The organism is Providencia sp. PROV073, assembly GCF_033688125.1.
Lineage (GTDB): Bacteria > Pseudomonadota > Gammaproteobacteria > Enterobacterales > Enterobacteriaceae > Providencia > Providencia hangzhouensis.
Genome location: NZ_CP096353.1, coordinates 2,825,899 through 2,941,241 on the forward strand (window position 1 = coordinate 2,825,899; position 115,343 = coordinate 2,941,241).

110 protein-coding genes and 4 tRNA genes (1 of these 114 running past the window's edge) are annotated in these 115,343 nt (G+C 40.3%); 59 read left to right on the forward strand and 55 right to left on the reverse strand.

Going from position 1 to position 115,343, the window contains the following annotated elements:
• Positions 1–323: 323 nt before the first annotated feature.
• Entirely contained in the window at positions 324–671 is a 348-nt protein-coding gene (cutA, locus tag M1F17_RS12855; RefSeq protein WP_094961204.1) for a divalent-cation tolerance protein CutA, read from the forward strand.
• 337 nt (positions 672–1,008) lie between these two features.
• On the opposite strand, the gene betA is transcribed toward cutA, so the two are convergent.
• Genes betA through betI form a run of 3 tightly spaced genes read right to left on the reverse strand, consistent with a single transcriptional unit; the run spans position 1,009 to position 4,831 of the window.
• Entirely contained in the window at positions 1,009–2,688 is a 1,680-nt protein-coding gene (gene betA / locus M1F17_RS12860) for a choline dehydrogenase (RefSeq protein ID WP_096865099.1), read from the reverse strand.
• A gap of 39 nt (positions 2,689–2,727) precedes the next feature.
• On the reverse strand, positions 2,728–4,206 hold the full coding sequence (betB, locus tag M1F17_RS12865) for a betaine-aldehyde dehydrogenase (RefSeq protein ID WP_164565350.1): 1,479 nt from the start codon (positions 4,204–4,206) through the stop codon (positions 2,728–2,730).
• 22 nt (positions 4,207–4,228) lie between these two features.
• Positions 4,229–4,831, reverse strand: a complete 603-nt coding sequence (gene betI, locus M1F17_RS12870) for a transcriptional regulator BetI (RefSeq protein ID WP_112308222.1) — start codon at positions 4,829–4,831, stop codon at positions 4,229–4,231.
• Between the two features lie 209 nt (positions 4,832–5,040).
• Between betI and M1F17_RS12875 the strand changes: the two genes are divergently transcribed.
• Positions 5,041–7,083 carry a choline transporter gene (locus M1F17_RS12875; protein ID WP_196725444.1) on the forward strand — a complete coding sequence of 681 codons (2,043 nt, stop codon included), beginning with the start codon at positions 5,041–5,043 and terminating at the stop codon, positions 7,081–7,083.
• A 52-nt stretch (positions 7,084–7,135) separates the two neighbouring features.
• On the opposite strand, the gene M1F17_RS12880 is transcribed toward M1F17_RS12875, so the two are convergent.
• Both M1F17_RS12880 and kdgR read right to left on the reverse strand, forming a co-directional pair.
• Positions 7,136–7,495, reverse strand: a complete 360-nt coding sequence (locus M1F17_RS12880) for a hypothetical protein (protein WP_164455762.1) — start codon at positions 7,493–7,495, stop codon at positions 7,136–7,138.
• 176 nt (positions 7,496–7,671) lie between these two features.
• Entirely contained in the window at positions 7,672–8,454 is a 783-nt protein-coding gene (gene kdgR, locus M1F17_RS12885; protein ID WP_153673520.1) for a DNA-binding transcriptional regulator KdgR, read from the reverse strand.
• A 202-nt stretch (positions 8,455–8,656) separates the two neighbouring features.
• Here kdgR and M1F17_RS12890 point away from each other — a divergent pair, with 202 nt between their 5' ends.
• Together M1F17_RS12890 and M1F17_RS12895 are read left to right on the forward strand one after the other, a co-directional pair.
• On the forward strand, positions 8,657–9,616 hold the full coding sequence (locus tag M1F17_RS12890; RefSeq protein WP_140170689.1) for a sugar kinase: 960 nt from the start codon (positions 8,657–8,659) through the stop codon (positions 9,614–9,616).
• 12 nt (positions 9,617–9,628) lie between these two features.
• On the forward strand, positions 9,629–10,246 hold the full coding sequence (locus M1F17_RS12895) for a bifunctional 4-hydroxy-2-oxoglutarate aldolase/2-dehydro-3-deoxy-phosphogluconate aldolase (protein WP_096865095.1): 618 nt from the start codon (positions 9,629–9,631) through the stop codon (positions 10,244–10,246).
• Between the two features lie 67 nt (positions 10,247–10,313).
• Here M1F17_RS12895 and M1F17_RS12900 read toward each other — a convergent pair whose 3' ends face one another.
• The 3 genes from M1F17_RS12900 to cbpA form a co-directional block, all read right to left on the reverse strand.
• Entirely contained in the window at positions 10,314–10,907 is a 594-nt protein-coding gene (locus M1F17_RS12900; RefSeq protein WP_094961197.1) for a hypothetical protein, read from the reverse strand.
• 142 nt (positions 10,908–11,049) lie between these two features.
• On the reverse strand, positions 11,050–11,343 hold the full coding sequence (locus M1F17_RS12905; RefSeq protein ID WP_004255543.1) for a chaperone modulator CbpM: 294 nt from the start codon (positions 11,341–11,343) through the stop codon (positions 11,050–11,052).
• The gene (gene cbpA, locus M1F17_RS12910) at positions 11,343–12,281 is read right to left on the reverse strand and encodes a curved DNA-binding protein (protein ID WP_036957843.1); all 939 of its coding nucleotides are present in this window, start codon (positions 12,279–12,281) and stop codon (positions 11,343–11,345) included. The genes M1F17_RS12905 and cbpA overlap by 1 nt, the downstream gene beginning before the upstream one ends.
• Before the next feature lie 209 nt (positions 12,282–12,490).
• Here cbpA and M1F17_RS12915 point away from each other — a divergent pair, with 209 nt between their 5' ends.
• Entirely contained in the window at positions 12,491–12,940 is a 450-nt protein-coding gene (locus M1F17_RS12915) for a GNAT family N-acetyltransferase (protein ID WP_144141322.1), read from the forward strand.
• 204 nt (positions 12,941–13,144) lie between these two features.
• On the opposite strand, the gene M1F17_RS12920 is transcribed toward M1F17_RS12915, so the two are convergent.
• Entirely contained in the window at positions 13,145–13,858 is a 714-nt protein-coding gene (locus M1F17_RS12920) for an RNA polymerase sigma factor FliA (protein ID WP_144141324.1), read from the reverse strand.
• A 618-nt stretch (positions 13,859–14,476) separates the two neighbouring features.
• On the opposite strand from M1F17_RS12920, the gene M1F17_RS12925 reads away from it, so the two are divergent.
• Positions 14,477–15,655 (forward strand): MFS transporter, encoded by a 1,179-nt coding sequence (locus M1F17_RS12925; protein ID WP_166184924.1) that lies wholly within the window; start codon positions 14,477–14,479, stop codon positions 15,653–15,655.
• Positions 15,656–15,839: 184 nt separating this feature from the next.
• Here the strand turns inward: M1F17_RS12925 and M1F17_RS12930 are convergent, their stop codons facing one another.
• Entirely contained in the window at positions 15,840–17,150 is a 1,311-nt protein-coding gene (locus M1F17_RS12930) for a FliC/FljB family flagellin (RefSeq protein ID WP_110591531.1), read from the reverse strand.
• Between the two features lie 380 nt (positions 17,151–17,530).
• On the opposite strand from M1F17_RS12930, the gene fliD reads away from it, so the two are divergent.
• Genes fliD through fliT form a run of 3 tightly spaced genes read left to right on the forward strand, consistent with a single transcriptional unit; the run spans position 17,531 to position 19,769 of the window.
• Positions 17,531–18,973, forward strand: coding sequence for a flagellar filament capping protein FliD (fliD, locus tag M1F17_RS12935; RefSeq protein WP_094961191.1), 1,443 nt, complete (start codon positions 17,531–17,533; stop codon positions 18,971–18,973).
• 18 nt (positions 18,974–18,991) lie between these two features.
• Entirely contained in the window at positions 18,992–19,390 is a 399-nt protein-coding gene (gene fliS, locus M1F17_RS12940; protein WP_094961190.1) for a flagellar export chaperone FliS, read from the forward strand.
• A complete protein-coding gene (gene fliT / locus M1F17_RS12945) occupies positions 19,380–19,769 on the forward strand; it encodes a flagellar protein FliT (RefSeq protein ID WP_094961189.1) in 390 nt (129 codons plus the stop codon). The genes fliS and fliT overlap by 11 nt, the downstream gene beginning before the upstream one ends.
• 53 nt (positions 19,770–19,822) lie before the next feature.
• On the opposite strand, the gene def is transcribed toward fliT, so the two are convergent.
• On the reverse strand, positions 19,823–20,332 hold the full coding sequence (gene def / locus M1F17_RS12950; RefSeq protein ID WP_318837005.1) for a peptide deformylase: 510 nt from the start codon (positions 20,330–20,332) through the stop codon (positions 19,823–19,825).
• A 699-nt stretch (positions 20,333–21,031) separates the two neighbouring features.
• Between def and M1F17_RS12955 the strand changes: the two genes are divergently transcribed.
• Positions 21,032–21,955, forward strand: coding sequence for a YadA C-terminal domain-containing protein (locus tag M1F17_RS12955; RefSeq protein WP_318837006.1), 924 nt, complete (start codon positions 21,032–21,034; stop codon positions 21,953–21,955).
• Between the two features lie 135 nt (positions 21,956–22,090).
• On the opposite strand, the gene M1F17_RS12960 is transcribed toward M1F17_RS12955, so the two are convergent.
• Positions 22,091–22,591: a hypothetical protein gene (locus tag M1F17_RS12960; RefSeq protein ID WP_318837007.1), complete on the reverse strand. Its 501-nt coding sequence runs from the start codon at positions 22,589–22,591 to the stop codon at positions 22,091–22,093.
• A 466-nt stretch (positions 22,592–23,057) separates the two neighbouring features.
• Here M1F17_RS12960 and M1F17_RS12965 point away from each other — a divergent pair, with 466 nt between their 5' ends.
• The 3 genes from M1F17_RS12965 (at position 23,058) to aes (ending at position 25,393) form a co-directional block, all read left to right on the forward strand.
• Complete coding sequence (locus M1F17_RS12965) at positions 23,058–23,525, forward strand: DUF1097 domain-containing protein (RefSeq protein WP_318837008.1); 468 nt, start codon at positions 23,058–23,060, stop codon at positions 23,523–23,525.
• A gap of 551 nt (positions 23,526–24,076) precedes the next feature.
• Positions 24,077–24,208 carry an entericidin A/B family lipoprotein gene (locus tag M1F17_RS12970; protein ID WP_004255580.1) on the forward strand — a complete coding sequence of 44 codons (132 nt, stop codon included), beginning with the start codon at positions 24,077–24,079 and terminating at the stop codon, positions 24,206–24,208.
• 219 nt (positions 24,209–24,427) lie between these two features.
• Positions 24,428–25,393, forward strand: a complete 966-nt coding sequence (aes, locus tag M1F17_RS12975) for an acetyl esterase (protein WP_004255582.1) — start codon at positions 24,428–24,430, stop codon at positions 25,391–25,393.
• Between the two features lie 93 nt (positions 25,394–25,486).
• Here aes and cspA read toward each other — a convergent pair whose 3' ends face one another.
• The 3 genes from cspA to fliE form a co-directional block, all read right to left on the reverse strand.
• Positions 25,487–25,699: an RNA chaperone/antiterminator CspA gene (gene cspA / locus M1F17_RS12980; protein WP_036957846.1), complete on the reverse strand. Its 213-nt coding sequence runs from the start codon at positions 25,697–25,699 to the stop codon at positions 25,487–25,489.
• 283 nt (positions 25,700–25,982) lie between these two features.
• Positions 25,983–26,195, reverse strand: coding sequence for an AAA family ATPase (locus M1F17_RS12985; protein ID WP_071585855.1), 213 nt, complete (start codon positions 26,193–26,195; stop codon positions 25,983–25,985).
• Positions 26,196–26,650: 455 nt separating this feature from the next.
• The gene (fliE, locus tag M1F17_RS12990; protein WP_004255594.1) at positions 26,651–26,962 is read right to left on the reverse strand and encodes a flagellar hook-basal body complex protein FliE; all 312 of its coding nucleotides are present in this window, start codon (positions 26,960–26,962) and stop codon (positions 26,651–26,653) included.
• Positions 26,963–27,209: 247 nt separating this feature from the next.
• Here fliE and fliF point away from each other — a divergent pair, with 247 nt between their 5' ends.
• From fliF to M1F17_RS13065, 15 genes are all read left to right on the forward strand, one after another.
• Complete coding sequence (fliF, locus tag M1F17_RS12995; protein WP_198633440.1) at positions 27,210–28,895, forward strand: flagellar basal-body MS-ring/collar protein FliF; 1,686 nt, start codon at positions 27,210–27,212, stop codon at positions 28,893–28,895.
• Positions 28,892–29,884 carry a flagellar motor switch protein FliG gene (fliG, locus tag M1F17_RS13000; RefSeq protein ID WP_004255600.1) on the forward strand — a complete coding sequence of 331 codons (993 nt, stop codon included), beginning with the start codon at positions 28,892–28,894 and terminating at the stop codon, positions 29,882–29,884. Before fliF ends, fliG begins: the two co-directional genes overlap by 4 nt.
• Positions 29,877–30,605 carry a flagellar assembly protein FliH gene (gene fliH, locus M1F17_RS13005; protein WP_165879701.1) on the forward strand — a complete coding sequence of 243 codons (729 nt, stop codon included), beginning with the start codon at positions 29,877–29,879 and terminating at the stop codon, positions 30,603–30,605. Before fliG ends, fliH begins: the two co-directional genes overlap by 8 nt.
• Positions 30,602–31,966, forward strand: a complete 1,365-nt coding sequence (fliI, locus tag M1F17_RS13010) for a flagellar protein export ATPase FliI (RefSeq protein WP_094961183.1) — start codon at positions 30,602–30,604, stop codon at positions 31,964–31,966. Before fliH ends, fliI begins: the two co-directional genes overlap by 4 nt.
• A gap of 11 nt (positions 31,967–31,977) precedes the next feature.
• A complete protein-coding gene (gene fliJ, locus M1F17_RS13015) occupies positions 31,978–32,421 on the forward strand; it encodes a flagellar export protein FliJ (RefSeq protein ID WP_094961182.1) in 444 nt (147 codons plus the stop codon).
• The gene (locus tag M1F17_RS13020; protein WP_206277743.1) at positions 32,422–33,789 is read left to right on the forward strand and encodes a flagellar hook-length control protein FliK; all 1,368 of its coding nucleotides are present in this window, start codon (positions 32,422–32,424) and stop codon (positions 33,787–33,789) included. It begins immediately after the preceding gene.
• Between the two features lie 162 nt (positions 33,790–33,951).
• Positions 33,952–34,431, forward strand: a complete 480-nt coding sequence (gene fliL / locus M1F17_RS13025; protein ID WP_094961180.1) for a flagellar basal body-associated protein FliL — start codon at positions 33,952–33,954, stop codon at positions 34,429–34,431.
• A 5-nt stretch (positions 34,432–34,436) separates the two neighbouring features.
• The gene (gene fliM, locus M1F17_RS13030; RefSeq protein ID WP_094961179.1) at positions 34,437–35,444 is read left to right on the forward strand and encodes a flagellar motor switch protein FliM; all 1,008 of its coding nucleotides are present in this window, start codon (positions 34,437–34,439) and stop codon (positions 35,442–35,444) included.
• Positions 35,437–35,853 (forward strand): flagellar motor switch protein FliN, encoded by a 417-nt coding sequence (gene fliN / locus M1F17_RS13035; protein WP_004255621.1) that lies wholly within the window; start codon positions 35,437–35,439, stop codon positions 35,851–35,853. Before fliM ends, fliN begins: the two co-directional genes overlap by 8 nt.
• Before the next feature lie 22 nt (positions 35,854–35,875).
• The gene (gene fliO / locus M1F17_RS13040; protein WP_172412225.1) at positions 35,876–36,334 is read left to right on the forward strand and encodes a flagellar biosynthetic protein FliO; all 459 of its coding nucleotides are present in this window, start codon (positions 35,876–35,878) and stop codon (positions 36,332–36,334) included.
• Positions 36,335–36,346: 12 nt separating this feature from the next.
• The gene (gene fliP / locus M1F17_RS13045; protein WP_094961178.1) at positions 36,347–37,090 is read left to right on the forward strand and encodes a flagellar type III secretion system pore protein FliP; all 744 of its coding nucleotides are present in this window, start codon (positions 36,347–36,349) and stop codon (positions 37,088–37,090) included.
• Positions 37,091–37,112: 22 nt separating this feature from the next.
• Positions 37,113–37,382: a flagellar biosynthesis protein FliQ gene (gene fliQ / locus M1F17_RS13050; RefSeq protein WP_004255630.1), complete on the forward strand. Its 270-nt coding sequence runs from the start codon at positions 37,113–37,115 to the stop codon at positions 37,380–37,382.
• Positions 37,383–37,384: 2 nt separating this feature from the next.
• Positions 37,385–38,164 carry a flagellar biosynthetic protein FliR gene (gene fliR / locus M1F17_RS13055; protein WP_144141640.1) on the forward strand — a complete coding sequence of 260 codons (780 nt, stop codon included), beginning with the start codon at positions 37,385–37,387 and terminating at the stop codon, positions 38,162–38,164.
• A 423-nt stretch (positions 38,165–38,587) separates the two neighbouring features.
• Complete coding sequence (locus M1F17_RS13060) at positions 38,588–39,355, forward strand: hypothetical protein (RefSeq protein WP_318837009.1); 768 nt, start codon at positions 38,588–38,590, stop codon at positions 39,353–39,355.
• The gene (locus M1F17_RS13065) at positions 39,355–39,912 is read left to right on the forward strand and encodes a colicin-like pore-forming protein (protein WP_144141643.1); all 558 of its coding nucleotides are present in this window, start codon (positions 39,355–39,357) and stop codon (positions 39,910–39,912) included. Before M1F17_RS13060 ends, M1F17_RS13065 begins: the two co-directional genes overlap by 1 nt.
• Positions 39,913–39,938: 26 nt before the next feature.
• On the opposite strand, the gene cui is transcribed toward M1F17_RS13065, so the two are convergent.
• From cui to flgB, 12 genes are all read right to left on the reverse strand, one after another.
• Positions 39,939–40,472: a colicin immunity protein Cui gene (gene cui, locus M1F17_RS13070; RefSeq protein ID WP_004255638.1), complete on the reverse strand. Its 534-nt coding sequence runs from the start codon at positions 40,470–40,472 to the stop codon at positions 39,939–39,941.
• Positions 40,473–40,673: 201 nt separating this feature from the next.
• Positions 40,674–41,609 carry a flagellar hook-associated protein FlgL gene (gene flgL, locus M1F17_RS13075; RefSeq protein WP_144141276.1) on the reverse strand — a complete coding sequence of 312 codons (936 nt, stop codon included), beginning with the start codon at positions 41,607–41,609 and terminating at the stop codon, positions 40,674–40,676.
• A gap of 28 nt (positions 41,610–41,637) precedes the next feature.
• Positions 41,638–43,281, reverse strand: coding sequence for a flagellar hook-associated protein FlgK (gene flgK, locus M1F17_RS13080; RefSeq protein ID WP_318837010.1), 1,644 nt, complete (start codon positions 43,279–43,281; stop codon positions 41,638–41,640).
• Positions 43,282–43,422: 141 nt separating this feature from the next.
• The gene (gene flgJ / locus M1F17_RS13085) at positions 43,423–44,403 is read right to left on the reverse strand and encodes a flagellar assembly peptidoglycan hydrolase FlgJ (RefSeq protein WP_094961175.1); all 981 of its coding nucleotides are present in this window, start codon (positions 44,401–44,403) and stop codon (positions 43,423–43,425) included.
• A complete protein-coding gene (locus M1F17_RS13090) occupies positions 44,403–45,506 on the reverse strand; it encodes a flagellar basal body P-ring protein FlgI (protein WP_004255651.1) in 1,104 nt (367 codons plus the stop codon). Before M1F17_RS13090 ends, flgJ begins: the two co-directional genes overlap by 1 nt.
• 35 nt (positions 45,507–45,541) lie before the next feature.
• The gene (locus tag M1F17_RS13095) at positions 45,542–46,324 is read right to left on the reverse strand and encodes a flagellar basal body L-ring protein FlgH (protein WP_004255652.1); all 783 of its coding nucleotides are present in this window, start codon (positions 46,322–46,324) and stop codon (positions 45,542–45,544) included.
• Between the two features lie 70 nt (positions 46,325–46,394).
• A complete protein-coding gene (gene flgG, locus M1F17_RS13100; RefSeq protein WP_004255657.1) occupies positions 46,395–47,177 on the reverse strand; it encodes a flagellar basal-body rod protein FlgG in 783 nt (260 codons plus the stop codon).
• Positions 47,178–47,195: 18 nt separating this feature from the next.
• Positions 47,196–47,951 (reverse strand): flagellar basal body rod protein FlgF, encoded by a 756-nt coding sequence (locus M1F17_RS13105; RefSeq protein ID WP_004255659.1) that lies wholly within the window; start codon positions 47,949–47,951, stop codon positions 47,196–47,198.
• A gap of 15 nt (positions 47,952–47,966) precedes the next feature.
• Positions 47,967–49,187 carry a flagellar hook protein FlgE gene (gene flgE / locus M1F17_RS13110; RefSeq protein ID WP_094961173.1) on the reverse strand — a complete coding sequence of 407 codons (1,221 nt, stop codon included), beginning with the start codon at positions 49,185–49,187 and terminating at the stop codon, positions 47,967–47,969.
• Positions 49,188–49,214: 27 nt separating this feature from the next.
• On the reverse strand, positions 49,215–50,072 hold the full coding sequence (locus tag M1F17_RS13115) for a flagellar hook assembly protein FlgD (protein WP_318837011.1): 858 nt from the start codon (positions 50,070–50,072) through the stop codon (positions 49,215–49,217).
• 12 nt (positions 50,073–50,084) lie between these two features.
• Positions 50,085–50,489 carry a flagellar basal body rod protein FlgC gene (gene flgC / locus M1F17_RS13120; protein ID WP_004255666.1) on the reverse strand — a complete coding sequence of 135 codons (405 nt, stop codon included), beginning with the start codon at positions 50,487–50,489 and terminating at the stop codon, positions 50,085–50,087.
• A 5-nt stretch (positions 50,490–50,494) separates the two neighbouring features.
• Complete coding sequence (flgB, locus tag M1F17_RS13125; protein ID WP_004255669.1) at positions 50,495–50,908, reverse strand: flagellar basal body rod protein FlgB; 414 nt, start codon at positions 50,906–50,908, stop codon at positions 50,495–50,497.
• A 237-nt stretch (positions 50,909–51,145) separates the two neighbouring features.
• On the opposite strand from flgB, the gene flgA reads away from it, so the two are divergent.
• The 4 genes from flgA to M1F17_RS13145 all read left to right on the forward strand — a co-directional run bounded on the left by flgA (position 51,146) and on the right by M1F17_RS13145 (position 54,051).
• Entirely contained in the window at positions 51,146–51,784 is a 639-nt protein-coding gene (flgA, locus tag M1F17_RS13130) for a flagellar basal body P-ring formation chaperone FlgA (protein ID WP_094961274.1), read from the forward strand.
• A gap of 356 nt (positions 51,785–52,140) precedes the next feature.
• Positions 52,141–52,443 (forward strand): flagellar biosynthesis anti-sigma factor FlgM, encoded by a 303-nt coding sequence (gene flgM, locus M1F17_RS13135; protein ID WP_144141268.1) that lies wholly within the window; start codon positions 52,141–52,143, stop codon positions 52,441–52,443.
• Between the two features lie 9 nt (positions 52,444–52,452).
• Positions 52,453–52,893 carry a flagella synthesis protein FlgN gene (locus tag M1F17_RS13140; protein WP_004255682.1) on the forward strand — a complete coding sequence of 147 codons (441 nt, stop codon included), beginning with the start codon at positions 52,453–52,455 and terminating at the stop codon, positions 52,891–52,893.
• A gap of 186 nt (positions 52,894–53,079) precedes the next feature.
• Positions 53,080–54,051, forward strand: a complete 972-nt coding sequence (locus tag M1F17_RS13145; protein WP_206277532.1) for an Abi family protein — start codon at positions 53,080–53,082, stop codon at positions 54,049–54,051.
• A gap of 152 nt (positions 54,052–54,203) precedes the next feature.
• On the opposite strand, the gene flhA is transcribed toward M1F17_RS13145, so the two are convergent.
• Both flhA and flhB read right to left on the reverse strand, forming a co-directional pair.
• Positions 54,204–56,303 carry a flagellar biosynthesis protein FlhA gene (gene flhA, locus M1F17_RS13150; protein WP_206277533.1) on the reverse strand — a complete coding sequence of 700 codons (2,100 nt, stop codon included), beginning with the start codon at positions 56,301–56,303 and terminating at the stop codon, positions 54,204–54,206.
• Positions 56,296–57,447, reverse strand: coding sequence for a flagellar biosynthesis protein FlhB (gene flhB, locus M1F17_RS13155; RefSeq protein ID WP_318837012.1), 1,152 nt, complete (start codon positions 57,445–57,447; stop codon positions 56,296–56,298). Before flhB ends, flhA begins: the two co-directional genes overlap by 8 nt.
• A gap of 263 nt (positions 57,448–57,710) precedes the next feature.
• Here flhB and M1F17_RS13160 point away from each other — a divergent pair, with 263 nt between their 5' ends.
• Genes M1F17_RS13160 through M1F17_RS13170 form a run of 3 tightly spaced genes read left to right on the forward strand, consistent with a single transcriptional unit; the run spans position 57,711 to position 58,819 of the window.
• Positions 57,711–57,938 (forward strand): type II toxin-antitoxin system CcdA family antitoxin, encoded by a 228-nt coding sequence (locus M1F17_RS13160; RefSeq protein ID WP_004255691.1) that lies wholly within the window; start codon positions 57,711–57,713, stop codon positions 57,936–57,938.
• Complete coding sequence (locus M1F17_RS13165; RefSeq protein ID WP_144141264.1) at positions 57,938–58,246, forward strand: CcdB family protein; 309 nt, start codon at positions 57,938–57,940, stop codon at positions 58,244–58,246. The genes M1F17_RS13160 and M1F17_RS13165 overlap by 1 nt, the downstream gene beginning before the upstream one ends.
• A gap of 15 nt (positions 58,247–58,261) precedes the next feature.
• Positions 58,262–58,819, forward strand: coding sequence for a hypothetical protein (locus M1F17_RS13170; protein ID WP_144141262.1), 558 nt, complete (start codon positions 58,262–58,264; stop codon positions 58,817–58,819).
• A 42-nt stretch (positions 58,820–58,861) separates the two neighbouring features.
• Here M1F17_RS13170 and M1F17_RS13175 read toward each other — a convergent pair whose 3' ends face one another.
• The 13 genes from M1F17_RS13175 to flhD all read right to left on the reverse strand — a co-directional run bounded on the left by M1F17_RS13175 (position 58,862) and on the right by flhD (position 71,397).
• The gene (locus M1F17_RS13175; protein WP_004255698.1) at positions 58,862–59,179 is read right to left on the reverse strand and encodes a helix-turn-helix transcriptional regulator; all 318 of its coding nucleotides are present in this window, start codon (positions 59,177–59,179) and stop codon (positions 58,862–58,864) included.
• 86 nt (positions 59,180–59,265) lie between these two features.
• The gene (locus M1F17_RS13180) at positions 59,266–59,904 is read right to left on the reverse strand and encodes a protein phosphatase CheZ (protein WP_094961165.1); all 639 of its coding nucleotides are present in this window, start codon (positions 59,902–59,904) and stop codon (positions 59,266–59,268) included.
• A 24-nt stretch (positions 59,905–59,928) separates the two neighbouring features.
• On the reverse strand, positions 59,929–60,321 hold the full coding sequence (gene cheY, locus M1F17_RS13185; RefSeq protein ID WP_004255705.1) for a chemotaxis response regulator CheY: 393 nt from the start codon (positions 60,319–60,321) through the stop codon (positions 59,929–59,931).
• A gap of 41 nt (positions 60,322–60,362) precedes the next feature.
• Positions 60,363–61,430, reverse strand: coding sequence for a protein-glutamate methylesterase/protein-glutamine glutaminase (locus tag M1F17_RS13190; protein WP_094961164.1), 1,068 nt, complete (start codon positions 61,428–61,430; stop codon positions 60,363–60,365).
• Positions 61,430–62,266, reverse strand: coding sequence for a CheR family methyltransferase (locus tag M1F17_RS13195; protein ID WP_180312668.1), 837 nt, complete (start codon positions 62,264–62,266; stop codon positions 61,430–61,432). Before M1F17_RS13195 ends, M1F17_RS13190 begins: the two co-directional genes overlap by 1 nt.
• Before the next feature lie 133 nt (positions 62,267–62,399).
• Positions 62,400–63,968: a methyl-accepting chemotaxis protein gene (locus M1F17_RS13200; protein WP_094961162.1), complete on the reverse strand. Its 1,569-nt coding sequence runs from the start codon at positions 63,966–63,968 to the stop codon at positions 62,400–62,402.
• Positions 63,969–64,084: 116 nt separating this feature from the next.
• On the reverse strand, positions 64,085–65,770 hold the full coding sequence (locus tag M1F17_RS13205; protein ID WP_096864706.1) for a methyl-accepting chemotaxis protein: 1,686 nt from the start codon (positions 65,768–65,770) through the stop codon (positions 64,085–64,087).
• Positions 65,771–65,874: 104 nt separating this feature from the next.
• Positions 65,875–66,372 carry a chemotaxis protein CheW gene (gene cheW, locus M1F17_RS13210; RefSeq protein WP_004909833.1) on the reverse strand — a complete coding sequence of 166 codons (498 nt, stop codon included), beginning with the start codon at positions 66,370–66,372 and terminating at the stop codon, positions 65,875–65,877.
• A gap of 16 nt (positions 66,373–66,388) precedes the next feature.
• A complete protein-coding gene (cheA, locus tag M1F17_RS13215) occupies positions 66,389–68,446 on the reverse strand; it encodes a chemotaxis protein CheA (RefSeq protein WP_144141260.1) in 2,058 nt (685 codons plus the stop codon).
• Positions 68,447–68,549: 103 nt separating this feature from the next.
• Positions 68,550–69,467, reverse strand: coding sequence for a flagellar motor protein MotB (gene motB / locus M1F17_RS13220; protein WP_144141258.1), 918 nt, complete (start codon positions 69,465–69,467; stop codon positions 68,550–68,552).
• A gap of 7 nt (positions 69,468–69,474) precedes the next feature.
• Positions 69,475–70,362 (reverse strand): flagellar motor stator protein MotA, encoded by an 888-nt coding sequence (gene motA / locus M1F17_RS13225; protein WP_036957858.1) that lies wholly within the window; start codon positions 70,360–70,362, stop codon positions 69,475–69,477.
• A 97-nt stretch (positions 70,363–70,459) separates the two neighbouring features.
• The gene (gene flhC / locus M1F17_RS13230; protein WP_004255732.1) at positions 70,460–71,050 is read right to left on the reverse strand and encodes a flagellar transcriptional regulator FlhC; all 591 of its coding nucleotides are present in this window, start codon (positions 71,048–71,050) and stop codon (positions 70,460–70,462) included.
• Entirely contained in the window at positions 71,047–71,397 is a 351-nt protein-coding gene (gene flhD / locus M1F17_RS13235) for a flagellar transcriptional regulator FlhD (RefSeq protein WP_036957860.1), read from the reverse strand. The genes flhC and flhD overlap by 4 nt, the downstream gene beginning before the upstream one ends.
• Positions 71,398–73,044: 1,647 nt before the next feature.
• Between flhD and M1F17_RS13240 the strand changes: the two genes are divergently transcribed.
• Both M1F17_RS13240 and M1F17_RS13245 read left to right on the forward strand, forming a co-directional pair.
• A complete protein-coding gene (locus M1F17_RS13240; RefSeq protein ID WP_094961159.1) occupies positions 73,045–73,497 on the forward strand; it encodes a hypothetical protein in 453 nt (150 codons plus the stop codon).
• A gap of 538 nt (positions 73,498–74,035) precedes the next feature.
• Positions 74,036–75,031 (forward strand): acetyltransferase, encoded by a 996-nt coding sequence (locus tag M1F17_RS13245; protein ID WP_318837013.1) that lies wholly within the window; start codon positions 74,036–74,038, stop codon positions 75,029–75,031.
• A 198-nt stretch (positions 75,032–75,229) separates the two neighbouring features.
• Here M1F17_RS13245 and M1F17_RS13250 read toward each other — a convergent pair.
• Positions 75,230–75,305 (reverse strand) — tRNA-Lys (locus tag M1F17_RS13250).
• 255 nt (positions 75,306–75,560) lie between these two features.
• On the opposite strand from M1F17_RS13250, the gene cycA reads away from it, so the two are divergent.
• The gene (cycA, locus tag M1F17_RS13255) at positions 75,561–76,961 is read left to right on the forward strand and encodes a D-serine/D-alanine/glycine transporter (RefSeq protein WP_096864671.1); all 1,401 of its coding nucleotides are present in this window, start codon (positions 75,561–75,563) and stop codon (positions 76,959–76,961) included.
• A gap of 75 nt (positions 76,962–77,036) precedes the next feature.
• Here the strand turns inward: cycA and putP are convergent, their stop codons facing one another.
• Positions 77,037–78,521: a sodium/proline symporter PutP gene (putP, locus tag M1F17_RS13260; protein ID WP_004255751.1), complete on the reverse strand. Its 1,485-nt coding sequence runs from the start codon at positions 78,519–78,521 to the stop codon at positions 77,037–77,039.
• 499 nt (positions 78,522–79,020) lie between these two features.
• Here putP and putA point away from each other — a divergent pair, with 499 nt between their 5' ends.
• Positions 79,021–83,004, forward strand: a complete 3,984-nt coding sequence (gene putA, locus M1F17_RS13265; RefSeq protein ID WP_094961157.1) for a trifunctional transcriptional regulator/proline dehydrogenase/L-glutamate gamma-semialdehyde dehydrogenase — start codon at positions 79,021–79,023, stop codon at positions 83,002–83,004.
• Positions 83,005–83,224: 220 nt separating this feature from the next.
• Here putA and fliZ read toward each other — a convergent pair whose 3' ends face one another.
• Complete coding sequence (fliZ, locus tag M1F17_RS13270; protein ID WP_004255757.1) at positions 83,225–83,743, reverse strand: flagella biosynthesis regulatory protein FliZ; 519 nt, start codon at positions 83,741–83,743, stop codon at positions 83,225–83,227.
• A 1,047-nt stretch (positions 83,744–84,790) separates the two neighbouring features.
• Here fliZ and M1F17_RS13275 point away from each other — a divergent pair.
• Entirely contained in the window at positions 84,791–85,102 is a 312-nt protein-coding gene (locus M1F17_RS13275) for a DUF5339 domain-containing protein (RefSeq protein WP_004255760.1), read from the forward strand.
• Positions 85,103–85,261: 159 nt separating this feature from the next.
• Here the strand turns inward: M1F17_RS13275 and mgtA are convergent, their stop codons facing one another.
• The 4 genes from mgtA to cspE all read right to left on the reverse strand — a co-directional run bounded on the left by mgtA (position 85,262) and on the right by cspE (position 89,712).
• The gene (gene mgtA / locus M1F17_RS13280) at positions 85,262–87,964 is read right to left on the reverse strand and encodes a magnesium-translocating P-type ATPase (RefSeq protein WP_110591504.1); all 2,703 of its coding nucleotides are present in this window, start codon (positions 87,962–87,964) and stop codon (positions 85,262–85,264) included.
• 149 nt (positions 87,965–88,113) lie between these two features.
• Entirely contained in the window at positions 88,114–88,812 is a 699-nt protein-coding gene (locus M1F17_RS13285; RefSeq protein ID WP_004255789.1) for an MgtC family protein, read from the reverse strand.
• Positions 88,813–89,205: 393 nt separating this feature from the next.
• Positions 89,206–89,397, reverse strand: a complete 192-nt coding sequence (gene dsrB / locus M1F17_RS13290) for a protein DsrB (RefSeq protein WP_004255792.1) — start codon at positions 89,395–89,397, stop codon at positions 89,206–89,208.
• 102 nt (positions 89,398–89,499) lie between these two features.
• Positions 89,500–89,712, reverse strand: a complete 213-nt coding sequence (gene cspE, locus M1F17_RS13295) for a transcription antiterminator/RNA stability regulator CspE (protein ID WP_004909801.1) — start codon at positions 89,710–89,712, stop codon at positions 89,500–89,502.
• Between the two features lie 479 nt (positions 89,713–90,191).
• On the opposite strand from cspE, the gene M1F17_RS13300 reads away from it, so the two are divergent.
• The 3 genes from M1F17_RS13300 (at position 90,192) to M1F17_RS13310 (ending at position 91,237) form a co-directional block, all read left to right on the forward strand.
• Entirely contained in the window at positions 90,192–90,695 is a 504-nt protein-coding gene (locus tag M1F17_RS13300; RefSeq protein WP_004265669.1) for a YlaC family protein, read from the forward strand.
• A gap of 135 nt (positions 90,696–90,830) precedes the next feature.
• Positions 90,831–90,906 (forward strand) — tRNA-Asn (locus M1F17_RS13305).
• Positions 90,907–91,161: 255 nt separating this feature from the next.
• Positions 91,162–91,237, forward strand: a tRNA-Asn gene (locus M1F17_RS13310).
• A gap of 111 nt (positions 91,238–91,348) precedes the next feature.
• Here the strand turns inward: M1F17_RS13310 and M1F17_RS13315 are convergent.
• A complete protein-coding gene (locus tag M1F17_RS13315; RefSeq protein ID WP_226617105.1) occupies positions 91,349–91,834 on the reverse strand; it encodes a LysR substrate-binding domain-containing protein in 486 nt (161 codons plus the stop codon).
• Between the two features lie 294 nt (positions 91,835–92,128).
• Here M1F17_RS13315 and M1F17_RS13320 point away from each other — a divergent pair.
• The 4 genes from M1F17_RS13320 (at position 92,129) to M1F17_RS13335 (ending at position 94,744) form a co-directional block, all read left to right on the forward strand.
• A tRNA-Asn gene (locus tag M1F17_RS13320) sits at positions 92,129–92,204 on the forward strand.
• A 212-nt stretch (positions 92,205–92,416) separates the two neighbouring features.
• Positions 92,417–93,466, forward strand: coding sequence for a dihydroorotase (gene pyrC / locus M1F17_RS13325; RefSeq protein WP_272660580.1), 1,050 nt, complete (start codon positions 92,417–92,419; stop codon positions 93,464–93,466).
• A gap of 220 nt (positions 93,467–93,686) precedes the next feature.
• On the forward strand, positions 93,687–93,941 hold the full coding sequence (bssS, locus tag M1F17_RS13330; RefSeq protein ID WP_004255804.1) for a biofilm formation regulator BssS: 255 nt from the start codon (positions 93,687–93,689) through the stop codon (positions 93,939–93,941).
• Positions 93,942–94,150: 209 nt separating this feature from the next.
• Positions 94,151–94,744: a LuxR C-terminal-related transcriptional regulator gene (locus tag M1F17_RS13335; RefSeq protein ID WP_318837014.1), complete on the forward strand. Its 594-nt coding sequence runs from the start codon at positions 94,151–94,153 to the stop codon at positions 94,742–94,744.
• Positions 94,745–94,891: 147 nt separating this feature from the next.
• Here M1F17_RS13335 and M1F17_RS13340 read toward each other — a convergent pair whose 3' ends face one another.
• Together M1F17_RS13340 and M1F17_RS13345 are read right to left on the reverse strand one after the other, a co-directional pair.
• Positions 94,892–95,350 (reverse strand): Hsp20 family protein, encoded by a 459-nt coding sequence (locus M1F17_RS13340; protein WP_036957864.1) that lies wholly within the window; start codon positions 95,348–95,350, stop codon positions 94,892–94,894.
• 328 nt (positions 95,351–95,678) lie between these two features.
• The gene (locus M1F17_RS13345; RefSeq protein WP_004255839.1) at positions 95,679–96,725 is read right to left on the reverse strand and encodes a rhodanese-related sulfurtransferase; all 1,047 of its coding nucleotides are present in this window, start codon (positions 96,723–96,725) and stop codon (positions 95,679–95,681) included.
• Positions 96,726–96,978: 253 nt separating this feature from the next.
• Between M1F17_RS13345 and M1F17_RS13350 the strand changes: the two genes are divergently transcribed.
• Both M1F17_RS13350 and M1F17_RS13355 read left to right on the forward strand, forming a co-directional pair.
• The gene (locus tag M1F17_RS13350; protein ID WP_004255842.1) at positions 96,979–97,614 is read left to right on the forward strand and encodes a DUF1007 family protein; all 636 of its coding nucleotides are present in this window, start codon (positions 96,979–96,981) and stop codon (positions 97,612–97,614) included.
• Positions 97,605–98,612, forward strand: a complete 1,008-nt coding sequence (locus M1F17_RS13355) for a nickel/cobalt transporter (RefSeq protein WP_232368731.1) — start codon at positions 97,605–97,607, stop codon at positions 98,610–98,612. Before M1F17_RS13350 ends, M1F17_RS13355 begins: the two co-directional genes overlap by 10 nt.
• A gap of 168 nt (positions 98,613–98,780) precedes the next feature.
• Here the strand turns inward: M1F17_RS13355 and ttrA are convergent, their stop codons facing one another.
• From ttrA to ttrB, 3 genes are read right to left on the reverse strand one after another with little or no spacing between them, the layout of a single operon-like run.
• Complete coding sequence (gene ttrA / locus M1F17_RS13360; protein ID WP_004255849.1) at positions 98,781–101,855, reverse strand: tetrathionate reductase subunit TtrA; 3,075 nt, start codon at positions 101,853–101,855, stop codon at positions 98,781–98,783.
• Positions 101,848–102,894 (reverse strand): tetrathionate reductase subunit TtrC, encoded by a 1,047-nt coding sequence (gene ttrC / locus M1F17_RS13365; protein WP_112308180.1) that lies wholly within the window; start codon positions 102,892–102,894, stop codon positions 101,848–101,850. The genes ttrA and ttrC overlap by 8 nt, the downstream gene beginning before the upstream one ends.
• Positions 102,876–103,613 (reverse strand): tetrathionate reductase subunit TtrB, encoded by a 738-nt coding sequence (gene ttrB / locus M1F17_RS13370; RefSeq protein ID WP_036957869.1) that lies wholly within the window; start codon positions 103,611–103,613, stop codon positions 102,876–102,878. Before ttrB ends, ttrC begins: the two co-directional genes overlap by 19 nt.
• A gap of 254 nt (positions 103,614–103,867) precedes the next feature.
• Between ttrB and ttrS the strand changes: the two genes are divergently transcribed.
• The 10 genes from ttrS to M1F17_RS13420 form a co-directional block, all read left to right on the forward strand.
• Positions 103,868–105,625 carry a tetrathionate respiration histidine kinase TtrS gene (gene ttrS, locus M1F17_RS13375; protein WP_036957871.1) on the forward strand — a complete coding sequence of 586 codons (1,758 nt, stop codon included), beginning with the start codon at positions 103,868–103,870 and terminating at the stop codon, positions 105,623–105,625.
• A gap of 125 nt (positions 105,626–105,750) precedes the next feature.
• Positions 105,751–106,347: a tetrathionate respiration response regulator TtrR gene (gene ttrR, locus M1F17_RS13380; protein ID WP_004255863.1), complete on the forward strand. Its 597-nt coding sequence runs from the start codon at positions 105,751–105,753 to the stop codon at positions 106,345–106,347.
• Positions 106,348–106,406: 59 nt separating this feature from the next.
• On the forward strand, positions 106,407–107,351 hold the full coding sequence (locus tag M1F17_RS13385) for a Kdo(2)-lipid IV(A) acyltransferase (protein ID WP_004255866.1): 945 nt from the start codon (positions 106,407–106,409) through the stop codon (positions 107,349–107,351).
• Between the two features lie 193 nt (positions 107,352–107,544).
• A complete protein-coding gene (gene mdtG / locus M1F17_RS13390; RefSeq protein WP_004255869.1) occupies positions 107,545–108,771 on the forward strand; it encodes a multidrug efflux MFS transporter MdtG in 1,227 nt (408 codons plus the stop codon).
• Between the two features lie 383 nt (positions 108,772–109,154).
• A complete protein-coding gene (locus M1F17_RS13395; RefSeq protein ID WP_004255871.1) occupies positions 109,155–110,684 on the forward strand; it encodes a peptide MFS transporter in 1,530 nt (509 codons plus the stop codon).
• A 153-nt stretch (positions 110,685–110,837) separates the two neighbouring features.
• Positions 110,838–111,626, forward strand: coding sequence for a PhzF family phenazine biosynthesis protein (locus M1F17_RS13400; protein ID WP_036957873.1), 789 nt, complete (start codon positions 110,838–110,840; stop codon positions 111,624–111,626).
• 274 nt (positions 111,627–111,900) lie between these two features.
• A complete protein-coding gene (locus tag M1F17_RS13405; protein WP_004255876.1) occupies positions 111,901–113,319 on the forward strand; it encodes an NAD(P)/FAD-dependent oxidoreductase in 1,419 nt (472 codons plus the stop codon).
• Positions 113,320–113,429: 110 nt separating this feature from the next.
• Positions 113,430–113,786, forward strand: coding sequence for a hypothetical protein (locus M1F17_RS13410; RefSeq protein WP_004255879.1), 357 nt, complete (start codon positions 113,430–113,432; stop codon positions 113,784–113,786).
• 207 nt (positions 113,787–113,993) lie between these two features.
• Complete coding sequence (locus tag M1F17_RS13415; protein WP_004255881.1) at positions 113,994–114,401, forward strand: acyl-CoA thioesterase; 408 nt, start codon at positions 113,994–113,996, stop codon at positions 114,399–114,401.
• Between the two features lie 514 nt (positions 114,402–114,915).
• Positions 114,916–115,343: the 5' portion of a tetratricopeptide repeat protein gene (locus M1F17_RS13420; RefSeq protein ID WP_004255883.1), read on the forward strand. Its footprint extends 142 nt past the window's final position; the window shows 428 of its 570 coding nt (coding positions 1–428); it begins with the start codon at positions 114,916–114,918; the stop codon falls past the right edge of the window.

Consider the following 115,343-nt stretch of genomic DNA (forward strand, 5'->3'; position numbering starts at 1 on the left):
TGGTTAGTAATATACTAAAATTTCAATTTTTTTTATAGTTCATCCTCAATTTATGATTGCTGAATCGAATTAATAAAATAAAACCAAGAAATATTCAAAATTATATTGAATATATAAAAAATTATAACAATGACAACATTGATTAAAAAACACGCATATTACTATTAAATTAATACCTCTGCTTAATTAACATTAGTTATTATCTTATCTGATAATTTAAAAAAACACTTATAGTGATTATGCTCTGTTCTCAATACCATTTTTATCTCTAATCTAAATGTGAGTAATCAAACTTATCAAAATATGACTAATAAGGAAACGAAATGCCCACTGATAACATTTACATCACAAATTCTCAACAACCATGTATTGTATTATGTACAACCAATAGCCATGAAAGTGCAATTAAAATTACCCAACACTTACTCGCTAATCGCTTAGCAGCATGTGTTTCCCTACTGCCTGAAATAACATCTGTTTATCTATGGCATGGTAATATCACGCAAGATAAGGAGGTTTTACTCTTGATCAAAACGACCCAAGGAAACCAACTTAATCTATTTAATGCAATAAAAGAAATACACCCATATGAAACCCCAGAACTCATTCGCTTAGACCCAAGCCAAGTTGAAGACAATTATCTGCAATGGCTGATTAACTCTGTCAAATAATAGGTATTAATCTGAATTTAATAACTATAGCGTTATAAATTGTGAGCTAATATCATTTTTGTATAAATTAATTCAACTGGTCGGCTATGGTTTACCGTAAATTAGTGCTATATAAATAAGCTCGCTTTATATTTATTTTCCCTCCTTAATATTTGGAGGTTTTTTTTGTCTAAAATTGACTAGCGTATATTCCTTCAACCTGCTAAAAGTCCGATTTATTCGCCCCTTTGGCATTACATGGTTAGACAGCTATTATTATTATCGGCATTCTCCTTAAAGAAAAAAGCGACTGATATTAATATCAATCGCTTTGTGTATAAAAAATAGCCTGAATAAGCTAGTCTCGTAATGGCGGGTTTCTCACTTGCCTATCACCTGCTACATAATAATCTGCATTGCTTGTGGGTAACGAAGGACGGTTTCGAATTTTATCGGCAATTTTCTCTGCAATCATGATGGTCGTTGCATTTAAATTCCCTGTAATGATCAACGGCATAATCGATGCATCGATAACCCGTAGATTTTCAATACCGTGAACTCGCCCTGCACCATCCACGACTGCCATATCATCGTAACCCATTTTACAGGTTCCACACGGATGAAAAGCGGTTTCTGCTCTCTCGCGCACAAATGCATCTAGCTCTTCATCAGTGCTAATCTGTTTGCCAGGGCTTATTTCATCCCCACGATATGGGTCAAGTGCTGGCTGAGCCATAATTTCACGAGTAATACGAATGGCGGCACGAAACTCTTCCCAATCTTGCTCCGATGACATGTAATTAAACAAAATACTTGGATGTTGCTTTGGGTCTAGGGATTTCAAGCGAACACGCCCTCGACTAGGCGATCGCATTGAGCCTACATGGGCTTGAAAACCATGCTGATTGACTGCATTACTACCATTATAGTTAATCGCCACAGGCAAAAAGTGGAATTGAATATTTGGCCATGCGAATTTTTCGCTAGTGCGGATAAACCCACCTGCTTCAAATTGATTACTTGCGCCAACTCCAGTCCCTTTAAATAGCCACTCAGCGCCTATTTTAGGTTGGTTTATCCATTTTAAGGCTGGATATAATGAAACTGGTTGTTTGCATTCATATTGCAAATACATTTCAAGGTGATCTTGCAAGTTTTGCCCAACACCAGGTAAAACGTGCACAGCTGGAATATTGAACTCAGCCAAAACATCCTCAGGCCCAACTCCAGAACGCTGCAAAATTTGCGGTGAGGCGATCGCACCTGCACATAAAAGCACCTCTTTACTCGCCTTCACTACCGTAGGTGTAGTGCTATTACCTTGATAATATTTAACACCAACCGCTTTTTTCCCTTCAAACTCAATGGTATCTGTCGTGGCATGGGTAAGAATAGTCAGGTTATTACGCTTTTTCGCTTGGTCTAAATACCCTCTTGCTGTACTTGCTCGTCGCCCTTGCGGTGTAACTGTACGGTCCATTGGGCCAAAACCCTCTTGTTGAACCCCATTTAAATCATCTGTTTGCGGGTACCCTGCTTGTACGCCTGCTTCCACCATCGCATGAAATAGCACATTATTGCCATTTTTCGGTGTTGTCACACTGACGGGGCCATCTCCGCCGTGATAATCATTTGGGCCAATATCACGTGTTTCCGCTTTTCTAAAATAAGGTAAACAATCAAGGTAACGCCAGTCTTCTAACCCAGGCGCTTCCGCCCAACCATCAAAGTCTAGAGCATTCCCTCGGATGTAACACATCCCATTAATTAATGATGAGCCACCAAGCCCCTTTCCACGACCACACTCCATACGGCGGTGGTTCATATGCGGTTCAGGGTCAGTTTCATAAGCCCAATTATAACGTCGCCCTTGTAATGGGTACGCTAATGCCGCTGGCATTTGTGTGCGAAAGTCGAACCGGTAATCCGGTCCTCCTGCTTCAAGGAGCAGCACAGTAACATCAGGATCTTCTGTCAGGCGGGTAGCAAGAACGTTACCGGCTGAACCAGCACCGATAATAATATAGTCATAGACCATTGTTATCTCCTCTGTTTCAGTCAAATTAAAATGATGTGATTAAAAAACGGATGCAAATTCCCCCAGTTCCACTTGAATGGATTTCACTTGTGTATAATTTTGCAGTGTCATAACGCCATTTTCGCGGCCAACGCCGGAATGCTTATATCCGCCCACAGGCATTTGTGCTGGTGATTCACCCCATGTATTAATCCAACAAATCCCAGCCTCTAATTGATGAATAACACGGTGTGCACGTGTTAAATCTTGTGTCACCAATCCTGCTGCTAACCCGTACACACTATTGTTCGCACGAGCAATCACTTCGTCTTCCGATTGATAACTCAAAATACTCATAACAGGGCCAAAAATTTCTTCCTGTGTGATTTGCATTTCATCGTGGCAATCGGTGAATACGGTTGGTGCAACATAAGCTCCCTGTGCAAAATCGCCATCCATTAAGCGTTCACCACCGCACAATAACCTCGCGCCTTGTTGTTTGCCTAACTCAATATAACGCAACACGTTTTCCATATGAGCAAAACTGACTAATGGCCCAAAGTTGGTGTTTTCGTCAACGGGTGAACCTATTTTAATGCGAGCCACACGTTCAGTGATCTTGTCCTCAAACTGTGATTTAAGCGATTCAGGCACAAAAACCCGTGTTCCATTGGTACACACTTGGCCTGAACTATAAAAATTCGCCATCATGGCAATATCCGCGGCTTTATCTAAGTCTGCATCATCAAAAATAATTAGAGGCGATTTACCGCCTAGTTCCATCGTCACCTCTTTTAAAGAAGAAGCTGATGCATTCGCCATCACTTTTTTACCGGTTGCGATCCCCCCTGTGAATGAAACTTTGGCAATATCAGGGTGCTCTGTTAACCATTGCCCCACTTCACCGCCTTGGCCTGTCACTACGTTAAATACCCCTGCTGGCACACCCGCTTCAGTGTATATTTCAGCCAACTTTAACGCTGTTAACGAAGTAACTTCACTGGGTTTGAACACCATAGCATTACCTGCTGCTAGTGCAGGAGCTGATTTCCATAACGCAATTTGGATAGGATAATTCCATGCCCCAATGCCTGCCACGACTCCCAGAGGTTCACGACGAGTATAAGCAAACGAGCTATCACGCAAAGGGATTTGCTGCCCCTCCAGCATCGGAATTAAACCTGCATAGTATTCAAGAACATCCGCCCCTGTAACGATATCCACATAACGAGTTTCAGAAAGCGGTTTGCCCGTATCAAGGGTTTCGAGGTAAGCCAATTCGTCGTTACGTTCCCGTAAAATATCCACTGCACGGCGTAAAATACGTGAGCGTTCCATCGCAGTCATTGCCGCCCAGACTTTCTGGCCTTGTTTGGCGCTTTCTACCGCCCATTGGATATCTTCAAGGGTCGCAGATTGCAGATCCGCGATAGTTTCCCCATTGGCAGGGTTGATTGCAGGAAATCGCCCGCATTCAGGTTGTGAACTGTCGACATAACCACCATGAATATAAAGCTTATGTATCGGTGGATGTTGCATATTATCTCCTCTGAATTGGTTATTAGGTTCCTAAAACCTCAGCACGTTGTAGTTGCATATCGATGTATTCGTTAGTGATTTTGAGTGCATCCTTAACAGGAAATTGTTCATTACTCAAAGCACTACGTAGCCATAGGCCATCAATTAAAGCAGCCAGCCCCTTCGCTGCCATCCGCGCATCTGCCTTGTTTAATACCCGCCCAAACTCATAGCTTAAGTTTGAATACAAACGCCGGTCATTAACCTGTTGTAAGCGGTTTAAATTCGGTTGATGCATACTGCTAGCCCAAAAGGCTAGCCACGTTTTCATCGCGGCCTCACTGGTTTGCGTTGGATCGAAGTTGCCTTCAACAATCGCCTGAATTCGTAGTTTTGCCTCCGCCCCTGTTAACATGCGTAAACGTATTGCCACCGCAAAACCCAACTGGTATTGAATATGGCGCATAGTGGCTTCAAGCAAGCCATTTTTATCACGAAAATAATGGCTGATGATCCCTGTAGAAACCCCGGCTTTACGGGCAATTAACACAAAACTGGCTTCCTGCATTCCAACTTCATTAATCACAGCCAATGTGGCTTGAATTAACTGTTGTTTACGTATCGACTGCATTCCTATCTTCGGCATGGTATTTGAACCTAAAAAATACATTGATCCCTTTTATTAAACGTTTTTTTGATTGAATGTTCAATTAATATTAACTATTGTTTACAACAATTCATTCACAATTAACATAAGAGAGAAGATAACAAAAACCAAATCTTGGCTGATAAATCAATATATTAGCTTAGAAAGTAATTTTAACCTGTTAAATAAATAAAAATGTGGAATGTCCAATGACAACTCAAAATAGCCCAAAAAATAAGCAGAAGGATAAATTGAATTCTGTGGTTTTTTTTACTTCCGCCGGTCTTATCCTGGCGTTTTCTTTTTTCACCATCTTGATGACTGAAACAGCAAATCAGTGGATCGTTACCGCGCTTGGGTGGGTATCTAAAACCTTTGGTTGGTATTACCTGCTAGCAGCAACGCTTTATATTGTTTTTGTCATTTTCGTTGCTACCTCACGCTTTGGTAATATCAAACTCGGCCCTGAACAATCTAAACCTGAATTTAGCGTGCTCAGCTGGTCTGCGATGCTATTCGCGGCAGGAATTGGTATCGATTTAATGTTTTTCTCCGTCGCTGAGCCGGTCACCCAATATATGCTGCCGCCAACGGGCGAAGGCGAAACCTTAGAAGCAGCTCGTCAGGCGATGGTGTGGACACTGTTCCACTATGGCCTAACGGGCTGGTCTATGTATGCCTTAATGGGGATTGCACTGGGTTACTTCAGTTATCGTTATAACTTACCGCTAACCATTCGCTCCGCACTCTATCCTATTTTTGGTAAACGGATTGACGGCCCAATTGGCCATACAGTAGATATTGCGGCAGTACTTGGGACGATTTTCGGTATTGCAACAACTCTTGGGATCGGGGTTGTTCAGCTGAATTATGGCCTCAAAGTATTATTCGACTTACCTCAAGGGCTCCCCGTGCAAAGTGGGTTAATTCTGCTATCAGTGATTATGGCCGTGATTTCTGCCACATCTGGGGTAAATAAAGGTATTCGGGTGTTATCCGAGCTCAATGTGCTTTTGGCATTTGGCTTGATTTTATTTATCTTATTTGTCGGCGATACCGAGTTCTTACTCAATGCCTTAGTACTGAATGTGGGGGATTATATCAACCGCTTTATGGGTATGACCCTCAATAGCTTTGCCTTTGACCGCCCAACGGATTGGATGAATAGCTGGACGCTGTTTTTCTGGGCGTGGTGGGTAGCATGGTCGCCATTTGTTGGGTTATTCCTCGCTCGTATTTCTCGTGGTCGGACCATTAGACAGTTTGTGATCGGTACTTTAATTATTCCGTTTGTTTTCACACTATTGTGGTTATCTATTTTTGGTAATAGTGCATTGTATGAAATCATTCACGGCAATAGCGAACTTGCCAAAACCGTCCTCGACGCCCCCGAAAAAGGCTTCTATTCACTACTTGAGCTTTACCCTGGCTTTGGCCTAACCGCTTCTGTTGCAACCATTACTGGGCTGTTGTTCTATGTCACCTCTGCTGACTCCGGCTCATTAGTATTAGGTAATTTCACCTCAAAACTCAGTGATATTAACAACGATGCTCCTAATTGGTTGCGAATTTTTTGGTCTGTCGCAATTGGTTTACTCACCTTAGGGATGTTAATGACAGATGGCGTCGCTGCTTTACAAAATACAACGGTGATCATGGGCTTACCATTTAGTTTTGTGATCTTCTTTATTATGGCAGGGCTATATAAATCATTAAAAGTTGAGGACTTTAGACGCGTTAGTTCGCTAAATACCAATGCGCCTGCACCGCTGTATGGCAATGGAACACTCAATTGGAAACAGCGTTTGGGACGAGTGATGAATTTCCCGGGAACGACTTATACCCAGCGGATGCTTGATTTGGTGTGCATTCCTGCTATGCAAGAAGTGGCAAAAGAGCTCAGTTTAAGGGGAGCGAAAGTGGAATTTAACACCTTGCCACCCATTGCTGATGAGCGCTTAGACCATTTAGAGCTAACTGTTGACCTTGGTGAAGAACAAAGCTTTATTTACCAAGTGTGGCCACAGCGCTATTCCGTTCCCGGTTTTACCTATCGCGCACGTTCAGGGAAATCCCATTATTACCGCTTAGAAACCTTCTTATGGGAAGGCTCACAAGGGAATGATTTAATGGATTACACCAAAGAACAAGTGATTAGCGATATTCTAGACCAATATGAAAAACATATGAATTTCATTCATTTAAGCCGTGAAGCTCCCGGTGCAACCTTAACATTCCCTGAATCTGTATAATTTGACCTCTAAGGGAGCGATGCTCCCTTAGAGTCAACAAATGAACAACTTATCAATAAGGGCGGCCCGCTTGCTCTAACATTTTTTTCATTTGCTGGCGATCATTCATCCAAGCCATTGAATTAGGGCACCCTGCTCCCGTCGGGTTAACATCACACACATTAAAATGTTTTGAAAACGCATTTTCATCTGCATTTCGCTGCTCTAACAAAGCTTGATAACTTTGTTCTTCTTGTGGAAGTTTCTTTTTGGGATCAAAGACAAACTTTTGTTGTGTCTGTAATTTTTTAATTCCTTGGTAGTCTTGATTAAACTCGCGATCAGCGGGTGACTTTTCTTTAAATGTAAAGTCGCTGGCAAAGCCATAAGAAGTAAAACAAAGAAAAATAGCAATAATAACCTTTTTAAACATATCAATTTCCTGCTGTATCCATAAGTAAATATTATATGTCAGCAGAAACACATGGTGTTGAATAATAATAAGTGAAATTTATAAAATCCTTAATATTCAAATAAATAATTTACATATGTTATTAAATCAATTGATTGATACATCATTGAAATTGGCTTAGTCTTATTATATCAACCCTATGATGGATATTGGTGATAGCCCATTTTCTCTGAAATATTACGCCCCGCCGTTTTCAGTAATTGGACATAGTCATCAATACGCTGCTCATCAAAACGAATCGTTGGGAACGAAATCGATAGCCCTGCAACCACATGACCTAAGCGGTCATACACTGGTACAGCAATACAGCGCAGGCCTAACTCTTGCTCTTCTCTGTCTTGTGCATAATGGCATTCACGAACTGTGGCTAATTCCGTCAGCAGGTCTTCTATCGTTAAAATTGTTGTTGCCGTTTTTTGACTAAAAGTTTCATCTTTCAATGCCAAACGAATGGATTCTTCATCTTGCCAAGCGAGTAAAATCTTACCGATTGCGGTGCAATACAATGGGTTACGACGCCCAACCCGTGAATACATGCGTAAATTATAACTCGAGTCGATTTTATGGATATAAATAATGGCATCTTCATCTAATGCACCCAAATGCACCGCTTCATGGGTTAATTGGCCAATACGGCGCATTTCTTTATCTGCAATTTCTATCAGGTCAACATACTCGAGGGATTTTGCCCCTAATTCGAAGAGTTTTAAGGTTAGTGAGTACTTATCTGCTTCACCTTCTTGCTCCACATATCCTAACTGTTTCATCGTTTGCAGAAAACGAAATGTCGTGGCTTTTGACATCAATAAACGCTGTGAAAGCTCAGACACACCAATCTCTTTTTGCTCACCAAGGGCGCTAAGAATGCTAAATACCTTAACCACTGCTGAAACAGCATCCGTTTGAGTCGTTTTATCCATTATTTTTCCATCATCCTATAAATTGATATCGACATTACACCCTAACTAATAGCATAAGTGGCTATCATGATAAAAACAAGAACGTCGATTTGATATTTTTAAAACGGCGTTTCATTTTTATTGAAGTTCTATTTAAAATGGGTTTTAATAGCATCATTAAGTAGCAATAGTTTACTAAGTCGTAATCGCGCAGGTGGTGAAAATGAATACACATCCGCAAGTTGCCGTTATTGGCGAATGCATGGTTGAGTTGCAAAAATCGGGTGAACTTTATAGGCAAACATTTGGTGGGGATACACTCAATACCGCGCTATACCTGTCTCGTTTAACTAAAGATCACGGTGTGACAACCCGTTACATCACCGGTTTAGGTCAGGATCCATTCAGCCAGCAAATGCTAAGCAGTTGGCAACAAGAAGGCATCAATACTGAAGAGGTCTTTATTTCGGACAAACATTTGCCTGGGATGTATTTAATCGAAACTTCTGCTGATGGCGAACGCCGCTTTTTCTATTGGCGAGATAATGCCGCGGCAAAATTTTGGCTTGATGCCGTTTGTCTTGACCACAACAGCAAAGCCCACACACAGCAAATCCTAAATTCGCAACAATTTATCTATTTAAGTGGCATCAGCCTAGCCATTTTACCTAGCGCTTCACGCCAGTTGTTATTTGAAATGTTACAGCAAGCTAAACAGCATGGTGCCCAAATTGTGTTTGATAATAACTATCGCCCCGCACTTTGGTCTTCCAAACAAGCTGCACAACAGGCTTATCAGCAAATTTTAAGCCTAACCGATATCGCTTTTCTGACCTTTGATGACGAACAACTGCTCTACGGTGATATTGATGAAACTGATGCAATTACACGTACCCAACAATATGATGTGAACGAAATAGTGATCAAGCGCGGTGCTGGTGCCTGCTTTGTGATTATCGATAACGAACGTATTGAAGTCCCTGCGAATAAAATCAACCACGTGGTTGATACCACTGCAGCAGGGGATTCTTTCAGTGCCGGCTACCTTGCTTGCCGTATTTTAGGTGGCAACCCATGCGAAGCGGCAAAAACAGGTCATTTACTGGCTGGAACCGTCATCCAACACCGGGGAGCGATTATTCCATCCGAAGCTATGCCAACCACTGCTTTAGAAACATGTTAAGAGGCTTTAACCATGAATCAATTACTTGAAAGAATTAAGAAACTCAATGTTGTTCCTGTTATCACCATTAATAATGCAGAGCATGGTGCGCCATTAGCAAAAGCTTTAGTGGAAAATGGCCTGCCATGTGCAGAGGTCACCTTCCGCACCCCTGCCGCAGTACAAGCAATTAAAAATATGCGTGCTGCCTACCCTGAATTATTGATTGCTGCAGGTACGGTATTAACCACAGAGCAAGTTGACCAAGCCATTGAAGCGGGTGTAGATTTTATCGTCAGCCCGGGTTTTAACCCAAAAATTGTGGCTTATTGCCAACAAAAGAACGTGATTATTATTCCTGGGGTGAATAACCCAAGCTTAGTGGAGCAAGCCCTTGAATTTAATCTCACCACATTGAAATTCTTCCCAGCCGAAGCCTCTGGCGGGGTTGCCATGCTCAAAGCACTCAGCGCCGTTTACCCGGTTAAATTTATGCCAACTGGCGGTATTGGTGTGAAAAATATAAAAGAATACACCGCATTACCGTCTGTATTAGTGTGCGGCGGTTCATGGATGGTACCGAATGAATTAATTGACAGTGAAAACTGGCAAGAGCTTGGCAAACTCATTGCCGAAGCTGCAACTATTTAATTTATAATAAAAGTTTCGTTGTTGTTATTGCGCCCTTACTGGATGGTAAGGGCGTTTTACTAATGGCTTAGATAGAATACATTCGAGTAAAATATTCGCTGATTTTGTCATTATCTAATATTCTATCTTTAGTAAAATCTAAAGTATCAGAAACGACAATGTATTGCCTTAGAGGGATAGGTATATCTGATATTGTCGCATAAATCGTTGGCACTAAATGGCGAAAATAATCTCCCATTTTTGTTTCACCCTCATAGCCCACAGGAAAGTCTTCCCCTTGGTTATAGCCTTCAATGCCTTCAAATACAAATATTCCCTTTTGTGTTGCAAGATAAGCATCTGTCAGTTTATTACCTTCATCTAAGCGATTTTTATAACTGGTAAAAACAGTTTCTTGAGAATAATGCTTGTATCTCCAATAGGAAAATAGATCAACTGAAAAATCACCATTTTTCTGTATGCTATTTTCATATTTAGCCGATTCACAATATATAAACTCACTTAAATCAACATATAACTCACTAATATTAGGTATGTTGATATACACTTTGGGTAACCATCCCCAGCAATTATTCAGCATAAATGCTAAATAACCGTTTTTATCCATTGCAACCCATGAATAAATATTCCCCCATTCAGGTCGCCAATCAGTAGTTAACATAAAAGCCTCTCATATCGTTCACAATACAATTAAATTTTTATAGATATTGAATGAATTGGCCCTATACTTTAATTCAATGCATAAGGCCAAAATGAAACAGACTCTATATAAAAAGCTCAATAGTCATTAAATTATCAGAAACCTAACCAATAAAACGTTTTAACTGTAAACGCAACATCTCATTTTCGCGTCGGAGTATTTCATTTTGATCCATTAGGCTCATCGCCATTGCGATGCCCGGCCAGTCAATTTCTAATTCATGATAAAGACGCACGGCTCTTCTCACAATGACTACCGCTTGGTCGTCAAACAACCATTCATTAGTAGTTTCAATGGGTTGAATTATCCCAAGGCCGACAATTTCCTGTAATTCATCTTCAGCAATACCGGTATGAACGCAAAAATCAATAACGGTTAATGTGGTTAACTGTTCCATTATTTTCCTCCCCAATTTTTACGCGGGTCAAAGTGCGTATGGCTCTCAGCCAACTTCTGCCATAGCGCATCCGACTCTGCATTACTGCTATTCGGCATCACGATTTTTATAATCGCATACAGATCCCCAGCTGTGCCTTTATGTTTCAGCCCTTTGCCTTTAAGGCGTAATTTTTGGCCAGCTTGGCTATTAGCAGGAACGGTGATCACAATCGGGTCTTTTAATGTTGGAATGGTGACTTTAGTTCCGAGGGCTGCCTCCCATGGCGCAAGCGGCACGACCACTTCTAAATCATGGCCTTTGATATCAAATAATGGATGTGGTGCAATGCGGATGGTTATCCATAGATCGCCATTTTCACCGCCATTTTCCCCCGCTGTGCCTTGCCCTTTTAAGCGAATACGTTGCCCATCAATCACCCCTGCCGGGATAGTCACATTAAGTGTTTTGGGAACTTCATTTTCGATAAAACCAAAAGCGTTATAGACGGGTAAGTTATAGCTAATGGTACGTTTATGTGGTTCTTGGGTTTCTTCAAGGAAAACAGCCAGTTCAACTTCTAAGTCCTGCCCGCGGTGACTGCGTGTTTGCCTTGTGCCACCACGTGTACGTTGGGAAAACATCGATGAAAAAATGTCATCAAAACCACCCGCATCAAACCCTTGCTGAGAATATGTGTGGCTTTGTTGACCTTGGTTGGCTTGGTTAAAATAGGGATCATTTCTGTGCTCCCACATTTCATCGTATTCCGCGCGTTTTTCTTTGTCGCTGAGTACCGCCCACGCCTCTGCAATTTCTTTAAATCGCGCTTCTGCATTTGGCTCTTTACTGACATCGGGGTGATATTTTCGCGCTAAACGGCGATACGCGGTCTTAATGGTTTTTAAATCATCGGTGCGCTTAACACCCATGATGCTGTAATAATCCTTTAGTTCCATAGTCATATCTCGTTCACTTATCTGTTGAATAGAATTCTTATGGTATTTACCCAATTGGGTTAAACATCACAACGACCTTGAATTTAACTTAGGACATTTACGCAGTAATTGGAATAGCTAGGCCATGATAAAATTCCACAAAAAACAGGAAATTTACGCTATTTCAGGCTAAACCTATAAGAGTGCCGTTTGATTAATAGGGGAACTCTATGGATGCTCTTGCCAATCGCCTGAACTATAAAGTCAATTTTGCTATCTCTATTGAGGATTTTATTCGATTAATTCGCCAGTCACCATTTAAAGAAATGGTGCCAACCGATAATCTCACTCAATTAGATGCAATGTTGAATAACGCGGATTTATTGGTTAGTGCATGGGATGAGGAACAGGTGGTCGGTTTTGTCCGCACGGTGACGGATTTTAGTTCTTGCTGTTATATCTGCGAACTGGCCGTTGATATGCATTATCAAAAACACGGTATCGACCGCCAATTAATGCGCCTCGTCGCCGAGGAGCTTCCCGCTGATTGCCAGATTTTATTTTTCTCCACCGACAGCAACCTCACCGAATACTTAAAACTGGGGTTCACACAATCCCCAAGAGCATGGCACACCACGACAGAGAATTTTTTGGTTAGATCGGCAGAGCTGGATGAATAATAGAAAGTAACATCGTTAAAAGCGTAGAAATATAGTAGAAAAAACAAATTTGAATGAGCTTTAAAATACCCCTATGCGTATGCTCTAAATAATTCGTGCTACAGCTAGGCGGCAAGCTAGTTTAGCCCTAGGAGCATACATCAGTATGTGACTAGGGTGAACTAGTGAAGCCAACAACGCTGTGGTGCGAAGTATGACGAGCATCTATCTGAGGCGGCCGCGGAGGCGCTTAATAGCCTGACTATGCAGCTGACTCACCCTTGACTCCCCCACCTCCAACACCGCGCCAATCTCCTTCAAATTCAGCTCTTCTTGGTAATACAGCGTCAGCACCATTTTCTCGCGCTCAGGCAGCTGCTCAATCGCCGCCGCAATTTGGTCACGCAAGCTGGAGTCCAGCAACAAGCTCAACGGGTTACCGCCGTCATCTTCATCCATTTGTGGCTCACAGCTTTCCCCGTGAATTTCATGCCACTCATCATAGGAAAACAGTTGGCTATTATTGGTGTCTAGTAGCGCTTGGCGATACTCAGCAAGGTCAATATCCAGCGCTTTGGCGATTTCCGACTCAGTCGCACTTCGCCCTAAAGATTGTTCCAGCGCACCAATGGCTTTGGTCATTTCTCGTGCTTGGCGGCGCACACTACGCGGCACCCAGTCACGACTACGCAATTCATCTAGCATTGAGCCACGAATACGCTGCACCGCATAGGTAGCGAACGATGCCCCTTGGGTGACATCGAAACGTTCCAATGCATGCAGTAAGCCTATGCCCCCCGCTTGAATTAAGTCGTCAATGTCAACACTAGCGGGTAGTCTAACTTGCAGTTTTAGGGCTTCATGGCGTATTAGAGGGTAATAACGCTCCCATAGGCTATTTTTATTAATCACACCTTCGGCAGTATACAAATCACTCACAACCTGAATCACCCTTCAAGCTCTATAAAAGTTATTCATTATCTGTGTTGGTTTTGAATTCAATCCGTAGAGTAAGGCACTAAATATGGCTTTATTTGCCTTATCCTAAATAGGTAAAATTTGAATGATTGCAATGTTAACGATTGTTTTAACACAATTTTTAGGGAATTTTACTGGTAATACAAGAGGGAGTGGTTGTTTTATTGAGAAGTGATTTTGTCATTAAATTGCAGATTTGGACTTTAGACTTTGTTATTGACTAAATTAGCCTTCTTAAAGCAAGTGAAGTTATCGGTAAGCAGCAAGCTAGCTTAACACTAAGCATGAGAACCAAAGTAAACATAGCACTAGATATGGGAAATAATGACAAAGAAAATAATCAGATTAATGGATTATATATAAATAATATCATTGTTAAATACAATTAATATTAATTGAACATTAAGTTAATTCGGACTAACAAGGTAAACAACTTATTATTTGACAGATTTAACTTATATAATGTATTTTTACATTCACTAATGTAATAGCATATTAGTTTAATTAAAAAGTAAAATAACATATAGATATTTTTAATTTATTATCTTTTAATTTAAACTTAAATAATTAAGAAGAAAAATGATATACAAAATATATTTCTTTTATTTTTTCTATCTTTTCCCAATGTGGATATCCAAAACATTGCAGCCTATCTACTGGGAACAGCAGGCGCAATTAACGTTATTTTCAATTTCGTACGTAATGATGGCAATTGCGGGGGCCTGCTCACTACTTTATGCCAAAGGACTGTCCCAAATTGGCACTAAGCATGGGTTAATGGTGGGCTTTTTTCTATATGGAGGCGGCCTTGTTCTTAGAGCCTATCCCACAGGCATGGCTATCGCTGTCACGTCAGGTTTGATGGCAGGGATGGGTGCGAGTATTATCGCTATTGCACTTAAATCACTGATTTTTAATATTGATAAACAGGAACAAAATAAAGTCCTGCTACACACCGATAATTTAAGCACAATTGCACAAAGCCTTGGGGCTTTTATTGCAGGAGGGCTAGTGACGATTTTATCAATTATCGATCAAACTCCATATCGTTCCGCCTTATTGATTAGCGGGGTCATGGTATTAATCGCCATTGTAGCCATTCCTTCATTAAAAATACCAAAAACTGAGAAACCATTAGTAAAAAAAGGCTCCCAAAAAGGCACTTCATTTTTTCATTTTCTCAATAAAGCAGATTTAGTTTTATTTATTGCATTTATTCTCAGTGGCACCAGTTGGGCGTTGATCTTACCCATTATCCCAGTGTATTTAAAAAACATGCATTTTTCAGATGCGAATGTTGGCCTTGTGATGTCATTAGGCATTATTTCTGGGCTAGTACTCAAAAACCTTTTTATGTTTATTTTTTCTGACAAAGATAAACCTATCTCATTACTCGTTTTTTCTGGTTTATGCATGCTGATGCTCTATGGTATGTTTTGGTCAATAAAATTTAGCTCCCCGATTGTTTTCGCCATCTCGATTATTGCCATGTATATGTTTAGAACCGTTTGCTCACTGCTGATCAATTTGGTTGAGATGGAGATTGCACGCAAAGGGAATGCCGAACATATTTTTGGTTTAATACAAACCGCATTTTTGACAGGGGATATCTTTGGCGGAATTTCCCTACCCTATGTTTATGAGTCTGGTTTTCTGGTTAACACCCCTCTGGTTATTATTATTTTTATTCTGTTATCAAATATATTAATTTACAGCTGTGCCAAAACCAGCGCTAAAAGCCATACAGAACTTGTCTGAAAATGCTTAAGCGAGCCCTAAATAATTCGTGGTGCGGCTAGGCGACGAAGGAGATTATCCCGATGAGCGTACATAGGTACGTGATTCGGGTGAGCGACTGAAGTCAACAACGCTGCGGCGCGAAGTATGACGGGCAAAGAAAAGGCCAGCAATGCTGGCCTTTAATCAGGAATACAAGTCTAAATTAACGTAACAGACTTAAAACACCTTGTGGAACTTGGTTAGCTTGTGCCAACACAGCAGTACCTGCTTGTTGCAGAATCTGACCACGGCTCATGTTAGAAACTTCTGTCGCAAAGTCAGCATCTTGAATACGGCTACGTGCTGCACTCAGGTTGTTAACAGAGTTGTTCAGGTTATTGATAGTAGACTGCATACGGTTTTGGATAGCACCTAAAGAAGAACGGAATGAGTCAACTTGTTTTAAAGCATCATCAATAGCAGCTAGAGGCTCATCGGAAATTCCCATTTTAACGTCAGTAGCGGTTGATAAATCTACTTTAGCAGGATCTAACTTTCCTGTACTTGAATCAAAATCAGTTCGTTTAACTTCATAATATTTATCATCTTTTTTCAGATAAAACTCACCTTTAATAGCTTGTCCTGTTTTTTCATCCATTTTTTGAATGAGTTCTTCACCGGCTCCCAATTCGATAGCATTCATGTCTTTCTTTTCAGCTATAACTTCAGTTGCATTCGTTGCTGCCACTGGAGTTCCTACTGGAGAAGAATATTTAAGGTTTGTTGTCGTTGCTATATCTAATTGGCCATTATCTTTGAAATTATCTTCAGATAATTTTTTAAACTTACCAGTGCTTTCTTCATAATATAAATCACCATTATTATCTGCAAACACCTTACCAGTAGAACCCGTGTCGTCATATTTCACAGCTGCAGCTGGAGCACCATCAATTTTAACCTCTGTTGTAGCAAGGTCTTTAACTTGTTCACCAAGACGGCTTTTCACGCTTAAATCTAATTTATCAATATTTAATGTCGAGCTATCGATTTTTTGCAGGTTTATACCTATTGTTTCTCCATCATTAGCACCAACTTGAATATTTAATGTGCTTGTATCTTGCAATACTTTAACACCATTAAATTGAGTTTGTTCCGAAATACGGTTAATTTCATCCATACGCAACTTAACTTCATCTTTAATTGATTGAATGTCAGAGTCTGAGTTTGAACCCGTTCTTGCCTGTACAGTCAGCTCACGAATACGTTGTAAGTTATCGTTGATTTCGTTAACTGCACCTTCCGCAGTTTGTGCGATAGAAATACCGTCGTTAGCATTACGTGCTGCTTGGGTTAAACCTTTAACGTTAGCTGTGAAACGGTTAGCAATCGCTTGGCCAGCTGCATCGTCTTTTGCGCTGTTAATACGTGAACCAGATGATAAACGCTCAATCGCCGTACCTAATACGCCTTGTGAACGGTTTAAGTTGTTCTGAGTCGTCAGAGACAAAATGTTAGTGTTGATAACTTGTGCCATGATGTGATCCTTATTATTCAAATTAATGCGTTAAGCCAAAATGCTTAACTTGATGAATTTCGTCAGCAACTAGGTTATCGGCTACAAAAAAGTCCCCTTTAGGCTTTTTGATGAAAATTTTTATCTGTAAGGTTGAAAATGCCTTTGCAGCCCGCTTTTAATGCCATTATTTTTAACATTTTCATTTTTAACATATCCATTTATTTTTATTAATTTTCTTATTATTTAATTTCAATAGGGATAATTACCTACTTTTCCAGTATCAGCTCTCGCCATCACTCTTTTTCAGAATAGTCTAAAATTTTGCTCCGTTTTGCCGATAAGACTCTAAATAAATTTTATTTCAGAGTTTATGTCACAGACATAGAATAGGAGAAAACATGGCAGGAATATCCACACTCGGTATCGGGTCAAACTTAGATTTAAACGTGCAAATGGACCAATTAGAAGCGATGGAGCGCCGTCGTTTAGAGCCACTGACCACGCAAAAAGCCAGTTATGACGCGCAAATTAGCGCCTTTGGCAAAATGCAGTCGTCCTTAGAAAAACTAAAAAAAGCCGCCGAGGACTTAAAAAAATACGGCGATATCAGCACCACCAAAGTGAATGGCGAATACAAAGCCTTTGACGTGAAAACTGACGGCAAAGCGGTAGCGGGTGTACATGATGTGATAGTCACTCAGTTAGCAAAAGCACAAACTATCGCCACCAAAGGCACACCTAACAATAGCAATAAAGAATTGCTGGGCAATGGTGCACCTGAGCGAACCATTACCATCACACAGCCGTCACAAAAAGAAGATAAAGATAAAATCGTTATCAAACTGGATAACGAGCACACCTCACTGATTGAAATTGCGGATGCCATCAATAAAACTGATAAAGGCGTTTCCGCATCCGTCATCAAAGATAAAGACAATATCTATCACCTTGTCGTTACCTCTAAAAAAGAAGGTAGTGAAAACCGTATTAGTATCAATGTGGAAGGCGATGACAAACTGGCTGCTATTCTTAATGTTGAGTCTGAAATTGATGCGGATGGTAAGGTTACCTTAAAAAATGCCGACACCAGTGGTATGGTGCAAAAAGTGGCTCCACAAACTGCCTTATTGGAAATCGATGGTTTCAAATTAGAATCACAAACCAATGAAGCCAAAGACTTATTTCCTGGTTTAACCTTAACGCTGAAAAAAGAAAGTGAAGACGGTAAAGCTGACCATTTAATCGTTTCGGAAGATATTGAACCCGCCAAAGGTAAAATTAAAGCGTGGGTAGATGCCTATAATGAATTCCAAACGTTAGCCAAAGAGCTCACCAAATACACCCCAACGGAAAAAGGCACCGCACCAGATAAAACCAATGGCCCACTAATTGGTGATTCCACTTTACGCATGATCCAGAGCACCCTGCGCACGCAAGTTCGTATGCCACAAGCCAGTGGGGAAGTCGATACTCTGGCTAAAATGGGTATTAAACAAAAACTGGATGGCACCTTAGAAATCGATAATAAAGTGCTAGATAAAGTGCTCAAAGAAAACCCATCGAGTGCCAAAGTGTTTTTTGCCGGTGACGGTAAAGAAACTGGTTTTGGGACTGAAAACTTTAACTACTTGAAAGACACCTTGGACAGCAAAGAAGGCACCCTGCACAACGCCACCGATGGTATCCAGAAGAAAAAGAAAAGCTTAGACAAACGGATTGAGCAGACCAATAAACAAATCGAAAACACCATGGACATGTACCGTCGTCAATTCCAAAACCTCGATAAAATGATGACGTCACTGAACAGCACCAGTAATTCATTAGGCCGATTATTAGGCTAATACTTTTAGGTTAAAAACATGTATCAACGACACGCACAGCAAGCCTATCAGCAGGTCGATTTGGAGAGTGAAATCACCAATGCGACCCCATACCAACTGATCCAAATCCTGTTTAAAGGGGCGCTAAGTTCCCTAAAACGTGGGGAAATTTTTATGCATCAGGGTAAGGTGGCTGAAAAAGGTAAAGAAATCTCAAAAGCTATCGACATCATTGACACAGGGTTAAAGCAGTCGTTAAATTATGAAGCTGGCGGCGAACTTGCAGAAAATTTAGCAAGTTTGTATGAGTATATGACTATGCAGCTACTCCGTGCCAACCTCGAAAACAACGTGGCTTATGTCCAAGAAGTTTACCAATTACTCTCCGATATCGCCTCTGCGTGGCAACAAATCGGTGCAAATGTGGATGAAAGATAATCAGGTGGACAATAAAAATCCTATCGATTTACAAGAAATATACCGTAATGTCTTAGTATTAAGTGAAAATTTAGTTGCCTTAGCGCAATCCGGGGAATGGGAGACGTTGGTCTCCCGAGAGACAGAATATGTCCTTGCGGTGGAAAACCTCACCAAGTTAACGCAAGCGTTCGAAAAACAGCAGCCAATAACTGAAGAGTTTATTCAGTTATTGCATAAAATTATTGAAAATGAACGCGTTACTAAAGAATATTTACAACAGCATTTAAACTTTTTAAGCAAAGAAATTAAGCAATTAGACCAAAAACGGGTACTCAATAATAGCTATGGCCAATTTGATGAGCCAGACACCCCGTTAGTCGTTCGCCCCATGGAATGAATTTAAGTGTCAGGCCAACAAGCCTGACACCCTCTTCCCTTCGGGATTACAGCCTATTGTTGCTGCTTTAGACGTTGCTGCTTTTTCAGTTTTTTCAACAGCATATTGCGTTTTAACGGCGACAAGTGGTCAAGAAACACTTTACCGTGTAAGTGGTCAATTTCATGTTGCATGACAATTGCTAAAAACTCGTCACTATCCACTTCAAACGCTTTACCGTGCCTATCGAACGCTTTCACTTTAACGCGCAGGAAACGCTCTACATCCGCGTAGATCTCCGGCACTGACAAGCACCCTTCTTGGTAGCTGGTTTCCCCTTCACTTTCGACGATTTGAGGGTTAACAAATACCATGGGCTCATCACGGTTTTCTGAAATATCAATCACCATAATGGATTTAGTTTCAGCAATTTGCGTAGCAGCGAGGCCAATGCCGTTATCCGTGCTGTACATGGTATCTAACAAATCGTCGATTAAGGTTTGTACTGCAGCGAAATCTGTCACTGGGCTGCATTTAATGCGCAGTCGTTCATCTGGAATTTCAATAATTTCTCTTACTGCCATAATTTAAACCCTATAAATTCGATTACTTTTATTCAAATATCAATAATTCAAAATATTTTAGGCGACAGTAATGGCATTCGATAGCCGCTAACTGCCCCCACAACTCTGCCAGTGAAGTATGACGAACAGATAAAATATTATCGTCTTTCTATTTCATCAACAACATGCAAAAAATGGCATTGTTAATCAGAAATAAAATTTCACTTTAAACATCAATAAATTATCACTAAGCTGTTTAGCTTAAACCCTTATGCCACACAAGGTACATAAAATTTCACAGAAAAATAACACGTTATTTGGAAAAAAACATCTAAAATAGAAAAATGGTGCTCCTTTGTAGGTTTCCAACTGTTTTTATTTTTATCGGCTAGTCGCAGTTATTTGCCTATGGATATTTAATTTTATGTTTTTTCATCATAAAAATACAGTTGGGCCACATTCAAATTATTTTCAAATTAATATAAAATAAATAATAAGTGGCTTATCTTATAATTTAATCAATTTAAAAAAACCATATATATTTACAATATAAATATCACTGTCTTTATTCCAATCAAACACGAATATCCCGAATAAATATAATTTAAAAAATCGATTTTACCTGCCAGAAAAATGACCCTATTATAAATAAGTTGAGAAAAAAACCCCCACTTCATTCTTCTTTAGATAATATTTTTAATATAATACGGAAATTAACACATGGAAAAGAAAGCATTAGCTCGTTATTTAGCGGCCATATTACTCAGCGGATTGTCTTACACTGCAGTAGCCAACACTACATATCCAAAGACCGCACAAACATTAAGCGATATCAATGCACAAGGGATTAGTAATAATACTCTAGGTGTTAATAATAATACTAGAAGAATCATTTCTATCAATAAAAAAATCGGTGAGATTGATAGCGAAATTAACCAGATGAACTCAAATTTCGGTAGTGACATTGAAAAATTAAATATAAGGCATCTTAATATTAAATTAGAAACGAAAGATATACGAGATGATTTAAACAAATTGCAAGATGAAGTATTGTATTTTGAAGATAAAAATGCCGAAAAAATACAAAGTAACACTGATTTAATTAATGACCAAATCACATCAATACAAAAAGATAAAGAAATAGAGCACCATGCGTTTGACTCAAAATTAAAAGAAGTTGAATTATATGTACAAGGTGCATTAATTGGTGTAAATGCGGCGGACCAAGTCACCGAACAATTAAATACCAATATTCAGAATCTTGATAAAAAAGTTATTGGAAACACCTCGTCAATAAAAACCCTAAAAAGTGACGCGACCAAAACACAAAAAGCGAACGAAGTTAAATTCACAAAGTTAGAAAATAAATTTGACCATGGGGTCAACCAGCTTGATAGCAAAATAGATAAACGAGCCCAAGAAGCCAATTCTGGTATCGCATCCGTTGCTGCAATGAGCAATATCCCTTATGCAACAAATACCCGGTTTAGTGCCGGGGTTGGCGTAGGTAATTACAAAAATGGTTCTGCGATCGCTGCCGGGGCTCAATATCAACTAAAAGAAAATATCAACTTACGCAGTTCTGTTTCTTGGAACAATTCAGATGCTGCCGTTATCGGAGCGGGTGTCGCCTTCGGTTGGTAACTATCTAGCCCCTATTTTTCATAGGGCCTTAAAAATAATTTATATAACATTAACCAATAGTACCAATGATATATTGGTACTATTTTTAATCGCCCTAATCGGCCAATATCTAAATTAACTAGCTATGAGTTGTAATTAATCTTGGTGATAAGTCACAATCGCAATTGGTGTTGGGTTAATGGTAACCCAAAGGTTAGACATACCGACATGAGTTAGCAATGACTCACTTAGCTTATTACAACTGGTTTCAGATTGGCATTTCGAGAGAATTTCATTGGCGACTTGCGGGCTAAGCCCTTGCTTTGCCAAATAACTCATTTCATTTTCTAGCTTTTGTTGGAAGTCCGCAAAATCTGGTTTTGGCGAGGTATAATCTTCAACACCAACAAGTGTAGTGGCAACTTGAATGAGTGCACCATCATCAAAAGTGAGTTGATTTTCATAGCTCCAATCATTAAAAGGTTTTTGCTGCCCAAAAGTACAAACTGTTTTACTGCCATTTGCTTGGCATTTCCCCGCCTTAATAAAACTGATGCTATCAATACTTTGCCCCCAGTTTAAGCCAAATGGTGCGGTCGATGTGGTATCACACCCTACTAATAGCAGCGCAGCAACCCCAGCTATCATCCATTTCATACGCTCACCTCACAAGTCAATTTACCTCATGCTACAGGGTGAGGAGGCTAAATTGAAGTAAAAATGTCATCAGCTATTAACTCAAACAACATTAATATTTATATTTCAAGTTATTTATTTAACGATAATTTTACATATAATTAGTCATTATCAAAAAAATAGAGTTAACACAGATAAATCATCATATGTGCATTGCCAGATTTACTTTGGGTCTATACAATGCTCTGCTTTACACGATCCCAGTACCACTGCAATACAGATAACTATCATATTATTAGTCAGTTACCCCTCTAGCAACACTTGAAACTCCCTAGATGGTTCTTGAATAACAAGATAGCTGAATCGTTACAACTTAACTTTATAATTAATTGCTTTTGTAACGAGTGGATTTTGTAACTAACTGGTGGACTAACAAGCATTCACCAATCTCATTGTTAACAAATAACCATAACGTAAAGTACAAATTGTGAAATTATTATTCTCTCTTTCTTTAACAACCGCCATTCTCTCTGGTATATGGGCTTGGGTTGCAGATAGCTTAGGGTTAATCGGCTGGGCCGGATTTTTAGGCTGTACCGCATATTTTGCTTACCCCAAAGATGGGCTTAAAGGACTAGGTATTACTGCACTAACCGTCAGTAGCGGTGTAGTTTGGGGGTTGGTAATCCTGCATAGCGGTGACTACCTGCAACACTTACCTCATTTTGTTGGGTACTTTGTTACGGGTATTGTTGCCTTTTTGATGTGTATGCAAGCTAAAAAACAGTGGCTTTCTTATATACCAGGCACGTTTGTGGGTACCTGTGCTATTTTTGCGGCTGAAGGTGCTTGGTTGGTAACGATTCAATCACTATTAATCGGTGTGCTATTTGGCTTTGCAATGAAAAAAAGTGGGCTTTGGTTATTTGAAAAGTACTTATCGGATAAAAACTAAAAAAAACCGCCAATATGGCGGTTTAAATAAATCAATGAAACCAAGGGAATTTCAAACAGATTCGATATTACATTAAAATTGTCTAACAGCAATATATAACATTTTGATTTAACTAGTAATTAATCGAATATTAAACTAAGTACCCTTACTTATACCCACAAATATAATAATGATAAGTTTGTTAATAAAATGATAAAATTCGGACTTGAAATTCCAATTTAGATTAATAAAGCTTATACAACTTGTCAAACATCAGTCGAATTAATTCTTTTTAATATAATCATATAGTGAAATTCAGATTTTTCTGCATCCTTATATTATCAATAAAAAAGTAAAACCTTTTCTAAGCACCAATATGTTTTTCTTTCGTTAATTGATAACTTAGACTATTAAACCAATCAAAAGCGAAATAAAAGCGTAATAAACTAATTAAATTCACATGGCTAGAACGTAAAATCAGAATCGTTTGAAAAACACACTTTCATTCCTCTGCTATACTTGAATAAGAATATCTTAAGACCTATAACTGAATGTAACGAAAGGAAGAAGATATGATTAAAAAAATTTGCTTTTTAGCCTGTTCATTAGCTGTCGTATTCTCTTTAAGCGCATGCAACACCACCAAAGGTGTTGGTGAAGATATAGAAGCAGGTGGCGAAGCCATACAAAGAGCAGCTAAATGATGGCTAACAACCATCATCCTTAAATATTAGCTACCTCGACTAGAACTGACATATATACCAAACGGTGACAGTTTCGCCGTTTGGTATATAAATTAAAGAGCCTATAAATTCCTAAACCTTACTCTATTGAAATACAGAACATTTTAATATTGGCTAACAGGATCACAATTTAATTATGCCTCTCTTTTACAATGGAAGCCATCCAGCTAGGAGAGCATAATGAACCCGAAAAATAAAATTAATGTGTTAGACCACATTTCACCTGAAATGCAATCTGTAATGCAATTTTATGCAGAAAACCCATCCCCTTCCCCTATTGACACCAGCTATTACGGAATGCGACAAGCGTATATTGAAGATAGAAAATATTGGAATGCAGAAGCGCCAATGATGCACAATATTTACGATATTCAAATACCAACTCAATATGGCAATATTTTGACTCGTCTATTTCAACCCCTGAAGTCACCACCAGCAACTTTATTTTATATTCACGGAGGCGGGTTTATTTTAGGTAATTTACAAACTCATGACCGCATAATGCGGTTACTAGCCTGTTATTCAGGCTGTACCGTTATTGGAATAGATTATTCGTTATCCCCTGAAGCTCGTTACCCCCAAGCCATTGAAGAAATATCCACCGTTTACCAGTATTATCAACAAAATGCCGCAGAGCATAATATCAATATGCAACAAACTGGCTTTGCAGGTGACTCAGCTGGTGCAATGTTATCTCTTGCTTCTATACTTTGGTTGCGTGATAACACTATAGAAAGTGCCAATATTAAATCCGTTTTATTGTGGTATGGGCTTTATGGCTTACAGGATTCAATCAGTCGGCGGCTATATGGTGGGGAATGGGATGGGTTACAAAAAGAAGACTTAGAAAATTATGATAATGCCTATCTCGGGGAAAATGGTGATAGAGAAGCCCCTTATTACTGCTTATTCAATAATGACTTAACCAATGATATTCCACCTTGCTTTATTGCTAGTGCAGAATTTGACCCGCTATTAGATGATAGCTTGGCTTTATTCCGAACACTCGACGCTAACAATATATCTTGTGAATATAAAATGTACCCAGGAACTTTGCATGCTTTCTTACATTACTCTCGCATGATGCAAATATCAGATGAAGCAATTCGTGATGGTGCGAATTATTTTATCAAACAACTTTTATAATATTAACTCTATATTTATTGAAGATAACAGACGATAAAACGAAAAAACCTCGCATTTAGCGAGGTTTTTGAATGCTTAGCGATTCGTTTATCGTTATTTAGCGATAACGTTAGCTGCTGCTGGGCCTTTAGCACCATTTTCAATGGTGAATGAAACTTGTTGGCCTTCTGCTAATGATTTGAAGTTATCACTTTGAATTGCAGAAAAATGAACAAATACATCTTTGCTGCCGTCTGCAGGAGTGATAAAACCAAAACCTTTATCATCGTTAAACCATTTTACTGTACCAGTCATTGTATTAGACATAGAATTTCCTTTAATTTTTTAAAATTGCCATAAGGCATGTTGCGGTTTGTTCTTGTGGTACTTATGGGAATTAATTAGAAGGAATTCGCAATGAAGTGGTATCTGAGATAACGCTTAATGGTGAACATCTTAAAACTGACTAACATAAATAGGCCTGTACTTCCAAACCAGTGAGCACATTAAGCCACACTTATAACCAAATGGCAAATTTTATTTTCACATCAATTCAAGAAACAAATAGTTTGCTGTTTATCCGAACCTAAAAGAAAGCACATCTTCAGGTTTAATACCTATCAAAAACACCATAATCAGGCCTTTCGCCCCTCATCACCGCTCGCTGTTGCTCATGTACCGCTTCTCTATCGGCTCTTTTTTGTTCGGATGAACGGGCGTCTTTATGTGGCTTTGGCCATGTTGGTTTATCAGGCTCGAAAGAAGGCGTAAATGTACAACCCGTAATTAAAAATAGACAAAATAGCGAAGATATTACTTTCATAATGGCTTTTATTTTTCCAATACAGCGATTAGGTAAAAACACTTAATCATGATACCAATATTTATCATTTATCTAAATCATTATTTGGATACTACTTTGGTAAAATGACCATTGATAATTCACAATAACAATATATAAAGTAGGATTTAAGATAACAAAAAAGCCGCATCACGCAGCTTTTAAATCTTGTAATGCATTACAGTTATGATTGACTACTTTTTTCAGTTGGGTCAAACGGAAGCCCACCAGCAAAGACAAATGATAACCCAACAATAACGAACGAAACCATAACAAAACACTTATCAATAAATCGTTTCATACTGTTATTCCTATGCTTGATCATCGAATTAAAATATGCGAACCGATTATTATTGGCAATAAAAAATTACCCCATTACTTTCCCAACAGAGTACTAAAAGATCAATTAATTTATTACATTCAAATAAATAGTAAAATCATACTGGCATAGACATAATTTCTTGATACGCCGCCACTAGCTTATTACGTACTTGAATTCCCATTTGTAAACTTAAACTTGCTTTTTGCATATCAACCATCACGTCATTTAAGGAAATATCTTGCTTTCCTAACGTGAAGTTTTCAACTTGCTTAGCTGAATCATTACGTGTTTTATTAATTTGATTTACGGAAGCAACTAGGTGATCAGCAAATCCAACTGGCTCTATTACGGGTTTAATTGGGTTAGTGGCTTGGGTTGCCACGACATTTAATTGTGAAATAACCCCTTCAATCGCTTGAACTGTCATTCGATTCTCTTCTTATTAAATTAATGTGAATTTTTCACTAACCTATATTGGCTAGCTTACCCTATCACACCCTTTTTAACTTGAAGCCGATAAATAACACCAATTTTATAGGCTGATTCCGTCATTAGAACCCCTTAAAACAAGAAATAATAGCAAAGTGAAAAAGTGACGTTACGAAGAGGGAAATAACATTGTTTCACCAAAAGTATTTTCATCCGTCTAGTAGTCTGCCAAGCAGGGAATATTTATGAGTGCCGCATCTAAAGACACGGGGGAGGCCAAAAAGGGTTTTGCCTCTATAGTTGAAAGGATTAAAGCTGATCCTAAAATACCGTTAATGATTGCGGCGGCTGCGGCTGTTTCAATTATTGTCGCCCTTCTCCTCTGGCTACGCAGCCCTGACTACCGTGTACTTCTTAGCAATTTAAGTGCTAAAGATGGTGGCGATATTGTTGGCCAGCTAACTCAGATGAATGTGCCATATCAAATTGCTGATAATGGTAGCGCTATTTTAGTTCCTGCAGATAAAGTGCATGAATTACGTTTAAAGCTCGCTCAATCAGGTTTACCTAAAGGTGGCAATACTGGTTTTGAATTATTAGATAAAGAACAATTCGGTATCAGCCAATTTAGTGAGCAAATCAATTACCAACGTGCATTAGAGGGTGAACTCTCTCGTACTATTGAGTCCCTAAGCCCAGTACAAAGTGCTCGGGTGCATTTAGCAATTCCTAAACCCACCTTATTTGTGCGTGAGCAAAAGCTACCAACGGCTTCTGTGACGGTCGGTTTACTACCGGGAAGAATGCTTGATGAAGGGCAAATCAGCGCCATTGTCCATATGGTATCAAGTAGCGTAACAGGCCTAACCGCGAGTAATGTCATTATTGTTGACCAAGCGGGTCGCTTACTCACCAATAACGATAATAGCCAGCAATCGGCAAACAGCGCACAAATCAAAATGACTAAAGAGATGGAGTCCCATCTCAAACAGCGCATAGAAGATATTCTGTCGCCGTTAGTCGGTCGTGCCAATATTCATGCCCAAGTCACCGCGCAAATGGATTTCTCGAAAGTCGAACAAACTTCAGAGGAATATAAGCCCAACCAAACGCCAGATAGTGCGGCTATTCGTTCCCGCCAAAACAGCCAAAGTATGCAAAATAACAATGGCGGAACCGGTGGAGTGCCAGGTGCGCTTTCAAATCAACCCGTTAGTGCACCAAGTGCACCTATTGAAACCAATAAAGACAATAAAGATGGCGCTCAAACGGCGAATAACCGTAATAGTGTCTCGAACTCGCAAAGCGATGAAACCACAAATTACGAAGTAGATCGCAAAATTAGTCACACTCAACGGCAAATTGGTGTCGTCGATAGGCTCTCGGTCGCAGTTATTGTCAATTACCATTCACAAGATGGTGAAAATGGTCCAGAAATGAAGCCATTGCCACCAGAGATGCTGCAACAAATTGAGGCATTGACACGCGAAGCAATGGGCTTTTCCACTGCACGTGGGGATTCTCTCAACATTACTAATTCATTGTTTACCAATGAGGCTCCGGTTGAAGAAACACCTTCGTTACTTGAAAGCCCACAATTTATCGCTCAGCTACTGGATTATGGAAAAATACTGCTTATTGCCATTATTGCTTGGTTTATGTGGCGTTTCGGTATCAAACCTCAATGGGTTAAATACCGTAAAGCACAACAAGCCCAAGCTGAAGCCGAGGTTTTTGTTGCCACACAACTGAAAACCCCGCTCGTGGTTGATGAAGCGATTGATGAAGAAATGGATGAGCAAACACGCCGTCGCCTGACTCGTCAACGTGTTAGTGCTGAGATCCAAAGCCAACGTATCCGTGAAATGGCAGAAAAAGACCCACAAATCGTGGCAATGGTTATCCGTCAGTGGTTAGGAAAATCCCAATGAGTTTAAGTGGAACAGAAAAAAGTGCCGTGATGTTAATGACGCTCGGTGAAGACCAGGCTGCGGAAGTATTTAAGCACCTGAATCCTAAAGAAGTTCAGCAATTGAGTATGGCAGTGTCAAACATGCGCCAAATCTCAAATAATGAATTGGCAGAAGTATTAACTGAATTTGAAGAGTCAGCGATTCAATTCGCGGCTCTCAATATCAACACGAATGACTATCTGCGTTCTGTATTGGTGAAAGCACTTGGCGAAGAACGCGCCGCAAGCTTACTTGAGGACATCTTTGAAAAACAAGAAACCACGTCAGGGATCGAAAGCCTCAACTATATGGAACCCCAAACCGTTGCCGATATTATCCGTGATGAACATCCGCAAATTATCGCGACTATTTTGGTTCACTTAAAACGCAATCTTGCAGCGGATGTCCTCGAATTATTCGAAGAGCGCCAACGCAACGATATTATGCTACGTATCGCCACCTTTGGTGGTGTCCAACCTGCTGCATTGGCGGAATTGACCGAAGTATTGAACAACTTACTGGATGGCCAAAACCTCAAACGCAGCAAAATGGGTGGCGTGAGAACTGCGGCAGAAATCATCAACCTGATGAAAAGCCAGCAAGAAGAAAGCGTTATCGATGCAATGCGTGATTACGATGGTGAGCTTGCTCAACGTATTATTGACGAAATGTTCCTATTCGAAAACCTTATCGAGGTGGACAACCGCAGCATTCAACGTATTTTGCAGGATGTTTCGACAGACTCGCTGGTTATTGCCCTCAAAGGCAGCAACCAAGCACTACGCGACCACTTCCTCAACAATATGGCCGCTCGCGCTGCAGAAATCGTGCGCGACGATTTGGAATCACGTTCTCCTGTGCGTATGTCTCAAGTGGAAAACGAACAAAAAGCTATTTTGCTTATCGTTCGTCGTTTAGTCGAAAAAGGCGAAATCGCTATAGGTGGTGGAGACGACGTCTATGTCTAAGTCAACAATTCCAAATGACCAATGGCAGCCTTGGCAGCTTCGTGAGCTTAATCAATGGGATCTCAACTCAGGCATTCCTGCATTAAGTGATGTTCCTGAGCCTGACGCGCCAAAAGTCCCGTGCCTTGAACCAAAAGAAGTGTTAGAGCAAATTAATTTGCTCGATAACATCAAGGAAGATGCACAGCGGACGGGTTACCAACAAGGGCATGAAAAAGGCCAGCAAGAAGGTTACCAAGCTGGTTTTGAGCAAGGCTTACGAGCTGGAGAAGAACAAGGGCGTGAGCAGGCACTTGCTTTGCAACAACCTGTGATTGAAACATGGCAAAAACTGCTGTCTGAATTCAATTATTCTCTCGATACCTTTGATACGGTGGTGACCACTAAACTGTTGCAGATAGCGTTGACTGCGGCTAAGCAAGTTTTAGGACAATCCACCGTTTGTGATGGCACCGCATTGTTGGAGGAAATCAGCCAGTTACTCCAACAAAAACCGATTTTTACTGGGCAGCCTGAACTACACATCAACCCAAATCATTTTGAATTGATTGAACAGCACCTCGGTTCCCTACTCAACTTGAACGGCTGGCGCTTAGTCGCTGATCCTAAACTGCATATCGGTGGCTGCCGAGTCGTCGCTGAAGACGGTGAAATTGATATGACTGTGGCGACACGTTGGCAAGAATTGTGTCGTTTATATGCACCGGAGAGCTTTTCATGACGGCACGATTGGGACGCTGGATTGCTTCGTTGGACGATTTAGAATCGCGGATGAAAGGGATCCCGATGGTGCGTCGTTATGGCCGCCTCACAAAAATCACTGGCTTAGTGATGGAAGCCGAAGGCATTAAAATGCCTTTGGGGGCAACCTGCTTTATTGAACGCTCAATTAATGGTGGCTCAGATGAAGTGGTGTGTGAAGTCGTCGGCTTTAACGGCCCAAGAATGTTATTGATGCCATTAGCCGACCTCGAGGGGATCGCCCCGGGTGCCCGTGTTTATGCACAATCAACCGGTGATGACGGGCAAACTAGCCGCTTACTCCCTATTGGTAATGAATTATTAGGCAGAGTACTTGATGCCCAAGGTAATCCATTAGATGGAAAAGGCCCCTTAGAGGTAAAAACACGCGCGCCATTAATTACCCCACCAATTAACCCATTAGAACGAACGCCTATTAGTAATGTATTGGATGTCGGTGTTCGTGCAATCAATGCATTATTAACCGTCGGTCGCGGCCAACGTATGGGGCTATTTGCTGGCTCTGGTGTGGGTAAAAGCGTATTACTTGGCATGATGGCACGCTTTACACAAGCCGATATTATCGTAGTCGGGTTGATTGGTGAACGTGGTCGTGAAGTCAAAGATTTCATTGAAAATATCTTAGGGGCTGATGGCTTAAAACGTGCCGTTGTCGTTGCAGCGCCAGCCGATGTGTCTCCTCTATTGCGCATGCAAGGCGCCTCTTATGCCACTCGTATCGCTGAGTATTTTCGCGATAAAGGTTTAAGTGTGCTGTTGATTATGGATTCACTCACTCGCTACAGCATGGCACAACGGGAAATTGCGTTAGCCGTGGGTGAACCACCAGCAACGAAAGGCTATCCACCTTCTGTATTTGCCAAATTACCAGCATTAGTTGAGCGTGCAGGGAATGGGAAAAATGGTGGGTCAATTACCGCTTTCTATACCGTTTTAACGGAAGGGGATGACCAACAAGACCCAATTGCTGACTCGGCTCGCGCCATTTTGGATGGCCATATTGTACTTTCACGTTCACTGGCAGAGTCAGGGCACTACCCTGCAATAGATATCGAGGCATCTATCAGCCGTGCCATGACCGAGCTCATTCCTAAAGAACATTACCGAAAAATTCAACGTTTCAAGCAGTTAACGTCTAGTTACCAACGCAACCGAGATTTAATTAACGTCGGTGCTTATGCAATGGGCAGTGATCCTATGTTGGATACGGCTATCCAATATTACCCACGTATGTCGAAGTTTTTGCAGCAAGATATTGATGAGCGATGTGATTATCAAACCGCATGCGAACAGTTGACACAAGTGGTTCCCAACGAATAACGAGGGGATAAATGGCCAAAAATAATGCCTTAACAACATTACTCACCTTAGCTGTTGAAGCCTCGGAAGAAGCAGCAAAAGTGTTAGCTCAAGTGCGCCAAACCCACACCCAAATGGCGCAGCAACTAAATATGTTGGAAAACTACCAATCCGAATATCGTCAAAAACTCAACCAAACCTTGCATACGGGTATGGAATCGGATAAGTGGCAGAATTATCAGCAATTTTTGGTCACATTGGAACTGACCATTGAGCAACAGCAGCAACAACTGAATTTATGGGAGCAACGCGTTAACGAAGCTAACCGCCATTGGCAAGAAAAACAACAGCGTGTCAACGCGTTCGATACGTTAATTCAACGTGCTGAACATACTGAATACCAACGTCAAAACCGCTTAGAACAAAAGCAAATGGATGAATTTGCTCAACGAGCGACTTTACGGAGACCTCAATAAATGGACATCAACGCCCTGAATGTGCCAACCGCATCATCGACTAAAAATGGCAATATACAACAAAATGAATCGCGCGCTGATGAAAATCAAGCCCCTGTACTCCCCTTTCAAGCCATGCTTGATAACCAGCAACCGATTGAAAAACAAAATGTCACTAATCAACCGATCAATGAAGAAGCACTTAACAAAGGCATTGTTGATAACAAACTGGCAATAGCGAGTAAAGAAACGATTGAACAAACCAAGGTTGGGCAAAAAACGGCTGAAAATGCCATTGAGCAACTGAACTTTAGCCGTAACTTGCGTGCTGATAGCGTGCAAACTGCACTTAACACTGAGTTATTAACAGGCAAAGATGCTAACGAGCAAGTGTGGCTAGAGAGCTTAAAACAGTCATTAACTGGCCAAGTACAAGCAACGGCAAATACAACTATTAAAACAGAAGCACACTCGGTTTTAGGCGCATTTACCCAAAAAATGCAGCACCTAACGGATAATGCAGATGGCATCATTAATGAAGATGATGGCAAACATCTGGAAGGTTCACAGCAACAAATCGCAGGCGAAGAAGATGGCCCAGAACTTGGGGTATTTATTAAGAATGAAAAAGAAGAACGTCGTGACCAGCCTCTTTTTCCCCTTGATAACCCACGAGATATACGCAGTAAAAATTTAACTGCTGATTTCATGCCATTGAATAAAAAAGTGAGTGATAAAGACCCAGTATTAAACCTACAAAATGTTTCAAGTGAAGCCCTGAACCAAACCGCGAAAGGCGCATTTACACTACAAACTGAGACTGGTGCTTTTACCACCACATCCTCACAGCATACAACGACCGCGCCAGTTAGCATGATGCCAACGACATCAACAGCCCAAGCGGCAACCATAAATGCGCCAACGGCTGCTCCAACCATGCATTTAGCCAGCCAATTAGGTAGCGAAGCGTGGCAGCAGCAATTAAGCCAACATATGTTATTTTTCTCTCGCCAAGGAATATCTCAGGCACAAATTCGCTTGCACCCTGAAGAGTTAGGATCACTAAATGTGCATTTACGCATCGAAGATAACCAAGCAGTAATGCATTTTGTCTCTCCACATAGTCATGTACGTGCAGCCATGGAATCCATGATGCCAGTGCTACGCAGTGCGCTACAAGAAAGTGGTATTCATCTTGCTCAAGGCTCTGTTGGCCAAGATAACTTGAACCAGCAATCCGATAGCTCTCAGCAAAATGCGCACCAAAACGATGGCCAAATTCAAGCGACACATCCATCCGTTGGTGCTGTTGGTATCAGCGAAGCAAATGCCACTGTTTCACCTAAAAATGTAGCATCAAGACAAGGTGGCATTAACACTTTTGCATAAAAAACAAACGAATCGCGGTAATTTCCTAGCTAAAGCGCCGAGTTACCGCCTTTTTGTTTCGTTTTTCACTCCTTTAACTCTTGGCAACCAAGCCATAATGCTAGAGATCATAACGTAAAAACCCATTTGGGTTTAGCATCCAAGAAACAGGAATTCAGCTAAATGTCGTCGAGCAAAAAATCAAAAAGTTCCAACAAAGGGTTGCTTATTCTATTTGCCCTTCTTGCCCTTGCTGGCGCAGGGTTTGGGGGTTATACCTGGTGGACGACACAACAAGGCACGCAAACGGCGAGTGAGGAAGAAAAGCGCCCGAACATGCCACAACCCATTTTTATGGAGTTAGAGCCATTTACCGTCAATTTGGCTGGTGCAGCCGATGCACCTGATCGTGTGCTTTATATCCATGTGACTTTGCGACTTGCGAACGAAAAATCGCGCAAACAACTTCATGAATACCTCCCTGAAGTGCGTAGCCGTTTGTTACTGCTACTTTCAGAGCAAAAAGCAAAAAATATTGAGACGCATGAAGGTAAGTTGCAGTTAATGAAAGATATCAAGCAAACACTCACCCCTACCCTGATCCCAGGTGATACCGATCAGGATATTTCTGATGTGTTATTTACTACTTTTATTCTGCGGTAATACTCATGAGCGATAATATTTTATCTCAGGCCGAAATTGATGCGCTGCTTAATGATGATGCACCATCAAGCAGTACGCCTGTGCCAGAGACTCAAGGGAAAGATAATGTTCGCCCTTACGACCCGAATACTCAACGTCGAGTTATTCGGGAGCGAATGCAGTCTCTCGAAATCATTAATGAACGTTTTGCTCGCCAGTTCCGTATGGGTTTGTTCAATATGTTACGTCGCAGCCCAGATATTACGGTAGGCGGTATTAAAATTGAACCTTACCATGAGTTTGCGCGTAATTTACCCGTACCGACTAACTTAAACTTAATCCATATGCCGCCTTTACGAGGCACGGCACTGTTTACCTTTGAGCCCGCATTAGTTTACATCGCTGTCGACAATCTATTTGGTGGAGACGGCCGCTTTCCTGTACGGCAAGAAGGTAAAGAGTTTACCAATACTGAACAACGCATTATCAATCGCATGCTCAAGTTAGCTTTAGGGGCTTATCGCGATGCTTGGAAGCCAATCGCTGATATTGAAGTGGAATATGTACGTTCTGAAATCCAAGTCAAATTCACTAATATCACCACCTCCCCTAATGACATTGTCGTTACCACACCGTTTTTAGTGGAGATAGGCAATACCGTTGGTGAATTCAGTATTTGTATTCCGATCGCCATGATTGAGCCATTACGTGAACGTTTAATAAACCCACCAATGGAACAAGGCCACCAAGAAAATGAAACTTGGGTCACAAACCTTGTCACCCAAGTGAAACGTTCTGAACTTGAGTTGGTTGCCAACTTTGTTGACATTCCAATGCGAATTTCTCGCTTACTGCAACTGCAAAAAGGGGATGTGATCCCAATTGAGAAACCTGACCGCCTCATCGTTAATGTTGATGGCGTTCCCGTATTAACCAGTCAATACGGTACTCAAAATGGCCAGTATGCATTGCGTGTAGAACATTTGATTAATCCTGTATTAAACACTCTAGATGAGGAAAGTACCAATGAGTGAGGCGAAGAACTCTCCTGATGCATCAACCAATCACGACAGTGAAGACCTGTGGGCTGAAGCGCTGGAACAGCAAAAAAAAGCGGAATCCGCCTCAGCTGGTGCACAGGCTTTCGACAACTTTGATGGACAAAACCCGCTAAATCAACTGTCTGATATCGATATGATCATGGACATTCCTGTCCGTCTTTCAGTTGAATTGGGTCGCACTAAAATGACCATTAAAAAACTACTGAGCTTATCCCAAGGTTCTGTAGTTTCTCTGGATGGCTTAGCGGGTGAGCCACTGGATATTCTGATCAATGGCTATTTAATTGCGCAGGGAGAAGTGGTCGTGGTTTCAGATAATTACGGTATTCGTATTACTGACATCATTACGCCTTCCGAACGTATGCGCCGTTTAAGTCGTTAATTAACCACGTGAGTCGCTGATAATGGCAATACCCAATCAAACTGAGCAGGCACCGATATCTGTGCCTTTTTTATCAACAACCGTTTCCTCCGGTGAACCTAATACTCCTGCTATTGACCACAATGATAGCTTAACGCAGATATCGGGGGCTTTAGGGGGGATCATTTTATTGATACTAGCAGGTGCTTGGTTGGTGAAAAAATTAGGATTTGCTCCCCAAAAAATGGGCAAGGAGCAAATCGTAAAAGTCAAAAGCCGTTGCTCATTAGGTAATAAAGAACGCGTTGTGGTTATTGAGGTGAATAATGAGTGTTTGGTATTAGGTGTTACGACACAAAATATCAGCCTCTTACACCAATACCCGGCTGCACCTGAAGTCACTGAGACATTGCCAACTGAACCGCTCACCTTTCAGTCTTTATTAAAGAAAAAACAAGAGGCTGCAAAATGTGCGGCTTCAGTTACACTTATGCATAAGTAATCGGAAGGGCTCATGTTACCTCTAAAATCTTTACTCACGATTACTACCCTCTTGTTTTTATTGCCAAACTCCGCTTCTGCGGCACTACCAGCCATTATTAGCCATTCAATGGCTGATGGCGGACAAACTTGGTCTTTACCTGTTCAAACGCTTTTATTTTTGACCTTATTAGGCTTTATTCCCGCCTTATTATTAATGATGACCAGTTTTACCCGCATCATTATTGTTTTAGGTTTATTGCGTAACGCACTCGGAACGCCCTCCGCTCCACCGAACCAAGTCTTATTGGGTTTAGCACTGTTTTTGACCTTTTTTGTGATGTCACCCGTTGCCGACCAAGTGTATCGTGAAGCCTACCAGCCTTTTAGCGAAGACAAAATTAGCCTCGAAACCGCTTTAGAGAAAGGGACAGCACCGTTAAGAACCTTTATGTTAGGGCAAACACGCGAATCCGACTTAGCCCTATTCGCAAGAATAGCCAAGGTAGGTGAAATTCAAGAAGCGAAAGATGTTCCATTACGTATTTTAGTCCCAGCCTTTATTACCAGCGAACTAAAAACCGCATTCCAAATTGGTTTTACTATTTTTATTCCATTTTTAATCATCGACTTAGTCGTTGCCAGTGTCTTAATGGCATTAGGGATGATGATGGTTCCACCTGCAACAGTTTCCTTGCCATTTAAATTAATGTTGTTTGTATTAGTTGATGGTTGGCAACTATTGCTTGGCTCATTATCGCAAAGCTTTTTTAATTAGGATTATTTTACTCGGAGTAGTTATGACACCTGAATCAGTAATGGCGATGGGAACTGAAGCGATGAAAATTGCGCTGATGCTAGCTGCCCCTTTGTTATTAGCCGCTTTAGCGGCGGGTTTAATTATCAGCTTACTGCAAGCCGCCACGCAAGTGAATGAAATGACGCTATCTTTTATCCCTAAAATTTTGTCGGTTATTTCTGTGATTATTATTGCAGGGCCCTGGATGCTGAATCTGCTTACCGACTATATGCGGTCATTGCTTAGCAACTTACCGTTTATTATTGGCTAACAATGCTAACCATTACCAGTGAAACACTCACGCTGTGGCTAAGCCAAGGTTTTTACCCTTTCATACGCCTTTTGGCGCTGCTTGGTACAGCGCCCTTTTTTAATGAAAAACAGGCAATTACCAAAGTTCGTGTCGCTCTGGCCTTTTTTGTTGTGTTGATTGTTTCCCCACAACTTCCTGTCGTGAATATTCCTCTATTCTCTGCTATGGGATTATGGGTTATCGTGCAGCAAATGGTGATTGGTGTTGCGATGGGGCTCACAATGCAAATGGCATTTGCTGCCGTACGTCATGCAGGGGAAGTGATTGGTTTACAAATGGGGTTATCGTTCGCCACCTTTTTTGACCCAACAGGTGGACCCAATATGCCTATTTTAGGTCGTATATTTAACGTCATCACCCTTTTATTGTTTCTCGCTTTCGATGGGCACTTGTGGCTTATTTATATCGTGGTCAATTCATTTGAACTGCTCCCAATTCAAACCGCACCATTAAATCGCGATGGTTTTTGGGTATTTACTCAATTTGCTAACACTATATTTATTAATGGGTTAATGCTAGCACTGCCGTTCATTACACTATTTCTCATTCTTAACCTTGCTTTGGGTATTCTAAACCGCATGACCCCGCAGCTATCGGTGTTTGTGGTCGGTTTTCCTTTAACGCTTACCATTGGAATTAGTATGTTAGGGCTGATTATTTCTATCCTCCCGCGCTATACCGAGCGTTTGGTCCACCAAGCTTTCGAGCAGTTATCGTTGATGTTTAATTTGTTTGTTTGAGAATAGATAATTAATCAATTAATTAATGATTAATTTATTATCAAAGTAATTTTTCGAATTTAATAATTAAAGTAGCCCAAGAAAAACTGATTTAATTTCCTATTTGTAGTCTATATTAAAAGCAACTAGTATAGTTGTAAATATCACCTATTATTTGATACATTTCTAAACTATCTAATGACAGTCTCAGTAAATACCCAATACTAAACCTAACTAAAATTTAGGTATAAAATTAATTTATTTTCGCAAGTAAATTTATATGCCAGTGTCGCTCTGAACATGTCACAATAGCCATTCTCTCACATCATTGACTTCTCATTAATATTTTAATAAGTGTCATTATATTTTGTGTATTGTTTCATTTCTTTAATGAATGTATTTAAATATTGTAATTTATTTATATATTCATAAAGAGGAAATCAGATGAATGATGTAATGGTAGTTACCCCACATAGTAGTTTCCGTGATAATTTGATATACGATGGAATCGCTCCCACAGCACATGGTAATATTTCGTTAAGTGATGCTGCTAATGTATATTGCATGAAACCTGACATGATCTGCCCTGTATGTGGTGAGCCGAAATGTATTTATTTCAGAAAACTATGCGAGGAATTATTAAAAAGCCCCAATGAGCAAGATGTAAAGAAGGCAATGGTAAAAAGTATGAGTGTTGGTGTTCCATTCGTTAGAGTTTATGATGAATACCGTAATAAAGTAGAAAACCAACTCGCTAATACCCTTCATAAGAATGGTATTATTCCTACTAAAAAAATTAGAAATGAAATGTTCTCAAAGTATATGAACCTATTTGATCTATTACATAGAAGAGTGGCGAATGGGAGGGTTCAATACATTGACAAGGGTATTAAAAGTACAATATTTAGTAAAATAAACCCTAAAACGGCTACGGTTTTAACGTACTTAAATACTTTAGGTGGCACTAAAAACATTAAAAACTACCCAAAAATGATAGAGGCAATTAAAAAAGGCAACTTCAATGATGCTTCTAAAGAGTTTTACAAGAAGATGCCTCAAGATCTTGAAAGTTATTCAGCATTAGATACCCTTATTAATGAAGCTATAGCTAGAAGTCAAGCTGATAATGACTTAAAAAAATTCAGAGTAAAGTTAAAAATGAGATTGAAAAATTACAAAAAAATGAAGCAATTAAGTCTGCATCAGAAATAATGACAGATGTAGGTGAAAAAGCATCTAAGTTTTTTGGTGATAAATATAAGTCTACATCTAATAAAATCATTAATGAATTAAATACATTTAAAGGTAAAAAAATAAAAAACACAAATGATGCATTAAGAATTCTAGGAAAATCACTCAGCAATCCTTATCTTAACATCCATAAAAAAGATCTCCCCGCCATAACTCAAGCGATTAAGGCAGTTGACGGAAAAAAATTATCTGAAAATTTATATAAATTAGGAACTACCTTTAAAATTGCTGATAAATTTTTAAAATTTGATAAAATAAAAAACAAAGTTGAAGAAGGTTTTGAAACTGGTGACTGGAAACCTTTACTTTTAGAAGTTGAAGCTATGGCTTTAGCTGGAGTAGCAACACCAATTGTATTAGCATTTACCGCTGGAAGTTTAAGCTTATTATTACCATTTACCCTTTCAGCAACAGCCATTTCTGTAGCTACTATTGTACTAACAAGTGTGGTTACATCTTTTATTGATGCTAACTTTGCTGATGCGGTCAACAAAGAGCTTATTCCCTTGGCTAACTAAATTCTAGAAGAAAGAAAGGGGAAATTTTATCCCCATCTTTTTAATTTATATTTTACAGGTAAAAATATAAATGCATTTATGGCCAAACAAGTAACAATGAATATAGAAATAAAAATCGCATAATAATAAATGAAAGAAGTAAATTCGAATGCAGAGATTGAACTTAATTTTCTATTTCCAGATGATATATTATAATCTAAGAAATAATTTATATATGTCATTATACCGATAATAAAAATAGAACTTAAATAACCAAAAATTAGCGTGAGAATTCCATCATTGTATAACTTAAAGTGTTCTTTTTTTATTTCTATAGAGTTCCACATAAGTATGTAATATAACACAGAAATTAAAGGAGTTATTTTACAATATAATGCTGACATGTAGCTTTCATTTGGAAATTTATCTGAGTAAATTACAGGTAACTCACCCAACCAGTTATTAATATTAGTTACAGTAGAATTTGAGAACACATTTAGCCATATTGCAGCTAAAGGAATAGCTCCTAATAAAACAATGATAGTGAAAACCCATTTAGTATTTACCTTAAAAACTCGCATAAATCTCCTATATCACAAAACACTCAAATGAGAATAATACATATTATCATTTAATTATTAAAGTTTATTGCGTAATAAAACATTAATTCAAATTTTTTACATCAAATCTATAACATATTGTCTAACATAGCATTTTTAAAGCTCAAAAAAACCGCGCTTGGATCACTCCAAAGCGCGGTGAGTAAAAAGAATATTAAATAATTAACGGCTGCCGAAAAGTGACATGCTGTTTAAGTCTTTAAAAATACTTTGTGAGGCTTCAAACATCGCTTTTTCTTTATAATAATCTGTGGTGGTGCCAGTCCAGTTAGTTTCTAACAACTCACTTTTGCGAGCCGCATTTTGAATCGAGCGCGTATCCGCTAAAAAATCTAATTTATCAATTTCTTGTAATTGTAAACCTTGCTTAGCTTCAATATTAGAAATTTGATCTAATGCGGACTTGATGGCTCGGTTCGCTTCACCTAACTCAGCTTGCGCTTGGTCTAAATCTGCTTGTGGTGCGCCTTGCAATGGCTTTTTCAGTGATTCGATACCGATGTTCAGCGCTTTAAAAATATTGACCACATTATTGCTATCGGTTTCAAACACTTGTGCGCCAGTGAAATAAGTCGTCATCTCACGGTCACTCGCCACATTCTGCATAATCGCTTTATCGCCACCGTGATACAACACATCACCGTTAGCATCAATTTCAAAGGGTGGTTTATCTGATTTAAAACCTGCGAAAATATATCGACCATTCCCATCAGTCGAATTACCTAACGCCACTAATTGTTCTTTCAAACCCGTGAGTTGCTCAGCCAAAGTATTACGGTCTTTATCGCTTAAAGCACCTTGGTTTGATGCCTGAATAATGGTGGTATCAATTTGCGTCGTCACATCTGTCATCTGAGTCAAAATACTCATCTGCAGCGTCATTCCTGTTTTGGCAAACCCACGGCTGGCAACATACTGTTGATTTCGGTTCTCTGACTGGTTAATCCGCACCGCTTGCGAAGACGCTTGCGGGTCATCAGAAGGCTTGCTTACACGCTTACCAGAAGCTAATTGACTTCCTGCATCCATCCAACGCGCTTGAGCACTGTTCATGTCTTGTAAGCGTTGGTGATAAATCATGTTGGTACTTAAACGCATCGCTAAGTCCTTATCCTATCGCTAATATTTAGAATGCACGCATTAATGCGTTAAATAAATCATCCACCGTTTTTAATACTTGCGCATTGGCATTGAAAAACTGTTGGATTTTCTGCATCTGAATACTTTCTTCATTCATATTCACGCCCGAGATAGCTTGTTCTTGCTCATAGAAGCTCTCGGTCATTTTGTTCTGTGTTTCAGAATCAATTTGCGCTTGTTTAGTTTTACTGCCCACATCATTAACTAACGTTGCATAGAAATCAGAGAACGTAGAACTACCATCAATCAATTTTTCGTCTTGCAGTTTAACCAGTTGTTTAATGTTTTCATTATCACCTGGGCCACTGTCTTTACTTCCAGCCGCCGCAAAATCGGATGCATTGCTGACCAAGGTCTGCATACCGTTGATTACACCACTTACTGGTTTTACCAAGAATGAGTCACCTTTTGACATACCAGTACTGTTGCTGATTTTGATCTCTAAACCATCAAACTTCAGTGTACCTGCCGTATTTGAATCCACAGGAACATTAATACCTTCTGGCAAACGTGTGACATTCCATTCATTGCCGTCAAAGCGCATTTCGTAGTTATTACCTGTGACTTTAGACACATCGCTATAACTGAGATCAAAGTCTGCTTTACCACTATTATGAGTGCTGCTAACAACAGAGCCTTTACCAATTTCAAAGAAGTCTTTACCGGTGTTGCCGTTGGCATCGTACCCCTTGCTGTGCACTTCATTGAATTTGGTCGCAAAAACCAATGCTAATTTATTGAGTTTTTGATAAGCCGGGTCCATAACTTCTTGACGAGAACGCAAGATACCGCTGAGTTCCCCACCACGGAATGACTCATCAGGAATTTCCCGTGCTTGGCCATTCGCGCCCACAAAGCCAATGCTAAAACGGCTATCATCTTTAGAAGAAGGGACGGCTTCTAAGCGATTCGCTTTTTCACCCGTGACTAACGGTAAGCCATTAGCAAACGTCACGTTATAGTTACCGTTTTGTTCGATAACTTTGACACCAACTAATGAGTTAACTTCATTAACTAAACGGTCACGCACATCTAATAAATCGTTAGGTTCAGAACCACTCACAGAACGGATCCGCGAAATTTGCAGGTTTAAACCCGCAATTTTTTCAGCGTAAATATTGATATCTTTCACTTTATTTTCTATCTGGTGATTAATATCCCGTTCCATTTCCTGCAAACGACGATCCGCTTCTTTAAACTGGCCTAATAATGCATTTGAGTTTCCTAAGAAAACGTCAATCAAGGTTTTGTCACTTGCATCGCTGGAGGCAGCGTCTAACGCGGTGAAGAAGCTACCGATATTACTTGAAATATCTTCAATATCATTAGTAAGCAAATCATCAACTTTATTGCAGTTCTTAACGTATGCCTCATAGTCACCGCTACGTGCGCGGGATTGGCTGTACTGCGCATTGATAAATTCATCAAACTCACGGCGAACATGGCTGAAATAAGTGCCGTTACCAAAATAGCCATTAGGTGTCATCGTACCGGGATTCTCCCCGAAAACAGCACTTTGGCGATGATAGTAACCCACACCTGCGTTAGCTAAGTTGTTAGAAATAACACTTAACCCGCCTTGTGCAGCGTTCACACCACTGAGCGCATTATTCATTACATTGTTCAGCATAAGCTTTTCCTGTTCTGGATGCTTATCGCCATCATTGGCTGACACAATGAAAGCGATAGCAACGCAAATTATTTAGAGCATATTTGGTTATCGGAAATTCAGCGTAATTATTTAGTCCAAACTCACAATAATTCCGGATTTTTAGAAAATATCGTTTAAGTCTATGGTATATGCCTGAACAGCCCTTGATGCAGAGGTATTCGCCGCGGGTTGATGACCACGTATCTGGTTAATCAAGGTGATCAGTTTGTCCGAATAACCTGGGTCTGTGGCATACCCGGCTTGATGTAAACGGCGCGCAGCAATCTCTGGTGTCGGCGCTTTTTTGACGTCTTTGTAACGCGGGTTTTCCGTCAATAAATTGATATAATCGGCAATCGCCTCTTCATAAGAGCCATAAACGCGAAAATCATCCCGCATTTTGATGGTTTTTCCGTTGATCACTTCTGTTGTCATAATATTCGTGACGGGCCCTTGCCAGTTTTTTCCCGCTTTTATACCAAACAGGTTATGGCTGGTTTTTCCATCTGATTTCAGAATTTCTCGCTGGCCCCAACCACTTTCTAATGCCGCTTGTGCCAATAGCAGAAAATGTGAAATACCACTGTTTTGGCTTGCCGCTTTTGCAGGTTCAATTAAACGGCTAATAAAATTACTGCTATTAAGCGATAACGCTTTGATTTTTTGGAATGGTGCCGATAATGCATCGCCCATTGGTGTAAAATGGCGCATCATTTGTTCCATATTAAATGGCGGTAATGATTGCACTGTTTTTTCATCTAACGGCAACAGGCTATTGGATGTGGGCCCACTTGACGTGTGTTGGTCTCGTGTAAGCTGCTGATACATCATTTCCCCGAAACCTAAACCTTTTTGCGACAGGTCCTGGGCGATTTGTTGGTCATACATACTGGTGAGCATGCGTGTTTGGTCGCTGGAAAATAAGCCATCTTGTGGGAGTGCGTCACGCATACTTTTTAGCATCAATTGAACGAATGTTGCCTCAAGTTGCTGCGTGACATGGCGCAGCCCTTGCTCCGAATTCTTATTCAGTTCACCTTTTAACTGCCCCAGTGACTGTAAATCAAATGCGGCACCTTGCAATAGCTGCATGTCACTCATTAGATGATCTCCAGTTTTGCACGTAAACAACCCGCACTTTCCATCGCTTGCAGTATCGACATCAAGTCGTTTGGCGTTGCACCGAGTGTATTTAGGGCTTGAATAACTTGGTTTAATTGCACACTTGCGTTGACTTTTTGGAGTGCCCCACCCTGATCACGCACCCCAACATTCGTATTACGAGTGACTACGGTTTGCCCACCTGCAAATGGGGTGTCCGGTTGGCTCACTTGAGTTTGTCTTTCGACTGTGACAGCTAAACTACCATGCGCAACAGCACAGCTGTCTAGTGTTACACTGCGGTTAATCACCACAGAACCGGTGCGTGAATTGAGGATCACTTTCGCTTCAGCCACTGGCGCACGTACATTAAGCTCCTGTACCCGTGCTAAAAAGCGCACTTGGTCGCGATTATTGGCAGGAACCAGTAATTGCACTGTCCGAGAATCTAACGCAGACGCCGTCCCCATACCGCCCATACGGTTAATTGCATCCGCAATATCTTGTGCCAATGTGAAGCTATCTTCGTTTAATTGCAGGTTAATTGCCCCATTTTGCCCAAAACTGCTCGGTAATTCGCGTTCGATAGTTGCTCCACCGGTAATACGGCCGCCATTGAGTTGATTGACCTTAATACTACTGCCGCCACCACTGGCACCCGCACCACCCACTAAGATGTTACCTTGAGCCATCGCATAGATTTGCCCATCAACCCCTTTTAAGGGAGTCATCAACAACGTACCGCCACGTAAGCTTTTCGCGTTACCCATTGAGGAAACCACAATATCCACGGACTGCCCAGTACGCGCAAAAGGCGGCAATTTCGCGGTGACCATGACCGCCGCCACATTTTTTAATTGCATATTGGTACCCGGCGGCACCGTAATCCCCATTTGCGACAGCATGTTATTCAAACTTTGAGTGGTAAATGGAGTTTGCATGGTTTGGTCACCTGTCCCATCTAGGCCCACAACTAAACCATAGCCAATCAAGGCGTTATCTCGCACACCTTGAACGGTGGTTAAATCTTTAATACGCTCACTGTATGCTGAATAAGTGAAGCAAAAAAATAGTGATAGCAAAATTAATACTTTGTTTTTCATTGAATTATCTCGGCTGTTTTCTCGCTAATGTTTAATTAATAAGGCGAAACATTTAAGAAAAAGCGTTGTAGCCATCCCATGTTTTGCGATTCGTTAATATAGCCGTCACCCACATATTCAATGCGTGCATCAGCGACTTGTGTCGAACTCACATGATTGTCTGAACCGATAGTGCGCGGGTTAACCACCCCAGAGAAACGAATCGACTCAGTACCTTGGTTTATCGCGATGCGTTTCTCACCAACCACATGTAAATTACCGTTCGCCAATAATTGGTCGACTGTGACAGTGATGGTGCCTTTAAAGGTGTTGTTGGCATTGGCACCGCCTTTGCCGCTAAAGTCACTGTTACCTTTAATATCTAATTCTGTGTTTTTACCGCCAATCCACCCTTGCATGAAACCCGGTAATATCGCAGCTAAGAAACCTGTTTTCCCACTACGGTTGGCATTCGCTGAGGAGTTTTTGCTCGCACTCACGTTTTCTTGCAAGTTAATGGTTAAAATATCACCAACATTACGAGGGCGCCGGTCTTCAAATAATGGCTGATAGCCATAATAAGCAGGTTGAGCGCTTTGAAATATCGAGCCATTGGGTGCTGGTGCTGTCGGCGCTGTTGGGATTGCCGTGGTTTGTGTGTCCACTAATGGACGCGATTTGATTTGTGCACAACCGCTGGTAACTAAGACCAAAATGGCAAGTAACCCTGCCTGTTTAGGCGCTATGAAACGCGTTAGTAACGCTGCTTTTTGCTGTTGAGAAATCGTGCCGCTTTCAATCATCATGTTACTCTTTTGCTGCTGTGTACGTTTTATCATCACGAAGAGGTCCCTCTCATTGATAACTCATCACTATCGCAATGAGTTATTTTTACGTATTTTTTACCAATTACAATTGCGTTAAGCGCTGTAACATTTGGTCAGAAGCGGATACCGCCTTACTGTTGATTTCATAAGCACGCTGAGTTTGGATCATGTTGACCAACTCCTCTGCCACATTGACGTTAGAGGTTTCTAACATGTTTTGATAAAGTAAACCGGCGCCATTGGTCCCCGGTGCGCTCTCATTTGGTGCGCCGGAACTTGCGGTTTCCATATACAGGTTTTCACCCATACTTTCCAAACCAGCATCATTAATGAAGGTGGTTAATGTAATTTGGCCAATTTGCTGTGGTTGGTTATCGCCATAGACGGTAATCGTCACGGTGCCATCGCGCGCAATCGACAAGCTATTCGCGTTATCGGGGATCATAATCGCAGGAACGATTTGGTAACCACTTGAGGTCACTAACTGGCCATCTTGGTTTGGCTGCAATGCGCCATCACGGGTGTAAGCATCCGTACCATCAGGCATTTGCACATGTAAAAAACCTTGGCCTCGGATAGCAATATCGTTGGTATTTCCCGTTTTATTTAATGCGCCTTGCGCATGAATACGCATGGTGGCAACAGGGCGTGAACCCGTTCCCATTTGTAAGCCGGATGGTAATGAAGTTTGTTCTGAACTCATTGCGCCCGGCTGGCGAATATTTTGGTACATTAAATCTTCAAAAACAGCGCGTTGGCGCTTGAAACCATTGGTACTAACGTTGGCTAAGTTATTAGAAATAACATCAAGGTTAGTTTGTTGAGCATCAAGCCCTGTTTTAGCAATCCATAATGAGCGGATCATAATAATTCCTTACTGTATTTAGCTAACCGCGAGCAGTTGATTGGCGCGTTGTGCATTTTCATCAGCACTGCGGACAACTTTCATTTGCATTTCAAAGTGCCTTGCATTGGCAATCATCGAAACCATGGCTTCTGCGGCATTGACATTACTGCCCTCAATCACCCCAGCAGTGACAATGCCTCGTTCGCTTTGTGGCAAAGCATTGCCATTTGCCGCTTGCCCTTGTGGTGATAAATGAAACAAACCGTCTTCGCCACGGATCAAGTCTTGCGGCTGTGCTTCAACCACTTTCAAGCGCCCAATTTGCCCTAACATAGTCGGGGGGTCAGTCGCCAAAAGCGCAGTAACGGTACCGTCAGCGCCAATAGTTAACTCCGCATTTGGCGGAACGTTAATCGGCCCGCCATCACCTTGTAAGCGGCGCTCACCAATAACAAGCTCACCTTCACTAGACACTTGAATGTTACCGTTACGGGTATAAGCTTCTGTGCCATCCGCTAATTCAACAGCCAAAAAATGCTTATCATTTAACGCAACATCGGTTTGCTTACCCGTATAATTGAGTGGCCCTTGGCTCATATCAGCGCCGGGAGTAGATGCCACCACCAGCGTTCTGGTTTGCTCGCTGTCACCATGTATCGGCACGGCACGCATTGCGGACAATTGCGCTTTAAAACCTGCGGTTGACACATTGGCAATGTTATTTGAAACAATCGCTTGGTTTTCCAGCGCATGACGCGCTCCTCCCATCGCGGTATAAATGACGTGATCCATGGCCACCCTCTTGTTTTATCGTAAGTTAACCAGCGTCTGTAACATCTGATCTTGTGTCTTGATGGTTTGCGCGTTTGATTGGTAATTACGCTGCATCACAATCATGCTAATTAACTCTTGGCTCATATCCACGTTAGAAGATTCCAACGCACCACTGGTTAATTTTCCGAACTGACCGACACCCGGAACGCCGTCCATCGGGTTACCTGACGCATTAGAAGAGGCCCAAACGTTGCCACCTTGGGATACCAGACCATTTGGATTTGCGAAAGCAGATAATGCCACTTGACCAACCACACGTTTTTGTTGGTTAGAATAGTTAGCGGTAATTAAGCCGTTATCTTCAATTTTGAAGGTGGTGTATTCACCGGCTGGATAACCGTCAACATCAATTGCACTAACAGAAGACTCGCTGACCTTTTGTTGACGAGTCTTACTTAAATCAACGTTTAATATTCCATTATCAGCGCCATTTAACCCGTTATACGCGAAAGCAAATGTGGCTTTATCTGCGTCTTTTAACTTACCATTACCATCAAACTCTAGTTCACCCAGTTTTTTAGCTTCAGTTTCGTTAGCGTCTTTCGCATAAGCGGTCCATTTGTTATCTGACTCTTTAACAAAGTACACTGAAATTTCATGGGTATTACCTTGACTATCGAAAGCGGTCATTGTGGTGCTAAAGTTATACGTTGCTGAATCATCAGGCTTTGTGATGTCAAATTTCTTATCTTTAACTTTATCTTCAGAATTAAGGTTTATCGTCAGTTTCGCTAACTCAGATTTTTTCGCATCCATCATATCCGTTGGGATATTCAAGCCTTCAGGTACACCACCACTTTGGATGGTAACATTGCCTTTTTCATCAACACTCGCGGGGTAACCTGTGACTACCATCCCTTGGTTATTGACTAAATTACCGCTTTTATCGCGTAAGAATTGACCATCTCGGCTGTAATAAGTATCACCGTTTTGGTCTTGTACACGGAAAAAGCCATTTCCGGAGATGGCAACGTCTGTCGCTCTATCCGTACGCGTGATTGGACCATCTTTAAAATTTTGTGTCACCGCGGCCACATTAACGCCTAGGCCAACACCTGAACCTGCAAACATATCTGCAAATGAGGTCGTCGCCCCTTTAAAACCATTTGTTGCGGAGTTGGCAATATTATTACCAATTGAATCAAGCCCCGCTGAGGCTGCATTTAAGCCACTGACTGCTTGTGAAAAAGACATATTTTCTCCATGAGTATTGGGGGTAAATTAAGAAGATGGATAAACTTTGAAAATGCTGCTCAGCGGGACGCTTTGCCCAATGCCAACATCAAGTAATGGTGCGTCAGCTCCAGGAGTCACACCGTTAACACGGGTATACCCCAGTTTGGTCACTTCGATTTCAGCTCCTGAACTAACAGCTTTCACATCAAAGTAATATTTTCCTGTTGTATCGGTGACTAAGTTCCCGTTGTTATCACGGCCATCCCATGCCATATCATAGATATCGGGTTTAACTTCCGTATCATAGGTAATGGTTCGCACAACCATTCGGTTTTTATCGCGAATGGTAATTTCAACGTTGTCCGCCAATTTCGGCAAAAAGAAGCCAAACGGCGAGGAAATATATTCAGATTGCGGCTCTTCAGTGCCCTCTTCACCTTCAATGGCATCTTTGTTACTTAATCCAAACATTGAAGGGCTATTTGGGCTGATGCCTTCGTCTGGAAGCGGGTTTGATGGCTTAATCACATTGCTGTCTTCACCTGTGCTCGCTTTTTTGAGCGGCGCTAAGATGATTTCATTGCGCGGAATAAGCACACCTTTACCAACCAGCTGAGTGGCTTGCAATGACTGACCTGAACCAATTTGTTGGGAAATACCACTCACGCTGTCGCTGAGTTTATTCATACTTTCAAGTGTCGCTATTTGCGCCAATTGGCTGGTTACATCCGTATTTTCCATTGGTTTTGTTGGGTCTTGGTTTTGCATTTGTGTGACAATCATTTTTAAAAAAGTGTCACGCATATCGTCACTTTGACTTTTCTTTGGCACATTACTCGCAGCTGGCTGAGGGCCAGCTGTCGTATTATCCAAAGAGTCGTACATTGTGGCTGCAACTCCCATGAAAATGCTCCCTTACTGGCCTATAGTCAGTGTCTTTTGCAACAATGTTTTTGCTGTATTCATCACTTCTAAGTTGGCTTGATAGCTACGAGAGGCTGAAATGGTGTTGATCATTTCGCCAACCATGTCGACATTTGGCATTTGCACATAGCCTTTTTCATCCGCTGACGGGTGACCAGGTTTATATTCCATACGCGGTGGTGTTGGGTCTTCTATCAACTCGCTCACACGCACGCCACCCACTTCGTGACGCCCTTGTGGTGCCATTTGAAAAACAACTTGTTTTGCGCGATATGGTTGGCCATCTGGTCCCGCGATACTTTCCGCGTTGGCCATATTGCTCGCACTGACATTCAAACGTTGAGATTGCGCAGTCAATGCCGATGCGGAGATATCAAAAATACTTAGTAAAGCCATGGCAATTACCCTTGCTGTAAGACAGCCAACATACTTTTGACGCGGCTATTGATAAATGTAAGGTCGGCCTGATATTTCAGGGTGTTATCTGCGAATTGGCTACGTTCAATGTCCATATCTACCGTATTACCATCCATTGAGGTTTGGTAAGGAACACGATATTTCAGGTCAATATTTGGCGCTTTGCCCCCTCGGCCTTCAATATGCCCTTTCGAAGTGACAGCAAGAGTCACACCTTTTCCCCCTACCACACCTTTATCCATGGCTTGTTGAAGTTGACGATTAAAGTCAATATCACGTGCTTGGTAGCCGGGTGTGTCGGCATTAGCAATGTTTGAAGCTAATACAGTCTGCCTTGCTTCGCGTATTGACAAAGCCTGTTGCTGGAAAGCAAACGTGGCGTTTAATTTATCAATCATAGTGGTCCTCAATGGAGATAACGCGATCCCTGAATTTGAACGTTCGCGAGTAAAAATTAAAATTCGACCCGCATATCTTAGCGGCCTACTAAAAAATCTAATGGCGGGATAAAGGCAAAATAATTGACCTATTTGGCTCATTCATTATTACGCAGCTGCGTAAACTGCAATTGTGAAAAAGTTTGCTTACTGGGGGGATAAAACGGGATGTATTACACTAAAAAATTGCCTTTATATATGGTAATCAGTTTGTTAGGTCTTACTCCAGCGCTTTCTCAAGCGTCATTACCCCAAGATATTAACCATTATTTTCGCCAAATTCATGGCAAGAAAACCCACGTTTCAATCGAAATCAAAACACCAATTGAACGTTGGCCTATTTGCGAGAAGCCACAAATCAACCCACCTATTGGCGGGCGTAATATGGGGAATGTGTCCCTTCCTGTGCAATGTGGTAAAAAAAAGCAATTTATTCAGCTAACAGTGAATGTGACAGGCCAGTATTACGTGGCAACACGCAATATAAATAGAGGGGAACCCATACAATTTGTTGATATCGGAACCAAAAAAGGCTTATTGCATAAACTCCCCGCAGGTGCAAGTACAGACAAAATCGCACTTCGCGGAGCAATAGCTCTACGTAATATTCCAGCAGGTCAAACATTCACAAAATCAATGATAAGGCAGCCTTGGGCAATAAAAGCAGGGCAAACCGTATTTGTATTCGCCAGTGGTGATAATTTTTCAGTGAAATACGAAGGAAGAGCAATAAGTAATGCTACTGCCGGCCAAAATACCCGCGTACGATTGTTAAATGGGCAAGTTGTAAATGGGGAAGCGCTAGAAAATGGCAGCGTTCAAGTGGCATTAAAATAAAGCGCTCCCCGCTTGTACTCTAAATAATTCGAGTGGCAGCTAGGCGACAAGTGAAGAGAGGCCGATGAGCATACATGAGTATGTGATTCGGCGAGCTGAGCGCAGTCAACAACGCTGCAACTTGAAGCATCACGAGTATATACTCTAAATAATTCGAGTGGCAGCTAGGCGACAAGTGAAGAGAGGCCGATGAGCATACATAAGTATGTAATTCGGCGAGCTGAGCGCAGTCAACAACGCTGCAACTTGAAGTATGACGAGTAGTGCAATATTTTGTAACACTATATACACTAAAGATTCATAAACATAAGCCGATAACTGACATATGAAAAAAATCGGAAATAGGAAAATACATTATGGCTATTGAGCAAACATCTGCAATTTCTGCACTGACTCAGGTGACAAACCGCGACCCACAAGATGCGGCTGCCCCGATGCGGGACAAAAAAGTGTCCACTAATGAAGTCGTTAAAGAAAGTTCTTTTGCTCCTAGTGAGCTACAAAAAAAATTATTGCAACCTCAAGCAAGTGATATTAATAGTGCTAAAGTTGAACAAATTAAACAAGCAATCAAAGATGGCACCCTAACAATGGATGCTGAAAAAATTGCTGATGGCATTTTGCGCGATGCTCATGAATGCATGTTATCAATGAAATAAATAACCACTATGACTGACGAATTACTGATATTACTTGAGCAACAACTCGCTCATTTGCAATCATTACAAATAGTGATGAAAAATGAAGAGCTATTACTAGGTTATCACCGTGTGCCGCCTTCGCCTTTTCAAGAAACCACTGAGCAAAAACGGTTTTTAGTTGCTGCTATCGGCCATGGTGAAACAAACCGCTTAGCGTTAGAAGCACAAGCTGAAATCAGCGCACCTTATGAAGGAAATAATGCACTAACGGGTGTATGGGAAGCCATTAAAAGCTTAACAACTGAGCTAAAAGAGCTGAATTATCGTAATCACCAAATGCTGCAACTGCATATTGAGCTGAATGCTCAGCGCCTAAACTTTGTGAAAAAACATAATAACCAATCCACTTATGGTGCTGATGGTTTAGAGTCAAAGCGCCCTGCATTAGGTAAGAAAATTTCAATTTAAGGTGTGTTTTGCCTAATTCACAACCCTCTTCTTTCATACTGAGGCTCGTCAGGCAGCTCGCTCAATAGAATTACTAAAATACAGACAAAGTTGCTGCTGCAATCTCTTTTTTTCATATTCCTCTTGATGGTAGATTAGGTAAATTTCATCGCCTTAACTAAAATAAATTTATCAAAGGGATAGGATATGTTTAGGCCACCACCTATAAATATAAACTCACATATTTTGGACATTGGCATTGAACGTTTTTTTAACTACCGAACCATATTCAAAACTACAGATCTAAATGAATTGCATGGTATTTATTGTTGGAACGAAGAAATTTCCACTAAATTTATCTACTTAATCGGCATGATTGAAATTACACTAAGAAACAAAATTCATCGCTGTCTTAGTCATTTTTATTTTACAAACCAATTAACTCTCTGCAGTCAAAAATTATATGGTAATGTCCAGTCTTGTAATTGGTATGACCACCTAGGCCTGACACACAATAATAAACTGTTCAATGCGATTGACTCTGCCAAAAAGAAAAATGGTAAGTATATCCAACCAGTTCCAGCCCCACATAGAATAATATCAACACTAGAAAATGGGAGGTGGGCGCACATTTTAAAAATTAATAAAACAAGCAATGGTACAATTATTCCGTGGGAACAAATATTTCCTAATATATTTCAATATTATCCGTACTCTATTCAGCAAAAATTACATCCTAAAGATATAAAAAATCGGCATAGAATAATTCAACGATTACTCCAAACAAATAAATTACGCAATAGATGTGCTCATTTTGAGCCTATATGGAAGTTTGGTAATTTAATTAATGAATTTGATAGTTCAATAATTAAGAGTGCCCCTAATGATATAGCTTCAACATTAAGTCGACTAAAGTTAGAATATCGCCATTTAATTGACTTACTTGGCTGGCTATCTAGCGATATGCAATCCTATTACCTAAATAGCTTTACTCATAAAGATCTAGTTCAGCTTATCCATATAGATGGATTAACCGCATTTAAACTCGCATCAAGTACAAAAAAGATAGCTTTGAGTAAAATTGGACGAAAGCACAATTTGAAAAAAGTCCTGCGTGATGGGCAATCTGTCTTACTAACGGATAAAGGCAGAATTGTAGGGCGTTTTTTAGTCAATTAAATACAAAGAGGCCGCTCTTAAAAGAGCGGCCTCTTCATACTTTCTTTGCGCTTTGACGAGCATTCAAATACACACCTTAGGTATAAGAACAATTTAGCTTCAAAGCGACTACATATTTATCCTACACAACCATATAACTAAAAGCAAGATGATTAACTACCACTGATCATCGACGTCATTCGAATTTTACGGTGGTCCGTCATTTCTAAATTCGACATGACCACCAGCTGCGGCAGACTGCGCCGCAAGAAACGCGATAAAATCAAGCGTAATCCATGGTTAACTAACAGCACTGTAGGCGCGCCCATCGCTTCTTGGTGAGCTACAGCTTGCTCCGCTTGAGTTTGAATAAACTGCGCCAAGTTCGGCTCTAACCCACCGCCGTTCTTCGCGGCTTGCAGCAAAATCTGCTCAAGGCTAGCCTCTAAACCAATCACTTGAATTTCTTCTGCATTACCAAACCACTGCTGTGTGATTGCTCGCCCTAATGCAATGCGCACTTGGGATGTTAAGTAATCAGTATCTTTGTTTTCCCCATTTTCTCCTGCCATTTCAGCCAAGGTTTCAATGATGGTACGCATATCGCGGATCACCACATCTTCCATTAATAAATTTTGTAGTACGCGGTGCAAAATCGTTAATGAAATCGTATCTGGGATCAGGTCATCTGCCAATTTTGGCATCTCTTTTTTCACGCGGTCATACAACATTTGGGCTTCTTGGCGACCAAATAAGGTACTGGAGTTTTGCAGTAAAATTTGATTAAAGTGAGTAGCCACTGCGGTACTCGCGGATACCACGGTATACCCTTGGATTTGTGCTTGCTCACGCAAATCATCATCAATCCAAATGGCGGGTAAACCAAATGCAGGTTCTTTAGTGACATCCCCTTGTAACGACCCAGCGGCATTACCTGGGTCAATAGCCAAACTGCGGCCAGGCTGTGCTTCACCCCGTCCAACCTCCGCGCCTTTAATTAGAATTCGGTATTCACAAGGGGAAAGCGCTAAGTTATCGCAGATATGCACCACGGGTGGCAAATACCCCACTTCTTGCGCAAATTTCTTACGTAAACCACGTAGTCGCCCTAATAATTCACCTTGCTGGTCATTATCGACTAATGGGATCAACCGATACCCCACTTCCATCGCCAACAAGTCTTCTAGTTGAACGTCATCCCACGTGGCTTCAACCACTTTATTGGCTTCTTGAAAATGCTGAGATTGGCTATTATCCCCCGTACTACTTTCGGGTTGTTGGGATTTACGGACTAAATACCAACCAAGGGCAGCCAGTGCCGCGGTAAACAGTAAAAATACAAAGTTAGGCATACCCGGTATTAAACCGATTAAACCTAGAACCCCAGCGCTCAACCACATCACTCTTGGGTTATTGAATAGCTGAGTGACCATTTGTTCACCCACATCTTCATCTGTTGCCACACGAGTGACAATAACCCCAGCAGCGGTGGAAATAATCAAAGCTGGAATTTGCGCGACAAGCCCATCACCAATAGTCAGCAAGGTATAGGCACTGGTGGCATCTCCCAAAGACATATTGTGCTGGCCTACACCAACGATTAACCCGCCAACCACGTTGATCACCATAATCATGATCCCCGCGATAGCATCTCCTCGCACGAATTTACTCGCACCATCCATCGAACCATAGAAATCCGCTTCTTGCGTAACCTCCGCGCGGCGTTTTTTCGCTTCATCATCATTAATGATACCCGCGTTCAAGTCGGCATCGATGGCCATTTGCTTACCCGGCATGCCATCTAACACAAAGCGAGCGCCCACTTCCGCGATACGCCCTGCCCCCTTAGTGATAACCATAAAGTTAATCAGCACAAGAATAATGAATACCACAATACCGATGGCGAAGTTACCGCCCACCAAAAAGTGACCAAAGGCTTCGACAACTCGCCCAGCAGCATCCGGCCCTGTATGGCCATCTAACAGGATAATTCGCGTCGAGGCGATATTCAAAGAGAGGCGCAATAAAGTTGCAAATAGCAAAATGGTAGGAAATGCCGCAAAATCTAATGTGCGCTTTGTGAACATCGCCACTAATAACACCATAATGGAAAGTGCAATATTAAAGGTAAACAGTAAATCCAATAAAAAAGCCGGTAATGGCAATACCATCATCGACAGGATCATTAATATCAGAACCGGGCCGGCCAGTATTTGCCACTGAGTTCCTTGTAAATTTTTCGGCAATTTTAATAATGAAGCCAAATTAGCCATCTCGATTGTTATCTCCAGCAAAGTCCAGCGTCGGTGGCACTGGTAAATTTTTCGGTTTTTTGGGTCTGAGCCCACCTTCTCGGCGCCAGCGGCGCAATTGGTAAACCCATGCTAAAACTTCTGCAACCGCGGCATATAATGCAACAGGAATGCTTTGGCCTATCTCCGCATGGCGGTATAGCGCACGAGCAAGAGGCGGTGCTTCTAACTGTAATATTCGGTGCTCTTCACCAATTTCTTTGATGCGCTGAGCTAATACTCCAGCACCTTTCGCTAATACTTTGGGTGCCCTCATTTTTTTGTCATCATATTTAAGGGCGACCGCATAGTGTGTTGGGTTAGTGACGATAACATCTGCATTCGGAACATCCGCCATCATTCGGTTACGCGCAATCGCACGCTGCTGTTGGCGAATTTTGGCTTTAATCTGCGGGTCACCCTCTTGCTGCTTGAATTCATCTTTAATTTCCTGACGGCTCATGCGCAATTTTTTCAAATGGGAACGAAACTGATAGAAAACATCAAAAGCCACCATTGGGATAAGCAAAAATACGATTAAATATCCCGCAAAAATCACTTTCTGTAATGCATTACTTAGCGCCGTAACGGGTGATTCCATCACTAAATGCAGTAACGATGGCCAACTTTGCCAAAGAAAAATAAACGCCCCCAACCCCACAAATAACGATTTCAAAACCGCTTTAAATAACTCAGATAAGGCATTCATCGAAAAAATACGTTTTAGCCCTTTGATTGGATTTAACTTTTTCAAATCAAATTTAATCAACTTGCTATTAAAAACGAGCCCACCGACTAACGATGACGCAGAAATTCCAACCAATGCTAACCCGCCAATGACGGGTAATAAGGCAAATAACGCCTCACTGACCACACGCCCTAAGTAACTGATCATCAAGCCTGTATTTTGTAAATAGTGACCATCAAAAATAAAACCCTGACGAGTAATTTGCCGCAGTTGTGCTGCGAGGTGTCCACCACTTAGCCACAACAAGCTCACGCCTGCTAACATCATCATTAGCGAGCTAAGTTCTTTTGAACGAACGATTTGCCCATCATCTTTGGCTTTTTGCTTTTTATGGGGTGTGGGTTCTTCTGTTTTTTCTACATCACTCTCGTCGGACACCGCGGTTCCAAAATGTAATGAAAATACGAGTTATCGCTATAGCATGACAGAATGTAAAAAAATCAATGGTGGAAAATAGATGCAGTTCAAGGGGGTTATTTGGCTATTGAACAATAAGGCGGCAACTTTGCGAAGGGTTTCACAAATAATCGCAATAAATTAAAGATACTCTGATAATGGCAATATTTGTTGATAAAATCCCTATCGTGATCGATGAGCTGTGCTAAAGTACACGTGTCATAACACGTGTATAAGGGGCATCTATGAACAGAACAAAAAAAACCGTCAGTGTCACTGTCGCGCCTGAACTCTACGAACAAGCAAGGCGGGCTAAACTTAACTTATCAGCAATACTGGCTTGTGCCTTACAAGCTGAATTAAAACGCCTCGAAGCGCAAAAATGGAAAAATGACAATGTCGAAGGCTTTAATGAGTTAAACAGGATAAATGAAGAATATGGATTACTCTCAGATAAATACAAGGATTTTTAATGCAATATCGCCTCTATCAAAACCGAGATGATGCTATCAAATACCCATATTTACTGGATATTCAAAGTAATATTATTGATTTATTGAATACTCGCTTAGTCATCCCGTTATTCGATAGCAGGCTAGTTAAAAAGCCATTACCCGCTCGCTTAACCCCCCAATTAGTTATCAACGGGCAGGTTTTTATTTTAATGACTCACCAAATGGCTTGCGTCCCTCATTCATTATTAGGGAAAGAAATCGTTGACTTAAGTAGCCAACGAGACACCATTAAACACGCAATTGACTTACTGATTGATGGCTTTTAACAATGAAGGGTTATTATGGATATTTGTCACCTTGTTGCCCCTGATATCACTTTAGAAGATGCCCCAAAAGAAGCCTTACGTATGCTTAATTGGCTAAAACATCAAGGTATTATCGACCCTGACTTTCAAAGTATCGAGTATGGTGAAGTGATTTATCGTCCTACCCCCACTCACAAAGAACCCATTTTGTACGTAATTAATGATGAAATCGTCCCAACTCAACTTCCTGAAGATACGCTAAAAAACTACCTGTCTATCGTGACAGAACGAACAGTTTTTCATGCAGGGGGAAATGGTCTCGGTATTTACTGCCCACAATGTGCAAATGAACAAAGCGAACAGAGTCACGCATGGGGTGATGCGGTATCCGACTGGTATGAAGGAAAACCAGAAAATCTCGCTTGTTTTTATTGCGATTTTCATGGCTCACTTAATGAATGGCAGTTTGACCCTCAATGGGCATTCGGCAATTTAGGTTTTAGTTTTCATAATTGGGATATACGCGATAATTTTATCGAGGAATTTGAGCAAATACTTGGTAGTAAAATCATTGCTGTTTATCAACATGATTAGCAATTAAATTGTTCAGCTGAATACTTATAGGCTCTATATAATTCAAGGTTTAGAGGAAAAATCCAAGGTAATCCGCATCCCCACCGCTTCTGCATATTTTAATAATGTGCCTAATTTTGGGTCGAACTGTGCTTTTTCCAAACGGGACACGTTCTGCTTTTGAGTTTGCATTTTTTCCGCAATTTGAATTTGGGTTAAATTATTGGCTAAACGCGCTTTTTTGAGTTGATTAATTAACGCCTGTCTCATCTGTAATTCAGTAGAGCACTCATTAATATCTCCATCATTTTCTTGAACTATTTCTTTTGGTTCTTTTTTTTCTTTAATCACAAAAGTAGAAATTAAATCGTTATTTATCATTGCAATCCTCTCCTTGTAACGCAAATACAATAAAACTACCCTAACCCTATGTAATTAGAGTAGTTGAATTAAAAACTTGTCGGCGATTAGAAGCCCAGTTCATCAAGCAAATCATCAACTTGAGACTGTGATGCCATCACATTTACGCCTTCTTTATTGATTTGTGGGCCATTGAGCAAACTTTCGTTTTGCGTTTTCGCACGCATTTCAGGTGGTGTATTTTCCATTAACAGTGCGAGCAGTTGCTTTTCAGCTTCTTCAACCACTTCCATCATTTTTTTGATGACTTGCCCTGTTAAATCTTGGAAATCTTGCGCCATCATGATTTCTAACAGCTCTGCTTTGGTGGTTTCGCTGTCTTGGATCACTTGCCCTAAAAAAGCTTCTGTTGACTCACGCAATTGTGCAGGAACCCCATCTCCAGCGGTTTCTTGCCACTGCTGTTGCAATACCTGCGCATTTTTATTCATTTCCACTTGCAGTGGTTTGATGACATCAATACCATTTAAGGTTTTTTCTGCCGCTTGCGCCGTCATTTGGGCGATATAACGCAGCCTATCTTTTCCGTCTGGAATACTCGCCACTGCCTGTTGAACGCTTTTTTCTAGCCCCAATTCGCGCATACTTTCACGCAGCGTTCTCATTAGCGTACCAATGCGCGTAATGACTTGTTTTAAATCATCATTACCATTGCGAATACCTTCCATACCCACTTGCTCAGTCATGAAAATCTCCTTTGGCACGCACTGTTATTGCAGCCCCATTTTTTCAAATACTTTATTCAGTTTTTCTTCTAAGATAGCGGCAGTGAACGGCTTAACGACATAACCACTCGCACCCGCTTGTGCAGCGGCAATAATATTTTCTTTTTTCGCTTCTGCTGTCACCATTAATACGGGGATATGCTTCAAAGCATCATCACCACGAATGGTTTTAAGCAGCTCAAGGCCATCCATGTTTGGCATATTCCAGTCAGCAACAACAAAATCGATGCTACCTGTACGGATTTTTTCTAATGCATCAACACCGTCTTCTGCTTCTTCTATTTTGTTAAATCCAAGCTCTTTTAATAAGTTACGGACGATACGTCGCATTGTAGAAAAATCATCGACAACCAAAAAACTGAGATCTTTAGCGGCCATAACCACTCCTTCAAAATACAATTGTGAATTCCTGTCACGGTTTAAACCGTGACAGAAGAAAGTCTTGCTAAAACACTTGGGGCAATCTTGAGAATATCTTGCACCTCATCCGCAGCCCCCAATTCAATCGCCGCGCGAGGCATACCAAACACCACGCAACTACTTTCGTTTTGTGCGTAAGTGATAGCCCCTTGCTTACGTAAATTTAATAGCCCTTTCGCGCCATCCATCCCCATCCCTGTCAATAAAATGCCAATACATTTTCGCCCAACACATTGAGCGACTGAATCAAACAACACATCAACAGAAGGACGATGCCGGTTAACAGGTTCGCTTTGTTGCAAAATAACTTGAAATCCCTTGCCTTTATCCGCAATCAACATGTGCGAATCGCCTGGTGCAATATATGCATGGCCTTTTTGTAATAGTTCGTTGTGTTCAGCTTCTTTTACGGTCAATACACAGAGCTTATTTAAGCGATCAGCAAAAGAACGCGTAAAACCCGCTGGCATATGTTGAGTGATCACTACCGGAGGGCATTCATGAGGTAACATTTCCAAAAATTGCCGTATTGCCTCCGTTCCTCCGGTCGATGCGCCAACCGCAATCACACGGCTATTGCAAACATAGGGAGAGAGTGCTTTCGCTTGAGAAACTGGCTCATTAACCTTTTTGTCAGGGCGGGCAAAGCGGCTGCGCTGAGTAATTTTAGACATGGCTGCTGCGCGAATTTTCTCACCAATAATATCTCGATAACTCATCATGGTTTCACGAATACCAATTTGTGGTTTCGTGACAAAATCCACAGCACCTAATTCCAGCGCTTTTAACGTCACTTCCGAACCTTTCGACGTCAATGTTGAAACCATTACCACAGGCATTGGATGCAAGCGCATTAGTTTTTCTAAGAAATCAATACCATCCATTCGCGGCATTTCCACGTCTAACGTGATCACGTCCGGTTCATGTTGTTTGATTAAGTCACGTGCAACATAAGGGTCTGGTGCAGTATCAACCACAATCATGTCTTCGTGACTATTAATAATTTCGCGCATTAATTGGCGCATCAGTGCTGAGTCATCCACACATAGCACTTTAATCTTTTTCATTACCCCCTCCTCGCCGCTTGCAAGCTGTAGACGGTTTGCCCTTTAATAACGAAACTTTGTGATAACTGCGATAAATTTTCGGAATGCCCGATAAACAGTAATCCGTCAGGCTTAAGCAATGGAACAAAGCGCTCTAGCATTTTTATCTGCATCTCTTTATCAAAATAAATCATGACATTACGACAAAAAATCGCATCAAACCGATGTTGCATCCGCCAGTCATGGTCACTCAAGTTTAAGTAACGAAATTCAATCATTTGGCGCAATGCAGGTTTGACTCGTGCATAACCGTCAAATTCACCAACCCCTTTCATGAAATAACGTTGTCGCTGTAATGCCGTCAATGATTTCAGCTCTTCTACGCGATACACGCCTTGTTTCGCTTTTTCTAGCACTTCCGTGTCAATGTCACTGGCAATCACTTTGGCATTGATGGCATTCGGCCCAAGTACATCACTTAATGTCATTGCTATCGAATACGGCTCTTCTCCCGTTGAAGATGCGGCACACCAAATATTAATGGCGCTATTTTTACGCGTACGAACAAAGTCCGCTAACGTCACAAAATGGTGTGGTTCACGAAAAAATGCAGTTAAATTTGTCGTCAAAGCATTCACGAAAGCTTGCCATTCTGCATGGTGAGGCTCACGCTCTAACATCCGCAAATAATCGGAAAAATTGTCGATATTACAATCACGTAACCGCTTTAATAGCCGGTTATAGACCATATTTTTTTTATTCATGGTGAGGACAATGCCTGATTTTTTATGAATAAATCGACAAACCCGACCAAACTCATCATCAGTCAGTGGTTCTACCTGTGGTACAAAAAGCATCGTACTTGTCGTCCTATTCAATAAAAACCCAGAGGCAGCCAGTTATTTGGCTGCCTTTTAGGATGGATAACCTAAGGAAAAATAACCTGTTACGGTTATCCACCGAAAATTCAGAAACGAATTTTCACAACACTTAACGCCGATTACGATTTAAATGACTTTCGGGTAATTCAAAGAATGCAACCGTATCAACTAAGTTGTTTGCTTGGTCTTCTAACGCCGCCGTCGCACTGGTCGATTGTTCCACTAATGCCGCATTTTGTTGTGTCACTAAATCCATTTGGCTTACCGCTGTGGCGACTTGCTCAATACCACGGCTTTGTTCATTGGAAGCAGAAGCAATGTTACCCATTAATTCAGTAACTTGGTTAACAGCTGCAACTAACTCACTCATAGTTTCCCCCGCTTCATTAACAAGCTGAGAACCTTGGCTCACTCTACCGACAGACTCATCAATCAAGGTTTTAATTTCTTTTGCCGCTTCCGCACTGCGCTGAGCTAGCGCTCTAACTTCACCAGCAACCACAGAAAATCCGCGACCCTGCTCACCGGCTCGAGCGGCTTCAACGGCAGCATTCAATGCTAAGATATTGGTTTGGAAAGCAATCCCATCAATCACACTAATAATGGCACTGATTTTTTGTGAGCTATTAGAAATGGAAGTCATGGTGTCAATCACGTCTTCGGTGATCTCTCCACCTTTCGTTGCGGTTTTCGATGCACTAACAGCAAGTTCACTGGCTTGACGTGCGTTATCCGCATTTTGCTTAACGGTTGCTGTCAACTCTTCCATACTAGCCGCAGTTTCTTCGAGTGATGCCGCTTGCTGCTCAGTACGTGAAGATAAGTTATTATTACCTAAAGCAATTTCACGAATACCGGTATACATTTGGTCAGTATTTGAACGCAAGGCGGTCACTGAAGTCACTAAAGACTCCTGCATATCCTTTAGCTTGCCAAATACCTCACCGATTTCATCACGGGTCGTCACTTCAATTTTCTGATTGAGTTTGCCATCAGCCACTAATGCAAAGTGCTCTCCCATACTCTTCAGTGGGTTAATTACTTTACGTTTCATCCAATAATGAGCAAATGCAATAACCGCGATGATAATGACGATCACTGAGCAAAATGAACTCCAAGCGAAGGTGTTATACATTCTTGCTACCGCAAGAGATTCGTCGCTTTCAGCATTCAGTAATTCAAGGTATTCCTCAACAACTTGCTCCAACTGATCCTGGTTTTCTTGAGCAGGAAGTTCAATATAAGCTGCAATATCGTTATTATCTAAATGTGTTTTTAATGCTTTGAGTGTTAAGACAAATGCTTGATACCGAGCCTCTAAAGCCGCAAGATTTTCTTTCTCACTTAAAAGAGGCTGGTTTTTAAACATAGTGTAGTCTTTCTCAGCTTCTGCGAGTAATTTGTCAAAAGTCACTCTTGTTTCTTCAATCAATGGTTCATTACCACCGACTTTATGCAGCAATGCAATTTGCGTTAGGCTATTGCGTGCTTGCATTAGGTGTTTATTGGTTTCTTCAAGCATCGAACGCTTATCAGACCCCAAATCAATGCGCTCTAAGGATTTTAATTCGCTTACAACAATCCCAACAGAAACCCCGCTAGACACAATCTGCATCCCACAAAATAAAATGAGAAGAAGATATAAACTCACCGAAATCCGGATATTTTTACCAAACATAGAAATCCCCACTTGTGCCAGCTAAGAGAACTGAACCTCTGAAACATTGCCTTGTTTTCTAATGCGCAGGAACGCTGCAAAACCGTAGCTTTGCAGCGCGAAACTGAGCTTAACCTTTAGAAAGTTTCCCAATTGTCATCATCTTTATGTTCTTTCGATGATAGTTTTGTCAGATCCGGTGTTTTAACGATATTTGAAACCGTTCTTGCTGCCGGCTGAATATTGCGTATTTCACTTTGTTTTAATGGTGGTAAACGGAAGATAGAAATCAGTTGCGACAGTTTTGCCACTTGCTCTTCCAATACATTGGCTGCAACCGCGGATTGCTCAACCAGCGACGCATTTTGCTGCGTAACTTTGTCCATTTCAGCGACAGCAATACTGACTTGTGCAATTCCTTTGCTTTGCTCGTCTGATGCGGTCGCAATATGCGTCATAATGTCAGTAACACGTGTAACAGATTCAACAATCTTGGTCATTGTTTCGCCTGCATCTTCAGCTTGGCGAGCGCCTGTCCCAGTTCTTGACACCGAATCTTCAATTAACGTTTTAATCTCTTTAGCGGCATCAGCGCTGCGCTGTGCCAAATTACGCACTTCATCAGCAACAACGGCAAAACCGCGACCATGCTCACCTGCCCTTGCCGCTTCAACTGCCGCATTAAGCGCTAAGATGTTAGTTTGAAAAGCGATGCTATCGATAACTGCAGTAATATCAGAGATTTTCTGTGAGCTATCCGCAATATTCAGCATGGTGCTAACGACATTGGATACCACTTTGCCGCCTTCTTTTGCTATCACTGACGCTTGGTTTGCAAATTCACTCGCTTGGTGAGCGTATTCGGTATTTTGTTTAACAGTGGCAGTCAGTTCACTCATACTGGCTGAAGTTTCTTCTAAGCAAGCGACTTGTTGCTCAGTTCGTGCTGACAAGTCATTGTTACCTGCTGCAATTTCGGTTGTACCTTGGTAAATAGTTTCGCTACCATCTAGCACACCTCGAACCGTATTAATCAGCTCTTGTTGCATGTGTTGAACACCATTGGCCAATTCACCAATTTCATTCTTGGCAATTGTTGTCACATTCGGTGTTAAATCCCCTGAAGCAAAGACTTTAATACGTTCAATTAAGATACCGAGTGGCTCGATAATACCTTTACGAACATAGCGATAACTGAAGAAACCAATCAAAGCGAGTAAGATAGATAACGTCACCAACATGTATAATGATTGGCGATAGTTATTATCTGCATTGACGACTTCGGCCTGGAAATCAGCAGATATATCCGCAAAATAAGCGTTAAATTGCTCTTCAAATTTCACTTGGTGCCCTGAGGTTCTGTGTGCATAAAAACCTTCAAGGTCACCCTTTTCAGCGAATTCACTTAGCTTGATTAACGCATCACGATAGGTTTCATAGGTACTAAACAGCTTTTCAAATTTGGCTTTATCATAATCTGAACTTTGCATCAGCTTGTTATAACGTGCGTAAGCGTCATCCGCTGATTTAAAGTTACGTTTAGCGGCTTTAATCAAGTCTTCTGTCGTTGCATCGTCTTGAATTTTACGACCTTCGAGCAAATAGGCATTGATAGAGCGGTTTAAGTTCGCCCGGGCTTGTAACAAATTAACCCAACTTTCTGTTAATACTTGTCTTTGGCGTTGTAAGGAATTCAAATAACTAATGCTGTCGCTGTTATCGCCCAGTTTGGTAAACATCAACCCACTGGATACCAGTTGCAGCAAAATAAAGATAAAAATGACGGACAAAAGTCCCGATACGATTTTAATTCGACTGTACATGACATTTTACTAACATAATTTTGTTGTATTTTGGATATCGGTCATCCAACCAAAAACTTTAGTTAATGACTTATTATTATTTGAACAATCATTGGGGCTGAGAATTACTCAGCCATGCTGTCAATCAGCGCCATTTCATCGCTAGTTAATAATTTTTCGATATCGACTAAAATCAACATACGGTCATTTAATGTTCCGAGCCCTGTCAGATATTGGGTCGATAATGTCACCGCAAAATCAGGTGGTGGCGCAATTTGCTCTTCATTCAAGACCAGCACATCCGAAACCCCATCGACGACAATACCGACAACGCGATCTTTTAAATTCACCACAATAACGACCGTGTTATCGTTATACACTACGTTTTCATGGGAAAACTTCACCCGTAAATCAATAATTGGAATGATGACTCCACGTAAATTAGTCACACCTTTGATAAAATCAGGGGTATTCGCGATACGAGTCACTTGTTCATAGCCACGAATTTCCTGCACTTTTAAGATTTCAATGCCATACTCTTCTTCACCCAAGGTAAAAATGAGGTAGCCTTCGCCGTTTTTTTCTTCTTCGTGTTTATTTAAATCATCATCTAACATAGACATGGTATATGGCCTCTATTTAGTGCACGACAGGTTGAGAAACCTGCTGTTTCTTTTTAATCAAAATGCTGTTATTCATTTTTTGCAGCTCAGCCACATCTAAAATCAATGCAACAGAGCCATCGCCCATAATCGTTGCTGCGGAAATACCAGGGATTTTGCGATAATTACTTTCAATGTTTTTCACCACCACTTGCTGTTGCCCGACGAGCTTGTCAACTAACAACGCAAAACGGTGGCCTGCATTTTGAATAATCAGCACAATACTGTTATCTAAATTTCGCTCGGCTTCTTCGATGGAAAATACTTGGTGTAATTCAACAAGTGGCAAATATTCCCCTCGCACAAGCAGCATTTTTTCTTCTCCCGCTAAGCGATAAATATCCTCTTGCCGAGGCTGCAAGGTACTGATAATGGCACTCAATGGAACGATAAAAACATCTTCCGCTACTTTCACAGACATACCATCCAAAATGGCTAAAGTGAGCGGTAATAAAATGCGGATAATGGTACCTTTACCTTCGGTAAAACCGATTTGAATACGACCGCCCATGTCTTGGATATTTCGTTTAACCACATCCATTCCAACACCGCGTCCCGAAACGTCCGTCACCACCTCTGCTGTTGAAAAACCCGGTGCCATAATCAGCATCGCAACTTCATCATTGCTCATCCCATCATGCACATTCATGCCTTGTGACTTCGCTTTTGCCAAAATACGTTCACGATTTAGCCCTGCGCCGTCATCACGCACTTCAATACAAATGTTGCCACTTTGATGTGCTGCCGCTAAGGTCAGTGTTCCGGCTTCCGGCTTACCATTTGCCACACGAACTTCTGGCTTTTCAATCCCATGGTCGAGGCTATTACGAACAAGGTGATTTAGGGGATCAACAATGCGCTCAATCAAGCTTTTATCGAGTTCAGTCGAACTTCCTTCTACTTTCAGTTCGATTTTTTTACCTAATTTGGAAGCGATATCGCGTACCATGCGCGGGAAGCGGCTAAATACGTAGTCCATTGGCATCATGCGAATTGACATGACGGATTCTTGCAAAGCGCGGGAATTACGCTCCAACTGTACGATTGAGCTTAACAAATCACTGTATTCGTTCTGATCGACATGTTGACTATGTTGGGTCAACATTGATTGAATAATCACCAGCTCACCCACTAAGTTAATCAACTGGTCAACTTTCTCTACAGCCACACGAATGCTGCTCGAATCCCCTTTCGGTTTAGCGATTGCCGTTTTTTTAGCCGTGGTGGGTGCAGCAGGTTTTGCCGAGCTTTGCGGAGTATCTACTTGAGGCTCTGTGGATTCATTTACTGCAACTTTATCGTCATTTAATAACGTTTCTTCCTTTGAAAAAGCGAGGCAATCGGCAAAAGAAATTACTTCATGGCTAATTTGCGATTCATCCACCACAAAACATAGCACCCCACTAATATCATCAATATCCGTATTAGTTCCTACCCATGCTTGTAAACTATTTGCTGTTTTTTCAGTATGATATAAATGCCCAAATAAACTGAGCTCATCTGCCAATAAATCAACTTCATTTTCTTTAAGCTGATTTAACGAGATCATAAAGTAGTGTGAATATTCACCTTGCTCCGCGGGTGTGTCTTCAACAACCGCATCTTCAACTTTAGTTTCAGCTATCGCAGTAGCTGTCTCAGCGACCTCTTCTGCTCTATTTTCAACCCGGCTAAGTACCTCACAAATACGCTTAAAGGCATCTTCATCCGGTAAAGAGTCATTTTTATAGGCATCTAACTGTGATGCCATGACATCCTTAGCATCAAGAAAAACATCAATTATGTCAGGCGTGAGGGTTAACTCATCATGACGCGCCTTATCTAAAAGGTTTTCCAATGTATGAGTTGTATTCTGCAACTGAGTGAAACCAAAGGTTGCAGCCCCTCCTTTGATTGAGTGGGCACTGCGGAAGATGGCATTTAGCTGCTCGCTATCCGGGTCAAAAGGATCAAGCTCAAGTAAATGTTGTTCCATATCCCTGAGCAACTCATCGGCCTCATCGAAAAATGTTTGATAAAACTCGGTAATATCCATGGTTTTTATCCAATTTCGCTTAAGTTTCACTTAACGCTGACTGCCGGAACCCCCGGCTGACAACTAAACAAGTTATGTAATAAATTCAAATAACAGCAATTCATCACGGTATTTTCACCGCAGCGACAACACCCACAGCTGTTTCTGGCATGGGCTTTTGCGGTTTATTCAGCACATCATTGATCGGCTTCGCGCCATCGTATTCGCGGAGAATTTGTTTGGTTTCTTCATCATTTAACACAATGATACTTATCCGGCGGTTGATCGGGGCAAAACCATCTTCTTTGTCTAAATGAATGGCTGAAGCCATCCCAACCACGCGTAATACTTTATTTTCATCCATTCCACCGCGAATCAATTCACGTCGCGAAGCATTTGCGCGATCTGATGAAAGCTCCCAGTTGCTGTAATTGGCGCCGTTGGCATAAGCGAGATCATCAGTATGACCGGAGATACTAATTCGATTAGGAACATCATTAAGAAGTGGTGCTATTGCACGCAAAATATCGCGCATATACGGTTCAACCGTTGCCGAACCGACTTTAAACATTGGGCGATTTTCACTATCAACAATTTGAATGCGTAGCCCATCATTAATCATATCAATCAATAAATGTGGCTTTAATTCATTCAAACGGGGGTCTTTTAAAATAGCCTGCTCAAGGGACTCTTTTAATTTTTCAAAACGATAGTTTGCATTTCCATCAATAATATTATTGGGCTCTGGCATCACATCCCCATCACGGAAAATCGGGTCTTTACCTCCACCAGGAATAGGGTTTGTGGCATCTCCACTTTTACTTCCCGGGTTGATAGCTGTACTCAAGGGAGTACGGAAATACTCAGCAATTTGAGTTAATTCTTGAGGACTTGAAATTGAGATCAGCCACATCACTAAAAAAAACGCCATCATCGCCGTCATAAAATCGGCATAAGCAATTTTCCATGAACCGCCGTGTCCGTTTTGATGATGTGAACTGCGCTTTTTAACCCGAATAACATGAGGTGTATTGGCTGCCATTCGTTTGTTACTCCTCAGTTGTTTCTTGTGAGCGAGCACCTACTTTCACTTCTCGAACTTTATCTTCAAGTTCAACAAATGAAGGTCTATCTGCGCTGAATAACACCTTGCGGCCAAATTCAACCGCAATTTGAGGAGCATACCCTTGCAATGCAGAGAGGAAAGTCACTTTAATACACTCCATCATTTTCAATTGCTCACTACTGCGCAACCTAATCAGAGCAGCTAAAGGCAAAATAAAGCCATAAGCCACTAAAATACCTAGAAATGTACCAACCATTGCATGAGCAATTAAAGCACCAAGTTCACCTGCGGGACGGTCTGCTGAGCCCAAGGCATTCACGACACCCAAAACGGCCGCAACAATCCCAAATGCAGGCATAGAGTCACCGACCATGTTTAGCCCCGAAGCAGGTACTTCATTTTCTTGACGAAAAGTTTCTAATTCTTCATCCATTAATGCTTCAATTTCATGACTTTGTAAGTTACTACTCACCATCAGACGTAAATAGTCCACAATGAACATCATGGTGGACTCATCTTTTAAAATACGGGGATATTGGGAGAAAATTTCACTTTCACTTGGATTGTCAATATCTTTCTCAAGTGCAAGTAACCCTTGTTGGCGCGATTTATTAAGTAATTGAAATAACAATGCCATTAAATCCATTGACATTGTTTTATTGTAAGAGGAACGACGAAAGAGTTTTGGTAATACTTTGCACAAGGCGACGATGGATTTGCCACTGTTACCAACAACAAAAGCACCTAAACCTGCCCCTAAAATAATGACAAATTCAGCGGGTTGATAAAGCGCACCTAAATGGCCGCCGACCATTATATATCCGCCAATAACCGCAACTGTAACAATGATATACCCGATGAGTATTAACACAATATTCCCTTTCACTCCGTTGGTTAACAGATGGCAGTCAAAGGGAATATTAGGAGTGACAGGCAAAAAATTTTGCCTGCTAACCAAATCAATCCAATTACATTACCGCTTTAGTAATGCCATCCTGTCGATATACCGTAATATCGGCTAGATGTTCGGAAAGTTTACGTTTTTTTATTGCGCGTGATGGCGGTTGGCATAAACTACAAGTGAAGCTATTTTCAGGAATATGTGCGTAAGTAATAAAAGAGCCATGGCAACAACTACATTGTGAACTTTGTAACATGCCACTTTCCACAAAACGGACTAGCGTCCAAGCACGTGTTAAAGCCAACAAAGGTTCTTCGCCAGGTTCTGGAATACACTGTTCAAGGTATAACCTATAGGCTTTTAATATAGCGTCAACACCACGACATTGGCCGCTTTTCAGTAAAAATTGATAAGCATTATAGAACATGGATGAATGAATATTCTGTTCCCATGTCATAAACCAATCTGTAGAAAAAGGTAACATCCCTTTCGGTGGAGGGCTACCTCTTAGCTCTTTGTATAAACGAACTAAACGACCGCGACTGATTTGCGTTTCACTTTCTAACATTTGAAGGCGAGCGCCCAAAGAGATCAATTCCATGGCTAGTCGAATGTCATTCGCTTCTTGGACTATACTTTTTTCAGCTGCGGTACTCATCTTTTTCTCGCTATTTCAGTGTCGCCCTCATTATGCGTTTGCAATAATCGGGTCGAAAGTAAGATACCTGTATGAATTTGTTGTAATTCATCAACTCTTGAATCACGAGTTAGTTTTTCAATTGTTTCACTATTATCAAATCTAAACTGGCAGATTAGCTGGTTTGTCTCTGCTAATTTGACTAATTGAGGGAGTGTAAGGTCTGCTAAAGTAGTTGCCATTGCATCAGAGATACCTAGACGAAACATCGCAGAGGCTTTCTCTTGAGAGATGAGTTTTTGGGCTAATAGCAAATATGAGAGGTTAATATCGTATATATGCTTCAGAAAATCTGTCGTCGAGCTCATTTTTTTTCCTTTCCGAATATTATCAACATCTGTGCGATCTGTGTGCAAAAAGAACAAATATGAATTTAAAAGTATTGTGTATTCAAATTATTAAATTAAAAAATTAATTAAATTGGGTAAATGTAATTCCATTAATTTCCCCATGTTATCCATTAAAAATACCCAATTTGGAGTACAAATACACAAGCTTCCAAACTTAAATTAAATATATTTCCTGAATACCTACAACAATAAAGAATGACTAAAAAATTAGCGGTTTCCATAAAAATCAGAAATTGCTGATGTCATTATTAGTCGCCAATTATTATGCACCACTAAATTAACTATTCAAGGTACTTATGTTTCTTTTTGTATCAATAGGGTGATTACCCATTAATTCATTAAATAATCTTCATTATTTCTTTATCTTCTATTACCTTATCCTAAATATCCACAACATTTTGAGTCAACCTAAGCAAAATGCCAGGATTTTAATCAAACCAATCACTCTTTACATGTGATTATTAAGCCTAATAAACCAAGCATAACATCAAAAACAATATATTGATCCAAATCAATTTTTAGTATTAAGAAACTGAGTTATACATTACTGTATTAAGGCTTTATCGGCATTATTGGAATAAAATTTAATCATTAATTTTCAATAAGTTTGATATATATTACAGCCATCGTTCAAAATTATTCAATCGCAGTTATCATATAAACAACCATTATATTGTCATACATATTAAGTATTCACTTCCATTTTCATTAGAATCATTAAACTATAAAATAAGTATCATCACCCCGTAATATTAATAAAACTAATAAAATTTACGTCGATTACCAATAATGAAAGTTTATTCAGCTTAAATATTTTTGTAAGATATTTTTGCATATTTATTATTTCAAGTGATCATTTTGTTATTAATTCATTAAAGTAGTTTTTTGGGGTTAATTAATATTTATTTTTTATGTAAAATGGCAAAAAATTCATTTTTTTTAATAAAAAGATCAACCTACGCTAACCTATCACTTTTGTGTTAAGAGCAAAAAATGTAGGTTTCAATTAAGAACATTCTATTTTCCAAATATTTTTTATATCATTTTTAAAATATTCAGTTAGTGCTCAAAATAAAAAGCACTAAAGGTATTATTAATTGTCTTCGTACTTATCATTTTTAGCCATTTTCACGTAAACATAATAATTTTAATAACTCAATGTTATAATAACAAATGATTACTATATACTTTTATTTTAACAAAACCCCCTAACCATCAAGTTACCTTAAGTAAAATTGCTTAATCAGATAATGAAAGATTAAAAAATAAATAACTTTTAGTTAAAATAATTCAGTGAGACATTTGCTTATAAAAGAAGCTAATTTATTAGGATTTTTATGGAAAAAAATATTTCTCAATTTGCGACAAACTTCACACTTGTTTTCTTTGTTTCTCAATAATTTCCGAATAAAGCGATTCTCACATTGCTGAATTTATGTTAGGAAAATCACATTAATTGTACTAACAACCACCTCATAACAACATGTAGGATCAATAGATACAAAAATGAAGAAAGAAATGGCCACATAAGTTAATTGATAAACTTGTTTTCCTCATGCTCCAGTGCAACACTGAGCACTCTGAAATATAATTTGAAGGAAAAATATGTTCAATTATCAGGCAACAATAGAATTTATTGAGGAAGAAAACGTATATGAAATCAATTTTAGTGATTTTCCTGACCTTCAAGGAGTTAGCTATTGTAGAGAAGATGTTGAATTAGAAGCCCAAGAAATTTTGCTAGCCTCTTTTGCAGAACATATCGAACTCAGAAAACCAATTCCATTAGCAACACAACAAAAAAATGGTGAAGCATTTACGGTTTATTTACCCATAATCTGTTGCTTAAAAATTGCCTTGCATAACGCCATTCTCAACTCTGCAATGCAACGCGTCGATCTCGCTCGCAGATTGAATATCAATGCACAACAGATAGAACGCTTACTGGATATTCATTACACATCTAAAATTGACCTTTTAGAACAAGCCTTATACATATTGGGCGTCGAGCCTTCAATTACAGTGACTCAAAAAATATTTGATAACAATATAAGCTAATCATCATCCAAGGACTATATAATAAAGTTATCACTGAAATAGCCCTAGAATTCTTGATTTATTTTTTGCTGATACTAAAAAGTATCATTAGATTCTTATGTAATAGCAGAGACTTGAGTTAAATTTAGCTCCCTAGCTTCTCATCCTCTGCTATTCAATCGTTTTCCCTGTACATTTCACGTGCTAAAGAACAACTGCGTTCTATTTCAAACATCCCTCCCCTAACTGGTTAAATTTCAATCAAATCATACTTTACCCAATCAAAAATAACTCTGCTTTCAGTTATCTCTCATTTTTTAGTTCTTAGACCTAAAAGTTTGTGATTTTTATCTTGCCATTAAGTGATACAAAATTGTGCAATAAACTTATATTCAATTCCTAAATCATGTTCCCTCTTACAATAAGAATAAAATATTAACGGAAAAAGACTAATCAATATTAGACTTATTATCTCTCATTTCGTAATTACTAAAATAATTTCTTTTAAATTACAACCCCAATGAGGTACAATAAATTAATTTTTATATAGGGCATATATATGAAAAAAAATCACTTAATCTTGAATATAAAAAACGTTGGCCAACCATATTGGCCAACGCTAAAATTAATATTAAGTTCATTAATTGTTTTTAATTTTTATTTAAATTTAGTTGATAAAAGCAAATATTCGTTGCTTATTACTATTTTTGACTTAACATTAATTCCTATGTTTGTATTTATAGTCGCATTTATAACAAAAAATACAACATGGAAAGAGTTAAAATCTCACCTTCTTCCTGCCCTTATAATTTATTTTACGTTTCAAACAATCGACATGGTTCCACTTTACTTCACCGGTGAGTTAACTTTAAAAAAATACTTGTTTTCTCCTCAGTACGGGGTTTGGTTCTTTTTAGCAACACCTATATGGCAAGCTGCTTTTTTATTATTACCAAAGAGCTTTAAATCAAACAAATTTAACCTATCTGCAATCTTAATCACATCGCTAATAATATCATTTATAGCAAAGACTTACCTAATGCCGATTTCTAGCTTTTTTTCAATTATTTTATATTTCCCATTTTTTGTCATTGCTTATTTTATTCATAATCAAAATATATTTTCGTTAAGGAAAAAGCCTATTATCACTATTTTTTGTATAGCATTTTTAGCGATTACCTTTCTTAATTATCGAAACGATTTTTATGAGATAATTTTCGGTGCAATTAAGACTAATTTAATTCTCAACTCATTCATTATCTATATTTTCGATTTTGTAATAAGCCTAATGCTGGGTTCGATTATTATTTACTTTGCTTTATCAACTCAAAAATATGCAAAAATATCAAATAATGCTTTAGGTGTTTATTTAATCCATCCAATTATTTGTTTTGTAATATTACAAACATTAAGTTTTTTAGATATAGAACTAAATTTATTATTAATCATAGCATTTACTCTATCTACAATTACAATTGCACTTTTACTAGCATCAAACTCAATTATTCATTGGTTTATTGAACCAGTATTTAGATCTAATAAATTGAAAGAATAGCTTTATGATGGATATGATAGCATAGTCTCTAAATATCAAATATATTATTGATATAAACAATGAGAACGGATGTAATGTATCAAACTTAATAACCGAACACGCCAAACAAATTGATACTGTTGTCAATGGCTGCGTCCCAAATACGTCCCATACAGTCAGTATAGGTTCCGCAGCATGCCCATAACTCATTGAAAATTTTGGTGGGTTGTGTGGGGATCGAACCCACGACCGAGTGATTAAGAGTCACCTACTCTGCCAACTGAGCTAACAACCCGATACAAAATATTTAACGCCTAACAATTGCTACAGTCAATATGATTCTGCTATTTTTATTACCTAAGTTAATTTTAAGTTGCGAATGTAAAATTTAAGAAAACTAATGCTTGAATAAACATCACTTCGCTCCTAACAAGATAACTTTTCCTTACTCTAATTGAGATTTGTGTCACAATATTTCACGCAAACATAACCACAAAATTAAAAAAAAGACTGTGGCTAATTATCACAAACCACTACGGACATCTTTAGTATGGAAGAAAATGCAAATTCACTATCAACACAACCCAATGCTGATCGTAATCAGCTAAAACGCAGCCTTAGTAACCGGCATATACAACTTATTGCGATTGGTGGAGCAATTGGAACAGGCTTATTTATGGGGTCTGGCAAAACCATTTCACTCGCAGGCCCATCGATTATCTTTGTGTATATGATAATTGGTTTTGTGCTATTTTTTGTGATGCGCGCAATGGGTGAACTGCTACTTTCTAATCTGAACTACAAATCATTCAGTGATTTTTCTGCTGACCTTATCGGTCCATGGGCAGGTTTTTTTGTCGGTTGGACGTACTGGTTCTGCTGGGTTATCACCGGTATTGCCGATATCATTGCCATTACATCCTATGTGAGCTTTTGGGTACCTGATTTTCCTGAATGGGTAACCTCATTTATTTGCGTGGTCACCTTATTAACGCTTAACCTAGTTTCTGTCAGGCTTTTCGGTGAGCTCGAATTTTGGTTCGCCATGATAAAAATTGTTGCCATTGTGGCTCTCATTGCAGTAGGTGGCACATTAATTGCCATGAATTTCCAATCCCCTACGGGTCACACGGCATCTTTAAGTAACATTTGGAATGATGGCGGAATGTTCCCTATGGGGATCAGTGGTTTCTTTGCTGGCTTTCAAATTGCTATTTTTGCGTTTGTGGGAATTGAATTGGTGGGTACGGCAGCAGCAGAAACACGCGATCCAGAAAAATCTTTGCCAAAAGCTATCAACGCGATCCCTATCCGGATTATTGCATTTTATGTCCTATCTTTAATTGTCATTATGGCTGTTACACCTTGGCGAACCATATTGGCCGATAAAAGCCCATTTGTAGAGATGTTTGTCTTGATAAGCCTACCCGCAGCGGCAAGCATTGTTAACTTTGTGGTGCTAACTTCCGCAGCCTCTTCCGCAAATAGTGGTGTATTTTCCACCAGTCGAATGCTTTTTGGGCTTTCAAAAGAAGGGGATGCGCCAAAGCAGTTCAGCCAATTATCGAAAAAAGCCGTGCCGGCTACTGGGCTAATTTTTACTTGTATCTGCCTCAGCTTTGGTATTGTTCTGATCTATTTTATTCCTGATATTATGCATGCATTTACGCTAGTCACCACCGTATCTGCTATTCTCTTTATGTTTATTTGGAGCATGATTTTATATAGCTATTTAAATTTCCGTAAAAAACGCCCTGAAATGCACAAAGCATCTCATTACAAAATGCCTGCTGGAATTGTGATGTCATGGTTAAGCCTCGCTTTTTTCGCTTTTATGGTCGTGCTATTGGCATTCCAGCACGATACAAGACAAGCCTTAATTGCCACACCAGTTTGGTTTATTTTACTATTCATTGGTTACCAGTTCGCTAAGCGCAGAAAGAACCAATAATGATGAATAATAAATAGCAAAAAGGCCGAATAACAGTATCGTTACTCGGCCTTTTTCGTTTATAAACTTGCTCGATTAGCTTGCTTTATATTCTGCCTCAGCCTCATCAAAACGAGCTTGAGCTGCTGCACTTGGTGCTTTAGTCATTAAACTCACAACAACAATAGCGATTGTTGCTAATAAGAAACCTGGGATGATTTCATACAAATCAAACCATTTGTATTTTATCCAAACTAATACTGTCACAGCACCGACTATCATTCCTGCAAGTGCACCTGTACGCGTCATTCGTTTCCACATTACAGAAATTAAAACAACAGGACCAAATGCAGCGCCAAAGCCCGCCCATGCATTACTCACTAAAGCCAAAACTTTATTATTTGGGTCACGAGCAATGTAAATGGCAATTGCAGCGACCAATAACACCATAAAACGCCCTACCCAAACTAACTCTTTTTGGCTGGCACTTTTACGGATAAAAGGCTTATATAAATCTTCCGTTAGCGCACTCGCACAAACTAGTAATTGGCAACTTAGCGTACTCATTACCGCTGCTAATATAGCTGACAATAAAATACCGGCGATCCATGGATTAAACAAAATTCCCGTTAGTTCCATGAATATACGCTCATTATTTTGCATTACCGAACCCGCTAAAGCCGGGTTATTTTCAAAATAAGCGATACCAAAGAAACCGACCGCAATCGTTCCGCCTAAACATAACACCATCCATGTCATACTAATACGTCGAGCAGAACGAATAGTACGAGCAGAGTCCGCCGCCATAAAACGCGCTAAGATATGGGGTTGACCAAAATAGCCTAATCCCCAACCTAATAATGACAGAATTGCGATGATATTCATGTCTTTAAACATATCAAGATATTCAGGATTCTTAGCCTTGATCACTTCAATAGAGGTATCTATTCCCCCTAAAGAAAGGATTACAACAATAGGTGTAAGAATCAATGCGAAGATCATTAATGAAGCTTGAACAGTATCGGTCCAACTTACGGCTAAAAAGCCACCTAAAAAGGTGTAAGCAATAGTCGCTAATGCCCCTAACCACATCGCTTTCTCATAACTCATATTAAATGTGCTTTCAAATAACAAACCACCAGCGACCACACCTGATGCACAATAAATCGTAAAGAAAACTAAAATCACAACAGCAGAAATTATACGTAAAATCTTACTGTTATCTTCAAAACGGCTAGTAAAGTAGTCTGGCAATGTTAACGCATTATTATTTTTTTCTGTTTGGACACGTAAACGCCCAGCAACAAATAACCAGTTAAGATATGCACCGAGACTCAAACCGATAGCAATCCAACTTTCAGAAATCCCGGCCAAGAAAATCGCACCTGGCAACCCCATGAGTAACCAACCGCTCATATCTGAAGCACCAGCAGACAATGCAGTTACAACACTGCCTAAACTTCTTCCACCCAGAATATAATCGTCAAAGTTTTTCGTTGAGCGATAGGCCATATAGCCAATTAATAACATGCCAGTAATGTATACGACGAACATAATGATCATCGGAGTGCTTACAGTCATCCTGTTTTCTCCATTGAGTAGCTTTAAAATTGTTAGTTATCTTTATAAGTTTCCGTTGATAACTTGTAACTTCATAGTGTTGCACTTTATTGCACATATTTAATTTATCTGTGCGAACACCAAATAGGTTGTGATTGTTTGTGTTGCACTAACTTAATATCTTAGCTGCCCCATCCTAGACAGAGTCGTATTAAATTAACAAGAAATTAACTATTTTTTATTGCATAAATAGAATCCATATCACAAATGTTAAAATTTAAACTTAAATTCACAATCGAATGTTTAACTATTCCACCTAAAACAAAATAAATATAACTACATGTAAAATATAATAAATAAATCAAAAATGATTTACTTGAAAATATTAAAACTTAAAAAACCCGATATGTTTCACATTTTCTTCAGAAATCACGCTTAACAATGTTGCACAAAGTTGCAACATTAAGATAATGTGGTGTAACTTTTTGATTAAAATGACTCGTGACCTAGAGGAATTAAGATGAGTAGCACAACAACTATGGGTGTGAGACTTGATGAAGCAACTCGTGAACGCATTAAAAATGCCGCTCAGCGTCTTGACCGCACATCACACTGGCTTATCAAACAAGCTATTTATAATTACCTAGAACAACTCGATAATGGCCAAGCCTTTCCAGAGCTCGCACCGGGTATCGATGTAAAAGAAAATCAAACTTCTGATGAAGACACCACCGTTGAATCTAACTATCAACCATTCTTAGATTTCGCAGAGCACATTTTACCACAATCTGTAAAACGCTCTGCAATTACTTCTGCTTACCGAATTCCTGAAACACAAGCCGTACCAATGTTGTTACAACAAGCACAGCTCCCTACAGAACAAGCTGAAGCTGCTCATAAATTAGCTTATTCAATCGCTGAAAAACTGCGTAATCAAAAAAATGGCATCGGCCGGTCGGGTTTAGTTCAAGGCCTACTTCAAGAGTTTTCACTTTCATCTCAGGAAGGTGTCGCATTAATGTGTCTCGCAGAGGCCTTATTACGTATTCCTGATAAAGCAACTCGTGATGCTCTTATTCGTGACAAGATCAGCAATGGAAATTGGCAATCACACCTCGGCCAAAGTAGCTCAATGTTTGTTAATGCTGCAACTTGGGGTCTGCTATTTACGGGGAAATTAGTTTCTACGCATAATGAAGCTAAACTCTCAACCTCACTTAATCGCATCATTAGTAAAAGTGGTGAACCACTGGTGCGTAAAGGTGTTGATATGGCGATGCGCCTTATGGGAGAGCAATTTGTTACTGGCGAAACTATCTCCCAAGCACTCGCTAACGCGCGAAAGCTCGAAGATAAAGGCTTCCGCTATTCCTACGACATGCTGGGCGAAGCCGCATTAACGGAAAAAGATGCACAAGATTACATGGTGTCTTACCAACAAGCTATCCACGCGATTGGTAAAGCATCAAATGGCCGCGGCATTTATGAAGGCCCTGGTATTTCAATTAAGCTATCTGCATTACATCCACGTTATAGTCGCGCACAATACTCTCGCGTGATGGAAGAACTTTATCCACGCCTATTATCCCTCGTATTACAAGCGCACCAATACGATGTAGGGATTAATATTGACGCAGAAGAAGCCGACCGCTTAGAAATCTCTTTAGATTTGCTAGAAAAACTCTGTTTTGAGCCACAACTCGCGGGTTGGAATGGGATTGGCTTTGTAATTCAGGCCTATCAAAAACGCTGCCCATTTGTGATTGACTCAATCATAAATTTAGCTGAACGCAGCCAACGTCGCTTAATGATCCGCCTAGTAAAAGGTGCTTATTGGGACAGTGAAATCAAGCGCGCACAAATGGATGGGCTAGAAGGTTATCCTGTTTATACGCGTAAGGTGTATACTGACGTTTCTTATATTGCCTGTGCACGAAAACTGTTGTCGGTTCCCAATTTAATTTACCCACAATTTGCAACACATAATGCACATACTCTCTCTGCTATCTACCAAATTGCAGGTAAAAACTACTACCCTGGTCAATACGAATTCCAATGCCTACATGGAATGGGTGAGCCGCTTTATGAACAAGTGGTTGGTAAGGTTGCTGATGGCAAGCTAAACCGCCCTTGCCGTATTTATGCACCAGTCGGTACTCACGAGACGCTACTTGCCTACTTGGTGCGTCGATTGTTAGAAAATGGCGCAAATACTTCATTTGTAAACCGTATCGCTGATGCCACTATTCCTCTAGATGAATTAGTTGCCGACCCAGTTAAAGATGTTTTAGAACTGTCTAAAACTGAAGGACAAATTGGCTTACCGCATCCAAAAATTCCGTTACCACGTGATTTATATGGCCAAGAGCGTGTGAATTCGATGGGGCTTGACCTATCAAACGAGCATCGACTGGCTTCGCTATCAAGTGCCCTACTGAGTGCGGCTATGCAGCAAAAAATGGCAGAACCACTGTTAGGGGGCGACTTCCAAGCTTCGCAAGCATTGCCCGATGCGACACCAATTATTAACCCTGCCTGCCACAAAGATATTGTCGGCCACGTTCGTGAAACAACAGAACAAGAAGCTGAACATGCATTAAATACCGCTAACGATGCGGGTACTATCTGGTTCGCAACGCCTCCTTCTGAACGAGCGGCCATCTTATTACGAGCCGCTGACCTCATGGAGCAACAGTTACAGCCACTGTTAGATATTTTAGTGCGTGAAGCAGGTAAAACTTACAACAATGCGATTGCGGAAGTTAGGGAAGCGGTAGATTTTCTTAATTACTATGCAACCCAAGTCAAGAATGATTTTGATAACAACACACACCGTCCTTTAGGGCCTGTGGTCTGTATTAGTCCGTGGAACTTCCCGTTAGCAATATTTTCAGGCCAAATTGCTGCGGCTCTCGCAGCAGGTAACACCGTACTCGCGAAACCAGCTGAACAAACACCATTAATCGGCGCTATCGCGGTGTCTATTTTACATCAAGCGGGTATTCCACGCGATGTACTGCAATTTTTACCGGGTAAAGGTGAAACCATCGGCGCTCAACTCGTTGGTGATACTCGTGTTCGCGGGGTCATGTTTACAGGGTCAACAGAAGTCGCAGGGTTACTTCAACGTAATATTGCAGGGCGCTTAGATGCACAAGGCCGGCCTACCCCGCTGATTGCAGAAACTGGCGGATTAAATGCAATGATAGTTGATTCTTCTGCACTCACAGAACAGGTTGTCACTGATGTCGTCGCATCTGCTTTTGATAGCGCGGGCCAACGTTGTTCGGCACTGCGCATTTTATGTATCCAAGAGGATGTCGCAGATAGAACGATTCGTATGTTAAAAGGCGCAATGGAAGAGTGCCGTATGGGGAACCCTGAGCATTTATCAACCGATATAGGCCCTGTGATTGACCATGAAGCAAAAGAGAATATCGATCAACATATTCAAAAAATGCGCAGCAAAGGGAAATCGGTCTTCCAAGCAGCATTTGAGAACCATGATGATCAGCAAGAGCAACAGGAAGGAACCTATGTTAAGCCAACATTAATAGAACTTGATGATGTTAGTGAGCTGAAAAAAGAGATCTTTGGTCCTGTTCTGCACGTTGTACGTTTTAAACGAGATGAGTTAGAAGCACTTGTTGAACAAATTAATGCAGCCGGTTATGGACTGACACTTGGTGTTCACACTCGTATCGATGAAACTATCAACCAAGTTGTTTCAAAAGCTAAAGTTGGCAATCTGTACGTAAACCGCAATATGGTTGGTGCCGTTGTTGGGGTGCAACCTTTTGGTGGTGAAGGTTTATCTGGAACTGGGCCTAAAGCAGGTGGGCCATTATACCTTTACCGTTTATTAAGCGAACGTCCAGATAACGCAGTTTCAAATACCTTAGAGCGACAAGATAGCCATTTACCCATGGATGCCAGTGCTAAAACTGTTTTACTTGAACCATTTGAAGCACTTACACAATGGTCTGAAAAACAAAACTCGGTTATTTCGCCTTCCGTGATTGAGCTATTTACACGCCATAGTCAAACAGGAACCACCCGTGTATTACCGGGCCCAACAGGAGAAAGAAATACCTATACCTTGCGCCCGCGTGGTTTGATTTTATGCCTTAGCGATAATGAACAAGATTGCTTAACCCAGCTAACAGCTGTACTTTCTGCGGGTTGTCAGGTGTTATGGCCAGATAGTGAGCTCCATCAGAAGCTGTTTAAGTCACTACCTGAAAAAGTGAGAAAAACCATATCGATAACCAAAAACTGGATAGAATCGAAAGAGCCAATCGAAGGGGTTATTTATCATGGTGACAGCGATCAGTTAAAAGAAGTTTGCGCGGTGGTTGCACAACGTAAAGGGCCAATTATTTCAGTTCAAGGCTTTGAACGTGGTGAAACTAACTTGCTGACTGAACGCCTACTTCATGAACGCTCATTGAGTGTCAATACCGCTGCAGCAGGTGGTAATGCTAGCTTAATGACGATTGGGTAATAAGTAAAAGGCCTGGCTTCGTTATCTACGAAGGCCAGGCCATACATGATTACATATTTATTTAAAAATACACTTATCTCATAAGAATAACTGTCGTGCTTCCTATCAGATAAGTGCTATCCCAAAGAGCTGTCAGCTAAAAACATAAAAGGTGTCCACGAGGACACCATTACTTAAAAACAACAAAGAAAATAGCAATGCTTATTTTCAATATGTCATTCTAATTATTGCACTTTTCTGATTCCCAGAATAAATATTGTTCATATTTACGTAATGCAATATTGTAATTACTAAATGCAGAATCTGTCATTTTTTCACTCAACTCTTCTTGAACTTTACTCGCAGTAAATTCTTTCATAGAAAAATTAGAGGAAGATAACAATTCATCTAAACGGCGTAAGCGAACAACATATTCACGAACCGTACTGTGGCTCATCTCAGTCTGTAAGAATAAATACTGTTTAAATGACATAATATCAAAATAATCAGTATTACTATTGCAATAAATTTCACTACAAAAACGACAAAGTGCAGTAAATTTATCTTGCAGCTCCCCCCAAGTGCCTTCATCAACCAATTCAGTCATGTCAGCGATAGCTTCTTTATTTAAGATGTCATCGTTGAAAACTAAAGAGATGCGATCAAGGGTTTTGTGACAGTGTGCACAATGAGTTTGGCTGTGTTTAAAATCTTTGATGTAACGACTCAGAGGCCGTTTCTTTACAATAGAAGCAGACATAATGGTAAAGCCCTGTGTGTAAGTCTAAATATAAAATTGTAACCAGATAAGTCAGGCTACATACATTGTATGCCCATAGCATTAATATAATATCTGCTATGTTGCATTGCGATATGGTGAACCCATATCATATATCCTTACTTTACCTTTAGAGAACTCATCATTCTAAAAATGTACAGTAAGAAAAGTTATCGCCCTTTGTTAAAAACATTCTAACCCGTCTCTCGCTCTTTGGCGAATTTCTACGGTGAGTCAATTTTGGTATGAATTTGAGTTAGCGTCAACAAAATTAACTTAATTGTCGTTAACCCTGTACACTTATCATTAACCATAAGTTAAGCGATATTTCTTCATTAGTTCGCTTAAAAACAAAGACTCTACCTGATAATTTCATCTTCGTACAAAGAAAATTTAATTTAAAAATCAAACTGGTACCTATACAAAGGTTTTATTCTTAAATTTGTGAACTAGCTCACCTTTCACATCTATAATTGCATCTTAAATGAACAGCCATTAATTCTATAAATATTTCATAGTGAAAACTTATCATTCGCCCGTAAACATTTTGTTACAAATAAACGATTTTTTAATATATTTAATCGCATATAAAAAAACGTTATAACGATATTAAAAAGGCTTATATAGGCATTTTTATAGGTGAATACACGTATGACGTATTATTCTATCTTGGTAGCTAAAACATAATTTTCGTCAAAAAATATATTTATTAAATTAACTAACCATTATCCCCTTACCCTAATAGCCCTCATACTTCTTTTATCTGCTTTCCATTTTTCTTCCACTTACCAATTACTCTAGACAAACATAGAATAGTTAAAGGAAATCTATAACATAATGATAAAAAACAACTTATTTATCTCCGTGAATTTATGTAACGGAAATGAGCTAAAACAAAATACGATAGCCCAATTAAATTGAAATTTAATTAATTAACCGATGTATTATTTTAGGATTTGTCACGTTTGATATTAAAAACATCTCTTATATACTCAATTCGCTATATAAATAATTTTAATAAGGTTGATTATGAAAAAGTTGATTTTAGCTTGTGGTATGGGTTTATTGGCACTGACAATCACTGCTTGTTCAGAAGAAGAGAAAAAAGGTGAAGTTGCTGGCGCAACTGAAACTTGTAACGCTTACTTCGCTGAAGTTGATAGCTTAATTGCTAAAGCTTCAGAAAACCCGCAAGCAAAAGCTCAGTTAGACGCAATGAAAGGTCAGCTGGAAGAGGGTAAAAAACAGGTTGCTGCACTACCTAAAGACCAGCAAGATAAAGCTTGCCAACAGGGTATTGATGCAATGAAACAGATGAAAACTGCTTTAGGCCTGCAATAAGCCCTATTCTTTTTATTCTGTAATCAAAAAGAGCCATTATTATTATGGCTCTTTTTATTTTATGAATATTAATGAGTTACAATAAATATCAAATAACCCATACGATACAGCTACCCAAAGGTGCAAGCCCCCCTTGGCCTCACACCTTTTAACATTATTTTATAACCACGTTCCAAAACGTTTAATATAAAATTGCTTCATTAGTTGAGCTACAACACAATAACTGACTAATGTGAGAGCGAGCCATGGGAAATATTCTATTGGCAACGGTTGTAACCCTATCATTTCACCAAATGAAGAAAATGGAATATATAAACCAAGAGCCATAATTAACCCTGTTGTTAACATAACAGGTAATGCGGCAGTGCTTTGTATAAACGGTATTTTTTGTGTTCTTAACATATGAACAACCAACGTCTGTGAAAGTAAACCTTCAACAAACCAACCTGATTGGAACAGCGCTTCATGAGCGACACTATTCGCTTGGAATACATACCACATTAACGCAAAAGTTGTGATATCAAAGATAGATGAGGTTGGCCCAATCCAAATCATAAAGCGGCCAATATTTTTCGCATCCCATTTGCGAGGACGTTTTAAAAACTCTTTATCCATTTTATCCCAGGGTAATGCAAGCTGGGAAATATCATACAGTAAATTTTGAACGAGCAAATGAATGGCTAGCATCGGTAGGAAGGGAATAAATGCACTGGCAATTAATACAGAAAATACGTTACCAAAGTTAGAGCTCGCGGTCATATTTAAGTATTTAATAATATTACCAAAAGTTTCACGCCCTTTAATTACCCCCTGCTCTAATACCATTAAGTCTTTTTCAAGTAGGATAATATCCGCAGATTCCTTAGCAATATCCGTCCCTGTGTCAACTGAAATTCCTACATCAGCATCACGTAATGCGGGCGCATCGTTGATCCCATCACCGAGAAAACCAACGGTATGTCCATTTGCTTGTAACCGCTTTAAAATACGGGATTTTTGCAATGGTGTTAATTTACAAAAAACTGAAACTTGCTCAACTTTCTGGCTTAACTCTTCGTCTGTCAGTTCTTCAACTTCTAAACCCGTCATGATTTCGCTGATGTTTAAGCCAACATCATGACAGATTTTTTCGGTAATAATGGCATTATCACCCGTCAACACCTTAACCGTAACGCCATTTTCACGTAATGCGGCAATGGCTGAAATTGCGCTTTCTTTTGCTGGGTCAAGAAAAGTTAAAATGCCTTGTAGCTCTAACTGATACTCGGCTTGAGCAGAAAGCGGTAAGCTGGCTTCTGCATCATTCAAACGACGAGTTGCAAGTAACAATACACGAAATCCTTGTCTGTTGTAATCACTCACTAGCTCAGTAATTTTTACCCTTGCTTGGTCGTCAAGTAAATGCAGCTCACCATCTTGTTGGTAACTTTGGCAGACAGCTAACATTTCCTCCGCGGCACCTTTACAAATAAGTAGGGCTTCGCCTTTCGGTGTTCGTACTGTCACTGACAATTTGCGTCGAATAAAATCAAAGGGTAACTCATCAATTTTTTGGAATGCTTTTAGCTGCTCAACTTCACTGTTCCCTCTACCACGACGAATAATTGCCTGATCCATCATATTTTTAGCCCCACTTTGGTGGAAGCTGTTTAGCCAAGCTAGTTGCAAAATTTTACTATTTTTTTGCCCATTGCTGTCCAAATAATGTTCTAAAATAATACGATCTTGCGTCAATGTTCCCGTTTTATCCGTACACAGCACATCCATTGCGCCAAAGTTTTGGATAGCATTTAACCTTTTAACAATCACCTTGTGCTTTGACATGGCAATTGCACCTTTGGCTAAATTCGAGCTAACAATCATCGGTAACATTTCCGGTGTTAAACCCACGGCAACCGCCAGTGAAAATAGTGTAGCTTCGAACCAATCTCCTTTTGTAAACCCATTGATAAGTAAGACGATTGGTACCATGACTAACATAAAGCGAATCAATAACCAGCTTACGCTATTCACACCACGATCAAACGAAGTTTGCGCACGACTCCCCACAATAGATTTGGCCAACGAGCCTAGATAGGTTTTCCCGCCTGTTGCCACCACAATTCCACGCGCCGTCCCGCTGGTAACATTGGTTCCCATTAAACAAATATTTGAAATTTCTAACAGTTCATTTTCAGTTGGCGATACCGGATCTAAATTTTTGGCTGAAACATCACCTAATGTGTCGTATTTTTCTACGGGTATTGATTCCCCTGTTAGAATGGCTTGGCTGATAAACAAGTCTCTTGATTCGACTAGCTTTAAATCAGCAGGAACCATATCTCCAGCGGATAACAACACAATATCCCCAGGTACTAAGCATTTGATCGGTACCTCTTTTCTAACAGAACGCCCTGTTTTATTATCACGACGAAATACAGTAGCCGTCGTACGAACTAAGGATTTCAATGCTTCCGCAGCCTTGTTGGTACGATACTCTTGCCAAAAACGTAAAAAACCACTCAATAAAACCATTGTGACAATAATAATCACGCCGGTTAAATCTGTTTCTTCGCCTTGGCGTTCAGGAATAACATAATCCGTAAAAAAGCTAACAACAGCTAATACAATCAGTACGAATATAAATGGATTTTTAAAAGAAGTGAGTAGTTGCTTCCATGCTGGAGGGGCTTTTTCATGAGCAACTTCATTTTCACCTTCAGTCACAAGACGGTCCATCGCCTCATTCTCTGATAAGCCTAATAGATTTGTTTGATATTCATTGAGCACTTGCTCAATATTTTTACTCGCTTGTTCGCCAACAATAAATTTTTGGCGTGCAGCGGCTTTGACGCTTTTGCGCGGTTGTCTTATTTCAGTCATAACGTTGTCTCGAATACAACACTCGTAATTTTAACGCTATCCAACTGAAATAAAATTATCTTATTATCAGTTAGATAGCTGCGATTTACTACTCCATGACGGAGGGTGGTCGTCCATTTCAGCTCCTATAGTGAGTTAATTTAAAGTCATCAAGCCGGTAGCTCTGATGCCACTTTCCAATTGATAGCACTAACACTTTGCTCAAGACTTATTCTGCATACCAATGCTTCAATTTCTTTTTGCTCGGCAGGTGTCGCAAGAAATTCAGCGCACACTTCTAGCTGCTCAGGCTTTAGTGTGTCTGCACTACTTAACGATTGCAGCCGAATATGCAGTCCATTAATTGCTTGTAAAATAAGAGTTCTTACTAAAATTTCATCCGTTTGATGGCACATCACGCGAATTTTATAACGTTGCTCTACATCGAGTGCTTGCTGTTGTGGTTGTTTATTAATTCGTGAAGCGGCTTCTCTTAATAAAATATTGGCGCATAAAATTAATAACGTTGCCATCAAGGCCAAAGAATACTGGCCTAATCCACATAAAACACCGATCCCCGCGGAACACCAAAGCGTTGCCGCAGTATTTAGGCCTCGGATGTTCATGCCTTCACGCATAATCACTCCCGCACCGAGAAAACCAATTCCTGACACCACTTGGGCAGCAATACGACCAGGACTATCAGGTGATGTTGTTACAGAACTTAAAATAAATACCGCCGCTCCGGTTGCAACCAGTGCATTAGTTCTCAAGCCCGCCATTCGTTGACGCCACTGGCGCTCAGCACCAATTAATGCACCAAAACACATAGCAGACAGCAAATTTAAAATATCAGGGGAAAAAAGCATGATAATCCCTCCAAAAATAACTTGGATAATGATTTATATGCTTAATAAAAAGCATATAGCCATATTTTGAGTAAAATAATTACTCAAAAACTATTAGCTATTGCCTGGAGGAAATAAAGAATAAATATAGACCAACATAATACACACTCAATACAGCTATAATACGCTATCTAATGAAATACAATTATAAGGGAGTAGTATGATGAGGAAACATCAGACACCGCCCGCCGTTGTGGCAAGCAGTGAAAAGAAAAGACGATTACTGGCTTGCCATTAAATTAAGTTTTTATTCCAACTCTGACTGTCCAAGTAATAATCTCCTAAGTAAAAGATGGAAGGAGTATAAGTGGGGAAAATTATTAAGTAAAGGACAAAGTGCCCATTAAATTGAACTTATCTTTCAATTGGCGTAACAAAAATCCCTTCATCGCCTTCTTTTTCATTAAAGAACCAAATACCTTCAGGGTAATCAGGTAATGCAATTAAATACATTACCCCTTCATTGAAGGGTTCAATAAGTAAAATAGTTCCTTCTCGACGCTCTTCTCCGTCTGTTTTTACATAAACACGGTCATTAATATTCATAACATTCTTTTCCAGCAAAATATATTAACCATAAATGTAGCGCATACGAAAAAGCCCGTCATTAAAAATGACGGGCTTTAGAAAATCAGTTAAGCAATTAGCTTAGATAGCAGTTACGTTAGCAGCTGCTGGGCCTTTTGCACCGTTTTCAATGGTGAATTCAACTTGCTGACCTTCAGCCAGAGTTTTGAAACCATTGCCCTGAATGGCAGAGAAGTGGACGAAAACGTCTTTGCTACCATCAGCTGGAGTGATGAAACCGAAGCCTTTAGACTCGTTGAACCACTTAACTTGACCTTTCATTTTGTCGGACATTTGACTTTTCCTATATAACATCAAAAAAACTTGCCTTTTGGCATATACGGGCCAGAGTCAACTATTTAATCAGGGAAACACCAAGATGAAGCGTCACGGTCAAAGGCTATCTGTGATAACTTTCTTCTTTAGAACACACTAACTCAGTAATCATACATCAAATAGGACTGCTAAACAGGCCGACACTCATTAACTCATGACTTAAAGATAATAGCAACTATTTTATACGAGCAAACCTCAAAAATATGCTGTTTTTTCGATTGCGTCACTTTTATCGGCTATAACGTTAACAAAAACGCTGCATTTAGTTGATAGTTTAAAGAAAACTTTAATTTAAAAAGCCAACAACCTAATAAATGTCAGTAAGAATTATCCGATACAATGACAATCTGTGTAAATATTTTTTTTAACTGATATATAACAATCTCGACGGCTCGTGATACCCTCCTAGTATAGATATCTGACAGAGAGTTATACACATGGATATTATCAAACAAATACTCGTCGAAGATTTGGATGCCATCAATAAACGTGAAAACCGTGATGGGAAACCTTATTTTAATAGCCAATTTCTCGCCAACCACCCTTATTTATGTATTGGTATGGTTGCGGCTTATGTCCCCCTAGCCATTATTCTTTGGTACGCCCCTTATTTTGGTCCTTATTGGGCTCTGGGTATCACCATTCTTTTTATTGTATTAGCAAGTGTACTACTTTTTGACATCAAACCTGTTTATCACTTTGAAGATATTGGCGTCTTAGATTTACGTGTCTGTTATAACGGGGAATGGTTTGTTACTGAACCAGTTTCTGATAATGCGATAAGCAAAATCATTGATTCACAAGATGTTAGCTCTGCTATAAAACAAGAAATATCGCGTTTAATTGCATTAAAAGGAATGATTTCCTTTTATGATATCTATCATGTCGCTTATCCTGAAGTTTCTACGCAATTACCTGGTACACTTGCAACTCAAAATTAATTCAATATCAATTAACTAGAGTAAAACTTCGTCATAATGTGCATTGAATGAGCAGTTGGATATTTTTTCTGTTTTTATGATTGACAGCCTGAGATGATATCGTTAATATGCGCCTCGTTCTCAGGAACAAGCAATTCCTCCATAGTTCAGTCGGTAGAACGGCGGACTGTTAATCCGTATGTCGCTGGTTCAAGTCCAGCTGGAGGAGCCAAATTTAAAAAGCCCGCTTAATGCGGGCTTTTTGCTATCTGCTAAATATATATCACCATTATATCATTCATCTCTACTATCAATGATCTCCTAGCACCTCTCATAATCCATCTGGTATGCATTACGCATCATATATTAGGATAGATAACCACCAAATCGATTACTTAACGCCCACTTGGCTATTTTTTTCATTTTTATACTTTACAACAGTGAACAGGATGGGTAATATGCGCCTCGTTCTCAGGAACAAAACAATTCCTCCATAGTTCAGTCGGTAGAACGGCGGACTGTTAATCCGTATGTCGCTGGTTCAAGTCCAGCTGGAGGAGCCAAATTTAAAAAGCCCGCTTAATGCGGGCTTTTTGCTATCTACCTAAAAATCACTCTTCTTAGCATTACTTTACTTACGGCAAATACAAGAGTTCCCACCATAAAATAAATACTTATTCTTTCTCTAGAAAAAATTGTTTAATCGTCTGGCGTAACCATTGATGCGCAGGGTCCCTATCTAACCTTGGGTGCCATGCTTGCACGATAAATATAGGCACCAATCCCAAAGGAAGTTCAATTTCAACCAATGGCAAATTAACACTCTTTACCCCTTGCAGCACATGACGAGGGAGCGGCAAAATATAGTCAGAGTTCATAGTTAACATCATGGCTGAATGAAAACTAGGTAAAGTCAATGCAACATTACGCTGTAATTGAAGGTCGCGTAATGCGTCATCAATTGGCCCCAATGTACGCCCTCGGCGCGATACGCTAATATGTGGGTAATGCGTTAAGCTTTCAGGCGTCACCTGCCCGATAATTGGATGCTCTGGGCGAACTAATGCCTGAAAAGTACTATTAAATAAGCTCTGAGCCTTAATTTCAGGGTGCCAGTCTCGAGAGGAACCGATAACCAAATCCACCTTGCCACTGCGCAAGGAATCATCTTCAGTATCACTTTCCGCGATAAAAATTAAACTACTTTATATCCATCCATGACTTAGTAGTGATTAACTACGATTAACCTCTAAACTTGAAATAATATACCGCTCATCAACTCAGATTTGTCTCAGTCTTTTCGTTAGTGTATGGCCTTGATTAATCACCACTACTCTATTTTCGATCAAACTTCCGACAGTTCGCACAGATAACAGGCAAACAAACAATTTTTTCGATATTCTCCTTTGACAATGCGGTGAGAGAAAGCTAATATCCTCTGCGTACCAAGGAGTTCCTCCATAGTTCAGTCGGTAGAACGGCGGACTGTTAATCCGTATGTCGCTGGTTCGAGTCCAGCTGGAGGAGCCAAAATTTAGAAAAACCTGCTTAAGGAAACTTAAGCAGGTTTTTTGCTATTGAACAAACTAAATAAGCCACCTATTTACGTTATTTGCGCGATCTGCCCCTGAAATAAGCTATAATCGTGATTTCTCATAGCTATTTTTTTACTTTACCTTTATCATTCTATTCCGGCTTGAGCACTCGCTCATCATTCACTCTTCCCCTATGGAGCCGGTTTAATGACAACTGTAACTACCCTAACGATCCGCCGCCCTGATGATTGGCATGTTCATTTTCGCGATGATGATATGTTAAAAACGGTCGTTCCCTATACCAGTGAATTTTTTGGCCGTGCAATTGTCATGCCGAATTTAGTGCCACCAGTCACAACGATTGAAGCCGCAAAAGCTTATCGTGAACGCATCCTAAAAGCGGTTCCAGAAGGGCATCAATTTACCCCTTTAATGACCTGCTACCTTACTGATAGCACAGATCCTGTTGAAGTGGTTCGTGGCTTTAACGAAGGGGTATTTACTGCCTGTAAACTCTACCCGGCTAATGCAACAACAAACTCTAGTCATGGCGTATCTGATATTAAAAAAATTTATCCCGTATTAGCTGCGATGGAACAAGCAGGAATGCCATTGCTGGTCCATGGTGAAGTCACCGCAAGCCATATCGATATTTTTGACCGCGAAGCGTTGTTTATTGAGCAAGTTATGTTGCCATTACGGGCACAGTTTCCAAAACTCAAAGTCGTTTTTGAACATATAACCACCAAAGAAGCGGCGCAATATGTCCAAGAAGCAAATGAATTTACAGCTGCAACTTTAACACCTCAACATTTGATGTTTAACCGTAACCATATGTTAGTTGGTGGTATAAGGCCGCACTTATTTTGCTTGCCTATTTTGAAACGTAATGTACACCAAGAAGCATTACGTGCAGCCGTTGCTTCAGGTTGTGACCGTTTCTTCCTTGGTACCGACACCGCACCACATATACAATCACGTAAAGAGTCTACCTGTGGTTGTGCTGGGGTCTTTAATGCTCCCACCGCATTAGCGGCTTACGCGACTGTTTTTGAAGAGCTGGGTGCTTTGGCACATTTCGAAGCTTTTTGTTCACTAAATGGTCCTAAATTCTATAACTTACCTGTAAACGAAGGAACTATTACGCTAACTAAAGAACAAAATATTACTTGCGAATCGATTGATTGCTGTAATGATAAATTAGTTCCTTTCTTAGCAGGAGAAGATGCGCGCTGGACAGTCGCTCTGGGTCAGTAGTTTATACACTAATGGGAAGTTCAAAGTGCTTCCCATTCTGTTTTTACAATCCTTATTGTCTGTTTTATGCATTTTCTGCTATATAAACAAAAAAAATGTTTTATTTGCTTTCTTATTAGCGAAATCTCCTTATACTAAAAGTGGACTCATCACGAGGTCATTGCTCTTAGTCAGTTATAGATATTTATTATTTATCACGATGTTTGATTAGGAGGTTTATATGAATAAAAAAAATGATGTCATTCAAACCCACCCAGTAGTTGGCTGGGACATCAGCACAGTCGATGATTACGACGCTATGATGTTGCGTTTGCACTACCTCCCCGAGCAAGATAAACACACAGGTGATGCTATTGTGGATAAAACCATGTGGCTAACGACTGATGTGGCTAAACAACTTATTCATATTCTCCAAGCAGGTGTAGACAAGATAGAATCAGGGGAATATGTTGAGTTTGATTTTAAAACACACTAGGAAAATAAATGGATATTAGTGCCACTAATATCCATTTAATTTATTCATCTATATAGATAACTATATGTCTTTATATAATTACCTTATTAATTAATTACTAATTAGCAATTTCAAATAAGAACACTATTTATTGTTTTTATTAATCCTTGGTTGACTTCTCTATCAATTCCAATTTATTGTAAGCCATCTTCTTGAACAAGGATGTTCCAATGCGAATATTAGTTATTGATGAATGTGATTATACACGTCTTGGCATTACAGAATATTTATCTAAAAATAAAAAACTCGAATTTATTAGTACAGGATGTATAAAAGAAGCCATTGGTTTTATGAACACAAACCTACCAAGCATTATACTGGTGAATCTAACCTACTATTGTAATTACTCTGATTACTGCCCTACTCTACAGCAGTTATTAAGTAATACTAATAATGCACGCTTTTATATTTATATTAATGCTCCTTATCCGCAAACAAACAACCCATTATTATTAAAGGATAATTACTTTATTCTATCAAAAAGCATTATTATTCAAACGCTTGATAAAGTTATTCGTGACCATGAACAAATAGAAAAAATCACCAAACTTGCTAATAATATTGAGTCATCTATTTTCACGATTAAAGAACAAAATATTATTAATAACTGGATGAATGAGACACCCAATCATATTATTTCTCGAAAACTAGGAATTAGCAATAGTACTGTCTATTCACAGAAAATACATATCGCATCTAAAGTTTTCGTCAAAAATAGAATTGAGTTATTTTTTATATATAATGTATTTAAATATTTATATTAAAAATGTTTTAATTTAAATCGACTAAAACAAAACTAAAAGGCCTGACTCCGTTTGAATAACGAAATCAGGCCTTACAAACCGGTCAGCAAAAGTGTCCAATATTATAAAGTCACTCTAACTGCTGCTGACGAGTCATAAATTTTAGTTCTATGATTTTATATCTTTATTTTCAATAGCGATAACTCGAGGTTTTTCTTCATCCGGGATTTCATATTCAATATCCAGAGTTAGTAAACCACTAGATAACTCAGCACTTTCTATCTTCACATTTTTACCGAGATTAAATTCAAGGGAAAACTTATTTTGCGTTATTCCTTGATGGATCCATTTCTCAGAATCATTAACTAATTCTGCTGATTGCTCACCTTGAACATACAATTTCCCGCCTTTTAGGGATACGCTTAAGTCCTCTTCCTTATAACCTGGAACACTAACCGTTAATTGATAGCTTGTTTCATTTATTTGTTTTAAATTATACGGATGCTCTGAAGTTAAAGGCCTATTACCTGTTAGCTGGCTAAACAAACGATCCATTTGGTCAAATCTGTTAGAAAGTAGACTATCGGATAATGTTGGGAATAATGAAAAAGATCTAATGTTAGACATAATTTCTCCTTCAATATTTTTATATCAAACTAAACACATACGACTATGCACCATTACCTGTGTACCTAGTATGGGATAATGCTCTTTCTTGGTGCAATTCTTATATAGTGCCAGTTACGCGTATTTCAAGTCTTAAATTACACTTCTTTACAAAATGGCGTTACCTGCTGTAAACCATAAACAAATACCCCATGAATTTCATACGAAATGCATGGGGTATAAGCAACGTAATGACATCGAATGAAATAAATTTTTTATTTCAATTAATTTTATCTTGCTCTAATCAGCCCTAATTACAGGGCTTTCTTATTATAGAGAACATCAATAATTAGTTATCTTTATTTAATAACCCATCGGATAAACGGTGACGTGACTTATTAAAGATTTTATTACTGACTTCGCGACCTGCACGGCGTGCGCGTTGTTCTTGCTCTGGAAGTTTCATTTCTTCAGTGCAAGACGAACTGCAGCAACCTTCGTACTTTTCTGCACAGCTAGGGCATTGGATAAACAGCAAGTGACAGCCATCGTTACGGCAATTGGTGTGTGTATCACAAGGTGCACCACATTGGTGGCATTGTGCTAATGTGTCTTCTGTAATACGCTCTCCCATTCGGTTGTCAAAAACAAAGTTTTTCCCTTTAAACCTCAAAGGCAACCCTTGTTCCTTCGCCTTACGCGCGTATTCAATAATCCCACCTTCAACATGGTAAACATTTTTAAAGCCATTATGCAGCATATAAGCACTGGCTTTTTCACAACGGATCCCACCAGTACAATACATTACGACATTTTTGTCTTTTTGCTCTTGCAGCATTTCCACCGCCATTGGCAGTTGCTCTCTAAATGTATCTGAAGGTATTTCAATCGCGTTATCAAAACGCCCTACTTCGTACTCATAATGATTTCGCATATCGACGAAAACAGTATTTGGGTCATCAATCATTTCATTCACTTCGTGAGCTTTTAGATATTGACCTGTATTTGCAGGGTTAAATGTTTCGTCCTCAATACCATCAGCCACCACGCGCTCACGGACTTTCATACGCAGCACCCAGAACGATTTACCGTCATCATCAATCGCAATATTTAAACGTAAGTTATCTAATGCGGGGTCTGTTGCATAAATAAGTTCGCGCAATGCGCCCACATTAGATTCCGGCACACTGATTTGCGCGTTAATACCTTCTTTTGCAATATAAACACGTCCAAAAACGCTTAATGCTTTAAATTGTTGGTACCATTGATTACGAAATTCGTTTGGGTCTTGGATATTAAAATATTTATAAAAAGAAATAGTGGTGCGCGGCTCAACTTCTGCCAACATACGTTCTTTTAATATTTTATTTGAAATTTGGTTATGTAACACTGGCATGGTGTTCTTAATCCTATTTAACTCATTGATAATATTTTAATTTAAATAAATTCAGGCGAGCTGCCACCCTATTTAAATCTTGGTGAGTATTATCCCTCTTATTATGTTAATAAAAAACCCTTTATTTGTAGGGTTATCGTGATAAAAGTATTAACCAATCGTTTTAGGTTGAATTTTAAATCACTACGAGATATTTTAGTTTGCTTTTCGTTATGTTATAACATTTTTTTGATAAACCAATTTAGCTGACTGAATGATGCGATTTTTTCCTTTCTATTTTCTATTTCTGTTTATGGTTGCTCCACAAGTAGCGGCACACCCTCATAGTTTTATTGAAATGCAAATTTCCCTTGAAAGTAAACAAGATAAATACTCAGGGATTAGCTATGTTTGGAAAATGGATCCAATGACATCAGCGGATATCGCGTATGAATTAAAAGGCATTAAACCGGATGACCCGCGTTGGAAACAGCAAGAAGCTATTATTATGGCGAATATATTAATGCAAGATTATTTCACTGATTTTTATTATCAGGGGAAGAAAGTCAGTTTTAAACGTATTCCTGATAGCTACCATTTAGAAAAAGATGGCTTTTCTTTAGTTTTCTTCTTTACCGCTTCATTTATGCAACCCCTGCCTATAGCAGGTTCCCATGTGGAAATTCAAACTTACGACCCAACATTCTACGTCAGCATGACTTACCAAAATAAACAGCAAGTTAACCTACCTTTAGATATTGCAGCAAATTGCCAGATGGAACTACAAGAAGCAAATGTGACCGATTCAATGCGCGCCTACGCTTTCTCTTTAGACAAAAGTGATAGCCCAGAAGAAGATTTGGCACTTGGCAAACAATTTGCACAACGGGTTGATATTCAATGTCCATAATGCCTTTACGTACGCAAAGACTAATAATTACTGCGCTGTTTATGGGGCTTATAACCTATGCCGCTTGGCAGCTATACACCCACTGGGGATCATGGTTACAACTTAGCCTAGCTTGGCAAAAACAGTTAAACCAAGGGCTATCTTACCTATTGCAAGAAACCACCTCTCGCCCATGGTATGCAGGTGGGTTACTGGTAGTTGCCAGTTTTGCGTATGGTTTTTTGCATGCCCTTGGGCCGGGGCATGGCAAATTAATTATTACCACTTATATTGCCACCCAAGCGACTCATTTAAAACAGAGTGTTATCATTAGTTTACTTGCCTCTCTCTTACAAGGGCTTGTTGCGATTACTTTAGTTTCCTTAGTCTTGATCCTATTCCAACTCTCTACTAAGCATCTCAACCAAACCAGTTTATATGCAGAGCAAACGAGTTATCTATTTGTCATTTTGCTGGGTAGCTATTTATGCATCAGCGCATTGCGTCGTGGCTGGTCAATCCGCAAATCAAGACACTTGGCACCACTCAAGATAAAAAGCATTCAACCACTGAATTCATCAACGAGAGCAATAAGTAAAACAAAAGCCCATAGCCACTCAGACAACTGTGGTTGTGGACACCAACACGTTATCCAGTCCCATCAATTGCAATCCAGTTTTAAAAGTAAGCTATTGATTATCCTATCTATGGGTATCCGCCCTTGCTCCGGTGCAATTCTTGTATTGCTGTTTTCTTATGTCATTGAGGTATATGTGTGGGGGGTTATCGCTGCCTTAGCAATGGCAATGGGGACTGCATTAACTATTTGTTTAATAGCTATTTTTGTTCATTTAATGCGTGATAATGCGGTTCGCGTATCACGCTTAAAAGGAAAGTCATTTTCCCCATATTGGGCAATCACACTGAAAATTTTGGCAGGTATTTTATTTATTTTGATGGGGATTTTGATGCTACAAAGCATCGGCTTAGAACAGTCGGTTTCGCCACTCTTGCGATAAACCATTAAAAAAGGGAGGGCTCCCCCTCCCAGGCATTTGCCGAAGTCACGGTGTGGTAGCACACCGTTTTATGCGCAATGTCAACTGCTTACTACTTATTGCCAACTACCAGATGGCTAATGGTGAAGCTATGCAGGTCCCCACCACTAGCCATCCTTACTACTTCATTTAACCAATTAACTCAATGCGAGCAGGTAAGCCTTGGCGTACCGATGCCCCCGAAACCCAATCTAACCACGTGTTAGCGACTTCACGTGTTGGGTCAGCAAACCCAAGGTCATTTAAGTTAATTCCTGAACCATTTGCCGCATTCATTGGCATAGGTTGGCCATCCAGATAATGCTGTTTCGCTCCCATCTCGGTATGCCCATAGCCATGCTCAATCGCAAGCACTCCAGGCATTACGCCATCAAGTACGCTTACTTGGGCTTCAGCATGCCCCCCCGGTGTGGTGATCCTAATCCAATCTCCATGTTTTACCCCCATTTTCGCTGCATCATCGGGGTGGATAGCAACAAGATTCGTCGGTTTCACATGGCGGAGCCGTTCAATAACGGTGGTTGAGCTGCTCATCACATGGGATTTAAATGACATCAGCTTCAGCGGCCACTCTTTTTCTGGGAATACTGCATTCACATCATCCCCATTCGCCATACGAGGCGGGTAATACGTCGGGCAACCGCTATAACGTTCACCCGTTATGGCATGGCGATTAACGGCCACCGTTGGGTTCCAAATTTGTAAGCCTTTTTTCCATTGAGGACCTGTTGCATCGCCATCCCACGCTTTTTCATAAGGCGCAAAACGGCCACCTCGTGTGAAAATATAGGCAACACGGCGAACTTCCTCTGGTTTTAAAGTCCGTGTAATAGCCGGTAAAATACGCTCCACGCCACTGATTTGGATATCTTCTGTTGCGGCTTCAGGGACTGGTTTTTCCCCTAACCACGCCATATTTGCAGCAACTCTTAAGTAATAGTCTTCCGCTGTATTGAGTGAATGCATGTTGCCATCCATATCCTCAATCACGTTATCGCCAAAGCCGGGTAAATTAAGTTCTTTCGCTACAGCAATACAGAAACTCTCCATCGAAACTGGCTGGCCGTCCGCTGTTTTCGCAGTACGTGACTCAACAATCGGCCAACGTGCTGTGCTGGCTTTGACCTGCACGCCAGACCATGGTGCACTAAACCCCCAACTTTCGAAGTTATGGGTATCTGGCACAATGTAATCTGCCAATGCCGTGGTTTCATTCATAAAGGCATCAATACCAATAATCAGCGGCAGGTGTTTAGGGTCTTTCAGTTTTTCTTCCATCACCTGACGAATACCTGCAATACCATATACAGGGTTAGTCATATTGGTGATCCACGCTTTCAGTGCGTAGGGGTATCCCATCAAGGCAGATGCTAACTGCTCTGTTAATTGACCTTTAGCAAACGGGTACCAAGGGGCTTTTGCTGGGTATGGGTTTTCACCCGCTGCCTGACGTGCTTTGAACTCATCTGATTTTTCATACACTTCATTACTGCGCGACAGCACCACACCTTTAGGTTTCACTTTGCCTTTATAGCTAGCAATTTTATAACGCGGCCCATCGTTTTCCCCATTGAATTTACCACCACCAACAGAGACTCCGCCTTTCAAGTTCAAGTTACCGATCAATGCGTTAAGCATGATAACTGACCATGCAGTGTAGAAACCATTACCGCCCATCATACCGCCATGAGAGATGACAGCGGCTTTTCTATCATAAGAAGTTAATGCTTTACCCAGCGATTCAATCGTTTTCACTGGAACATGGCAACGCTGACTGTATTCTTCCAAAGTCATACGATTTGCCGCTTCTTTTAAACACTGGAAGCTAGATTTAACGGTCACTTCACTGCCATCGTGCAAGGTGACTTGGCGTGTCACAAAGAGCTCGGCTGTAGGCGTTTCATCAGCCAGTTTTAATTCACCCGCAGCATCTTGCACTAAATAAGCTTTCTCATTGTCACCTTCTCCTGTGATATAAGAAGAAATTAACAATTTACCTGCTAATGGGTGATTATCATCCGTGATCACTAAATGTGTTGAGTTAGTCCAGCTTTTCTCCCCCACGGCTTCCATGGATTTCTCACTTGGCACACTGAGGTATTTTGCGTTGTAACGGTTATTTTCAATGATCCAGCGGATCATCCCCATCACCAATGCCGCATCCGTACCCGGTTGCACAGGAACCCAATGACCGTGGTCATTCGCTAAAGTGGTTGTTAATGGTAATGCAGGTGATACCACCACATAGTTAAATGAATCACGTAAACGCGCTGTGGCTAACTGGCGGCCTTGGCGCTTAAATGGGTTACCTGATTGTGCAGGTGATGTCCCTAGGAATAGCGCGAAACGGACATTATCCCAATCGGGTTTAACGTGGGCATTTTTGTCCAAATCATCCATTAATGCACCGGAACCCGCACGGTAAGCCAGTCCACAATAAGAACCGTGAGCACCGAAGTTTTTACTGCCAAAGGCATTTTGTGCAAAGCGACGGATAAAGCCATCACGGCCGTCATCACCTGCGTTGGTCACTAATAATTGGTTAGCTTTTGGCCCCAATTTAGGTTGAGATGGGTCTAAAGGCGTTTCTAAGTCACGGATCGCCCGTAAGCCATCCACATGCCCCTCACCAAATAAGTCGCCCCCTTCAACCACTTCTTTAATCAGTTGTTCAAAACTGATGCGCTCCCATTTACCTTCGCCGCGTTTACCCACACGTTTCATCGGTTCAAGGATACGCAATGGGCTCGTTAAACCTTCCATTAACGTCGCACCACGAGCACAGGCTGTCGAACGGTGTTCAAGGCCTGATTCTCCACTCATTTTATTAAATGCCGTTTTCAGTGGCATTCCATAAGGAAAGTGCTCTTCATGGGAAAGTGGATGATAAGGGTTCCCCGCGATACGCAATACTTCATTTTTTGCTGTATCGACGCGAGCACGGATACCACACTGGGTCCAACAACCAAAACACTGGGTCATCGCAACTACTTGTTCTGGGTTTTCTTGCCAGCCTTTAAGTGCCTGTCCTTCAGGGCGTAAAGAGTTACCATTAAGCCTATCAAGAGTGACTTTACCTGACGTACCATTAACCAGACCATCGACTGCACGTTTGGCAACATCACGGTAGCTTGCACCAAATAATGCGATACCACCGACAACCAAACCACCTTTAAGCCATTGACGTCTTGAGAATTTAGCCATGTTGCACTCTCCTCGCAAACCAGCGAACACCTTCACGAACAATAATTGTTAACGCAATCCATAAACCGAATGTACCGACGATAGCCAATAATCCATCTGTTCCCAGTGGGAAATGGTATGGGTTCGCGATAATGTTATATTTTGGAACCGCTTGAACTTCCATCAGGAAAATCCAACGTAATGACCAAGCAAAAGCCATTGAAATTAAAGCTAGAACAGTAATGTATGGAACGGAACGAGTCGCTTTTAAATTACTGACGGACATTGCGAAAGTGATTAACCACAGTGCACAAACCCCCATTAGCATCCACCAGCCTGCGCTTGCCGTATCTAACTGTTGGCGTACTGCGATACCTGAAGTGGTGTCACCTGATAACCACAACGCAAAGCACACCGCAAACAATAATAATGTCACAACTTGAAAACGCGCTAAGCGATTTTGATATTGAGGTTCACGGCGAGCCCCTAAACTAATCAATGCAGGTAATGCTTGCAGAGCACTAAGGAACATCAATACCGGTATCCACCAGCTAAACCAAATTGGACGCGCGTTTAACACAGAGGCTTCACGGCCGGTATATAACAATAAACCGATGGCTGAAAATGCAGCCAACAAGGCAACCCAACGCGTTGCTTTGAATTCTTTTTTCCAAATCAGTTTCACCACTAATGCAACAAAATATAAACCAATAAATGTGGTGAATAATGGTAGTAATACAGAGCCCCACCACATCCAAGACCATATTGTTGGATGAGCGTAAAAATGCCATACCCTTGCGGTTTGGTGTAAATCTGCGGTTAGTGCTAACGGCGCGGTGATCCCCATCGTGATAGCAATAAATACAGCGATCATTTCTAAGCGGCTGTTTTCAGGTTTGTTTCTCCAATGAAGATAGCACGCGTACAGAACCGCACAAGACGCAATCCCAATGAAGAAGAAATATTGTACCGCCCAAGGAAGCCAAAAGAATTCTTGTGGCTGAGCCATTATTTCTGAAATATAAGTCACTTGGCCATTCATCAGAACACCTCCTGCCATAATGCGGGCTGCCCTTTGCCTTGCAGCGGTTGCACGAATGCGTCATCTAAACCTATATAGAAAACTTGTGGTAATGTGCCACTTTCCGGTTTGAGTACTTTTATTTCAGCCTCGTGCTCTGTCAGCATTTTACGAATAGTACTGTTCGGGTCTTTTAAATCCCCAATAATGCGCGCACCACCGACACAGGATTCAACACAAGCAGGTAATAAACCCACTTCTAAGCGATGAGCACAGAATGTGCATTTATCTGCAGTTTGCGTAGAGTGGTTGATAAAGCGAGCATCATATGGGCAGGCTTGCACACAATAAGCACACCCAACACAGCGTTCGTTATCAACGACAACAATGCCGTCTTCACGTTGGAAAGTCGCTTGAACTGGACATACAGGTACACAAGGAGGGTTATCACAGTGGTTACATAAACGGGGTAACAGTACGTTGGTGAACCCTTCTTCACCTTTCACTGCGACTTGATATTGATTCACTGTCGTTCTAAATTGACCTTGTGGGGTTTGGTTTTCAACCGAGCAGCTTACCGTGCAAGATTGGCAACCGATACAACGGCGCAAATCAATCAACATTCCATAGCGTTTTTCTGGGTTGCCTTCTCGACGTGTCGGGGAAAAATTGAGCCCTGCTTCTGCAATGGGAATCAACGATGCCCCCGCAGTTACGGCTCCAATTTGTTGTAGAAATTTTCGTTTACTCAGATCCATAATTGGCTCCAGTATTGACATTGCTAATGCGAAAATAAAAGTTATTAATCAATATGTTATTTGTATTACATGCGTTATTGACAATGGGTACAGTCTCGTTAAGATAACCACTGAAATTGTTATTTCTCTTTAAACCCGATGGGTTATCTTGATAAAGCTTGTAGCGCCATTGTAAGAAGAGTGGAGCCACTGCCCTATTGTGGTTTACCACATACCCGTAGCTAAATTGATCTAACGCAACGAATAACTCAAATATGTTAAAAAAATCGTCTAGACCGTTGTATCACATACTGTTAATCATGCTACTGACGTGGTCTTTGCCAGCAATTTCGGCCCAGTGGACTATCGGGGTATTGGCCTTACGTGGCCCCAGTTCAACCCAATCTCATTGGCAGCCTTTGATTGATACACTCAATGAGTCGATTCCTGGGGAGCGTTTTACGTTACAACCTCTCAATTTAGATGAGATGAAAGAGGCGATTTCCAATCGCAAGATTGATTTTTTGTTGACGAATCCTGCCCAATTTATTCAGTTAGATAACCGCTATCATTTACGTTGGTTGCTCTCCCTTCGCTCAGACGTGGAGCCCAACAGCACAACGCGTAATGTTATTGGCAGCTTGATATTAGTTCGAAAAGACAGTGATATTTCAGAAGTTAAAAACCTAATAGGCAAGAAAGTCGGAGCAATTTCACCAGATGCTTTTGGTGGCTATTTGTTAGGTTACAAAGTGTTGAGGGATATGGGCTACGACGCTGCCAAAGACTTTAAGATGCAATTTTTAGGCTTCCCTGCAGATGCATTATTATACGCATTGCGTGATGATTCATTATCCGCAGCTATAGTTCCTGTCTGTTTATTAGAAAACATGCATAGCGAAGGGTTGATTGATAAAACACAATTTCGCCCATTGATTCAACATCCAAGCTCTCTCTCTTGTTTAACTAGCACAGAACTGTATCCAAATTGGTCTTTTGCCGCCTTAAGTGAAGTGCCGGACAATTTAGTCGACAAAGTCACCAAGACATTATTATCAACAGATAAAGCCGCTATGCGTTGGGGAGCTCCCGCGTCGGTGACTCAAGTCGAAACCTTACTCAGAGACGTTAACCAACATCCGCAACAGCGTCAAATCTGGCAGGATATCGTCAGTTGGACCATTCAAAACCAAATCACTATCAGCCTTGTCGCTTTATTTTTTGTGTTACTTGGAATAAATCATGTTTGGATTGCCTTTTTGGTGAGACGTCGCAGCCGCCAATTAGAAGAAGCGCATAATCGCTTGCGAGAGCAAGAAGCCAATTTACAAAAGGCACAACGGTTAAATATTTTGGGGGAAATGGCATCTGGGTTTGCCCATGAATTGAACCAACCGCTGTCTGCAATCCGCCATTATGCCCAAGGGTGTATTCTACGCCTGACTAAAGAGTCTGAAAGCCACCCATTAATTAGCGCATTAACTAAAATCGACGACCAAGCTCAACGTGGAGCCGATATCATTCGCAATTTGCGTCTCTGGGCGGGTAAACCAAGCCATGACCCCGCAATCACATTGAGCCAGCAATCGGTTAAACAGGCTATTAATCATATTTGGCAATTATTGCGTGCAGACCAGCACTATCCCAATTCGAGGTTAATTTTACCTGAAACCCCTGACGTCTCCCTGATGTTGCCAGACACGTTACTAGAACAATTACTTTCTAATTTAATCAGTAACAGTTTGCAAGCAGGGGCAACCCTACTGCGTTTCGAGTTTCATTTTTCGCAGCAACATTTTTTACTTGTTTTACAGGACAATGCTGGAGGGATGCCTGCGGGTCAATTAGAGCAAGGTATCACGCCATTTGCGACAACTAAAAAAGAAGGTTTAGGGTTAGGTTTAGTGATCTGCCAGCGTTTGATACAAAGCCAAGGCGGAGACATTCGTATCGAAAATAACCTAAGTGATGATGGGTTACATGGCTTAATGGTCACTCTTATTTTCAATTATCACAATAAAATCGTAGATTAAGCATGTTTTGCCACGTAATTGATAACATTCACATTAACTATATGTGACAATGGCTTTATTGCGATAATCAATGCTCATTATATAAAGCACCTTATTTGTCACCCTCTACACGACGAGGTATATGTATGCCAGTAATCCATCTCGTGGATGATGACCCCGATGTGACGGATGCCTGCCAATTCTTACTAGAAACATTGGGCTATAGCGTTACCGTTTGGAATGACAGTGAAACATTTATCCAAAATGCGGCATTACACCAAGAAGGTGTGGTGTTATTGGATATGCGCATGCCTAAATTAGATGGACGACAAGTTCACCAATACCTTAGGGAACAACACAGTACATTGGCTGTGATATTTTTGTCTGGCCATGGCGATATCCCGATGGCGGTGGAACAAGTGAAACTTGGCGCTGTTGATTTTCTACAAAAACCCATTGATAGCCAACAACTTGCTAAGACCTTAGAACAAGCTCAATCACAAACCACCAAAGCCACTGAAGGGCATTTAATTAAGCAGCGCTATGAAACGCTCACCCCTCGTGAAAAAGATATCTGTGGTTATGTGTTGCAAGGCTTAATTAACCGTGAGATTGCTGAGGCAACCTGTGTTTCTGTACGCACCGTTGAGGTTCATCGCTCTCGCGTCATGGAAAAAATGGCGGTTCGTAACTTAGCTGAGTTAATGAGCACCATGCAGGCAATTAACGCTTTAAACGAATAATTTGATATAGTTTATATCATGCCTTTTTATTAATTTGTGACTAATATATTCGGATAACAATGATACTAGCTCCAAAATTTCAAAAACGGTTTCTCCACCCTCGTTACTGGCTAACTTGGCTAGGCATTGGCGTGTTATATCTTCTTGTATTATTGCCTTATCCTCTCATTTATTGGATGGGAACGCGTTTAGGGTTATTTTCTAAACGCTTTTTGAAAAAGCGGGTGAAAGTCGCAGAGCGAAATTTGCAATTATGTTTTCCAGACATGAGTGAGCAAGAACGGCAACGCTGTGTTGACAAAAACTTTGAATCTGTCGGCATGGGCTTATTTGAAACGGGCATGGCTTGGTTTTGGCCTGATTGGCGCGTTCGTCGCTGGGTCAAAGTCATTGGGGAAGAAAATGCTGTTGCTGCCCGCCAAACAGGTAGAGGCATTATCGCGCTTGGTGTTCATTTTTTAACCTTGGAAATGGGTGCGCGTGCCTTTGGCATGTTAAATCCGGGCATTGGTGTATATCGCGCCAATGATAATGACCTCCTCGATTGGCTACAAACCCGTGGGCGCTTACGTTCCAACAAATATATGTTGGATCGCAAAGATATGAAAGGCATGGTTCGTGACTTAAAAAATGGTGAAATTTTATGGTATGCCCCCGACCATGATTACGGCCCTCGCAATAGTACATTTGCGCCTTTGTTCGCCGTAAAAGATGCAGCGACAACCAATGGCTCGCAAATTATTTTACGTCTGGCTTCCCCTTTAGTGGTGCCTTTTACACCAAGACGTTTACCTGCGGGTAAAGGTTATGAATTAATCATTCAACCTGCCATTGATGATTTCCCAATTGAAGATAATGTGGCTACCGCAACCATGATGAACCAAGTTATTGAAAAAGAAATCCTCAGAGCACCAGAACAATATATGTGGCTACATCGTCGTTTTAAAACGCGTCCTGAAGGGGAGCCTTCGTTATACGGGGATTTAGACAAAATCCATCATTAATTATTAACGTAATCAGATAAATTATAGCGCGGTTTTTCAACTGTTTTTTATGATGCTTTTCTTACTGTTTTTCATACTGTTTTTCCTAAATAGTCGGGTCTACAGCTAGGCGGGAAAATGAAGACATCCCAAAGAGCGTACATTAGGCAAATGAAGCCAACAACGCTGTAGAACTGAACATAACGGGAAAATTATGACGGGAAAAACAGAGTATTGGAAACGTAACCTATACGTCGTGTGGTTCGGCTGTTTTTTAACAGGTGCCGCCTTTAGCCTGATCATGCCTTTTCTCCCCCTCTATATTGAAGAACTAGGCGTTAAAGACCATGCCTCTTTGAACCTATGGACAGGGGCAGTTTTTAGTATCACCTTCTTATTTTCCGCGATTGCTGCGCCATTTTGGGGTCGATTATCCGATCGTAAAGGCCGTAAACTCATGCTGCTGCGTTCAGCACTAGGGATGGCTATCGTGATGGTGCTTATTGGTTTTGCACAAAATATTTGGCAGCTCTTAGCCTTAAGAGCCATATTAGGTTTATTGGGGGGTTTTGTTCCCAATGCTAACGCGCTGATTGCAACTCAAGTTCCCGTGAAAAAAAGTGGTTGGGCTATGGGTGTCCTCGCTACTGGTGCAGTAAGTGGCGCACTTATTGGCCCACTCATTGGCGGTTTTCTTGCTGACCAGTATGGCTTACGTCCCGTCTTTTTTATTACCGCAACGGTGCTGTTTATCTGCTTTTTTGTCACGCTTTTTTATGTCAGAGAACGCTTCACGCCTGTTTCTCGCAAAGATGCATTAACGAGCAAACAAGTTTTTGCCTCTTTACGTAATAAAAATTTAGTTATCAGCCTCTTTTTTACCACCATGATTATTCAAGCTGCTATGGGCTCAATCAACCCTGTCATCACGCTTTATGTACGTGACTTATCTGATTCCCTTGAAAACTTGGCCTTTGTCAGTGGTGTGATAGCTTCCATTCCTGGTGTTGCGGCTTTAATCAGTGCGCCCATGTTAGGTAAACTCAGTGACCGAATAGGCCCTGAAAAAGTTTTACTCGCCGTGCTGGGCGCATCTATTTTTGTATTATTCCCAATGGGGCTGGTAAGTAGTTATTGGGAGCTAGGCTTTCTCCGATTTATGCTTGGGGCTCTGAATGCTGCGCTATTACCCGCAGTACAAACGTTAATTATCTATAATATTTCCCATCAAGTAACGGGACGTATTTTCAGCTATAACCAAGCATTGCGAGATGTTGGGAATGTGACAGGGCCATTGATGGGGTCGTTTGTCGCTGCAACTTACGGTTTCAGAGCCGTATTCTTTTTCACCGCTGCGTTAGTTCTCTTCAACTTAATTTATTCATGGTTAGTCATCAGGCGCCAATCCGATGGCCTGCGAGCCTCCCCTACCGACCAATAAGCCTCTTGCTATTTTTTGTACAAAAACCTGATGATTTATAAGCTTTATTGCCTTACTTTCCTTAAAATCAAATTTTAGTACATATAACCACTTGATTTTAAATAACTTAATCGATTCAAAATTCTTTCTTTTATTGTCAACTAAAATCCTGTATCTTCCCCTAGCTTATCGTGAGAAATGAGAGTTATATCGACTTTTCACCTTAAAAACACACCTTTTACAATAAATTCATTCTGTATATAGGTGATTCTATAATAATGTATGTTAAAAATATGTTTCATATATTCATGTTAACATATCAATAACAATTGGCACTCAGGCGCACGGCTTGGTGTTTTATATCATGCACAACCTCTCAAGAGAGTATTTATGGGAGTTCACAGATGAATAATTCTGCGACTAAAACAAAAACTTTTTTTGGGCATCCATACCCATTGAGTTCGCTTTTCCTCACAGAAATGTGGGAACGCTTCTCTTTTTACGGAGTTAGACCGTTACTTATCTTATTTATGAGTGCGGCATTATTACAAGGCGGAATGGAATTACCTATTGAACAAGCTTCGGCTATCGTCGGTATTTTCGCTGGAGGGGTTTATATCACCTCGTTACCGGGTGGTTGGTTAGCCGATAACTGGTTAGGCCAACGCCGCGCGGTTTGGTACGGTTCCTTAATTATTGCGTTTGGCCATTTATCCATCGCAATGTCTGCATTTTTATCAAATACTTTCTTTTTCGTCGGCTTATTGCTCATCGTATTAGGTACAGGGTTATTTAAAACCTGTATTACCGTGATGGTAGGAACCCTGTATAAGAAAGAAGATACACGCCGTGATGGCGGTTTCTCCCTGTTCTATATGGGTATCAATATGGGGTCATTTATTGCCCCGTTAATTATTGGCCCACTTCATGAAAAATATGGGTGGCATTTAGGTTTTGGCCTTGGTGGTTTAGGAATGTTAATTGCCCTGTTAATTTTCCGCTTTTACGCCATTCCTCAAATGCGCCGTTATGATAAAGAAGTTGGCCTTGATTCTACTTGGAACCGTCCAACGGTTGAGCGCAAAAACGTGGGGAAATGGGTTACCTTTGCTATGGTGCTATTAGCCATACTGGTTATCTTGATTGATAATGGTACGATCCCATTTAATGCCTCAATAATTGCGAAAAGTTCTGCTTATGTTATCTCGACCTGTGTGGGCATCTATTTCTTATTTATGTTCTTCCTTGGCGGTTTAAACAGCAGCGAGCGTTCTCGTTTACTGGCATGCTTGATTTTACTGATTGCAGCTGCATTCTTCTGGTCAGCCTTTGAGCAAAAACCCACTTCATTTAATATCTTTGCTCGTGACTATACTGACCGCCAAATGGGGAGTTTTGAAATTCCAACCATTTGGTTCCAATCAATCAATGCCTTGTTCATTATATTGTTAGCCCCAGTATTTAGCTGGTTCTGGCCTTCGTTGGCTAAACGCAATATGAACCCAAGCAGCATGACCAAGTTCGTGATTGGTATCTTATTTGCTGCGGGCGGCTTTGCTATCATGATGGTGGCCGCAAACCAAGTACTCGCAACCCAAAGCGGAGTTTCACCTTTCTGGTTAGTTGGCAGTATCTTATTGCTGACATTAGGAGAACTGTGCTTAAGCCCTATCGGGTTAGCAACCATGACCTTGCTCGCACCACAAAAAATGCGCGGCCAAGTGATGGGGTTATGGTTCTGTGCTAGCGCATTGGGTAACCTTGCAGCTGGTATCATGGGGGGTAACATTCGCAAAGACCAATTAGATTCGATGCCTGAGCTATTCTCCCACGTCTCTATTGCACTGGTGATCTGTGCGGTCGTATTAGCAGCGTTGATTATCCCTGTTAGAAAAATGCTTAAAAATGCAGACAAAAATGAAGCTAATGCTTAATAGCGCTGATTAATTGTCTTCTATCCGGTAGCAGCCCACACGCTACCGGATCCTCCGCATCATTCCCCACTTAATAGTTTGCTTATTATTTCTGATAAAATAGGCGCTATACTGCTCTCTCATCATCCCATAATGACTTTAGGAAATCATACAATGAGCCTTTCCGCCCCTATTTACTATGTTGATGCTTTTACAGATACCCTTTTTCGCGGTAACCCAGCAGCGATTGTATTACTCGATAACTGGTTACCAGATGAACAGCTCATTGCCATTGCCGCAGAGGTTAACTTGTCAGAAACCGCATTTTTAGTCGGCCATCATATTCGCTGGTTCACCCCTAAAGTTGAAGTAACACTCTGTGGCCATGCAACACTTGCCGCTGCTTTTGTGTTAAATCAAGTGCTCGAGCAAGACATTCATCCTTTAACATTTAATTCTCTGTCGGGTGACCTCGTTGTGACGCAAAATGCACAAGGATTTACACTTGATTTTCCAATTCTTGAATCCGAACAAAGCCATCCAAACCATTACCCACACCTCGTCGATATCCTTGGTGTCAAAATCAAAGATCTTTGGATAGCAAAAGACCGTTATCTGTGTTTTCTTGAAAGTGCAGAGCACGTTCAAAACTGTCAGCCAGACATGTTAAAACTTTCGCAGCTTTCTCTACCTGGGTTAGCAATTACAGCAGAAAGTGCTAATAGCGATTGTGACTTTGTTTCTCGTTACTTTGCTCCCGCCAAAGGGGTTGACGAAGACCCTGTAACAGGCACCTCACATTGTGCCATTGCCCCAATATGGGCCAAACAGCTGAATAAATCGCAGTTAATAGGCCAACAGATTTCATCGCGCGGAGGGGTAGTTCAATGTGAGCTAACCTCTGACCGAGTAAAATTAACAGGTAAAGCCGTTTTATTTTTAACAGGCCAAATCCACATTTAAACATTACAAATCAAATAGATAAGAAAAAAGCCATTTATTTCCCTATCTGTTTCTCTATCCGAATTCTACCAGCGCCATTATTTTTCTCGAAATATTGGCGTCCATTCCTTATCTAAAAATAAATTTTTTTAACATTTAAACAAATCTTTTAATTTCAACTCAATTTGGTTTACAATTATAATTATTATTAAAGATATAATTACAATTATAAACATTTCTAATTGAAGCTTTGGTCAATTGTTAAAAACTCATTCGATATAAGGAACTTAATAAGATGGCTATAACTAGAAGAAAATTTTTGATTGGCGGTGGTGTTGTTGCCGTTGCTGCAGGGGCTGGAATTTTAACTCCAATGTTAACGCGTGAAGGTCGATTTGTTCCTGGTAAGCCACGACATGGCTTTGTTGCAGGAACTGAAGGCCCTCTACCACAGCAAGCTGACGTCGTTGTTATTGGTGCTGGAATTCTGGGGATCATGACCGCAATTGAGCTGGTTGGACGTGGTTTAGATGTTGTTATTGTTGAAAAAGGTAACATCGCAGGCGAGCAATCATCCCGCTTCTACGGCCAAGTTATCACTTATAAAATGCCAGATGAAACCTTCTTACTCCACCACTTAGGCAAACAACGTTGGAGAGAGATGAACGCGAAAGTCGGTGCAGATACAAGCTATCGTACTCAAGGCCGCGTTGAAGTGCCATTCGATGAAGAAGATCTTGTCAATGTTAGAGAGTGGATTGATACTCGCAGTAAAAATGTCGGTTCAGATATTCCATTCAAAACACGCATTATCGAAGGTGCTGAACTCAACCAACGTTTAAACGGTGCGCAGTCTAAATGGACCATTGCAGGGTTTGAAGAAGACTCTGGTAGCTTAGATGCTGAAATTGCAACCTTCGTCATGGCTGATTACGCGAAAAAATTAGGAATAAAAATTTATACTAACTGTGCAGCAAGAGGTTTAGAAACTCAAGCAGGCGTAATTTCTGATGTCGTCACCGAGAAAGGGCCTATCAAGACCTCACGTGTTGTTGTGGCAGGTGGCGTCTGGTCAAGGCTGTTTATGCAAAACTTAGGTGTGGATGTCCCAACATTACCAGCTTATCAATCTCAACAACTGATCACCGGTTCACCAACTGCACCGGGGGGTAACGTTGCTTTACCGGGGAATATTTTCTTCCGTGAACAAGCAGATGGTACCTATGCAACATCTCCTCGTGTGATTGTTGCACCGGTTGTTAAAGACTCCTTCGTCTATGGCTATAAATACATTCCACTGCTATCTATGCCTGATTTCCCTGTGCATATTTCATTAAATGAACAATTAATTAATTCATTTACTGAGCCAACAAGCTGGAAACTGGATGAAGTTTCACCATTTGAAAAACACAGAAATATGACGGCATTACCTGATTTACCAGAGCTGAATGCATCATTTGAGAAATTAAAAACAGAATTCCCTGCATTTAAGGATTCTAAACTGATTGACCAATGGAGTGGTGCTATGGCCATCGCACCAGATGAGCACCCAATCATTTCTCAAGTCAATGAATATCCTGGTCTAGTTATCAATACTGCCACAGGCTGGGGGATGACCGAAAGCCCAGTTTCTTCCGAGCTCACAGCTGACTTGCTATTAGGCAAAGAACCCTCACTGAATGTGAAACCATTTAGTCTGTACAGATTTAGTTAATACATGTTTGTAAAATTTGCTCACAAAAACCCTTCTATATGAAGGGTTTTTTTATTGCCTATTGTGGCTCTATTGCTTAGTATTCGAAACTTAAATCAAATGGAGTGATTATGAATAAATTACTATTAGCAATAACGATTTCACTATTAAGCGCCACTGCTTTCGCTGAAAAAACGTATACCGTAGAGCAATTAGAGGACATGATTGCTGACAACAATAAACCACAAATTGCCGTGCCGGTTTTAAATGGCTCAATAGCAAAAGACGACTTTCCAACGTGTAAATCAGGGTTAATCGAGTGGCTTGAGGGCGTTGAAAAATACCCTGTTACCATTGAAAAAGATATTGATGGCGAAGATTTTTCTGCAACTATTTGGGCTGAATCTAATGCGTTTTTAGTTTCTTGCGTTAAAAATGGCAGCAATGCAAAAGCAGTTCGCATGAGCGCCGAATATTTAGATAATTAACCCCCATCTTTTTTCAGCAATTTAAAGGCTCATTGTCTAGTTTTGAGTCTTTAATATTTCCCCCTATTTTTCCTAAATACGAAAATATGAAAAAACTTTTCAACTGGAACGATTCACTTCACATTTATTGCTGAATTAAATTGAGAGGAGTATTACACTTGGTCTTTAACATTTCTAATACACCCAGTAACAATTGTAAGGCAGACCATGAGCTCCATCGCTGACGATGTCATCGCACAAAAAATTGAGCAATCCATTTCTCGCGTCTCTAAAGTCGTATTTCCAACAACGACTAACCACCACAGTACTTTGTTTGGTGGTACCGCCCTAGCTTGGATGGATGAAGTTTCTTTTATTACCGCAACACGGTTTAGCCGTAAACGCCTCGTTACGGTATCAACTGAGAAAATTAACTTTACCCACCCAATCCCTTCAGGGACCATTGTTGAGTTAGTAGGTAAAGTTATTCGAGTCGGAAGAACCAGTTTAACGGTCAACGTATCGATTTTTCTAGAAGATATGTATTCAGATGGTCGTGAAGAAGTAATACATGGCCAGTTTAATTTTGTTGCAATTGATGACAACGGAAAACCCACGCCATTATTTGAGTCATAAGCTTTCTTAAGCCGTTAAAGTAAAAATTTTTCGCATATTGCTGAAGGTGTGAATTCTGTAAATTTCGATTCACACCTTTCTTATAGCACATACTATTTAATTTATTTTTTCACTTTTTATGTGTTTTATATCGAGATTTTATTAGCATAAGATATTTTTCTAAAATAATCGCCCAAAGCTTACTTATATTACCACCTGATTTATATGATTTTTCAACCACTTTCTTTATTAAGATCTTGTTACAATAAACACATAAAATGACTAAGAAACATTAAATTTCATACTTCAATATATTGTAATTTTTATTACATATTGATATTTTTCAATTAAAATCGTAGAGTATAGAAGTAATCAATTATCCTAAAAATGCGTAAAAAGATGAGCGTGTAGCTTATTTTACATTACGTATTTTGATGTAAATTCTCTTTGTATAATATACTTTGTTGACAGTAAATCTCATCGAGACATTTTATTAAAAAATAGAAATAAACAACGCTAATATAAGACATCAATCATGCTTAGAATTCTCTCATTTATTATTTTATGTGCTTTTTCAATTAACCTAAGTGTTGCTGCAGTTCCCAAAGAAACCATCAAACGTATCGAACAGGAGGCACAAAAAGGGGATATAAAAGCGCAAGTCATGTTGGGAATTGGCTATTACCTTGGGAATGAGCTTAAACAGGACTATGGTAAAGCAAAAAAATGGCTAACAATGGCATCAAATAAAGGTAATTCTGATGCTCAGTTATTTTTAGGTGATATGTATTTAAACGGTAATGGTGTTGAAGCCAACCTCGAAACTGCCATGGATCTGTTTGAGAAATCAGCCAATAAAGGCAATGTTGAAGCTCAGAATTATATGGGCCAATTTTACTATCAAGGTATTGGTGTAAAACAAAACTATATTACGGCTTTTGAATGGTTCAAAAAATCTGCTGA

Excerpts from the sequence above, each read along its gene's own strand:
- cutA (WP_094961204.1), top strand. The coding sequence starts at position 324 with ATGCCCACTGATAACATTTACATCACAAATTCTCAACAACCATGTATT.
- betA (WP_096865099.1), bottom strand. The coding sequence starts at position 2,688 with ATGGTCTATGACTATATTATTATCGGTGCTGGTTCAGCCGGTAACGTT.
- betB (WP_164565350.1), bottom strand. The coding sequence starts at position 4,206 with ATGCAACATCCACCGATACATAAGCTTTATATTCATGGTGGTTATGTC.
- betI (WP_112308222.1), bottom strand. The coding sequence starts at position 4,831 with ATGCCGAAGATAGGAATGCAGTCGATACGTAAACAACAGTTAATTCAA.
- M1F17_RS12875 (WP_196725444.1), top strand. The coding sequence starts at position 5,041 with ATGACAACTCAAAATAGCCCAAAAAATAAGCAGAAGGATAAATTGAAT.
- M1F17_RS12880 (WP_164455762.1), bottom strand. The coding sequence starts at position 7,495 with ATGTTTAAAAAGGTTATTATTGCTATTTTTCTTTGTTTTACTTCTTAT.
- kdgR (WP_153673520.1), bottom strand. The coding sequence starts at position 8,454 with ATGGATAAAACGACTCAAACGGATGCTGTTTCAGCAGTGGTTAAGGTA.
- M1F17_RS12890 (WP_140170689.1), top strand. The coding sequence starts at position 8,657 with ATGAATACACATCCGCAAGTTGCCGTTATTGGCGAATGCATGGTTGAG.
- M1F17_RS12895 (WP_096865095.1), top strand. The coding sequence starts at position 9,629 with ATGAATCAATTACTTGAAAGAATTAAGAAACTCAATGTTGTTCCTGTT.
- M1F17_RS12900 (WP_094961197.1), bottom strand. The coding sequence starts at position 10,907 with ATGTTAACTACTGATTGGCGACCTGAATGGGGGAATATTTATTCATGG.
- M1F17_RS12905 (WP_004255543.1), bottom strand. The coding sequence starts at position 11,343 with ATGGAACAGTTAACCACATTAACCGTTATTGATTTTTGCGTTCATACC.
- cbpA (WP_036957843.1), bottom strand. The coding sequence starts at position 12,281 with ATGGAACTAAAGGATTATTACAGCATCATGGGTGTTAAGCGCACCGAT.
- M1F17_RS12915 (WP_144141322.1), top strand. The coding sequence starts at position 12,491 with ATGGATGCTCTTGCCAATCGCCTGAACTATAAAGTCAATTTTGCTATC.
- M1F17_RS12925 (WP_166184924.1), top strand. The coding sequence starts at position 14,477 with ATGATATACAAAATATATTTCTTTTATTTTTTCTATCTTTTCCCAATG.
- M1F17_RS12930 (WP_110591531.1), bottom strand. The coding sequence starts at position 17,150 with ATGGCACAAGTTATCAACACTAACATTTTGTCTCTGACGACTCAGAAC.
- fliD (WP_094961191.1), top strand. The coding sequence starts at position 17,531 with ATGGCAGGAATATCCACACTCGGTATCGGGTCAAACTTAGATTTAAAC.
- fliS (WP_094961190.1), top strand. The coding sequence starts at position 18,992 with ATGTATCAACGACACGCACAGCAAGCCTATCAGCAGGTCGATTTGGAG.
- fliT (WP_094961189.1), top strand. The coding sequence starts at position 19,380 with ATGAAAGATAATCAGGTGGACAATAAAAATCCTATCGATTTACAAGAA.
- def (WP_318837005.1), bottom strand. The coding sequence starts at position 20,332 with ATGGCAGTAAGAGAAATTATTGAAATTCCAGATGAACGACTGCGCATT.
- M1F17_RS12955 (WP_318837006.1), top strand. The coding sequence starts at position 21,032 with ATGGAAAAGAAAGCATTAGCTCGTTATTTAGCGGCCATATTACTCAGC.
- M1F17_RS12960 (WP_318837007.1), bottom strand. The coding sequence starts at position 22,591 with ATGAAATGGATGATAGCTGGGGTTGCTGCGCTGCTATTAGTAGGGTGT.
- M1F17_RS12970 (WP_004255580.1), top strand. The coding sequence starts at position 24,077 with ATGATTAAAAAAATTTGCTTTTTAGCCTGTTCATTAGCTGTCGTATTC.
- aes (WP_004255582.1), top strand. The coding sequence starts at position 24,428 with ATGAACCCGAAAAATAAAATTAATGTGTTAGACCACATTTCACCTGAA.
- cspA (WP_036957846.1), bottom strand. The coding sequence starts at position 25,699 with ATGTCTAATACAATGACTGGTACAGTAAAATGGTTTAACGATGATAAA.
- M1F17_RS12985 (WP_071585855.1), bottom strand. The coding sequence starts at position 26,195 with ATGAAAGTAATATCTTCGCTATTTTGTCTATTTTTAATTACGGGTTGT.
- fliE (WP_004255594.1), bottom strand. The coding sequence starts at position 26,962 with ATGACAGTTCAAGCGATTGAAGGGGTTATTTCACAATTAAATGTCGTG.
- fliF (WP_198633440.1), top strand. The coding sequence starts at position 27,210 with ATGAGTGCCGCATCTAAAGACACGGGGGAGGCCAAAAAGGGTTTTGCC.
- fliG (WP_004255600.1), top strand. The coding sequence starts at position 28,892 with ATGAGTTTAAGTGGAACAGAAAAAAGTGCCGTGATGTTAATGACGCTC.
- fliH (WP_165879701.1), top strand. The coding sequence starts at position 29,877 with ATGTCTAAGTCAACAATTCCAAATGACCAATGGCAGCCTTGGCAGCTT.
- fliI (WP_094961183.1), top strand. The coding sequence starts at position 30,602 with ATGACGGCACGATTGGGACGCTGGATTGCTTCGTTGGACGATTTAGAA.
- fliJ (WP_094961182.1), top strand. The coding sequence starts at position 31,978 with ATGGCCAAAAATAATGCCTTAACAACATTACTCACCTTAGCTGTTGAA.
- M1F17_RS13020 (WP_206277743.1), top strand. The coding sequence starts at position 32,422 with ATGGACATCAACGCCCTGAATGTGCCAACCGCATCATCGACTAAAAAT.
- fliL (WP_094961180.1), top strand. The coding sequence starts at position 33,952 with ATGTCGTCGAGCAAAAAATCAAAAAGTTCCAACAAAGGGTTGCTTATT.
- fliM (WP_094961179.1), top strand. The coding sequence starts at position 34,437 with ATGAGCGATAATATTTTATCTCAGGCCGAAATTGATGCGCTGCTTAAT.
- fliN (WP_004255621.1), top strand. The coding sequence starts at position 35,437 with ATGAGTGAGGCGAAGAACTCTCCTGATGCATCAACCAATCACGACAGT.
- fliO (WP_172412225.1), top strand. The coding sequence starts at position 35,876 with ATGGCAATACCCAATCAAACTGAGCAGGCACCGATATCTGTGCCTTTT.
- fliP (WP_094961178.1), top strand. The coding sequence starts at position 36,347 with ATGTTACCTCTAAAATCTTTACTCACGATTACTACCCTCTTGTTTTTA.
- fliQ (WP_004255630.1), top strand. The coding sequence starts at position 37,113 with ATGACACCTGAATCAGTAATGGCGATGGGAACTGAAGCGATGAAAATT.
- fliR (WP_144141640.1), top strand. The coding sequence starts at position 37,385 with ATGCTAACCATTACCAGTGAAACACTCACGCTGTGGCTAAGCCAAGGT.
- M1F17_RS13060 (WP_318837009.1), top strand. The coding sequence starts at position 38,588 with ATGAATGATGTAATGGTAGTTACCCCACATAGTAGTTTCCGTGATAAT.
- M1F17_RS13065 (WP_144141643.1), top strand. The coding sequence starts at position 39,355 with ATGACAGATGTAGGTGAAAAAGCATCTAAGTTTTTTGGTGATAAATAT.
- cui (WP_004255638.1), bottom strand. The coding sequence starts at position 40,472 with ATGCGAGTTTTTAAGGTAAATACTAAATGGGTTTTCACTATCATTGTT.
- flgL (WP_144141276.1), bottom strand. The coding sequence starts at position 41,609 with ATGCGTTTAAGTACCAACATGATTTATCACCAACGCTTACAAGACATG.
- flgK (WP_318837010.1), bottom strand. The coding sequence starts at position 43,281 with ATGCTGAACAATGTAATGAATAATGCGCTCAGTGGTGTGAACGCTGCA.
- flgJ (WP_094961175.1), bottom strand. The coding sequence starts at position 44,403 with ATGAGTGACATGCAGCTATTGCAAGGTGCCGCATTTGATTTACAGTCA.
- M1F17_RS13090 (WP_004255651.1), bottom strand. The coding sequence starts at position 45,506 with ATGAAAAACAAAGTATTAATTTTGCTATCACTATTTTTTTGCTTCACT.
- M1F17_RS13095 (WP_004255652.1), bottom strand. The coding sequence starts at position 46,324 with ATGATAAAACGTACACAGCAGCAAAAGAGTAACATGATGATTGAAAGC.
- flgG (WP_004255657.1), bottom strand. The coding sequence starts at position 47,177 with ATGATCCGCTCATTATGGATTGCTAAAACAGGGCTTGATGCTCAACAA.
- M1F17_RS13105 (WP_004255659.1), bottom strand. The coding sequence starts at position 47,951 with ATGGATCACGTCATTTATACCGCGATGGGAGGAGCGCGTCATGCGCTG.
- flgE (WP_094961173.1), bottom strand. The coding sequence starts at position 49,187 with ATGTCTTTTTCACAAGCAGTCAGTGGCTTAAATGCAGCCTCAGCGGGG.
- M1F17_RS13115 (WP_318837011.1), bottom strand. The coding sequence starts at position 50,072 with ATGGGAGTTGCAGCCACAATGTACGACTCTTTGGATAATACGACAGCT.
- flgC (WP_004255666.1), bottom strand. The coding sequence starts at position 50,489 with ATGGCTTTACTAAGTATTTTTGATATCTCCGCATCGGCATTGACTGCG.
- flgB (WP_004255669.1), bottom strand. The coding sequence starts at position 50,908 with ATGATTGATAAATTAAACGCCACGTTTGCTTTCCAGCAACAGGCTTTG.
- flgA (WP_094961274.1), top strand. The coding sequence starts at position 51,146 with ATGGTAATCAGTTTGTTAGGTCTTACTCCAGCGCTTTCTCAAGCGTCA.
- flgM (WP_144141268.1), top strand. The coding sequence starts at position 52,141 with ATGGCTATTGAGCAAACATCTGCAATTTCTGCACTGACTCAGGTGACA.
- M1F17_RS13140 (WP_004255682.1), top strand. The coding sequence starts at position 52,453 with ATGACTGACGAATTACTGATATTACTTGAGCAACAACTCGCTCATTTG.
- M1F17_RS13145 (WP_206277532.1), top strand. The coding sequence starts at position 53,080 with ATGTTTAGGCCACCACCTATAAATATAAACTCACATATTTTGGACATT.
- flhA (WP_206277533.1), bottom strand. The coding sequence starts at position 56,303 with ATGGCTAATTTGGCTTCATTATTAAAATTGCCGAAAAATTTACAAGGA.
- M1F17_RS13160 (WP_004255691.1), top strand. The coding sequence starts at position 57,711 with ATGAACAGAACAAAAAAAACCGTCAGTGTCACTGTCGCGCCTGAACTC.
- M1F17_RS13165 (WP_144141264.1), top strand. The coding sequence starts at position 57,938 with ATGCAATATCGCCTCTATCAAAACCGAGATGATGCTATCAAATACCCA.
- M1F17_RS13170 (WP_144141262.1), top strand. The coding sequence starts at position 58,262 with ATGGATATTTGTCACCTTGTTGCCCCTGATATCACTTTAGAAGATGCC.
- M1F17_RS13175 (WP_004255698.1), bottom strand. The coding sequence starts at position 59,179 with ATGATAAATAACGATTTAATTTCTACTTTTGTGATTAAAGAAAAAAAA.
- M1F17_RS13180 (WP_094961165.1), bottom strand. The coding sequence starts at position 59,904 with ATGACTGAGCAAGTGGGTATGGAAGGTATTCGCAATGGTAATGATGAT.
- cheY (WP_004255705.1), bottom strand. The coding sequence starts at position 60,321 with ATGGCCGCTAAAGATCTCAGTTTTTTGGTTGTCGATGATTTTTCTACA.
- M1F17_RS13190 (WP_094961164.1), bottom strand. The coding sequence starts at position 61,430 with ATGAAAAAGATTAAAGTGCTATGTGTGGATGACTCAGCACTGATGCGC.
- M1F17_RS13195 (WP_180312668.1), bottom strand. The coding sequence starts at position 62,266 with ATGCTTTTTGTACCACAGGTAGAACCACTGACTGATGATGAGTTTGGT.
- M1F17_RS13200 (WP_094961162.1), bottom strand. The coding sequence starts at position 63,968 with ATGTTTGGTAAAAATATCCGGATTTCGGTGAGTTTATATCTTCTTCTC.
- M1F17_RS13205 (WP_096864706.1), bottom strand. The coding sequence starts at position 65,770 with ATGTACAGTCGAATTAAAATCGTATCGGGACTTTTGTCCGTCATTTTT.
- cheW (WP_004909833.1), bottom strand. The coding sequence starts at position 66,372 with ATGTCTATGTTAGATGATGATTTAAATAAACACGAAGAAGAAAAAAAC.
- cheA (WP_144141260.1), bottom strand. The coding sequence starts at position 68,446 with ATGGATATTACCGAGTTTTATCAAACATTTTTCGATGAGGCCGATGAG.
- motB (WP_144141258.1), bottom strand. The coding sequence starts at position 69,467 with ATGGCAGCCAATACACCTCATGTTATTCGGGTTAAAAAGCGCAGTTCA.
- flhC (WP_004255732.1), bottom strand. The coding sequence starts at position 71,050 with ATGAGTACCGCAGCTGAAAAAAGTATAGTCCAAGAAGCGAATGACATT.
- flhD (WP_036957860.1), bottom strand. The coding sequence starts at position 71,397 with ATGAGCTCGACGACAGATTTTCTGAAGCATATATACGATATTAACCTC.
- M1F17_RS13240 (WP_094961159.1), top strand. The coding sequence starts at position 73,045 with ATGTTCAATTATCAGGCAACAATAGAATTTATTGAGGAAGAAAACGTA.
- M1F17_RS13245 (WP_318837013.1), top strand. The coding sequence starts at position 74,036 with ATGAAAAAAAATCACTTAATCTTGAATATAAAAAACGTTGGCCAACCA.
- cycA (WP_096864671.1), top strand. The coding sequence starts at position 75,561 with ATGGAAGAAAATGCAAATTCACTATCAACACAACCCAATGCTGATCGT.
- putP (WP_004255751.1), bottom strand. The coding sequence starts at position 78,521 with ATGACTGTAAGCACTCCGATGATCATTATGTTCGTCGTATACATTACT.
- putA (WP_094961157.1), top strand. The coding sequence starts at position 79,021 with ATGAGTAGCACAACAACTATGGGTGTGAGACTTGATGAAGCAACTCGT.
- fliZ (WP_004255757.1), bottom strand. The coding sequence starts at position 83,743 with ATGTCTGCTTCTATTGTAAAGAAACGGCCTCTGAGTCGTTACATCAAA.
- M1F17_RS13275 (WP_004255760.1), top strand. The coding sequence starts at position 84,791 with ATGAAAAAGTTGATTTTAGCTTGTGGTATGGGTTTATTGGCACTGACA.
- mgtA (WP_110591504.1), bottom strand. The coding sequence starts at position 87,964 with ATGACTGAAATAAGACAACCGCGCAAAAGCGTCAAAGCCGCTGCACGC.
- M1F17_RS13285 (WP_004255789.1), bottom strand. The coding sequence starts at position 88,812 with ATGCTTTTTTCCCCTGATATTTTAAATTTGCTGTCTGCTATGTGTTTT.
- dsrB (WP_004255792.1), bottom strand. The coding sequence starts at position 89,397 with ATGAATATTAATGACCGTGTTTATGTAAAAACAGACGGAGAAGAGCGT.
- cspE (WP_004909801.1), bottom strand. The coding sequence starts at position 89,712 with ATGTCCGACAAAATGAAAGGTCAAGTTAAGTGGTTCAACGAGTCTAAA.
- M1F17_RS13300 (WP_004265669.1), top strand. The coding sequence starts at position 90,192 with ATGGATATTATCAAACAAATACTCGTCGAAGATTTGGATGCCATCAAT.
- pyrC (WP_272660580.1), top strand. The coding sequence starts at position 92,417 with ATGACAACTGTAACTACCCTAACGATCCGCCGCCCTGATGATTGGCAT.
- bssS (WP_004255804.1), top strand. The coding sequence starts at position 93,687 with ATGAATAAAAAAAATGATGTCATTCAAACCCACCCAGTAGTTGGCTGG.
- M1F17_RS13335 (WP_318837014.1), top strand. The coding sequence starts at position 94,151 with ATGCGAATATTAGTTATTGATGAATGTGATTATACACGTCTTGGCATT.
- M1F17_RS13340 (WP_036957864.1), bottom strand. The coding sequence starts at position 95,350 with ATGTCTAACATTAGATCTTTTTCATTATTCCCAACATTATCCGATAGT.
- M1F17_RS13345 (WP_004255839.1), bottom strand. The coding sequence starts at position 96,725 with ATGCCAGTGTTACATAACCAAATTTCAAATAAAATATTAAAAGAACGT.
- M1F17_RS13350 (WP_004255842.1), top strand. The coding sequence starts at position 96,979 with ATGATGCGATTTTTTCCTTTCTATTTTCTATTTCTGTTTATGGTTGCT.
- M1F17_RS13355 (WP_232368731.1), top strand. The coding sequence starts at position 97,605 with ATGTCCATAATGCCTTTACGTACGCAAAGACTAATAATTACTGCGCTG.
- ttrA (WP_004255849.1), bottom strand. The coding sequence starts at position 101,855 with ATGGCTAAATTCTCAAGACGTCAATGGCTTAAAGGTGGTTTGGTTGTC.
- ttrC (WP_112308180.1), bottom strand. The coding sequence starts at position 102,894 with ATGGCAGGAGGTGTTCTGATGAATGGCCAAGTGACTTATATTTCAGAA.
- ttrB (WP_036957869.1), bottom strand. The coding sequence starts at position 103,613 with ATGGATCTGAGTAAACGAAAATTTCTACAACAAATTGGAGCCGTAACT.
- ttrS (WP_036957871.1), top strand. The coding sequence starts at position 103,868 with ATGTTAAAAAAATCGTCTAGACCGTTGTATCACATACTGTTAATCATG.
- ttrR (WP_004255863.1), top strand. The coding sequence starts at position 105,751 with ATGCCAGTAATCCATCTCGTGGATGATGACCCCGATGTGACGGATGCC.
- M1F17_RS13385 (WP_004255866.1), top strand. The coding sequence starts at position 106,407 with ATGATACTAGCTCCAAAATTTCAAAAACGGTTTCTCCACCCTCGTTAC.
- mdtG (WP_004255869.1), top strand. The coding sequence starts at position 107,545 with ATGACGGGAAAAACAGAGTATTGGAAACGTAACCTATACGTCGTGTGG.
- M1F17_RS13395 (WP_004255871.1), top strand. The coding sequence starts at position 109,155 with ATGAATAATTCTGCGACTAAAACAAAAACTTTTTTTGGGCATCCATAC.
- M1F17_RS13400 (WP_036957873.1), top strand. The coding sequence starts at position 110,838 with ATGAGCCTTTCCGCCCCTATTTACTATGTTGATGCTTTTACAGATACC.
- M1F17_RS13405 (WP_004255876.1), top strand. The coding sequence starts at position 111,901 with ATGGCTATAACTAGAAGAAAATTTTTGATTGGCGGTGGTGTTGTTGCC.
- M1F17_RS13410 (WP_004255879.1), top strand. The coding sequence starts at position 113,430 with ATGAATAAATTACTATTAGCAATAACGATTTCACTATTAAGCGCCACT.
- M1F17_RS13415 (WP_004255881.1), top strand. The coding sequence starts at position 113,994 with ATGAGCTCCATCGCTGACGATGTCATCGCACAAAAAATTGAGCAATCC.